This window comes from Achromobacter sp. 1011811831 (genome assembly GCF_059760905.1).
In genome coordinates, this window is sequence record NZ_JCBANG010000016.1 from 1 (window position 1) to 92727 (window position 92727).

The window sequence follows — 92727 nt, forward strand, 5'->3', positions numbered from 1 at the left end:
GCGTGGGCCGCGTGGTGGTCCTGATGGAACACGTGGCCAAGAAGAAGGACGGCACCGAGGACATCAAGCTGCTGCCGGCGTGCAACCTGCCGCTGACCGGCGTGGGCGTGGTCAACCTGATCATCACCGACCTGGGTGTGATGGAAGTCACCGAGGGCGGCCTGAAGCTGCTGGAGGTGGCGCCGGGCGTGACGGTCGACGAGATCCAGTCCAAGACGCTGGCCAGGCTGGATGTGTCGGCGGTGAAGTAAGCGCCGTCTTCGCTTGGCAGGAGAAAGCCCGCGCGAGCGGGCTTTTTTCATTGACGGAACGGTGACGATCGCGATCTTCCGGTTTACTCAATCGTCGATCTATCCCTATCCAGAAAACCCAAAACCCGGTTCATCTGGAAAATGCCTTCGCTGAAATTCCCATATGCCTGCCACTCGACCGTTCAACTTCAAATGCGCGATCCGTCTGGACGCGACTCAGCCAAGAATACCGTCCGCCCCTGAAAAAACGGAAACGAAATTATTTTTCGGCGCAAGCATTTAATAATTCTCCGCATCTGCCGTTATGGCGGCATCGATAACCGGAGACGGGCTGGCAGCGCCCCTCGGACTTAGGCCGTCATCCAACATGCTTCCGCCCTGCGGATGGCGGTGGAAAGTATCGCATGTCCAAACGATCCGACACGCTGGAAACAACCTTGATAGCGGTGGAATTGTTGCGCCGCATCCCCCGGAACCGGCGCATTACCGCGTCGGAACTCCACGAGCAGTTGGGCCATGCCGGAATCGTGCGCGACCTGCGCACCGTTCAACGTCAGCTGGAAACACTGAGCGAGCACTTCGATATCGAGTGCGACAACCGCAGCAAACCCTATGGATATCGCTGGAAAGCCCAATCCGGCGGCATCTCGCTGCCGGGACTGACCGAGCAGGAGGCATTGCTGCTGGCATTGGCAGACGAGCATCTGCGCCAGATATTGCCCGCCGGACTGATGAAGTCATTGGACGGCTTCTTCATGCAAGCCCGCAGCACGCTCGGCCATGCCAACGCGGCCAGGCCCGCCCGCCAATGGCTCAAAAAGGTTCGGGTCATCAGTCCGACACAACCAACCGTGCCGCCGAAGATCGACGAGGCAGTATTCGAAGCCGTCAGCAATGCCTTGTACTCGAATCATTGGCTGGAAATCGAGTATTGCAATGCCGTCGGCAAAGCTCGAAACAGTTGCGTCATGCCGCTGGGCCTCGCCCAGCAGGGGGTGAGGCTATATCTGGTGTGCCGTTATGAAGGATATACGGAAGAACGCATCCTGGCCTTGCACCGCATTCAATCCGCTCGGGTCACGATCCGTTCGTTCGATCCCCCCGCTGACTTCGACCTGGAACAGTATGACGGCGATGGCAAATTCAGCTTTGGCAGCGGCAAACGGGTGCGCCTGCATTTCTGCATGGACAAGGACACGGGCCTGCACCTGCTGGAATCGCCTCTGGCGCTCGACCAGCAAGTGGTCGCCCACGATGCATACATGGAGATCTCCGCAACGGTCGTGGAAACGGTCCAGTTGCATCGCTGGCTGCGCGGCTTCGGCTCAAAGATCTGGGATGTGAGGCTGAACGATGGCGTGACAGAGGAGGACGCGCCGACGGACGCGCTGCGACACATCTTGTCGTAACCATGGAGAGAATACTCCCATGAGTGGTTGAAGGCCCTGCTTCTGGCACGCCACCCCTCAATCCAAGGTTTCTGACTATGCGTATTGCGATGATGGTAGGCGTAATCCTGTTGGTTCTTTTTTTATGCGGCGCATATTCCAGCGCGAAGGCGATCAGTAATGGAGGCGAGCGTATCCGCAATCATCTGAGAAACAAGACAGCGGAGCGCGGCCCGTCCGCAAGCAGCGGGTCCGAGCCTGCCGCCATTGCGGATGCCTGTTCAACCGTCCACGGTTGCCTGGGAGATCTGAAACGTGTTTTCGCTCTGTACCAGAGCGGCATCCTTACAAAGGAAGAATTCGAGCATGTAAAGCGGCAATTGCTTGCCCAGATAGGTTCCCACGGTTGACTCAAATTCCAAGGTGTCGTCCAACCATGAAAGAGAACAAGCACGTATACACCAATGCCGCCAACGGCGAGGCCGAACCGCAGGCAACCGCGCAGGAAGCGATCTCGGCCGATGCCATACGCGCCGGGGTGGCGATGTCCGGACGCGAGACCGTCCACCGATATGGCAGCGCCGCAGCGGAATACATCAAGGGCTATCGCGGCGTCGACAACGAAACGGGCCAACGGTTCGCCAAGGGTCTGGCCGATATCGCGAAGCACAAGGTCAATGCCGATCCGGCCGAAGCCATCAAGAACATCAAACAGCAGGCGGGATTCTCGGCGGAAGTGGCAGCGACCAGCCGAGACAACGCGCAAGCCATTATTGCCGGCTCCGACCAGCGCACGATCCGCTCGGATGACCTGAGCGCGTATGGAAAAAACCATAACGTGGTGGATCGCGTCCAGCTGATCGATGGAAAGATCATCGACGGCTCCCAGGCACAGATGAAGTTCGTTGGAGACCGCAACACGCTGTTCTCGCGTATTGCCCGGGAGGACGGCAAATTCGCCCGCTATCGTGGCGTCAAGCTCGAATTGCCGTCGGAACAATTTGCAGGCGCGGCCGAATATTGCCGCGACAGGGCGACGGAACTGCGCGAAAACGCCCGTCAAATGGAAATGCAGGGCAAGTCTCCCGATATTGCCGCCAAGCTGAGACGCGAGGCCGACAACTTTGAAGAACTCGGCGGCAATCTTCGGGATAGCGGACTGACAACGGAAGATGCGATTTTCTATCGCCGACATCCCAAACTCGCGACAGTGCGCGACATCGCGAAGACGGGTCACCAGGCCGGTATGGAGGGCGCGAAATATGGCGCGGTCATCGGAGCCAGCGTTTCAGCGCTGAAGAACATCTTCGCGGTCGCGCAAGGTCGGATTTCGATGCAGGAGGCCGCGCAGGAGCTGGCGGTGGACACCATCACGGCGGGCGCGGTCGGATATGGCACGGCAGCCATCGGCGCCGTGACCAAGTCGCTCATGCAGCAGTCTGGGTCGCAAGGCGCCCGTCTCCTTTCAAATACCAGCGCCCCCGCCTTGGTCGTCAATATCTGCATTTCTCTTGGCGCATCCATCAAGCGGTATGTCGCCGGAGAAATCTCCGAATCCGAACTTCTCGCTGAAGTCGGCGAGAAAGGCGCCGGCATGCTGTCCTCGGGGATGATGGCCGCCTTGGGCCAAATTGCCATCCCCATTCCATTCGTCGGCGCGGCGATCGGTGGAATGGTGGGCTACACGCTGTCCTCCCTGTTCTACCAGGCGGCCCTCGACGCCGCGAAAGCCGCCGATCTCTCTCGTGCGCGCTTGGAACGCGTGCGTGAAATCGAAGCGCAAGCGCGTGCGCAGATTGCCATCGAGCAGGCGACGCTGGACGCTTTCGTCGCGCGCGAGATGCCCTTGCTTCAGCGCGAGGCCCGGCAACTGTTCTGCGTGGTCGACGCATGCCGAGGCGACGGCGCCGATGATCTTGCCGCCGCGATCAATCAATTCGCCGAATTGTTGGGAAAACAACTTCAATTCGGTTCGCAAGCCGAGTTTGACACGTTCATGGCCAGCGACGATCCGCTGCGGCTGTGAGGTTGACGCATCAACATTCAGCATCCCCAAACCTGGAGGTCCCCATGCTGCTGAAGCAGCTTTCCGATAGTGACAAGCGCATTTTCCTTTGCCTGGCTGAACTGATCAGCCTGTGCGACAAACCCATGCTATGGAATGGCAGACGCCGCGAAGACGCCACAAGCGCGGACCTCAAGGCAGACGCCGTCTCACTCGAATGGAATGGTTCGGTCCATGCAGCGATGAAAGAACTCGCATCGTCACTCATCGGCGATCATGAGTTCGAAACAAGCCGCATGCCCGTGTCGGCCAAGACCGGTTGGGTCTTCTTCACCGGCTCGGGCGGCTCCGGGGTTGCCCACGAGCTGATCGAGCGCCTGGACGCCATGCCACTGAAGGCCGAGGGAGATTCGGCTGTTCGGGTAACCGTCGCGACCAGCGTTCTGCGCGACATCCTCAAAGAGCAAAAGGCGGCGACCCCCACCATTCCAAAGCTGATGCTCTTCGAATTGTTCTTGTTGTCACTGACTGGCGGGATCATCTCCAACATTCAGTGGCAGGTGCTGTCCGAATTCAAGCACCACTACAAGATCGATGACTATATCGCCGACGACCTGCTCGAGCGTGCCGAACGCACGCACATCGAAGCGCAGAAGACGATCGCAATCATTCTGGAATAAGGACGGAAAATGGCTGTTCCCATCATACTTGGCGCAATCGGAATCGGCACCGCACTGTACGGCGCGTACAAAAGCGCAAGCGGCGTCATGGACCACAACAACGCGAACGAGATCGCCAACGACGCACAGTCCATGGTGGACGCGGCACAGCAGCGCGTCGGCACGCAACGGCAATCGACCAACGCCGTGCTGGAAGACTATGGCGCCCGCAAACTGCGCGCGTTCAACGGCATCATCTCCGAGTTCATCGAGGTCTTCGGCCAACTGAAGAACGTCGAGACGGTCCATACCCCTGAACTCGACAAGCTGAACCTCGGGGGTTTCTCGCAGGTAACCCTCCAGGGGCTGCGCGATGACTATGCCTTGCTGAAAAGCTCGGGGATCGGCCTGGGCTCGGGATTGGGCGGCGGCGCAGCGCTGGCATTCGGCGCCTACAACGGCACCATGCTGCTGGCGACGGCCAGCACCGGCACGGCAATATCCACGCTGAGCGGGGCAGCCGCCACCAATGCAACCCTGGCCTGGCTGGGCGGCGGATCAATCGCCGCTGGCGGTGGCGGCATGGCGCTCGGCACCGCCATCCTGGGTGGCATCGTGGCGGGTCCTGCTCTGGCGATCTTCGGGTATATCGTTGGCAACAAGGGCGAAGAAGCGCTGAACAACGCCCGCAGCAACCTGGAACAGGCGAAAACCATCAAGCAGGAAGCCGCGCTCGTGTGTACTGAGCTGGCAAGCATCGAAACGGTGTCCTCGCTGGCCAACTCCGTTTTCTCCAAAATCAGCTCCAAACTGCGGCGCGCGGTGGGCGACCTGACCAGCATCATTCGAGACCACGGCGTCGACTATGCAGCCTATCCGGCCGACGCAAGGGAAGGCGTTCTTGCCACGGTGAAATATGCACAGTTGATCAAGGCCATGATCGATACCCCTATCCTCGACCGGGAAGGAAAGCGCGTTCTGGCTTCGGACAAGCGTGTTGAAGAAATCAGTTCCCTCGCGGCTTGAGCGGCTTGATTTGAATACCCTGCGGATGTCATCCGACGGCAAGCCTCGCAGTGCGTTTCCATGCACCCAATGCGGGGCGTGCTGCAGGCATGTCGACCTGGCCGAAGAAACACGATTCCTGGATCGTGGAGACGGCACCTGTCAACACTACGATGAGGTGACATCCGCTTGCCGGATCTATTCGAGTCGACCGGAAATCTGTCGCGTCGAGCAGTACTACGAACGTCACTACGTGCACCTGTACTCCTGGGAGCAGTTCGTGGAGATGAACCTGCAGGCTTGCCGGCGACTTGTCGCCCTGGAGACTTCCGAAGACCCGTCCAGCGGGCACGGCACGATTTGAAGGCCTGCGGCTCGCCCATGCCCGCACCGCGGCGCGGGCGCCCTACGCCCGAGGCGCGAGCCGGTTTCCCCATGCCGTCGGGCTTTCCCCCGAGAACCTGGTGAAATCCCGGATCAGGTGCGCCTGGTCGGCATAACCGCACTGGCCCGCGAGCTCGGCCCAGCCGCAGGTCCGGCGACGCGCATGCGCCAAGGCGTGGTTGAAGCGCATCATCTGCGCGATCGTCTTCGGCGACAGGCCGATCTCGTCATGGAACCGGGCCGCCAGATGCTTGCGGCTCCAGCCCAGCTGGCTCGCGATGTCCTCGATTCTTTCCATGCCGTGCGACTGCCGCAGTCGCTCGTAAGCCCAGGTGGCGGGCGTGCCTGTCCTGGCCATGGTCAACAAGCGGCTCGCAAGAAACGCCTCAACGATGTCAAAGCGCCGCTCCCAATCCGGCTCGTCGCCCAATCGCTCGCGCAATGCCGCGACCGTATTCCCGAGCAGATCCTCGGCCCTGGCCATGCCTCCCGCGATCTCGGACATCGGCAGGTCGAAGAACCGGCGCGCGCCGGAAGGCGTGAAGCTGACGCTGATGCATGCGCTCCCGCCCCCCGATTCGATCAGGGCGGGGCCGGCCACCAGGCCGGCGACGAAACTGCCGTCCATGACGGCGGGCTGCGAGGCCTCGCCGATCCTGATCGCGAACGGCGCGCCGAAGCTGATGATCCAGGGGATTTCCAGGCGCGCGGGCTGCAGCTGCCGGACGCGCTCGACCACGTTTTCCTGATAGCCGGAAATATCGACTACGTCATGCCGCAGCATGGCGTGCGGCGCCCTGCGCCGCAGGGTGACGCCTTGCATGCTTGGCGGCAGCGGGCCCGCCGACGTCTCGATCCAGTCCCGCATGGCTATGGCCGGCAGGCGCCCGGGATGCCCGGGCGGGACGATAACCATCGGTACAGGCGATTTCCTGCCATGGGGCGCTCCTTCCTAGGCCGCGCGTCACGCGGCCAGGTAACTTTTCTTCAAGACGCGACCGGCCTTGCCGTTCAGGATGTCATTCCCGACCATTTCAGGAATGCGGCATGGACCAGAACCCCTTGCGTATCTTCAACGTCAATCAAATCCTCGGCGGCCTGCCGCTGGCCGATCTCAGCCGTGGCGTGGAGCAGGAGGACGACGCCGACGCCTTTCCGATGCAGGCGGCCTTCGGCAGCGGCGGCCTGTTCATCGGCGGCTTCGTCGGACAGGCGCCCTGGGAAAACCATCCCGATACCGATGAACTCCTTTATGCCGTCGAAGGCGAGGTCGAGATCACGATCCTGACGGAAACCGGATCGCAGACGGAAATGCTGCGGCAGGGCTGCGTCTGTATCGTACCCAAAGGGCTATGGCATCGCCAGCTGGCCCGCGCCCCGGTCAGGCTGATGACGATTTCGGGGCCCAGCCTGTCGTCGGAGGCCGATGATCCGCGCCGCGCTACCCCCTCCTGATCTTCAATCGCTGGTAGCCGCCACAGATTCACACTCAGGCACTACGCGGGCAAGGCATCCGCCGTGGAGCGCCTGCTCCCTGATTGCCCCAGCTTATCCGCGGCGCGCTGCAATCCATCCAGGATGCTGTCGGCAACTTTCGGAGGGAAGCCGGACGGCAACCTGTCGCGAACCGTATCGATGACTTGTGGCGTCCTGGCTACCAGGTCGTCTATCACGTGCTCGACGCCTCTTCCGTCTGACGTGACGACGCCGTGCTCGGCCCCCACAGTCACCCAGTGCCGGCGCTGGATCTCGTGCATCTTCCAGTGGGCGTTCTTCGAACGCACGGCCATGGCCATCTTCACTTTCATCGGGGACAACTGCTTGGCCCCTTTTCCCATGACCGGATAGGCCGACAGCACGTCGTATAGGGGAGTGAGTTCGAACGAGCCTCCAGGACGCAGGAAAATGCTGAAATTCTTCGCATGCCCATCGCTTGCGCACAGCATCCAATAGAGCACCTGTGCCTGGAAAAAGATGCGCCTGTCGCGATCCGGATCAATGGACATGCCCAGTAGCCGCAGGATCTCGCGCATTCCGGGACCGCTGTCCGATTCGTACTTCAGATGAGGAGGCGTGCCTGTCGCCTGGCACATGTCCTCTTGCGGCAAGCGCAGGAACCATGGACGGGGCCACGGAGAACGTGTCACCCGCCTACGGTCGAAGCGCTCGACGGAAAGTACCTTCATATCTTCGAACTGCAGTATCTGCGTCCGCGCGACGGGGATGTCGTAGGCGCGCAGGATCTCGGAGCAGAGCCATTCGTTCTCGACGGAGTCTCGCATGTCGACCTGCCAGTTGCCCACAAGGCCGAGCGGCATCTTGAAGATGTGCGTGGTCGGCGTCGCGCCCTGCGGCAAGCACCACCGATTTTCGTTCCACAGCAAGGCGGTCTTTTCCTGTGCGCCAGCGATGGAAATGCGGAAACCCTCGTCGTCGGCTGGCGTGTGGTCACTGAACAGTGCAGGCGTCACAACGTTGCGCAATACCTGGGCAACTTCGGCCTCGGTCAGCGGCGATCCGCTCACCGTGTGGATATCATCGGGCTCCATCGTGCCAGGCATTATCTGCAAAGCCCCAACGCAATCCCTGCCTATTTCCGCCAACAGCGCGAGAGCATCGGTGGACCCAATCTGGAATCGCCTCGCCACTCGCTCGCGTATGCCCTTGCTATCGGGCAGCAGGTTTTCGAAGTAGGTTCGCACAGCCCCCCCGCGATGAGGCTGATTGCCAGGCGTAAATGGCAGCGACAGGGACAGCGGCCGCCCTTGACTGGAGGCGATCCACTCGTCGGTGTACTGCAAGAGATCGGCGCCATTGCCGCCCATTTTCCAGATACCAACCTGGACGCCGTTCATCCAAAGGTTCAAGGACCTCAGGGAAGTCTTTTTCCCCATGACTCACCAGTCCTGGTCGTCGATGGGCTTGACGCTCGACTTTTCATCATCGGACCGTAGCACGAGCTGAACCCCCAGGAGGCTCAGGAGCAACAGAAGTCGGTCAGCGCTGACCTTCTGGGCATTGCGTTCCAGGGCAGAAAGCGTTTGCTGCGTAACGCCCAGGCGCAGCGCCGCATCTGCTTGAGTCAGGCCTGCTTTTTTGCGGAATCCCTGGAGCAGAGCGGGGAGCTGCTCCGCAGTGTGAACGATGAAGTCGGACATACCTATCTCGGCTGTATTCACGGTTTACATAGCGTAGGCTGTTAATCAGAAACACACAATATGATTTGTATTTTTAGAATACATATCTAAAGCTGTATATGCTCGATCCCACCTTGATAAGTGCTTAGCTCTCGAATATGTAACAGCCACCCTCCCCCCCTTGAAGCCCCAAACTTCATCCCTATAATTAGCACTCGACACCGGTGAGTGCTAACAACGCTCCCGGGGCACCCCGAACCATTTCAAATCTCTTCTAGAAACAGGAGTTCCTCATGGCCCTGCGTCCCCTGCACGATCGCGTGATCGTCAAACGCCTGGACAACGAGCGCAAGACCGCCTCGGGCATCGTCATCCCGGACAGCGCCGCTGAAAAGCCGGACCAAGGCGAAGTCGTCGCCGTTGGCCCGGGCAAGAAGACCGAAGACGGCAAGATCCTGCCGGTCGACCTGAAGGCTGGCGACAAGGTGCTGTTCGGCAAGTACGCCGGCCAGTCGGTGAAGGTTGATGGCGAAGAGCTGCTCGTCATCCGCGAGGACGAAATCCTCGCCGTGATCCAGTAAATCCCCGCCTAAACGAATTTTCGAAGGAAGCTGATAAAAATGGCTGCCAAGCAAGTACTGTTCGGTGACGACGCCCGCGTGCGCATCGTCCGTGGCGTGAATGTTCTCGCCAACGCCGTCAAGACCACCCTGGGCCCCAAGGGTCGCAACGTCGTGCTGGAGCGCTCGTTCGGCGCCCCGACCGTGACCAAGGACGGCGTGTCCGTCGCCAAGGAAATCGAACTGAAGGACAAGTTCGAGAACATCGGCGCCCAGCTGGTCAAGGACGTCGCCTCGAAGACCTCCGACAACGCCGGTGACGGCACCACCACCGCCACCGTGCTGGCCCAGGCCATCGTTCAGGAAGGCCTGAAGTACGTTGCCGCCGGTTTCAACCCGATCGACCTGAAGCGCGGTATCGACAAGGCCGTCGCCGCCGCCGTCGCCGAACTGAAGAAGCAATCCAAGCCGGTCACGACCAGCAAGGAAATCGCCCAGGTCGGCTCGATCTCGGCCAACAGCGACACCTCCATCGGCCAGATCATCGCTGACGCGATGGACAAGGTCGGCAAGGAAGGCGTCATCACCGTCGAAGACGGCAAGTCGCTGGAAAACGAGCTGGACGTCGTCGAAGGCATGCAATTCGACCGCGGCTACCTGTCGCCCTACTTCATCAACAACCCGGACAAGCAAGTTGCCGCCCTGGACGACCCGTTCGTCCTGATCTTCGACAAGAAGATCAGCAACATCCGCGACCTGCTGCCCGTGCTGGAACAAGTCGCCAAGTCGAGCCGTCCGCTGCTGATCATCGCCGAAGACGTCGAAGGCGAAGCGCTGGCCACCCTGGTGGTGAACAACATCCGTGGCATCCTGAAGACCACCGCCGTCAAGGCGCCGGGCTTCGGCGACCGCCGCAAGGCCATGCTGGAAGACATCGCCATCCTGACGGGCGGCACGGTGATCTCCGAAGAAACCGGCATGTCGCTGGAAAAGGCCGGCCTGGCAGAACTGGGCCAAGCCAAGCGCATCGAAGTGGGCAAGGAAAACACGACCATCATCGACGGCGCTGGCGACAGCAAGTCGATCGAAGCTCGCGTCAAGCAGATCCGCGTCCAGATCGAAGAAGCCACGTCCGACTACGACCGTGAAAAGCTGCAAGAACGCGTGGCCAAGCTGGCCGGCGGCGTTGCCGTGATTCGCGTCGGTGCCGCCACCGAAGTCGAAATGAAGGAAAAGAAGGCTCGCGTCGAAGACGCGCTGCACGCCACCCGTGCCGCCGTTGAAGAAGGCGTCGTGGCCGGCGGCGGCGTCGCCCTGCTGCGCGCCAAGCAAGCCATCACCGACCTGAAGGGCGACACGCCCGACCAGAACGCCGGCATCAAGCTGATCCTGCGCGCCGTCGAAGAGCCGCTGCGCACGATCGTCGCCAACGCCGGTGAAGAAGCCAGCGTCGTCGTCAACAACGTGCTGAACGGCAAGGGCAACTACGGCTACAACGCCGCGACCGGCGAGTACACCGACCTGGTCGAGCAAGGCGTGCTGGATCCCACCAAGGTGACCCGCACCGCCCTGCAAAACGCCGCCTCCGTCGCCAGCCTGCTGCTGACCGCCGAAGCCGCCGTGGTCGAACTGGCCGAAGACAAGCCCGCTGCCCCGGCCATGCCGGGTGGCATGGGCGGCATGGGCGGCATGGACTTCTAAGTCCCGCCGTCACTGCCTTGCCCGCCCCGGGGACGCCCGGGGCAAGCAAATCCTGAGAACCCCCGGGTCCTTCGCCCCCGGGGGTTTTCTTTTGCGCGCGCGGATCGCAGCGCGCCGCGCACCGTCCGCCCGCCGCTTCCGCCGCCCGGGGCGGACCTGGCCGAAGCGCCCGCAACGGCGCCGCTGGAACGTTTGCGCACAAACGGAAGGTTTCGTCGCGCTGCATCCGTCCCTACAATGAAGGCTTCCCAGCCCGAGCCCGTCCCATGCGCCTGCCTCCCAGCCTGCGACTCCTGCGCCCCTCCGAGATCGGCGGATTGCTGATGGATTCCATCAACCAGTGGTCCGATCGCCGCGCGTCCAGCAAGGGCGCGGCGCTGGCGCTGTACATGGTGTTCTCGCTCGCGCCCATGCTGATCCTGGTGATCGCGGTGGCGGGCGCGTTCTTCGGCGAGGACGCGGTGCGCTCGGAGCTGTTCACGCAGCTGCGCGACCTGACCGGCGAGCGCGGCGCCGAGGTCATCCAGACCGTGCTGGCAAGCGCCCACGAATCGGGCGGCGGCTGGATCGCCGCGCTGATCTCGATCTTCGTGCTGATCTTCAGCGCCACCACCGCCTTCGCCGAACTGAAGGCCAGCCTGGACGAGCTGTGGGACGTGTCCGCCAGGCAAAAGGGATTGCAGGGCATGGTGCGCAGCCGCATGCTGTCGTTCGGCCTGGTGCTGGTGCTGGCGCTATTCCTGCTGATCTCGCTGACGGTGAACGCGGGGCTGGCGGCGGCGCGCAAATACTATGGCGATCTGTGGACGGCCTCGTCCTTCGCGGTGGTGGCTGAATGGATCTCCAACCTGTTTTCCTTCTCGGTGGTGGTGGCGCTGTTCGCGGTCATCTTCAAGCTGCTGCCCAGCGCGCGCATCACCTGGCGCGACGTGATTCCCGGCGCCATCGTGACGGCCGCCCTGTTCCTGGTGGGCAAATGGGGCATCGGCGTCTACCTGAGCCGGGGCGCGGCCGTGTCGGCCTATGGCGCGGCCGGCTCGCTGATCGCGCTGCTGCTGTGGATCTATTACTCGGCGCAGATCTTCTTCTTCGGCGCGGTGTTCACGCGCCAGTTCGCGCTGCGCTTCGGCAAGGCGCGAGCCACGCGGGACGACGCGCCGCCCGCGCCCGCCGATCCGCCGCCCATCTAGGGTTGGCACACGTCGCCCCCATTTCCGCTTGCCTCTCCTGTTGTCATGACTCAGCCAACCCAAAGCCCTTCGTGGCTGCACTTGCTGTCCAACCAGGCCCTCGCCGATATGAGCGGCCCCACAGTATTCGAACGCGGGCTGAATTATGCAGCCAGCGGCCTTGTCGAGACGGCAGGCGATGTCACGCTCCGGCCAGGTGAGCAGGCCGCCATCGAGGCAACGGTGCATGGCAACCTGCCCTACGCGGTCCGGCTGTGGATCAGCGCTGACGCCGAGCTGGACGGCGCTTGCACCTGCCCGCACGCGCAAGACGGCAATTTCTGCAAGCATCTCGTCGCGCTGGCGCTGGCTTGGCGCGCCGCGCTGGGCGATGCCGCCGCGATCTCGCTTCCACAAGCGACCCGCAAGCAGTCTTCCGCGACGCAAAAGTCTTCCGTGCAGGCCGAGCGCCAGGATGCCCTGCGCCGCTTCATTTGGGAGCAGGATGCGTCTGTCCTGGCCGAACGCCTGTGGAGCTGGGCCGAACGGGATCGCGCATGCATGGCCGACCTCAAGCTCTGGGCCAGCTCAAGCAAGGCCGTCGATGATCCCAAGGCCCTGCGCGCCGCGATCGACGCGGTGCTGCCTCGACGCAGCGGCTATCTCGATTGGCGCCAGTCCAACGACTATGCGCGACAGGGGAGCGCCGTCATGGCGCTGCTGCGGCCATGGATCCCGCGCGATGCCGCCACGGCCCGCGAACTGTGCGAGCATGCTCTGCGCCGCCTGTTCAAGGTCGCGGAACAATCCGACGACTCCATGGGCGGGATCGGCGGACTCATCCAGGACCTGATGGGCCTGCTCATCGAGACCTTGCGGACGGCACCGCCGCCCGCCCCATGGATAGATCGCTGGTTCAAGCTGATGGACGCGGATCCCTGGGGCTTGTGGAACGAACCGGCCATTCTCGAAGCCGCCGGCCCCGAGGCGCAGGCCCGCTACGCGGAACGCGCCCGCCAGGACTGGCACACGTGGCGGCAGCTCCCGCGCAAGACCACGTCCCGGCGCTCCTCGTCATTTCTGACCAGCGACGACGATCTCGAACGCGACTTGCTGCGCCGCCGGTATCTGGAGGTACTGGCGCGTCAGGACGACCCGCGCGCGCTACTGGAGGCCATGATCGAAAGCGTGGAGACCGCCGCAGAATACTGCGATGTCGTGGCATTTTGCGAGGCCAGGAACTGGCATCGGGAAGCGTTGCAATGGGCGCAGTCAGCTGCCCGGCTCCACCCCCGCGACGCACGTTGCGAGGATGCGCTACTGCGCTGCTATGAACGCGACGGCTGGGACGAGGAAGCGCTGGCCATCCGTCGCCAACGCCTGGAGCATCACCCTGGCCCCATACAATACATGGCGCTGCTTCGGGCCGCAAAAAACGCGAAACGGGATCCCGCTCTCTATCGGGCCGAGCTGTTCGCATGGGCGGAACAACGCGAACAGGCGAAACACAAGCATGCGTTGGAACAATATCGGCATCTTAAATTCTCGGACCCGCTCGCGACACCACGGCTCGACGTCTCCGTTCGCGTGCAATGGCTCTTGGCGGAAAAGAAACGGGATGACGCCTGGTCGCTGGCGCGGACGCCCGACACGCAGTGCGACGTGGCCGTGCTGGAACAACTGGCCGACGCAATGCCCAAGCAACGGCGCGCCGACGCCGCAAGCCTGCTTCAACGGATCTTCGAGCACGAGATGAAAATGGCCTCGTCCCCCTATGACGGACCACTGAAGCGAGTGCGCCAGATCGTCGCCTGCCTGCCTCCCACGCAGGCAAGCGCATGGGTAGAGTCCCTACGCTCGACGTACAAGGCCAGGCGCCGCTTCATCGCGGGACTGCCTTGAGTCCAGGCTGGCGAGAGCCACGACGCATCAGGCCTGTTCCCGCTCCAGTTCCGCCAGGGCTGCCCGCACACCCTGCTCCCGCAGCCGCTCCAGCTGCACCGCCAGCGCCTGCACGAAGGCCGGCTTCCGGCCCAGGTCGCCGAACACCGGCTTGAAGCCGGCCAGCACCACGGCGCGCCGCTGCGCGGCCTGCGACGGCGCGGCGGCGGTCGCGGCCACGTCGGCGCGGGACAGCAGCCGGGCCAGCGCGTCGGCCAGCGGGTCCTGCACCGCGTAGGCGTCGCCGCGCTCGTCGTGGCCGCGCAGGTAGTGCAGCCAGGCCGCCACGGCCAGCACCAGCCGGGCGCAGTCGTCGCCGCGCCGCAGGCGGTCGCGGATCGCGCCCAGCAGCCGCTGCGGCACCTTCTGCGAGCCGTCCATGGCGATCTGCTGCAGGCTTTGCGACAAGGCGGGATTGGACACGCGCGCCATGAAGCGGCGGCGGTATTCCTCCAGGCCCGATTCCGGAATGCCGCGCAGGGTGGGCGCGATTTCCAGCTGCATCAGGTCTTCCGCGTAGCGGCGCAACGCCGGATCCTGCGCGGCCTCGCTGGCGGTGCGCATGCCCAGCATGGCGCCCAGGTAGGCCAGTCCCGAATGTGGCGCGTTGACCATGCGCAGCTTGAGCCGTTCGTAGGGCGCGGCGTTGCGCACGAAGGTGGCGCCGCCGGGCAGGTCCCAGGCCGGGCGGCCGGCCGCGAACCGGTCCTCGATGATCCAGTTCAGATAGGGTTCGCCGACCACCGGCCAGGCATCCTCGAACCCCAGCCGGGCGGAGATGCGCGCGCGGTCCTCGTCCAGCGTGCCGGGCACGATGCGGTCGACCATGGAATTGGGAAACGTGCAGTTCTTGTCGATCCAGGCGGCCAGCGTCGCGTCCAGCCGCAAGGCGAAGGCCAGCACCAGGTTGCGCAGCGTGTCGCCATTGGCGTGCAGGTTGTCGCAGGACAGCAGCGTCAGCGGCGGCAGGCTGCGCTCGCGGCGCAGCGCCAGGCCATAGGTCAGGATGCCGATGGCGCTGCGCGGGCGCTCCGGATGCTCCAGGTCGTGCAGGATGTCCGGGTCGTCCCAGCGCAGGTAGCCGGTGGACGGCTCGTGGCTGTAGCCTTTCTCGGTGATGGTCAGGCTGACGATGCGCGTCTGCGGATAGGCGATGCGTTCGAGCACCGCGTTGGGGTCTTCCTCGGCCACCATGATGCGCAGCACCGATCCCACCATCCGCAGCTGTTCCTTGGGCTGGCCGTCGTCGCCGGCATCGCGCAGCGCCAGCGTATACAGCCCATCCTGCGGCGTCAGCGCGTCGCGCGTGGCCGGGCTGCGCAACGACACGCCCAGGATGCCCCAGCTCAGGTCGCCGCTGGCGGCCATGGCCAGGTCGGTCACCACGGCCTGATGCGCGCGGTGAAACGCGCCCAGCCCCAGATGCACGATGCCGGGCGTGACCCGGCTGCGGTCGTAGCCAGGAAGCTCCACATCCTTGGGCAGCTGCGACAGGGATTCTGAGTTCAAACGTTCAAGCATGGATTGCCAGGGTCTTGAAGCGCCGGCAGGCGTCCGCCGGCTGACCGGCGGACGGGCGCGTTGGTGGGAAGAGTGAGATGGTAGGGCGGCGGGCATCTCGTCGATGAGCGACATCACGGCCCGGCGCGTGGCGAGGGTATAGCACGTCCCGATGATCGCTGTAAGCATGGGAAACACCGCCACGCGGGCAACCCATATCTGTTAAAAAGCCGCCACACTCGGCTTTCCTGCTCATCCATGTCACAGAATCCGCATCCCTCACCCTATAAAAGCACCGGCGGCCTGCGCCGCATCCTCAACGCATTGCGCTATTCGCTGCAGGGCCTGCAGGCCGCGATCAAGTACGAGGCCGCCTTCCGCCAGGAACTGGCGCTGGCCGTGCTGCTCATCCCGGCCGCGTTCTTCCTGGGCCGCACCACGGTCGAGGTCTTCTTCCTGATCGGCACCGTGATCCTGGTGCTGGCGGTGGAGCTGGTCAACTCCGCCATCGAGGCGCTGGCCGACGCGCTGTCGGTCGAGACGCATCCGCTGCTGGGCCGGGCCAAGGACCTGGGCAGCGCGGCGGTGATGCTGCTGCTGCTCTTTACTGTCGCCGTATGGGTGGGCGTGGCAGTCAGCCGCTTCGTCATGCACTGAAAGAGAGGGCCCACCCCCGAGGCGCTATGCGCCTCCCCCTCAAGGGGGGGCCGCCGCGGACCGGAAGGAAAGGCCCACCCCAGGCGCGACGCGCCTCCCCTCAAGGGGCGCCGCTGCGGGCGCTGCGCGGGTTGCATTGATTGCGCCTTGGCCGCCAAGCCGTTGGTGGCGCCAGTATTCAGGCGGCTCTGTCTATACTGGCGGTTCGTGATCTGCTGGGAGCCATGATGCCTACCTCGACGTCCGCCTCATCCTCGGAACGCATCGTCATCGTCGGCGGCGGCGCCGGCGGCCTGGAACTGGCGGCCAAGCTGGGCCGTGTCCATGGCCGCGAACGCGTCACGCTGGTCGACAGCCGGCCCTTCCATATCTGGAAACCCTCGCTGCACGAAGCCGCGGCCGGCACGCTGGACATCCACCAGGAAGGCCTGTCGTACCTGATGCTGGCGCACATGAACGGCTTTTCCTTCGCGCAGGGCCGGCTGGTCTCGGTGGACCGGGAGCGCAGGCTCATCAGCGTGGACGCGGTGGCCGACCCGCAGGGACAGGAAGTACTGCCGCGCCGCGAGCTGGGCTACGACACGCTGGTGCTGGCGCTGGGCAGCACCTCCAACTTCTTCAACACGCCGGGCGCGGCCGAGCACGCGGTCACGCTGGACTCGACCGAGAACGCCGAACAGTTCCGCCTGACCATGCTCAAGGCCATGGTGCTGGTGGACCAGGCCAAGGTGCGCGATCCTTCCGCGCGGCTGGACCTGGTGATCGTGGGCGGCGGCGCCACCGGCGTGGAGCTGGCGGTCGAGCTGGTCGAGGCCAGCCACGTGGTCAGCGCCTACGGCCTGCCGAATTTCCGCGCGGAGCGCGACCTGGCGATCACGCTGGTCGAGGGCGCGCCGCGCATCCTGTCCGCCTTGCCCGAGAAGATCTCGCAGGCCGCGACCGCGCGCCTGACCGAGCTGGGCATCCGCGTGGAAACGTCCTGCCGCGTCGCGGAAGTGGGCGCCGACGCCGTGCTCACCGCCGACGGCCGCCAGTTCCCCGCGCGGCTGTGCATGTGGGCGGCCGGCATCCAGGGTCCGGCCCTGCTGGCCGACCTGGGCCTGCCGCTGAACAAGCTGGGCCAGCTCGAAGTCAACGAACGGCTGGAAACCAGCGATCCGCACGTGCTGGCGCTGGGCGACTGCTGCGCCGTGCCCTGGCGCGACGGGCGCAGCGTGCCGGCCCGCGCCCAGGCCGCGCATCAACAGGCCGACTACCTGGTCAAGAAGCTCGCCGCCCGCCAGCGCGGCACGCCCGAGCCCGCGGAGCCCTATGTCTACCATGACCACGGTTCGCTGGTATCGCTGGGCCAGGACGCCGGCGTGGGCAGCCTGATGGGCAAGCTGGCCGGACGGGGGCTGTTCGTAAGCGGTACACTGGCACGCCTGATGTACATGAGCCTGCACCTGATGCACCACAAGGCGGTGCTGGGCTTTTCGCGCACGGCTTCCCTGGCCCTGGCGCGCCTGCTCATGCGCCGCACCCGCCCGCGGGTCAAACTGCACTGAATCCCCATGAATTTCCTGCAAAAACTCGAACACGCCTGGACGTCCCGGCAATCGCTCCTGCAAGTCGGGCTGGATCCCGATCCGCAGCGCTTCCCGCGCGAACTGCAGGACAAGCCGGACGCGATCTTCCAGTTCTGCCGCGAGATCGTCGACGCCACCGCGCCCTACGCCTGCAGCTTCAAGCCGCAGATCGCCTACTTCGCCGCCCACCGCGCCGAGGAACAGCTCGAAGCGCTGTGCGCCCATATCCGCGACAAGCATCCCGACCTGCCCATCGTGCTGGACGCCAAGCGCGGCGACATCGGCTCCACCGCCGAGAACTACGCGCGCGAAGCCTATGAGCGCTACCAGGCGCACGCGCTGACCGTCAGCCCCTACATGGGCCTGGACTCGGTCGAGCCCTACCTGGCCTGGCGCGACCGCGGCGTGATCGTGCTGTGCCGCACGTCCAACCCCGGCGGCTCGGACCTGCAATTCCTGAAGATGGAAGACGGCCAGCCGCTGTACCTGCACGTGGCGGGCCTGGTGGCCGACAAGTGGAACGCCAACGGCCAGTGCGGCCTGGTGGTGGGCGCGACCTACCCGAACGAGCTGGCCGCGGTGCGCCAGCGCATCGGCGACGCGGTGCCGCTGCTGGTGCCCGGCATCGGCGCCCAGGGCGGCGACATCACCGCCACCGTGAACGCCGGCGCCAACAGCGCGCGCAGCGGCATGATGATCAATTCCTCGCGCGCCATCATCTACGCCAGCGGCGGGGACGACTGGCGCGAGGCGGCCGGCGCGGCCGCCAAGGGCCTGCGCGACGCGATCAACGCGGTGCGCTGAAACGACGCGCCCCACGGACGGCGCCCGCCGACGCGGGCCGGCTGCCGACAAGGGGCCTTGTTGTGACGGCAAAAGAAAACGGGGCTGCCCATGGCAGCCCCGTTTCACATCCAGGCCGGACGCATCGCGCCCGGCGCGGCGGCATCAACGCCGGTTGACCGGCGCCCCCACGAATTCCAGCAGTCCCCGCAACGCGTATTCCACCGCGCCCTGGCGCACCTGCGCCCGGTCGCCGGAAAACACATGGGTGACCGCGCGGCTGCTGATGCCGTCGCCGTTGCGCATGGCGAAGCCGAAGCAGACCATGCCCACCGGCTTGCCCGGCGTGGCGCCGCCCGGTCCGGCGATGCCGGTGGTCGACACCGCCACATGCGCGGCAGGCGCCGCCAGCAGCACGCCGGTGGCCATTTCCAGCGCCACCGGTTCGCTGACCGCGCCGAAATGGTTGAGCGCGTCGGGCGACACGTCCAGTTCGTCGACCTTGGCCTGGTTGCTGTACGTGACGAAGCCGCGCTCGAACCATTCGCTGGATCCGGCCACGGCCGTGAACGCGCCGGCCAGCAGGCCGCCGGTGCAGGACTCGGCCGAGCCCAGCATCCAGCCATGGCGCCGCAGCGCGTCGCCCAGCAGTTCCGACAGGCCCAGGATGGTGGCCTGCGCCAGCGGCGCGGCCGGCTGGCCGGACGAAGTGGCGTGAGATTGCGAGTTCATGCGAAGACTCCTGTGCGCACCGCCAGCGCCATGATCAGCAGGGCATAGCCCGCCGCGACGATATCGTCCCACATGACGCCAAATCCGCCTTTCAGGCGGGCATCGAAGAACTTGATGGGCGGCGGCTTGACGATGTCGAACGCGCGGAACAGCACGAACGCCACGGCCTGCGGCAGCCAGCCCGCCGGCGTGAGCCACAGCACCAGCCAGAACGCCACCATCTCGTCCCAGACCATTCCGACGTGATCCGGCTGCTGGAGTTCCCGGTCCACGCGATCGCAGGCCCAGCAGCCATACAAAAAAGCCAGCGCCAGGAACACGCCGATCATCAGATCGGTCGCGGCCGGCGCGGCGGCCACCCAGATGATCCAGGCCAGCAAGGTGCCCCAGGTGCCCGAGGCCGGGCGGATCAGGCCGCTGCCCAGCCCGAAGGCGATCAGCCGCCCCGGATCGCGGCAGACCCAGGCCAGCGTGGGATAGGCTGCCCGCCTGCGCTCGCGCATGGTGGGGGAATGGGAGTCGTTGGCAGGCATGGTGTCGGCCGATATCCAGTGGGGTGGCGGCTCAGGCCGCCGGGAAGTGATCGTAGCCTCGCGGCAGCGCGTCCATGGGCCGGCCCCGCGCATCCAGCACCGTGAGCCCCGGCTGCGCCGTGGCGCGGCCGATGCGCGTGACGCGCGCGCCGGCGGCCAGGGCGGCGCGCGAGACCTCGTCGCGGCGCGCGGCCGGCGCGGTGAAGCAGAGCTGGTAGACGTCGCCGCCGCCCAAAATGGCGCGCAGGCGCTGGTCCTCGGGCATGCCGTCCAGCGCCGCGGCCATGGGCAGGCTGGCGTAGTCCAGCGCCGCGCCCACCCGGCTGGCGGCCAGGATGTGGCCCAGGTCCTGCAGCAGGCCGTCGGAGATGTCGATGGCGGACCGCGCCACGCCGCGCAGCGCCAGGCCCAGCGCCACCTGCGGCTCGGGCCATTCCAGCGCGCGCCGGGTGGCGGCCAGCCGCTGCGGGTCGGCCGGATACTGGCCATCGAGCAGGCGGTAGGCCACGTCGGCCGCGCCCAGGTCGCCGGACACCCAGATATCGTCGTCGGCGCGCGCCCCGTCGCGGCGCAGCGCCAGTTCCGCCGGCACGGCGCCGAACACGGTCACGCTGATGGTGAGGTCATGCGCGCTGCGGGTGGTGTCGCCGCCGATCAGCGGGCAGCCATGGACGGCCGCCAGCGCATGGAAACCGTCGGCGAAGGCCGCCAGCCAGGGTTCGTCCAGCCGTGGCAGCGCCAGGCCCAGCACGCAGCCGATCGGGCGCGCGCCCATGGCGGCCAGGTCGGACAGGTTCACGGCCAGCGATTTATGCCCCAGCGAACGGGGATCGACGTCGGGAAAGAAATGCCGCCCTTCCAGCAGCAGGTCGGTGCTGGTGGCGATCTGCTCGCCAGCGGGCGCGGGAAACAGCGCGCAGTCGTCGCCCACGCCCAGCAGGCCGGCGGGCGCCGACCGCGTGAAATAGCGCGCGATCAAATCGAATTCGGACGCCACGGCGACTCCGCTGTCCGGCCCTTGCGGACCGGCGTTGACTCCAATGCTGCCGCCACCGCGCGGTCCGGCCCTGCCGGCACGCGGGCGCGCCTCCCGCGAGGGGGAGGCGCGCGACGCTGCGGAAAGGCCCCCTCAGCGCCGCTGCTGCGCAGCCGCCTGGACCTCGTGCGCGCGCACGTCGGCCGCCAGCTTGTCGAGCACGCCGTTGACGAACTTGAAGCCGTCGGTGCCGCCGAAGGACTTGGCCAGCTCCACGGCTTCATTGATGGCGACCTTGTACGGCACTTCGACGTGATGGATCAGTTCGAAGCTGCCGATCAGCAGGATGCCGTGTTCGACGGGCGACAGCTCGGCCAGCGGGCGGTCGATGTAGGGCGTGAAACGCTCGCGCAGCGTGGGCGCCTCGCGCAGCACGCCATGCAGCAAGGTCTTGAACCATTGCGCGTCGGCCTCGGAGAAATCCTCGGTGTCGCGCAGATGGGCGTCGATCTCGCCGGCGTCCTGCGTGCCCTCGCCGCCGCGCAGCAGCCAGGCGTACACGCCTTGCAGCGCGAATTCGCGGGCACGGCGGCGGGCGCTGCGGGCGTTGGCGCGCGCTTGCGCCGCGCTATCAGCGCTGGTCGTCGTCTTCTTCGTCGTCAAAATCTTCGTCCTCGTCGTCTTCGTCTTCTTCCTCGGGTTCCAGCGCCGCGACCAGGTTGGCCATTTCGACGGCCACCTGGGCGCAGTCGCGGCCCTTGCCGGCGGCGCGCGCCTGCGCCTGCTCGTCGGTGTCGACGGTCAGCACGCCGTTGGCGATGGGGATGCCGGTTTCGAGGGAGATGCGGGTGATTGCCGTGGCCATTTCATTGCTGACCACTTCAAAGTGATAGGTTTCGCCGCGGATGACCGCGCCCAGCGCGATCAGGGCGTCGAATTCGAACGTTTCGGCCATGTGCGACAGGGCCACGCCCAGTTCCAGCGCGCCAGGCACGGTGGCGACCATCACGTCGCGCTCGTCCACGCCCAGCTCGGCCAGTTCCTTCAGGCAGGCTTCCAGCTCGGCCTGGCCGATTTCCTCGTTGAACCGGGCGCGCACGATGCCGATGTGCAGCCCTTCGCCGTTCAGGTCGGGGGTGAGAATGTAAGGGTTCATGTGTCGGCCTTCTGTGTGTTGCGGGAAGATTCGGGAGGGTCGCAATCGTAACCCGTAATGGTGAGCGAGAAGCCCGCCATGCTGGGCATCTTGCGCGGCTTGGCCAGCAGCTTCATCTGGCCCACGTTCAGGTCGCGCAGGATCTGGGCGCCGATGCCGTAGGTGCGCAGGCCGTGGCGGTCGGCGCTGGCCGGCTCGGCCGGGGCCTTGGCGCCGTCCCAGCCGGCGATCTGGCCGAACAGGTGCTCGGCCGAGGACTGGCAGTTCATCAGCACCAGCACGCCGGCCGGCGAGGAGGTGATCGCCGCCAGCGCGTTGGGCACGCTCCAGCTGTGCGGACTGACGCCGGTGTCCAGCACGTCCAGCACCGAGGCCGGCTCGTGCACGCGCACCAGGGTTTCAGCGTCGGGGTGGATCGTGCCGTGCACCAGGGCCAGGTGGGCCGAGCCGGTGGCGGCGTCCTGGTAGGCCACCGCGTCGAACTCGCCCCAGGCGGTCTGCATGCGGCGCCGGCCCAGGCGCTTGACGATGGATTCATGCTCGCTGCGGTACTGGATCAGGTCGGCGATGGTGCCGATCTTGAGCTGGTGCTGGCGGGCGAACTGCACCAGGTCGGGCAGGCGCGCCATGGTGCCGTCGGGCTTGAGGATCTCGCAGATCACGGCGGCGGGCGTCAGGCCGGCCATGGCGGTCAGGTCGCAGCCGGCCTCGGTGTGGCCGGCGCGTACCAGCACGCCGCCGGGCACCGCGCGCACCGGGAAGATGTGGCCGGGCTGCACCAGGTCGGACGGTTTGGCGTCGCGCGCCACCGCCACCTGGATGGTGCGGGCGCGGTCGGCGGCCGAGATGCCGGTCTCGACGCCCTCGGCGGCCTCGATCGACTGGGTGAAATTGGTGCCGTATCGCGTGCCGTTGCGGGCGGCCATCAGCGGCAGGTCCAGCTGGCGGCAGCGCTCTTCGGTCAGCGTCAGGCAGACCAGGCCACGGCCGTGCGTGACCATGAAATTGATGGCTTCGGGCGTGACGAACTCGGCGGCCATGACCAGGTCGCCTTCGTTCTCGCGGTCTTCCTCGTCGACCAGGATGACGATGCGGCCGGCGCGCAGCTCGGCGATGATCTCGGAGACCGAGGCGATGCCGTAGGATTCCGGCTCGGAACCGGGCAGGGAGGACAACTGGACGGACATGGGTTGGACGCAAACCAGGCGGGAAAGTCCGGATTTTACCGCCCCTGGCGGCCGGGGGGCTGCGGTTAAACTCCCGGCCGAAGCCTTCCCCCCGGAAAACCAAGGAAAAACGCCATGCAAGCCCTTGCGGCCATGCCTTCCGCCGTCGCGGCCGCCGTCCGCGTCGTGCTGACGGACATCGACGACACGCTGACCACCGACGGCCGCCTGCCGGCCGACGCCTACGCTGCGCTGGAACGCCTGGAACAGGCCGGCATCCAGGTGGTGCCCATCACCGGCCGCCCGGCCGGCTGGTGCGACCACATCGCCCGCATGTGGCCGGTGCGCGCCGTGGTCGGCGAGAACGGGGCCTTCTACTACGCCTACGACCGCCAGGCCCGCCGCATGACCGCGCATTACTGGACCGACGCCGCCGCCCGCCAGTCCAGCCGCGCCCGCCTGGACGCCATCCGCGACCGCGTGCTGGCCGAGGTGCAAGGCACCGCGGTGGCCAGCGACCAGGACTACCGCAAGGCCGACCTGGCCATCGATTTCTGCGAGGACGTGCCGCCCTTGCCCGAAGCCGACGTGGGCCGCATCGTGGCGATCTTCGAGGCCGCCGGCGCGCAGGCCAAGGTCAGCTCGATCCACGTCAACGGCTGGTTCGGCGACTACGACAAGCTGACCATGACCCAGACCCTGTTCCAGCGCGAGTTCGGCGCCGACGTGGCGACCCTGCTGGACAGCACGCTGTTCATCGGCGACTCGCCCAACGACGAGCCCATGTTCGCCTACTTCCCGATCTCGGTCGGCGTGGCCAACATCCAGTCGCAGCTGCACCGCCTGCAGCGCCGGCCGGCCTATGTGGCCGCCGGCCACGGCGGCGCGGGCTTTGTCGAGATGGCCGAGCGGCTGCTGGCCGCCCGCGCCTGACCCCTACCCTGGAAACCGCCGTGGCGACCACACCGAAAACCACCCCGCAATCCGCGCCCAAGGCCGCTCCCGCCGCGGCCAATGATGGCCGCCGCAGCATCCAGTCCATCGAGGTCGGCGTGCCGCTGCTGGCCGCGCTGGTGGATGCCGGCAAGCCGCTGACGCTGCGCGACCTGGCCGCCGGCGCCGGCATGACCTCGGCCAAGGCCCACCCCTATCTGGTCAGCTTCATCCGCGTGGGCCTGGTGCAGCAGGACGGCGCCACCGGCCAGTACGAGCTGGGACCGTTCGCCTTGCAGATGGGGCTGGTCAGCCTGCAGCGGCTGGACCCGGTGCGCATCGCCATGCCCGAGATCGCCAAGCTGCAATCCGAGATCGGCCACACGCTGGGCATCGCCGTGCTGGGCTCGCACGGCCCGACCATGATCCACATGACCGAGGCCAGCTATCCGGTGCACGTGAACATGCGCAAGGGCACGGTGATGTCCATGCTGCACACCGCCACCGGGCTGGTGTTCGCCGCCTGGCTGCCGCCCAAGGTCAGCGAGCACTACATCGCCCGCGAGGAAGGCGACACCGCCGTCATCGCCAGCCTGACGCCGCCGCGCAAAGCCTCGCGCGCCAATGTCGAGGCGCAGCTGGCCGACATCCGCGTGCACGGCATGGCGCGCGCGCTGGGCAATCCGCTGCCCGGCGTGGACGCGCTGTCGGTGCCGGTGTTCGACAGCACCGGCAACATCGCGCTGGCGCTGACCAGCCTGGGCCCGACCGGACTGTTCGACGTGGCCTGGGACGGCAGCATCGCCCGGCCGCTGCTGGCCTGCGCGCAGGAGATCTCGCGCAAGCTGGGCTATCGCGGCTGACCCGCCAGCCACGAGCAAAAGCGAACACGAACCGAACAAAGCGAACAAAAGCCGAAAAGAAAGGCAGGGACTTTCCCAAGTGTGAGCCCTCCTCTTCCATGTTTGAATTCAGATTGAATTCAGTGACAAGTCACATAGACATAGAAAGAGGAGACACACGATGCACGCCTTGCGCCTGCTGCAAACGGCCGCGCTGGCCGCGTTCGCCCTGGGCGCGTCCGCCGCGCAAGCCGCCGACGCCTGCCCCAATCGCGGCGACCTGGACCAGATGTACTGCGACGCCAACAAGGACCTGGTGGCCGACACGCCCACCGATCCGGCCAAGCTGAAGACCCCGTCCACCCTGGTGTTCACCTACACGCCGGTGGAAGATCCGGCGGTCTATGAAGACATCTTCAAGCCCTTCACCAAGCACCTGTCGGAATGCACCGGCAAGCGCGTGGTGTTCTACCAGGTGCAGAGCAACGCCGCCGAGATCGAGGCCATGCGCTCGGGCCGCCTGCACGTGGGCGGCTTCTCCACCGGCCCGACCGCCTTCGCGGTCAACATCGCCGGCGCCGTGCCCTTCGCGGTCAAGGGCTATGCCGACGGCTTCCAGGGCTACAACCTGATCGTCATCGTCAAGAAGGACAGCCCGTACCAGAAGCTGACCGACCTGAAGGGCAAGAAGCTGGCGCACACCGCGCCCTCGTCCAACTCCGGCCACATGGCGCCGGTGGCCTTGTTCCCGAAGGAAGGGCTGACGCCGGACAAGGACTACAAGGTGATCTTCTCGGGCAAGCACGACCAGTCGGTCATGGGCGTGAACTCCGGCGACTACGACGCCGCCGCCGTGGCCTCGGACGTGTTCAAGCGCATGGTCGAGCGCGGCCAGGTCAAGGAAGCCGACTTCCGCGTGATCTACCGCAGCGAGAAATTCCCCACCTCGTCCTTCGCCTACGCGCATGACCTGGAGCCGAAGTTCCGCGACCAGATGCTCAAGTGCTTCTACGACTACCGCTTCCCGGCGGAGATGTCCAAGGCCTTCGACGGCGCCGACCGCTTCTATCCGGTGACCTACCAGAAGGACTGGGCCATCGTGCGCCAGGTCGCCGAATCCGGCGGCGAGAGCTTCAACCGCGCCGCCTACGACCGCGAAACCGCCAAGAGCAAGAAGTAAGCCGCATGAGCACGTCGCTACGCATTTCCGGCCTGGTGAAGGAATACCGGGCCGGCCGCCCGGTGCTCAATGGCATCGACCTGGAGGTGGCGGGCCAGGGCCTGACCGCCATCATCGGCCCCTCGGGCACCGGCAAGAGCACGCTCCTGCGCTGCATCAACCGGCTGATCGAGCCGACCCGGGGCGAGATCACGCTGCGTTCGGGGCAGGACTCGGTGGACCTGGCGCGCGTGCGCGGCGCGGCCCTGCGCCGCGCGCGCCGCCGCATCGGCATGGTGTTCCAGGAATACAACCTGGTCGAGCGCCTGACGGTCATGGAGAACCTGCTGACCGGCCGACTCGGCTACACCTCGGCCTTCAAGGCCTGGACCCGCCGCTTCGAGTCCGAGGACATCGAGCACGCCTACCGGCTGCTGGACACCGTGGGCCTGGCGGGCTTCGCCGACCAGCGCGCCGACGCGCTGTCGGGCGGCCAGCGCCAGCGCGTGGGCATCGCCCGCGCGCTGATGCAGCGCCCGCAGTTGCTGCTGGCCGACGAGCCGACCTCGTCGCTGGATCCCAAGACCTCGGTCGAGATCATGGAGCTGCTGGCGGCGCAGGGCGACGCCAGCGGCATCCCCGTCATCGTCAACATCCACGACGTGGAGCTGGCCCGACGCTACGCCACGCGCATCGTCGGCATGTCCGGCGGCAGCGTGGTCTACGACGGCGACGGACAGGGCCTGGACGCCGCCATGCTCAAGACCATCTACGGAGGCGAGTCTTGGCTGGAATGATTCCGCAGCGGGGCGCCCGCCCCTTCGCCCTGTCCGGCCGCGTCAAGGCCGGCGCGGTCCTGCTGCTGCTCTACACGCTGTACGCGGGCGCGCAGCTGGACTTCAGCTGGAACCGCTTCGAGACCGGGCTGGGCCACGCGTCCACCTTCCTGGCGCGCATGTTCCCGCCCAATTTCGAGAAGCCCGCCACGCTGTGGAAGGGCATCGCCGAAAGCCTGGAGATCGCCGTGCTGGCCTCGGTGCTGGGCATCGCCTGCGCGCTGCCGGTGGGCCTGCTGGGCGCGCGCAACCTGATGCCGGCCTGGGTCTCGTGGCCGGCGCGCGCGCTGGTGGCGCTGTGCCGCGCGCTGCATCCGGTGATCGTCGCCATCCTGTTCGTCAAGGCCGTGGGCTTCGGCGCGCTGGCCGGCATCCTGGCGCTGACGGTGGCCTCGATCGGCTTCATCGGCAAGCTGTTCACCGAGGCCATCGAGGAGATCTCGCTCAAGCAGGTCGAGGCGGTACGCGCCACCGGCGCGTCCTTCGGCAACGTGCTCATCTTCGGCGTGCTGCCGCAGGTGTTCGCGCGCTTCATCGGCTTCGCCACCTATCAGTTCGATTCCAACCTGCGCAACTCCACCATGGTGGGCATCGTCGGCGCGGGCGGGGTCGGCGGCACGCTGTTCTCGGCCTTCCAGCGCTTTGACTACGACTTCGTCAGCGCCATCCTGCTGACCCTGATCGCCATCATCATGCTGGGCGAGATCCTGGCCGGCTTCGTGCGCGCGGTGTTCCTGGACAACCTGGGCTTCGACCGCATCCTGCAAGGGCGCTTCGCCGGCGCGCGCGGCCTGGGTTCGGGCCCGACGTCGAATACGGGATTGAACACGCGCGGCGCAACCGCCGTGACGCGCAAGGCGGAGGCGGACGAATGAACGCGCACGCCACCCTGCACAACGCCGGCGCGCCGCGCGAATGGCACCGCTACAGCCTGGGCCAGCGGCTGCTGCGCTTCGCGCTCTACCTGCTGCTGGCGCTCGCCATCGGCCAGGCCATGCGCGGCGTCGAGATCATTCCGGAATTCCTGTACGACGCGCCCGAGCAGATGGCCGACCTGTTCCAGCGCATGTGGCCGGTGGACTGGGCCTATTACCCGGGCGGCGTGCACGCCGCGCTGGTAGAGACCCTGCACATCGCCACGCTGGGCACCATCCTGTCGGTGATCCTGGCGGTGCCGGTCGGGCTGCTGGCGGCGAACAACCTCACGCCCAGCCGGACCGTCAACATGCTGGCGCGGCTGATCCTGGTGTCCAGCCGCTCGGTCAACTCGCTGGTCTGGGCGCTGCTGTTCATCGCCATCTTCGGTCCCGGCGCGCTGGCGGGCACGCTGGCCATCGCCTTCCGTTCGATCGGCTTCGTCGGCAAGCTGGTGGGCGAAGCGGTCGAAGAGGCGCAACGCGGCCCGATCGAGGCCGTGACCGCCACCGGCGCCAGCAAGTCCGCCGTGATCTGGTACGCCTACTGGCCGCAGATCCGCCCGGCGTTCTGGTCCATCGTACTGCTGCGCTGGGACATCAACGTGCGCGAATCCGCCGTGCTCGGCCTGGTCGGCGCCGGCGGCATCGGCATGGCGCTGGACACCGCGCTGAACCTGTTCCAGTGGGACCGCGTGGCCCTGGTGCTGGCCTCCATCTTCGCGGTCGTGGTGCTGGCCGAGATCCTGATCACGCAGGCGCGCAAACGCATCCTCTGACGCCGCCCGCCACCGTGTTCCTTTGCGCCGCCCGGCAACGGGCGGTTTTTTTTGCCTGGGCCCGCCGCGAGGCAGGAAGGTCCTCGCGGGAACGGCAAGCGCGCGCATCGCAAGCGCAGGATTCCCGCGCGGGACCGGGCGCTATCATCTGCCTTCCCTCCCCTTGCATGGCAGGCCATACATGGAATTCCCCGCTTTTGTGTCGGCGCTCAAGGCGTTCTACCAGGACAACGACCAGCCGCTGCGGCTCAAGCCCAAGACCAGCAAGGCCGACATCGCAGCCGCCGAACAGGAACTGGGCTTCGAGATCGACCCGGCCTTGAAGGCGGCCTGGCTGGCGGCCAACGGCGGACCGTCGTACAAGCCCGTGTTCGCGCGCCAGGGCTATCTGACGGGCTACGATTTCCTGCCGTTGCAGGACGCGCTCAAGCAATGGCGCGGCCTGCGCACCCGCGCGCCGCGCTATGCCGGCTACAGGCAACCCACGCCGCGCGACCCGCGGATCCAGGACGGCTGGTTCCAGCAGGGCTGGCTGCCCTTCGCCGGGTTTTCCGCGCCGACCCTGATGCTGATGCTGGACCACACGCCCACGGCGCAAGGCAGGCCGGGGCAGATTATCGCCTTCACCCACGATCCGGATTCCATCGACTACGTGTGCGTGGACTTCCCCACCCTGCTGGCGCAGACGCTGGAGCAGATCGAGGAAGATCCCGAGGAGTTCCTGGAAGGCTGAAGCCGTGCGACGGCCCTCTTGCACGGACGGCTCGCGCCGCCTGGACGGCGCGAGCCTGCCGCGCCTAGAAACGAACGGTCAGGTTCGCGCGCACGCCATGGTCCCGCGTCGACCCCGATAGCAGGCCCTGATAGGCCAGGCCGACGCTGGTCTTGCGGGTGGCCTGCAGATCCAGGCCGGCCTCGATCACCGCGCTGTTCCTGGCGAGCGCCACGCCCGCCACCGTGAAGGATTCGCCCGCGGAGAACGCTTGCGTGGCCTGCGGCTTCACATCGCCCGTGGCGTGACGCCAGCCCAGCGATCCCCGCAGCGCGGCCCGCGCGCCGCCCAGTTCGAAGCGCGACGTGGCCCGCGCGCCCAGGGTCGAGAAGATCGTCTCGCTCGTCTGGCCTGCCGCATGCAGCGCGGCCGCGCCGCCGCTCTCGCGATAGCCGCCGGTGCGCAGATTGACGTAGGCCAGGTTGACGAAGGGTTCCAGCGCGACGGCGGACAGGTCGATGCGATAGCTCAGGTCCGCGTAGGCCTGGGCGCTGCGGCCGTCGTAGCCGGCCTTGAGACGGTCGGAGAAACCGGGCATGGCGACCGAGCGGCGGGTGGAGATGTCGTGCCAGCTGTAGGCCACGCCGCCGCGCAGGCCCAGCGCGCCCCATTGGCCGCCGCCGTAGGCGCCCAGATGGTAGTTGTCGCTGCGGCCCGACGAGGCGCGGTCGTTCACATCGAAATCGCTGCGGCTGTAGCCGGCCATCACGCCGACCCGCCAGGTCTTGGCGAGCGGCGCGTCCAGCCCCATCAGGAAGCCACCGCTGGAACGCTTGAGCGCGGCCGCGTTGCCGTCGCCGTCGGTCCGGCTCCAGGCGCCCAGGCCCTGGATCCAGCTGGCCGGCCCATACGCGCCTTCCTGTGCGCCGGTTGCCAGCGTCCCCGCATCATTCCCGGCGGCGGCCAGCAGGGGCGAGGAACGCGCGCCGTCGGCGGCCACGCGCAGACGGTCGCTCATGGCATCGCGCAGATAGCGGCTGTCCTGCAACAGCATGGTCTTGGCCGAGGCGTGCAGTTCGCCGGACAACTGATCGAAACCCGCATGCAGCAGCGCCGGATCGTCCGGCAGGCGCACCACGGCGTCGTACAGCCGGTTGCCGCTGCCCATGCCGATGCTGTCGATGGCGGCGGCCGCGGCGCGCTGGTTGCGCGTCGCCCCCGTCCACGCCATGCGCGTATCGTTGCGCGCCAGGCTCAGCGACACGCGGCCGGCGCCATAATCGTAGGCCAGGCTCGGCGTCAGGAAGGCGAAGTCGGAGGACACGGCGTCGAAACGGCCGGACAGCGTGCCGCCCACTTCCATGATGGTGTAGCGGGCATTCAGCCCATAGTCGCCCTGGGCGCCGACATGCGCCACCGCGCCGCCATTGAGCGTGGCATTGCCGGTGACGCGGACCAGGTCCGCGCCGGCGCCGGCCGGATCGGTTTCAACCACGAAACGCGCGCCGCCCTGCATGACCAGATCGCCGTCGATGGTCAGCGTGCCGATGGAGTTGCCCGGCGACAGGACGCCGCCGGCGCCGACCGTCGCGCGCGAGCCCGCGCCCGCGCCTATCGTCCCGTTGCCGCCCAGCATGCCGCCGGCTCCCACGTCGAGCGAGCCGCCCAGCCTGCCGTTGATCGCCAGGCGGCCGTCGTTGACGACGATGCGCCCGGCGTAGCCCGCGCTGTCGCCGTTCAGGTTCAAGGCGCCGGCGCCGGCCTTGATCAGGTCGCCATTGCCGGACAGCGCGCCGGCCAGGCCCAGCGTCGTGCCCGCGGCTACATCGAAGCCGCCAGATTGCGTGATCGACACGGCGCGCGCCGTGTCGAAGGACGCGGTGGTCGCCAGCATGCCGCCGTTGAACGCCAGCCCGCCGGCGGCATGGCCCAGGTTGGCGTCGCGCTCGACCTGCAAGGTGCCGCCCGCGATCACCGTGCCGCCGCTGTAGGTGTTGGCGCCGCTCAGCACCAGCGTCCCGGCGCCGGCCTTGGTCAGCGTGGCGCCGTTCCAGCCGGTCGCGGCATTGGCGGCCTGGTCGGCCAGCGCCGCGCCGACCGTGAAGCGATCCGTGGCGTTGGCAAGCGTGAACGTGCCGTGCGCCAGGCTGTTGCCGGCGGTCCAGCTCAGGCCGTAGCGGGCCAGGTACTGGAGCGTGTCCGCCGACTTGCGCGTGTTGACGCTCAGGTAGTCCACGGCGCCGGCGAAGCCGCCGGTGCTGATCCTGGCGAAGTCGCCGTTGATGCCACCGGCTGTATCGATCAGCACGACCTCGGCCGGGCTGGCGCTGTTGATGCCGCCCAGCCGGAAGGTCACGTCGGCGCCGAGCGTCATCGTGTTGGCGCGCAGCGGCGCGCCGTTGGCGCCGGCGATCAGGTCGAGAATGGTGTGGTCGGCCATGCCGATATCGCCCGAGGTCCCCAGCGTCGCCGGTCCCTGCACCGCCAGCGTGCTGCCCGCGCCCGACACCTTCAGGTCGCCGGCCAGCCTGCTGCCCGCGCCGGAGGCGCCATCGCCATACTGCAGCGTTCCGCCCGTCACCTGCGCCGAACCGCCCAGCTGTCCCAGCACCACCAGTGTGCCGCCCGACACCGTGGTCTTGCCCAGGAAGGCGCCATTGGCGCCCGTCAGGAACGTGGTGCCGGCGATCTGATTCAGGCTGTGCGCGCCGCTGCCCGTGCTCAGCAACGGTGTCGCGAACCGGTAGGCGGTATCGGTATGGTTGAAGTTCAGCGTGGCAATGCCCGCGCCGAACTGGACCGCGCCGGCGTTGAGCGTGCCCGCCCCCGCGGCCGGCTGCCCCGGCGCCGCGCCGATATTGAGGGTGCCGCGGGTGGGAAAGATCAGGAACCGGTCCGGCGCCAGCGACACGATCCCCGTGCCGAACGCGCCGACGTTGACGGCGCCCCCTTGCCCGATCGTCAGGGTGCCCGCGCCCGTTCCCACGCCAAATCCCAGGATCATCGCGCCGCTGTTGTTCCAGGTGGAGCCGGCGCCGCGCACCACGACGTCGCCGTTGCCGTTCATGGTGCCCACATAGCCGTCGCGGTTCGAGACGGTGCCGCCAGACTCGATGCTCAGGGTGCCCTGGCCGTATACATCGCCCACCCTGAGCTCGCCGGCATTGGCCCAGGTCGAACCGCGCCCCGACACCAGGAAATTGCCGGTACCGTTCTGATTGCGCCCGACGACGCCATCGACGCTGGCGACATACCCGCCCGCCAGCACCGACACGGCGCCCCTGCCGCCCTCCGAGCCGACCAGCAGCGCCGCGCGATTGTTCCAGAGCGCCCCCACATCCGAAACCGAGACGGTCGCCGCTCCGTTCTGCTGCGCATCGACCGTGGCGAACTGGTTCGAGACCGTGCCTTGATAGTAGATGCTCAGGTCGCCAGGTCCGCTGCCGCCGACGAACAGGTTGCCGGTCAGGGCCCAGGTCGCGCCGGCGTTGTACACGTTGACCCGGGCCGAGGCGCTGGACGCCGCGCCGGCATCGATCCGGCCCTGCGCGGTGCCCAGCATGTTGGCGATCTGCAGGGATCCGCCCGTGACGGTGGTATCGCCGTCGAACCGGGAACTGTTGCCCAGCAATAGCGTGACGCCGGCGTAATGATTGAGCTGGTGCTGACCCGCCTGGCCGCTGTTCAGGGCGGACGCGAAGAACTGGGGGCCCGTCGTATTGAAGTTCAGCGTGCCGCGGCCCGCGCCAAAGCGCACCTCCGATGCATCCAGGATGCCGGCGGCATCGGCGGCCGCGCCGCCGGGCGCGCTGCCGATGTTGAGGACGCCGACCGCGTCGCGATTGCTGGCCAGCTCGACACCCCCCTGGCCATTGGCGCCCACCGAGACCGTGCCTTGATTGGCGAGCGTCAGCGTGCCGCTGCCATTGGCCCCGACGACCAGGCGGCCGTTGACCTCCCAGGACGCGCCCAGGCCCGAGACCGTCGCCGCGCCCTCGCCGCTCGGCGTCGCCCCCAGCCAGCCGTTGGCGCTGCGCACCATCGTCGTCGGCGACTCGATCAGCAGCGAACCGAACGCGGAATTGCCGACGACCATGTCATTGGCGCCGTTCCAGTTCACCGAAGGGGTCACGTCGCCGATCGCCACCGCAGCGGCCAGCGCCTGCGCGGCAGGCGCGGCGCAGACAGCCGCCAAGACGACCGCCAGCGCCACGCTCCGCGACCGGCTCTTGCCCCGCCCCCGGGCGTGCTCGCTGGCCACCTGCCACTGGCCGGTGCCTCGGTTCAGGACGATGCGATACGCGCGGTTCATGGGCCCTCTCTTTTCTCTTGTCATGGCCCGTCGCCGGCGATGCCGGGGCGGGCGCGAATGGCTATCGAGGCCCCGCAGGAAGCGTCCGGCCCGCCAATTACAATTAGAAAAGTTCGACCCGCCCTTGCCTATCACTGAAACTGGGTAATTGCGCGGACGCAATCAAAGCCGAAAATGTCCGACAGCCCGCGCGCGGACGATTGTTGATGCACCGCAACCCCGTCTATGCTCGTGCGGGTTTTGTGAAATAAATATGACCGGTCATCAAACCACCCTCCCCGTTTGATTAAGATCTCGGCTTTTGCCGTTGGACACCCGCCGCCATGTCGGAACAGGAACTGAAACTGCACGTGCCCGCGGCGTCTCGCCAAGCCGTACAGCGAGAGATCAAGCAGCGCGAAGCCACTCGCATCCGCCTGCATGCCATGTACTTCGATACGCCCGAGCGCGAGCTGGCGCGGGCGCGCATCGCGATCCGCCTGCGGCAGGAAGGCCGCGACTGGGTGCAGACGCTGAAGATGCCAGGCGCCGACGCCATCACCCGCATCGAAATGAATCACCCGCGGCCCGGTCCGGTGCTGGACCTGTCGGTCTATGCAGGCACCGATGTCGAAGCGCCGCTGGCGGCGATCAAGGGCGAGCTGGGCCTGCGCTACGAGACCGACGTGCTGCGCCTGCTGCGCCGCGTGCGCACGCGCCACGGCATGGTCGAGCTGGCCTATGACACCGGCATCCTGCGCGCGGGCACGCTGGAACTGCCCATCTCCGAACTGGAATTCGAACTGGTGTCGGGCAAGCCGCGCGCCATCTTCGCCGCGGCCCGAGGCTGGCAGCAGCGCCACGCGCTGGTGCTGGACCCACGCAGCAAGTCCGAGCGCGGCGACGCGCTGGCGCAGCTGGCGCACAAGCTGGCCGAGGTTGACGCCGCCGCCGGCGACGACCATCAGGCGCGCCGCGCCGAGGCCATCGCCCGATTCTGGGCGCCGCGCGGCGCGGCCGCGATCAAGCTGCGCGAGGACATGAGCCCGCCGCAGGCCATGGGCGCCATCGCCGCCGAATGCCTGGACCAGATCGCGCGCAACGCCGCCGTGCTGGCCGAAGTGGACACCGAGGGCGTGTACCGCGCCGGCAATTCCGAACACGTGCACCAGCTGCGCGTGGGCGTGCGCCGCCTGCGCTCGGCCTGGAAGCTGTTCGACGGCTGGATCGCGCCGGTACCCGACGCCATGTTGCAGCAGGCGCGCGCGCACTTCGCCGCCTTCGGCGCCAACCGCGACCAGGACGTGCTGAACGAAACCGTGGCGCCCGCGCTGGCCCGCGCCGGCATGCCGGTGATCCCCGTGGAATCGACCCCGCCCGAGGAAGACGCCCGGACCATCGCCGGCGGCAAGGCCTTTCAGGCCTGGCTGCTGGACCTGCTGGAATGGAGCCTGGACGTGCCGCCGCCGGCGGCCGCCCCGGACGGCCACGCGATCGCCAACGGCACGCCCACGGACGCCGCGCCCGAGCCGGCCATCCGCCTGGAAGGCGGCGTGCCCGGCGCGCTGGTGCAGCCCACCATCATTCCGCTGCAGGGCGCGGAGCCCGAAACGCCTCGGCTGCACAAGCAGCTGGCGCGGAGGCTGCGCCGCTGGCACGGCAAGGTCGCCGACCAGGGCCTGCAATTCGCCTCGCTGGACATCCCCGCGCGCCACGAGCTGCGCAAGCGCGGCAAGCGGCTGCGCTACAGCCTGACCTTCGCCGAATCGCTGCTGCCCGCCGCCAAGCTGCGCGGCTACCGCAAGCTGCTGTCGCGCGTGCAGGACATCCTGGGCGAGATCAACGACCTGGCCGTGGCCAAGGAACACTACGAGGCGTGTACGGCCACGCACCCGCAGGCCTGGTTCGCGCTGGGCTGGATCAGCGCGCGGCTGGAAGAGCTGGCGACGGAAGCGCAGCAGGCCTTCGACGACCTGGCGCACAGCAAGCCGTTCTGGAAGTAAGGCAGGCGCGGGCCTGCCTCCAAACCGCGTCGCGGATGAAAAACGGGCGTCCTTCGCAGGACGCCCGTGGCGTTTTTACGGCGCGACCACTCTCGTGATCAATCGGCCAGCAGCGCTCCGGCGAACTCGTCCGCCACGAAGGGCTGCAAGTCTTCCAGGCTTTCGCCCACGCCGATCCAGTACACCGGCACCGGGCGCACGCCCTGGCTGCCCGCGGCCACGGCGGCCAGCGTGCCGCCCTTGGCGGTGCCATCCAGCTTGGTCACGACCAGGCCGGTCAGGTTGATGGCGGCGTCGAAGGCGCGGATCTGGGCCAGCGCGTTCTGGCCGGTATTGCCGTCGACCACCAGCAGCACCTCGTGCGGCGCGGCGGCATCGGCCTTGCCGATGACGCGGCGGATCTTCTTCAGCTCTTCCATCAGGTGCAGCTGCGTGGGCAGGCGGCCCGCGGTGTCCACCATGACCACGTCAATGCCGCGCGCGCGGCCGGCGTTGACCGCGTCGAAGGCCACGGCTGCCGGATCGCCGCCATCCTGCGCGATCACGGTGACGTTGTTGCGGCTGCCCCATTCGATCAGCTGCTCGCGCGCGGCGGCGCGGAACGTGTCGCCCGCCGCCAGCAGCACGCTGGCGCCCTGGCGCTGGAAGGTATGGGCCAGCTTGCCGATGGACGTCGTCTTGCCCGCGCCGTTGACGCCGGCGATCATCACCACCAGCGGCTTGGCGCCCTTGAGATCGAAGGAACGCTCCAGCGGGCGCAGATGGTCGGCCAGCAGCTGACGCAGCGCCGTCTTGACCTTGGCGGGGTCCTCGATGCGTTCCTTCTTCACGCGCGCGCGCAGCGCGGTGAGCAGCGTCTCGGTGGCCTCCAGCCCGGCATCGGCCATAATGAGCGCCGATTCCAGTTCCTCGAACAGGTTCTCGTCGACCTTCACGCCGACGAACAGGCCGCCGATGCTCTGGCCGGTGCGCGACAGGCCCTGCTTGAGCCGGCTCAGCCAGGATGCTTTCTTCGGCGCCTCTTGCGCCGGCGGCGCGGCCTCGGCGACCGGGGCCGGGACGGGCTGCGGCGCGACCGCCTGCTCGACGACCGGGGCGATGATCGGAGCAGCGACCGGAGCAACCGCCGGGGCAACTGCCGGCGCAGCCACTGGCGCCTGGACCGCCGGCGCCTGCGCAACGATGGGCGGTTCTATGGCGACGTCAGGCGCCTTGGGCGTATCGGACACCGGAGCGGGCATGGCCGGCACAGGCGCCGCAGCGGCGGGCAGCGACGGCGCGGGCGTGACGACCGGCGCGGCAGCGGGCGTGTAGGCGACAGGCGCGGACGGCGCCACGGGAGCCGACGGCGCGGGCGCTACCGGCGACGCGACGGGCTGTGCGACGGCGCTATGCTGCGTGGAATCGGACGCCGGAATGGCGGGCGCGACGGCCGTCTGGGCCGGCGCGGCGGGAATCGCGGGCGCCTGGGCGGCGTCCACGGCCTCCGGCGGCGGCGCGGGCTGGACCGGCGCGGCGGGCGGAGGGTTTTTTTTCTTGAAGAAGCGGCTGAACATGGGTAACAAGTATATTCGTATCGTTGGGGGCCAATATCGGCGCACCCCCATTGCCGTGCCCGACGTGGAGACGTTGCGCCCCACGCCCGACCGGGTGCGCGAGACGCTGTTCAACTGGCTCAATCACCTGTGGGGCGGCGAGTTCTCCGACAAGCAGGTGCTGGACCTGTTCGCCGGCAGCGGCGCGCTCGGCTTCGAGGCGGCGTCGCGCGGCGTGGCGCATGTGCAGATGGTCGAGCGCGACAGGACGGCGGCGTCCGCGCTGCGGACGCTGCGCGACAAGCTCAAGGCCGACATGATACGCATCCATGTGGGCGACGCGATGCAGGTCACGGAGCGGATGGATGCGTCCCGCTTTGACCTGATCCTGCTCGATCCGCCCTTCGGACAGGGCTGGCTGCCGCGCCTGTGGCCGCTCTTGCCGGGCATCCTGACCGACAACGGACTGGTCTATGTCGAGGCCGAAACCCCCGTCGAACCGCCCCCGGGATTCCAGATCCTGCGCCAGGACAAGGCCGGCGCCGTCCACTACCATCTGCTGGAATTTGCTGCATTGCGCAAATAGATCAATAATCCGAGCTTCGGAGGATGGTGTACACCACTTATAACGGTACGGAGCTCGCATGATCATCGCTGTTTATCCCGGCACTTTCGACCCGCTGACCAGAGGACACGAAGACCTGGTCCGCCGCGCCGCCGCGCTTTTCGACAAAGTCGTGGTGGGCATCGCCCACAGCCGCAACAAGAAGCCCTTCTTCAGCATCGACGAGCGCGTCGAGATCGCGCGCGAAGTGCTCGGCCACTATCCCAACGTGGAAGTGCAGAGCTTCGGCGGCCTGCTCAAGGACTTCGTGCGCGACCAGGGCGGACGCGTGATCGTGCGCGGCCTGCGCGCCGTGTCCGACTTCGAATATGAATTCCAGATGGCCGGCATGAACCGCCACCTGCTGCCGGACGTCGAGACGCTGTTCATGACGCCGTCGGACCAGTACCAGTTCATCTCGGGCACCATCGTGCGCGAGATCGCCCAGCTGGGCGGCGACGTCAGCAAGTTCGTGTTCCCCTCGGTCGAGCGCTGGCTGCAGGAAAAGGCCAAGGAACGGCGCGAGCAGTCCTGGCCGGGCTGAACGAACCCGTCCCCGTCATCTCCGGAAGGGCGCCCCAGCGGCGCCCTTTGCGTTGATACGCCCGTCGCCGGCATGGGCATGCCGGGGAGCCCGCGCGGCCCGGCGCTACAATGGGCCAGCCCCCAGCCAGACTCCGCCGCCCATCATGGCCCTGACCATCACCGAAGAATGCATCAATTGCGACGTTTGCGAGCCCCAATGCCCGAACGACGCGATTTCCATGGGCGACGAGTATTACGTCATTGACCCCGACCGCTGCACCGAATGCGTCGGCCATCATGACGAGCCTCAATGCAAGGTAGTCTGCCCGGTGGAATGCATCGAGCTGCATCCGCAGTGGAACGAAGGCCAGGAGCAGCTCATGGCCAAGTACCGCCGCCTGACGGGTGCCGCATGAGCGGCGCCGCCCAGCCAGACTCCGTTCCCTCTCCCCGCCCCCACGCCCGCCGCGACATCTCGGCCTCGGCCATCGCCGCCGGCCTGGTCGCCGTGCTGGTGAGCTTCGGCGGCACCGCCGTGCTGATGGTGCAGGCAGGCCATGCCGCCGGCCTGAACGCCGCCCAGATCGGCTCCTGGATCGGCTCGCTCAGCCTGGTGCTGGGCGCCGGCGGCGCGGCCTACAGCCTGCGCACCGGCCTGCCCGTCGTCATGGCCTGGTCCACGCCCGGCGCGGCCCTGCTGGTGACCGCGCTGGCGGGCGTGCCCTTCAACGAAGCCGTGGGCGCCTTCGTGCTGGCCGCGGCGCTGACGCTGGCCTGTGGCCTGTTCGGCTGGATCGATCCCATCCTGCGCCGCATTCCCGGGGAAATCGCCGCGGCCATGCTGGCCGGCGTGCTGCTCAATTTCGGCATGGGCGTCTTCACCAGCCTGGGCAAGCAGCCCGCGCTGGTGCTGGCCATGTGCGCCGCCTACCTGCTGTGCCGGCGCTGGGCACCGCGCTATGCCGTGCTGGTGGTGATGGGCGTGGCGGTGGCCGTGGCCGCCGCGCAGGGCCTGATCCAGACCGACCAGCTGGACCTGCGCCTGACCGAATTCGTCTGGACCACGCCGGCCTTCAGCGCGCAGGCCGCCATCAGCCTGGGCATTCCGCTGTTCGTGGTGGCGATGGCCTCGCAGAACCTGCCGGGCCTGGCCATCCTGCAGGCCTCGGGCTATCGTCCGCCCGCGTCGCGCCTGGTGGCCGCCACCGGCATCCTGGGCCTGCTGGCCGCGCCCTTCGGCGCGCACAGCGTCACGCTGGGCGCGATCAGCGCCGCCATCTGCACCGGCCCCGAGGCGCACCCCGATCCGTCCAAGCGCTACATCGCCGCCGCCACCTATGGCCTGTCGTACTTCGCGCTGAGCATCGTGGCCGGCGCCGTGGCCGTGTTCTTCCAGGCGCTGCCCGCGGCGCTGCTGGCCGCGCTGGCGGGCCTGGCGCTGCTGGGCACCATCATGGGCGGCATGGCCTCCGCCATGGCCAATCCGGCGCGGCGCGAGGCCGCGCTGATCACGCTGCTGGCGACCGCCTCGGGCTTCAGTTTCTGGGGTATCGGTTCGGCCTTCTGGGGCCTGGTGGCGGGCCTGCTGGCCCACACCCTATTTGAGAAGGGGTGACCCACCCCCGAAGCGCTACGCGCTTCCCCCTCAAGGGGGCGCAACTGCGGACCGGCAAAGCCGGCTCCGCGTTGCCCCGATCGTTGCATGGCGGGTGTGCGCTTTAGGGCGAGGGGGTATCGGGCCAAGCGGACACCGGCGTGTCCGGATGCACTTTCATGATGCGGCAGGGCACCTGCACGAAATTCGAGATCCAGGCCGCGGCCAGCTCGCCCTCGTCCACCACGTCGATGACCTGCTCGCCGACCCGCATGCTGTAGCGCACGCTGTCGTCGTCCTCGATCACGTCCAGCGGGATGTCCATGCGCAGCATGCCGGGCGCCTTCAGCACCAGGTAGCCCATGCGCAGCTCGACCGACACATCGGCCAGGCGCGGGCACAGCTCGCGGTTCAGCCATTGCCCCGAATCGTTGGCCACCAGCCATTGCCGGTGATAGGGCGCGGCCTCGGGCTGCGCGGTCAGGCCGCACTCGGCGACGGGCTGGTGCTGCGGCGCGTCGCTCATCGTCCCAGCAGGCCCTTGAGCGCCTTGTCCACGGCCGCGCCGCCCTTGCCCTTGCCCTTGCCGGTGACGGCGTCACGCAGCTTGTTCTCCAGGCTGCGCTTGAGGATGCCGCCAATGGCTTCCTTCCACAGCACGGTATAGGACGGCTTGTCGAACGTGCCCCGGACGTGGACCGGGATGGTCACGTCCTTCAGGTCGATCAGTTCCTTGCCTTCCTCGCTGGCCGACGGATTGACGACGCGCGCGCGCGCCACCAGGTCCAGCTCGTTGCGGACGAAATCGATGGAAGCCGGCTCGCCCTGCGTCACGCGCAGCAGCGGCGAAACGAAGTTCAGGCGCTTGACGGCGGCCACGCCCTTGGTGAAGGCCAGGTCGGCGTCCATCTCGGAGAACTCGGTCTGCTTGCCGCTGTCGGCGGCCACGGTGTGGTCCTGTGCATCGGGCGAGATGGCGGCCTTGAGCTCGCGCAGCGTCTGGGTCAGGTTGATGCCCTTGACCGCGCCGTCACGCAGGCGCAGCTGCAACGTGCCGCCCAGCCCGCTCTTCATGGCATAGGCGTTGGCGCCCGCGGTCTTCAGGTCCAGCGCCAGGCTGCCCGTGCCGCTGAGCACGTTCTTCTGCGCCAGGTCCATCAGCAGCGGCTCGATCGCGATGCCCGCCAGCGACAGCTTGGTGGCGATCTGATTGCCCTGCGCCGCATCCAGGCTCAAGGTGCCGGCAAGCTTGCCGCCATACAGCCCTGCGGTCAGGCTGGACACATCCAGCTTGCCCTTGTCCAGCTTCGCCGTGGCGGCCACGTCGTCGGCCTTCAGGCCGCGCACCACCAGCTTGCCGATCTTGAGCGTGCCGTTGACGCTGGGACCGATCAGGGCCGACAGGTTGATGTTGTCGTCGGCGGCCGGCGCGGGGGCCGGCTGCGCGGGCTTGGATTCGTCCTTCTTGCCTTCGGCGGGCGCCTTGGCAGGCGCGGCCGCGGCCGGCGGCGCCAGCTTGTCCAGGTCCAGCGTGTCCACGGCCAGCGCGAAATTGACCAGAGGCGTGTCGCGCAGCTTGCTGATGTCGGCGCTCAGGTCGAACTTGCCGCCTTCGAGCACGGCGTTGATCTTGGTGCTGGCCTGGTCCTTGAGCAGGTCCACGTTCAGGCTGCCGATGACCGGGATCTGCAGGCTGCCCTTGGGCAGGCCGGGATCGGTGATGTTGACGTCGCCGCGCAGCCCGGACAGGCCGCCGCTGCGCTGGAGCAGGTTCAGCGACAGCGGCGAGGCGAAGTTCAGCTTGACGATGCGCTCGCCGCTCTTGGACGTGCTGTCCAGCTTGGCTTCCTTGATGTCCAGCTCGCCAGCGTTGCCGCTGATGCCGTTCAGGCCGAAGCTGGCGTCCAGGCCGCCCACGCGCACGCGGCCGGTCAGGGCCTCACCGGTGGCGGATGCCGGGGAAATATTGAGCGCGGGCGCGTCGACGGCGAATTCAAACGGGCCGTCGGCCAGGCCGCCCTTGGCGCGCACGGCCAGCTTCTCGATCTGCAGCTGGCTCTTGTGCGGATCCACGGACAGCTTGGGCACAGCCACGCTGGCTTCGACATTGGTCGCGCGCGCGGCCGGATCGGTGACCTCGCCCTGGAACAGCACTTCCAGCGCGGACAGGTCCAGCGCCGACTTCTGGCCGTTGAACGCGAGATTGCCGCGCATGGACAGGCTCTTGGCCTCGGCGCCGGGCAGCTTGCCGTCGACCCGCAGATCCAGCTTCTGCGCGGCATAGCGCTTGGCCGAGGGATCCAGCGTCAGCAGCGCCTGGCCGGTCAGGTTGGCGTCCACGCGCGGATTGCCGCCTTCGAGCTTGGCGGTCAGGCGCACGTCGAAAGGCTGGTTGAAGGTGACGCGGCCGGTATTGGCGTTGATGCGCGTCACCGCCACGGCCATGCCCGAGATGGCGTCCTGCAACTGCACCTCGCCGTCCTTCAGGTCCAGGCCGGCGATATCGATCTGCATATTGCTGCCGGACGACGGCAGGTTGCCGCTGGTGATGGCCTGCGCCGCGGTCTGGGCCGCGCCCGCGATGGCCTCGGCCGGATTGGCCGGCGCGGTCACCACCGGCGCGGCGCCGCCCACCAGGTTGCTGAAGTTGAACTGGCCGTCCTTGCCGCGGATCACGCGCGCCTTCAGGCCGCTGATGGCGACGTGGTCCACCACGAAGCTGTTGGACAGCAGCGGCCATACCGCCACCGCCAGGCGCGTGCTGTCGATCGACGCGAAGGTTTCCTTGCTGCCGGCCTCGGACAGCGACACGCCCTGCACGGCCAGGCCGATGCGCGGGAACAGCGAGAGCTCGATCTCGCCGTCGATGGTCAGCGTGCGGTCATAGCGTTCCTTGACAAGCTCTTCCAGCTTGTACTTGTACGCATTGGGATCGAATGTCAGCAAGAAGATGGCCAGGCCAACGACGGCCACGACAACCAACACTACCAGGCCTATCAATATGCGCTTGAACCACGTTTTCATTGCTGCCCCGTCGGTACCTCGACTGGAAATCCCTGTGATGCCGCGCTGCCGCGCGGCGCTGGCGCTTCGCCGGCGGCCGGGCCGCGGGCGTTTTGAAATCCATTTGCCTTCGGCGGCAAATCCCCTCGCCGGCCAGATCCGCGGCGCGGCGCCGGAGAAGAAGCGTGCTTGAAGGAAAAGCCTGCGGAAAGCGCCGGCGACGCCGGCATGCAGATATCGCTATCGTAACAAATCGGAGACCGCGTGCCAGCGTCACACGCGCGTCTCGGCCATCGCGGCTAGTCCTCGATCAGTTGTCCTGCGCCAACGGCGCGCGCGCCACGGGCGCCCAGGCGCTGGACAGGCAGGTCAGCACGCCGAATGCCGCCCCCACCAACGCAATCCGTATCGCCCACGACTTCATGTCCCGCTCCTTCCACCTCTTGGCGACAAGACTATAGGCAAGACACGGGGCTCAGTCTGCGGGAAGATTCTTAAAGCGAGGATCATCCTCAAGACAAGTTCAAACGCTCAGCCGTGCTCCAGCAGCATCACAGCCACGGTGTCGGGCGCCAGCGCCTCGAACACATGCGGCACGTCGGCCGCATGGCGGATGTAATCGCCCGGCGCCAGCTCCACCTCCCGCCCCAGCGGCCCGATCCGCGCGCGGCCGCTCGCCAGGATCACATGCTCGATCATGCCCGGGCCATGCGGCCTGGACAGTCGCGGCTCGCCGGGCTGCGCCCGCACCCGGTACACATCGCGCTGCGCGCCCGAGGGACAGGCGGCCAGCAGCGTCGCCGCATAGTTGCCCTGCTCGGACACGGCAGCGGCGCCTTCGTGCGCGCGAATGACCTGCACCCTGGCCTGGGCTTCGCCGATCAGCCGGCTGACCTGCACATCCAGCGCCATCGCCAGCGCCCACAGCGTTTCGAGGCTGGGATTGCCCATGCCCGATTCCAGCTGCGACAAAGTGGATTTGGCCAGCCCGGCGCGCCGGGCCAATTCGGCGAGCGACATGCCGGCGCGTTCGCGCTCGCGGCGCAGCGCGGTTGCCAGCAGGCCAATGGGAGCCGGCGAGGCGGCGGTGGGCGCCGAGTCCGCGGTTGGGAAAGATGGCTGGTGCATGGTGCGGGTCCGATCCATGGCGGGTCCGCTTTTTCTACGGCCCCGAACGTTCGACTTGACGAACGATATTAAATATTTGTTCACTATATCAATCCATCGTTCGATATGAAAGGCCGGCGCCAGCCAGCGACGACTCATGCCCATCACCGACAACACCCGAGGCGGCCTGCAGATGACGGCCGCGATGATCATTTCCGGCACTGTCGGCTGGTTCGTGCTGGCGGCCGGCGTGTCGCCGCGCGCCGCGGTGTTCTGGCGCTGCCTGTTCGGCGCGCTGGCCATGCTGGCCGTCTGCGGCTGGCTGGGGCAACTGCGGCCGGGCCTGCTGAACCGCCGCCAGGCAGGCCTGTGCGCGCTGGGCGGCGTGGCGCTGGCGCTGAACTGGACGCTGCTGTTCGGCGCCTACGGCCACGCGTCCATCTCGGTCGCCACCATCGTCTATCACACGCAGCCCTTCATGCTGGTCGCGCTGGGCGCGTTGTGCTTCAAGGAGAAACCGGGCGCGCGCAAGCTCGCCTGCCTGGCGCTGGCCTTCGGCGGCCTGGCGGCCATCGTCGCAGGCCGGCCGGCGGCGGCCCTGCATGCGGGCGGCTCGTTCGCCACCGGCGTCGCGCTGGCCTTGGGCGCGGCGTTCTTCTACGCGATCGCCGCCATCATCGCCAAGGGCTTGAAGGGCGTGCCGCCGCATCTGATCGTGCTGATCCAGCTCCTCATCGGCGCGGCGCTGATGGCACCCTCGGCCGCCCTGCCCGACCAGCCACGCGCCTGGGGCCTGCTTGTCGCGATCGGCGTGGTCCATACCGGCCTGATGTCGACGCTGCTCTACAGCGCGCTGCAAAAAACCGCGACCAGCCTCATCGGCGTGCTGTCCTTCATCTACCCCATCGTCGCGATGCTGGTCGACGCGCTGGCCTTCGATCAGCGCATGAACGCCATCCAGATCGCCGGGGCGGCGCTGATCCTGTTGAGCGCCGCGGCGATGAACCGGCCGGCGCGCGCCAACGGTCCGGCCGAAGCCGGCGTTGACAGGCGGTCTTGACATTTAATATCATTCAATTAATTTATTGAATGTATGGCGCACCCGTCTTGCGGCGCGCCCCGACACCATGACCATCGATTCCGATTTCCTCGTCCGCATCCTGCTGATCGGCGCCGGCGCCACGCTGGTCATGGACGCCTGGGCGCTGTTCCTCAAGCGCTGCTTCAACATCCCCGACCTGAACTACGCCATGGTAGGCCGCTGGATCGGCCATCTGCCGCGCGGACGGTTTATCCACCCGAACATTGGCAAGGCCGAACCGGTCGCATCGGAAGCCGCCATCGGCTGGATCGCGCACTACGCCATCGGCGTCGCCTTCGCGGCCCTGCTGCTGCTCATCGCCGGACCGCAATGGGCGCAGCGCCCGACCTTCCTGCCCGCGCTGCTGGTCGGCATCGGCACGGTGGCCGCGCCCTTCTTCATCCTGCAGCCCGGCATGGGCGCGGGCATCGTCGCATCCAGGACGCCCAACCCGCCGGTCGCGCGGCTGCGCAGTCTGATGGCGCACGCGTCCTTCGGCGTCGGACTGTATCTGGCGGGGCTGGCCTGCCGGGCGGCGCTGGCGTCCTGATCCGTCGCCCGTCACGCGCGACGCGACTGAAGGCACCCCACCACTCCGCGCGCGAATCCACAGGCCGCGCTTGCGAGCCTCATGCCGGCCCGCCAGCGCGGGCCGTCTTTACATTTCCCGAAAAGCCCCTAGAATCCAGCCACGCGCCGCTACCCGGGCGGCAGGACGCGGCCAAGCCGCAGGCACGGCTCCAGGGCCGCGCCCAGCGCCACCGCCCCCGCCCGCTGGCCACGCGGCGCGAACGGCCCGCGCGCCACGCCACGGCCTCTCCAGCGCTTCCAGCCGGATTGGCCTCCAGCAAGGCGCGCCCTCCCTCTTTTTCGACCCTCATGCAGATCTTGCACACTCTGGCCGGCTCCCATCTGGGCGGCATGGAATTCCGCGTCCTGGAACAGGCGCAGTGGCTCAAGGAGCATGGGCATGTCGTGGCCATCGCCGCGCCGCCCGGCAGCGAGACGCTGAAGGCGGCGCACGAGCGCTCGCTGGAAGCCGTGGGCATCGACTTCGAATCCGCCTACTCGCCGTCCACCGTGCTGGGGCTGCGCCGGCTGGTCAAGCGCCTGCGCATCGAGGTCATCGACGCCCACAGCCGCGCGGACGGCAAGACCAGCGCGCTGTGCCAGGACCTGTGCGCCGTCGTGCGCACCCGCCATTTCGCCAAGTACCTGCGCACCAGCCTGCGCAAGCGCCTGGAATGGCGCGTCGGCTGCCATCACGTCATCGCCACCAGCGGCGAAGGCCGCAACGACATCGTGTCGGCCGGCTTCGCGCCGGCCGAACGCGTCAGCGTGGTCGGCGAATGGGCCGACCAGCGCTTCTTCCTGGACGTGGACAAGGCCGCGCTGCGCCAGCGCATGCGCGCCGAACTCGGGCTGGACACCGACGCCTTCGTGGTCGCCACCATCGGCATGCTGCGCCCGGAAAAACGCCAGGACGACCTGCTGCGCGTGGTCCAGCAACTGCGCCAGCGCGCGATCCCCGCCATCGCGCTCGTGGTCGGCACGCCCACCGCCGAAAAGGCCGCCTTCGGCCCCCGGCTGCACGCGCTGGCCGATGAACTGGGCATCGCGGCCCATACCGTGTTCGCCGGCCATCGCGGCGACATCGACCAGGTGATCCACGCCGCCGACGCGCTGCTGGTGCCCTCGTCCAACGAGGCCTGGTCGCGCGTCGTACCCGAAGCCTTCGCCGCCGGTTGCCCGGTGGTGGTCAGCAATGTGGGCGGACTGCCCGAGATCGTGAAGCCGGACGAGACCGGCTGGCTGGCCGAGCCGGGCGACGTGGCCGGGTTCACCGGGCATGTGGCTGGCATCTGGAGCGATCCCGCCCGGGCGCGTCGGGTGGTGAAGCAGGCTCGCGTCTTTGCCGAAGACAACTTCCAGCTGGGGCGCAAGATGGATGAGACGCTGCGGGCGTATGAAGTCGCGATCAGGCGCAAGCGCGGGCGCTGAGGGGCGATGAAAAAAGCCGAGGCCCGCCAGATGGCAGGCCTCGGTTTTTGCCGCTGGGCGCATCCGTTCCGTGGGAAGCGGATACGCGGGCGGGGATCAGACGTTGAACAGGAAGTTCATCACATCGCCGTCCTGCACGATGTATTCCTTGCCTTCGGCGCGCATCTTGCCGGCTTCCTTGGCGCCCTGCTCGCCCTTGTAGGCGATGTAGTCTTCATAGGCGATGGTCTGCGCGCGGATGAAGCCGCGTTCGAAGTCGGTGTGGATCACGCCGGCGGCCTGGGGCGCAGTGGCGCCGATCGGCACGGTCCAGGCGCGCACTTCCTTCACGCCGGCGGTGAAGTACGTTTGCAGGCCCAGCAGCTTGAAGGCGGCGCGGATCAGGCGGTTCAGGCCCGGCTCTTCCATGCCCATGTCGCTCAGGAAGGCCTGGCGGTCGGCGTCGTCCAGGTCGACGATCTCGGACTCGATGGCGGCGCAGATGGCGACCACGGGCGCGTTGCGCTTGGCGGCGAACTCGGTCAGGCGGTCCAGCAGCGGGTTGTTGGTGAAGCCGTCGTCGGCCACGTTGCCCACGTACATCGCACGCTTGGCGGTGATGAAGCAGAGCTGGGCGATGTCGGCTTTTTCTTCAGTCGTCAGGTCCAGCGCGCGGATGGGCTTGGCTTCGTTCAGCTGGGCCACGCACTTTTCCAGCACGGCCACGATGCGCTGCGACTCCTTGTCGCCGGAACGCGCGGTCTTCTGGTGGCGTTGCAGGGCCTTCTCGGCGGTCTGCAGGTCGGCCAGCGCCAGCTCGGTCTCGATGACCTCGATGTCGGCGATGGGATCGACCTTGCCGGCGACGTGGATCACGTTCGGGTCTTCAAAGCAGCGCACCACGTTGACGATGGCGTCGGTCTCGCGGATGTGCGAGAGGAACTGGTTGCCCAGGCCTTCGCCCTTGCTCGCGCCGGCCACCAGGCCGGCGATGTCCACGAACTCGACCGTGGCCGACAGGATGCGTTCGGGCTTGACGATCTCGGCCAGCTTCTGCAGGCGCGGATCCGGCACTTCCACGACGCCCACGTTGGGCTCGATGGTGCAGAACGGATAGTTCTCGGCGGCGATGCCGGCGCGGGTCAGAGCGTTGAAAAGCGTCGATTTGCCGACATTGGGCAGGCCGACGATGCCGCATTGCAGAGCCATGGGAATCCTATACGTATCAAGGCGCTAAGCGCCCAATGTGAGTGCGGTACATCTTGCCGTCCCGCGCGGGGATGGCGGGAGGCCGCGGGCACTGGCGCGCAAGGCGCGGAGCCGGCGGACTTGCCGGGCGCTTGGTCGCACATGTCCGGAAAAGGCGCATTTTAACCGTTTTGCGCGACTGGGCGCAGGCCGGAACGCCGGGGGTGACCACGGGTGGGCATGCATCACCTGAGTCCTGGCCAGGACTATGTCCCTCAGAATCCACGGAAGTCCGGCACGGCCTGCTTCCATTTGTCTTCGATCTTGCGCAGGTCTTCCCATAACGCCTCGAACACCGCGCTGCCCATAGGCGCGACGCCGTGAGCCAGCGCATTGCGCCCAACATACAACCCCAGCAATTGCTTCAAGCGATTGCTCGCATAGTGGCTGGAGCCCAGCACCTGTATCCAGCGGTTGAGTATCGTCGATATCTTCAGGTATCCCTTCTCTGGCACTTTGGAAAACTGCTGATGCTGCGATCGCCTTTCGGCAACCCGCCACTGCACATCTCTGCGGATAGCCCCCTCGCATGCCGCCATCAAGGCAAGGGAAGCGAACAGCTCGTGCTCATCCAGTCGCTTCTGGAGGTAGTCCTTCCACTCTGCTTCGGTCATGCCGAAAATGGCGTCATCAGTGATGGCGCTGATCCCCTCGGGACGACTGGGAGCATGGATGTAACGTCCCAAGCACAGGAGTCCGTCCCTCGTGGAAAAGTACCAGTCGCGCGCTCTGGCGATGTCGGGAAACATGCTGGCACCTCAGTTCATGACGTCCGTGAAGAGCCGCCCCAATCCCGCCTCATCCAGGGCATATGACCCTGCCGTCCCTATCGCCGGGAAAACCCGCCATACCCAGTCCCTGTCGTAGGACGGCGTGTGATCAACGGGCGACCGATCCTCGTGGGCATCGAGAGCAATCAGCTTGACCAACTTGAGCGCATGACGAGGTTGCACGTCGACACGGCCATAGCCGCCAATGATCACGCTCCCCTTGGGCTTGAAATCCACCCAAAGTCCGGTAGGCAGCTGGACAGACAAGGACGGCGCATCATAGTGACCCAGGCGCTCCTCATGCAGTTGGAGAACAGGCCTTTCGAAAGCGTCCTGTCTCAGACCGGCCATTTCCAGTTCACGCGCGATCCAGCAGAAAAGCTCATCCAGCTCCCGCAACCATTTCTGACGGCGCTTTGTCCAGTCAACTTGCGCCTGGACAGTAGCAAGCATCCGCTGGTTCTCGATAAACCCCTTCAAGTCGGTCATGATCTCGGCATCTCTGATTGACACTGCTGTGTGGCTCGCTGACTAGCAATCTATCACGCGACACACTCGTGGATAGGTAAACGGCGGACGGCTCGCCGCGCAATCCGGTCTTACCTTGTCATGAAGGCACTGCCAAAGCACGACTGCGCCGCGCGTCCATAAGTCCCGCATCAGTGTAGAAAACAAAAAGGCCCATCAGGAACGCAACGTGCCAGAACTGCCCTACGCCGCCGCCCCAGGCACCCAGCGCATCACCGCCCAGATCAGCACGATCGGCCCCGCGTTGAAGACGGCGTGCAGCGCGATGGCCGCGCCGATGCCCCTGCGTACCCGCATCCAGCCCAGCGCCAGCCCCGTGAGCCATTGCGGCAGCACCAGCAGGGGCAGCAGCCAGTACGGCGTCTTGCTGAAGACGAAATTGCTCAGGTGCACGGCGGCGAAGGTCAGCGTGGCCAGGTGGAACACCAGGCCGAAGTGCTTCAGGTAATAGCGACGCCAGGTCGTATCCCAGCCTTGCTGCGGCTGCGCGCGCCGGATCAGCGCCCAGACGGCCAGCAGCAGGAATGCGGCCAGCAGCAGCCCGGTCCAGATGCGCGGCCCCCACAGCACCACGGGCACCAGTGCCGGGCACAGCCACAGCGCCTGCCTGGGCCGTCGCAGGCCGTAGCGGAACAGCATTTCCTCGACCAGCGGCGCCCAGATGATGGCGGTCAGCCAGGGGATGTTGGTGGGATCCAGCCTATGCGTGGCGCCCGCGAGTCCGGCGGCGGCGACCGCCACCGGTCCCAGCGCGAACAGGTTCACGCACCACAGCAGCAGCGCCCAGGCCAGCAGCCGACCAGGGCGCACGCCGGGCCAGAAATCGCGCCACACGCCGCCGCCCGATCCGCGCCCCGGCAGCCGCGCCGGTCGCGGCCGGCGGATGAAGCGCCAGAAATCGACCAGTTCGTCGCGAAAACGCATCTTGCGGGGTGTGGACACGACAGGCTGGGCGGACATGTGCATTTCAACGATTCAAGGTGCGGGCTCATCGCCCGCGACAGACGGCTACAACCCCTTTAGGCATCGTTGCCGCTGTGAAGTTGCCGCGTCGCCAGCGGAAAATCGCCGGCCAGCATCGCCGGCACCACGGCGCGGCAGCGATCGATCACCGCTTCGATCGCAGTCTGCTCTTCGCGGCGCGGCGGATGCAGGACGAAGTCCGCGACCTGCTGCGCCAGCCCCAGCGTGCGCGGATGGCCGATGCCGATGCGCAGGCGCCAGAAATTGGGGCTGCCCAGCGCCGCCTGGATGTCCTTCAGGCCGTTGTGGCCGGCGTGTCCGCCGCCCTGCTTGAGCTTCACCTGGCCGGGCATGAGGTCCAGCTCATCGTGCAGCACCAGCACGGCCTCGGGCGCGAGCTTGTAGAAGCGCGCCAGCGCGCCGACCGCCTGGCCGGACCGGTTCATGTAGGTGTTGGGCTTGAGCAGCAGCACGTTGTCCGCGCCCAGCCGGGCCTTGGCGACCATGCCGAAGAACGACTTCTCCAGCGCGAAGGACGCGCGCAGATCGTCGGCCAGGTGGTCGGCCAGCCAGAAGCCGGCGTTGTGCCGGGTGGTTTCGTAGTCGGGGCCGGGATTGCCCAGCCCGACGATGAGGCGTATGGGAGTAGACATGATGGGGGTGTTTAAACCAAAAAACCCTGCGCATGCAAATGCACGCGCAGGGTTTCGGCGTCAGCCTTGCGCAAGCCCGGGGGCTCGCGGCCTGGCTTAGGCGGCCGGAGCAGCTTCGGCGGCGTCGTCAGCGGCGGCGCCGCCCTTGACCACGGCAGCGACCAGCAGCGGGTTGGCTTCAGCGCCGTGCGGGACGTACGTCACGCCCTTGGGCAGCTTGATGTCGGCCAGGTGGACCGACGCGCCGGGCAGCAGGTCCTTCAGGTCGATTTCGATGAACTGCGGCAGGGCGGCCGGCAGGCAGGTGACTTCCAGCTCGGTCAGCACGTGGCTGATGATCGCGCCGCTCAGCTTGACGGCCGGCGAGACTTCAGCGTTCAGGAAGTGCAGCGGCACCTTGGTGCGCAGGGCCTGGTTGGCGTCCACGCGCTGGAAGTCCACGTGCAGGACTTGCGGCTTGTAGGCGTGCCATTGAACCGAACGCAGCAGGACTTGCTCTTCCTGGGCAGCGCCTTCCAGCGCCATTTGCAGGATGGAAGCGTGGAACTCTTCCTTGCGCAGGGCGTGGTAGATCTCGTTGTGGTCGAGTTCGATGTTCAGGGGGGCAGCCGTACCGCCATAAACGATGGCGGGAACGCGGCCCGCGCGGCGCAGGCGGCGGCTCGCACTCGAACCCTGGACGCTACGCGCAGTGGCATTGAATTTCATGGAAAACTCCAAAAGCAAAAAATGGCGAAACGGGTTCGCCGGTTGTGTTCACGGCGCGCAAGGTGCGCGCCGTGTTTTTCGCGTCCTGCCGCGACCAGCAAGACGCAAATCCGGGTAGTGCCGACCGGCCTCAGTCGACGAACAGCGAGCTGACCGATTCCGCGTTCGAGATACGCAGGATGGTCTCGCCCAGCAGCGCCGCGCAGGACAGCTGGCGGATCTTGCCGCTGGCCTGGCTTTCTTCGGACAGCGGGATGGTGTCGGTGACGACCAGCTCGTCCAGGGCCGAGCCCTCGATGCGCTCGATCGCGCCGCCCGACAGCACGGGGTGCGTGCAATACGCGTAGACGGCGCCGGCGCCGCGGTCCTTCAGGGCCTGGGCCGCCTTGCACAGCGTGCCGGCGGTGTCGACCATGTCGTCCATGATGATGCAGGTGCGGCCGTCGACTTCACCGATGATGTTCATCACTTCCGACACGTTGGCGCGCGGACGACGCTTGTCGATGATGGCCAGGTCTGCTTCGAGCTGCTTAGCCAGCGCGCGGGCCCGCACCACGCCGCCGATGTCCGGGGACACGACGACCAGGTTCGAGAAGTTGCGGCGCCAGATGTCGCCCAGCAGGATCGGGCCCGCGTAGATGTTATCCACGGGGATGTCGAAGAAGCCCTGGATCTGGTCGGCGTGCAGGTCCATCGTCAGGACCCGGTCCACGCCGGCCACTTGCAGCATGTTGGCCACGACCTTGGCCGAGATCGCGACGCGCGCCGAGCGCGGGCGGCGATCCTGGCGGGCGTAGCCGAAATAGGGAATCGCGGCGGTGATGCGGCCGGCCGAGGCGCGGCGCAGGGCATCGACCATCACCATGATTTCCATCAGGTTGTCGTTGGTGGGCGCACAGGTGGGCTGCAGGACGAAGACGTCCTTGCCGCGCACGTTCTCGTTGATCTCGACCATCACCTCGCCGTCCGAGAAGCGACCCACGGTCATCTTGCCCAGGGACATGTCGAGGTGGTTGACTACGTCCACGGCCAGCCGAGTGTTGGCGGTGCCCGTGAAGATCATGAAACTATCGTTTGCCATGATGGATGATGCGATGGTCGTTTGAAACAGACGCGAACGGAGTGAAGCGGGGGGTGATGCAGGGTGACGCGAGGTGTTGCGCTAAAGCAGAACCTGGCCGGAAAACAAAAAAGCTGCTGAACCGGGGCCAGTGTCTGACAGGCGTGTTCAACAGCTTTTTTATGTATTCGGCTGGCTGGGGAGGAAGGATTCGAACCTTCGCATGCCGGAATCAAAATCCGGTGCCTTAACCAGCTTGGCGACTCCCCAACTATCTTGCAATCCAATCCCGCAGTGGGTGTTCAGCTAATCCGGCACAAGCCTGAACCAACCGAAACCGTGGATGAGCGGTTTGCTGAAAACTATTTGTTTTAACAGCGCCGCGCATTGTAGCGGTAATTTCCGTTTTCGCCAAAACGGCTTCGGAAAGTTTGGAGTATTCGGCGAACAAACACGCACCAGACCCCGACATACGAACATGGACTCCATGTTCAGTAAGCCACCGCGATGCCCTGAGAACCTCAGGATAAAGACGGTAAACCACCGGCTCCAGATCATTTCTGCCAAAAAATTCGAAGCTGGCGGGCCCGGCGTTTAGACCAGATCTCCGTTCGCTTTCAGTGCAATTTTTGGTGCAGAAAGTAGGCGAAGCAAGAAAGTCCGCTATTGTGATCGAAGAAGTATCCCTTGTCAAATCCTCTGCGGAAAAAATTCCAACGGTCGGCACGCTGGCATCCGGCTGGGCCACCAGATAGGCGCGCTCGGGCAGCGCCACCGCGCTGAGATCCTCGCCCACGCCCTGGGCAAAAGCCGATTGCCCGAACACGAACACGGGCACGTCCGCGCCCAGCGGCAACGCCAGGTCCATCAGCTCGCGCCGACTGAGATTCGTGCCCCAGAGGCGATTCAGCGCGATCAGCGTGGAGGCCGCGTCGCTGGAGCCGCCGCCCAGGCCGCCGCCCTGCGGGATGCGCTTTTCCAGGCTGATCTGCGCCCCCTGGCGCGTGCCGGTGGCGCGTTGCAACGCGCGCGCGGCGCGCACCGTCAGGTCCTGGTCCTCGGGCACGCCGGGCAGATCGGTGGCGCGGCTGATGATGCCGTCGGCGCGCGTCTCGAAATGCAGCGTGTCGCAGAGGTCGATGAAGCGGAACACGGTCTGCAGCAGGTGGTAGCCGTCGGCGCGCCGCCCCACGACGTGCAGGAACAGGTTGAGCTTGGCGGGCGCGGGTACGTCGTAGAGAGTCACGGGAATCGGCCGAAACGGATGAGATTCCCGGATTTTAGCCAGCGCGCTCAGGCCAGTTGCGGCGTCGCGCCGGGCGCGCCCTGCAATTGCGCGGCCTGCGCCTCGATCACCTGCCCGCCGGGCAGCTTGAACACCGACACCGCGTCCGCAAGCTGGCGCGCCTGCTCTTCCAGCGCGCCGGCCGCGGCGGCGGCCTGCTCCACCAGCGCCGCGTTCTGCTGCGTCACGTTGTCCATTTGCGCGACGGCGCGGTTGACCTGATCGATGCCGCTGGACTGCTCTTCGGACGCGGCCGAGATCTCGCCCATCAGGCTGGTGACACGCTGCACGGAGTCCTCGATCTCGCGCATGGTGGCGCCGGCCCGCTCGACCTGGGCCGAGCCCACGCCGACCTTCTGCGTGGAGTCCTCGATCAGCTGCTTGATCTCCTTGGCCGCCGCGGCACTGCGCTGGGCCAGCGTGCGCACCTCGCTCGCGACCACGGCGAAGCCCTTGCCCTGCTCGCCCGCGCGCGCCGCTTCCACGGCCGCGTTCAGCGCCAGGATATTGGTCTGGAAGGCAATGCCATCGATCACGCCTACGATGTCGGCAATGCGCGCCGAGCTGCCGGAAATGGCACGCATAGTCTCGACCACGCCGGCCACCGCCTCGCCGCCGCGTCGCGCGACCGCAGCCGATTCGCCCACCATGCGGTTGGCCTCGTGCGCGATGCCCGCGTTCTGCTTCACGGTGGAAGCCAGTTCCTCCATGCTGGCCGCGGTCTGCTCCAGCGACGCGGCCTGCTGTTCGGTGCGGCTGGAAAGATCGGCGTTGCCCGAGGAGATTTCGCGCGAGCCCACATGGATCTCATCCACGCCGCGACGCACCGAGGACACCGTGCGGACCAGGCCATCCTGCATGCTCCTGAGCGCCGCCAGCAAGGCGCCGATCTCGTTGCGGCCTCGATCTGCCACGCGGCGCGTGAGGTCGCCCTCGGCGATGCGCCTGAAGATCTCGCCCGCCTCCAGCAGCGGCCGCACGATCATGCGCCGGATCAACACGTGTGCGCCGACCGCCATGACCAGCCCCACCACCAGGAAGCCCGCCAGCACATAGACGAACAGCGACTGGAACAGCGAGATCTCTTCCATCACGCCCTGCCCGGCCTCCTCGGCGCGGCGCATGAAGGCGTCGCGCTCGTTGACCAGGATCTCCTGCGCCTGCTGCGTGGCGGGCTTGCCGTAGGCGTCGGCGTCACCGCCCTCCAGTGCCTTGCCCAGGGACTGCAGATTGCCGCTGAAGGTGGTGTAGGCCTCGATCAGATCCGCCGACGCGGTTTTCTCCTCGGCGCTCAGGCCGCTGGCGAAGCCCTGGAAGTTGCGGTCGCCGGCGGCGATGCGCTGGCGCGCCAGCCGCAATGCGGTGGTGTCTCCGGGATTGCCCTTGGCCACGCGGGCGGCATAACGGGTCAGGTCGGTGCGCGCCGCGACCAGCGACAACGCGGCGGAATTGACGGCATTGACCTGCTCCGAGGACAGGCGGTAGAGCTGTCCGACATCCTGATTGGTCTGTCGCAGGGCGACGAAGCCCATGCCTCCGACCAGCAACTGGAAGGTGAAGAAGATCGCGATGGTTCCCAGCAGTATCGTCGCGACGCGGGTGTTCCTGAACATGGGCAATTCTCCGTAGGGGCGGCGGCTTGGTTCGACGCCGGTCTTGCGGTCCGTCCGGGCTCGTAGCCCGAACGGGCATGAGGAGAATTATTCAACTTCGACGAAACATTTCCATCAGTAACAATACTGATTTCCTTCTATTTATTGCATCGATGAAATCTTCCTGTAGCACCGGCGCAGCCCTCATGCGGTCCGCGGGCAGGCCCTTTGCAGCCTCTTGTCGCAGAGGGGCGGAACAGACACGCAAGCCAGCCATGCGGCAGGCAAACAAAAGGCGCCCCATGGGGCGCCTTGTTCCTGGCATGCGCAACCGCGCACGACGCGTCAGGGCTGGTTGACCACCAGCCGCACCAGGATGCGGCGGCCAGGCTCCTGCCGTTCCATCACCAGCAGCATCGGCCCTTTCGTGTCGTAGCGCGACAGCCGCACGCGCCAGCCGCCCTGCTCGAAGCCGGCCGGACGGCCCAGCTCATCGCGCGACAGCTCGCCCGGCTCGGGTTCGGCGGGCAGCTTGCCGCGCAGCCAGTCGCGCAGGCCGGACACCGGCATGCTGCTGCCCAGCGCGTCCTCAGCCAGCGCGTCGGGGTTGTCCGCCACCAGACGGGTGCCATCGGCCTTGGTCAAGCTGGCGCTGCCGGGCAGGCCTTCGACGCGCGCCTCGGTGGAGCCCAGCGGATTGGTCAGGTCCAGCACATAGCGACGGCCATCGTCGGACCAGGAAAAACCGCCCTGCACGGCATTCTGCTTGCCGCTTTCCTCGTTGACCGTGATGGCGAAGCGCCCAATGCGCGAGAACGCGTCGGGCCCAATGCCCTCGATGGGCTTGGGCGTGGTGGTGCAGGCCGCCAGCGTGAACGCCAGCATGACCATCAAGGCCCCGCGCAGCCACACCGACGCGTCGCGCCAGCGGACCATGACGGCCGTGGTCAAAGCGCGACCCCCAGCCGCTTGATGGTGTCGAGCAGGGCGCGGTTGGCCGGATCCTTGAGCTTGGCGCCGCGCAGCAGTTCCACCGCCTGGTCGCGCTTGCCCTGGCTCCACAGCACTTCGGCCAGGTGGGCGGCGATGTCGGCCTCGGGACGCGTGCTGTAGGCGCGGCGCAGGTATTCGGCCGCGGCGGCCTGGTCGCCCATGCGGAATTTGACCCAGCCCATGCTGTCCAGGATGAACGGATCGTTGGGCGCCAGTTCCAGCGCCTGCGTGATCAGGTCCAGCGCCTCGGGCAGGCGCTGGTTGCGGTCGGCCAGCGTGTAGCCCAGCGCGTTGTAGGCGTGGGCATGGTCCGGGTCCAGCGCGATGACCTGGCGCAGCAGGCGCTCCAGGTCGGCCACGCGGTCCTGGCGCTCGTACAGCATGGCCAGCTCGTACTTGATTTCCACCGTGTCGGGCAGGTCGCGGTCGGCGGCTTCCAGCACCGCCACCGCCTGGCCGACGCGATCAGCGTCGCGCAGGATCTGCGCCTTGGTCAGCACGCCCTGGGTGCGCTCTTCCTCGTCCTGCGGGCCGGCGGCATCGATCATGGCCAGGGCGTCGTCGACGCGGCCTTCCTTGGCGCGCAGCGCGGCCTGGCGCATGCGCACGGAGTAACGCAGCGTGGGATCCTCGATGCGGCCGAGTTCGTTGATCGCTTCGTCGTAGCGGCCCTGATCCTCGGCGATGCGCGCCAGCAGCACGTGCGCGTCGGCAGCCGCCGCGCCGGCGTCGGTGGCGCCGGGCACCGTGGCCCGCTGGCGCTGGTTCTGCACGTCCAGGTACTGCTGCAGCAAGGTACGCGCCTGCTGCAACTGGCCGGCCTTGTAAGCCAGCTGGGCCTGCATGAAGAGCAGGTCGAAGTCCTCGGGCGAACGGCGCGACATGGACTGCAACTCAGCCAGCGCGGCGTTGTAATCGCCGCTGTCGGCCAGTTGACCGGCCAGCATCAGGCGCACCTTGCGCGCGTTGGGATTGCGCGCGATATAGGCGCGCGCCTCGGTCTGGGCGCGCTGCGGATCGACCTTGAAGCCGTACTCCAGCACACGCTGGGCGGCAGGTTCCGACTTGGGATCGGCCGCCAGCGCGGCGCGCGCTTCCTGGGCCGCGCGCTCGTCGTCGCCGGCCGCCGAGGCCACGTCGGCCAGCGCCATATGGGCGGCGGGCAGCTTGCGCACGCCGTCGCTGAAGGATTCGTCCAGGATGCGCAGGGCCAGCCTGCGGTCGTTCAGGCGGCTGAGGACAGCCAGGGCCTGGCCGATGGCGGCGGGCTTGTCGCGCGAGGCGTCGATGCGGTTGCGCAGCGCCTGCGACAGGCCACGGGTCTGGCCGTTGGCCGCCGCCAGCGCCAGCTCGGTGGAGCTGGCCTCGAGGTCGTTGGGCGACAGGCGCGCCCAGACGCGGGCCGCGTCCAGCGCGCCGGGCAGGTTGCCGCCCGCCAGCTGGAATTCCAGCGCGCGGCGCGCCAGGCGGGGGTCGCCGGTGTCGCGCGCCAGGCCGACCATGGTGGTGGCAGCCGTGCCGTACATGCCGCGCTGGGCGGCGATCTCGGACGCCAGCACTCTATAGAAGATGTCGGCGGTCAGCGACACATAGGGCAGCTGGCCCGCCCGCAGGCGGATCACTTCGGTTTCCGCCTGGCGGGTCTGGGGGGCCATGCGCGGGCCCGTCGCGTCCCGCGCCCGGCCGTCCGCCGCCTGGGCCAGCGTTGACGCCAGAGCAAGCGCCAATGCGGCGATACCGATATTCATTTGTTTGATAGACGACTTCACGCGGCCCGTCCGGTTGATGGCACAATCTTCGAACACCAATTGTTGATCTTACACTGGCTCATGCCGGAACTGCCCGAAGTCGAAACCACGCGTCGGGGAATAGACGCCGTCATCACCGGCCGCAAGCTCGCCCGGCTGGTCATCCACGAAGCCCGCATGCGCTGGCCCATTCCGCCCGATCTGCCCGGCCTGCTGGCCGGCCGCGAGGTGCTGGAATGCGCGCGCCGCGGCAAGTACCTGTTGCTGCGCTTCGAGCATGGCACCCAGATCGTGCATCTGGGCATGTCGGGCTCGCTGCGCAGCGTCGCGCCGGGTGAATTCCTGCGCAAGCACGACCACGTCGAATGGATCTTCGACCAGGCGGTGCTGCGGCTGCACGACCCGCGCCGCTTCGGCGCGGTGCTGTGGCACGCCGCCGGCGACGGCCCGATCGAGGCGCATCCGCTGCTGGCCAAGCTGGGCATCGAACCCTTCGACCCGCGCTTCGACGGCGCCTGGCTGCATCGGCATTTCCAGCGCCACAGCGCCGCCATCAAGCAGGTGCTGCTGGCCGGCGCGGCCGTTGTCGGCGTGGGCAATATCTACGCATCCGAAAGCCTGTTCCGTGCCCGCATCAACCCCAAGACGCCGGCCAACAAGCTGTCGCCCGCCCGCTGCGACCGGCTGGCCGAGTGCGTGCGCGCCACGCTGTCGGACGCCCTGACCTCGGGCGGCAGCACCCTGCGCGACTATGTGGGCGCCACCGGCGAGCCGGGCGCCTACTTCGAGATCCACGCCGCCGTCTATGAACGGGAAGGCCAGCCCTGCCGGGTCTGCGCCACCCCGATCAAGCGCATAGTCCAAGGGCAACGGGCGACCTACTACTGCCCCAAATGCCAAAAGGTGTAACCCCCCCCGAAGCGCTGCGCGCTTCCCCCCAGGGGGCGCCGCCGCGGACCGGCAGGCGAGCCCCACCCCGAGCGCTACGCGCTCCCCCTCAAGGGGCGCCGCCGCGGACCGGCAAAGCCGGATCCGCGCGGCCCCGGTTGGGGCGGCTTGGGAGCGGGGCGGCGGCTCTGCCCTCGCCCGCCATGTCGTGCGGTGCGATGGTGATTTGTGAGAGTTTGTTTATAGCAAACGTATTGCACAAACACTAACGCCGGACTATAGTCCTTCCACACCCTATTCCTATAAAACAGTGGAAGGAGCCCCCATGAGCAAGCAATTCGCCTCGCACGCCGACCTGGAAGACAAGGTCGTCTCGTTCGAAAAACTGTCCGACAACGCCTATGCCTACACCGCCGAAGGCGATCCCAACACGGGCGTGATCATCGGCGACGAGGCCGTCATGGTGGTCGACACCCAGGCCACCCCGGTCATGGCCCAGGACGTGATCCGCCGCATCCGCGAAGTGACGGACAAGCCGATCAAGTACGTGCTGCTGTCGCACTACCACGCCGTGCGCGTGTTCGGCGCGTCGGCCTACCAGGCCCAGGAAATCCTGGCCAGCCGCGACACCTACGACCTGATCGCCGAGCGCGGCGAGCAGGACAAGGCCAGCGAGATCGGCCGCTTCCCGCGCCTGTTCCGCAACGCCGAATCGATTCCGCCGGGCCTGGTCTGGCCGTCCATGACCTTCAAGGGCGAAATGACCGTCAACCTGGGCAACCTGGAAGTCCAGCTGCTGCAGGTCGGCCGTGGCCACACCAAGGGCGACACCATCGCCTGGCTGCCCGAGCAGAAGATCCTGTTCGCCGGCGACCTGGTCGAATACCAGTCCACGCCCTACTGCGGCGACGCCTATTTCCGCGACTGGCCCTCGACGCTGGACGCGCTGTCCGGCTTCAACGCCGAGAAGATGGTGCCCGGCCGCGGCCCGGCCCTGAAGAACGCCGAGGAAGTCCGCAAGGGCCTGGCCGGCACCCGCGCCTTCCTGACCGACCTGTACGGCGCCGTGAACCGTGGCGTGGCCGAGGGCAAGGACCTGAAGACCATCTATCGCGAGGTCTACGACTTCATGAAGCCGCGCTACAGCGACTGGGTGATCTTCGACCACTGCATGCCGTTCGACGTGTCGCGCGCCTATGACGAGGCCCAGGGCATCACGCATCCGCGCATCTGGACCGACAAGCGCGACCTGGAGATGTGGCAGCAGCTGGAAGGCTGAGCCCGCGCCCGCCCCGCCGGGGCGGCACCCTCCCCGTCCGGCGCCGCCGGACCTTGCCCGCAAGACCGGCGGCCGCGCGCCCGACAAGAAGGCCCGCGCCGCCCGATAGAAAAACAAGACCCCACACAGGAGACAACCGTGGGAGACATCGACTACCAGGCGATGGAGTTCGCCTATGAGAAGCGCGCCGAGCAGGACGCCGGCGCGCCCGCCCGGCACCCCGTGGTGGTGGTGGGCGCCGGCCCGGTCGGGCTGACCACCGCGCTGGATCTGGCCCGCCGCGGCCTGCGCGTGGTGGTGCTGGACGACGATTACCGGCTGTCGACCGGCTCGCGCGCCATCTGCTTCTCCAAGCGCACGCTGGAAATCTGGGACCGCCTGGGCGTGGGCCAGCGCATGACCGACAAGGGCGTGTCCTGGAACGTCGGCAAGGTCTTCTTCCGCGAGCAGGAAGTCTGGCGCTTCGACCTGCTGCCCGAGCCCGGCCACCGCCGCCCGGCCTTCATCAACCTGCAGCAGTACTACGCCGAGGGCTTCCTGTACGAGCAGGCCCGCGCCGAGCCGAACATCGACCTGCGCTGGAAAAACAAGGTCGCCGGCCTGGAACAGGACGCCGGCGGCGTGGCCGTCAGCATCGAGACGCCCGAAGGCCCCTACACGCTGCGCGCCGACTGGCTGATCGCCTGCGACGGCGCGCGCTCGCCCGTGCGCAAGCTGATCGGCCAGGAAAGCCACGGCCGCATCTTCCGCGACCGCTTCCTGATCGCCGACGTGAAGATGAAGGCCGACTTCCCGGCCGAGCGCTGGTTCTGGTTCGACCCGCCCTTCCACCCCAACCAGTCCGTGCTGCTGCACATGCAGCCGGACAACGTCTGGCGCATCGACTTCCAGCTGGGCTGGAACGCCGATCCCGTCGAGGCGGTCAAGCCCGAGAACGTGCTGCCGCGCATCCGCGCCCTGCTCGGGCCCGACACACAGTTCGACCTGGAATGGGTCAGCGTCTACACCTTCGCCTGCGAGCGCATGGACGCGTTCCGCCATGGCCGCGTGGTCTTCGCCGGCGACTCGGCGCACCGCGTCTCGCCGTTCGGCGCGCGCGGCGCCAACAGCGGCGTGCAGGACGCCGAGAACCTGGCCTGGAAGCTCAAGCTGGTGACCGACGGCCTGGCGCCCGAAACGCTGATCGACACCTACAGCGCCGAGCGCGAGCACGCCGCCGACGAGAACATCCTGAACTCGTCGCGCGCCACCGATTTCATCACGCCCAAGAGCGAGATCAGCCGTAGCTTCCGCAACGCGGTGCTGAACCTGGCCAAGACCCATCCCTTCGCGCGCTCGCTGGTCAACAGCGGCCGCCTGTCGCTGCCCGCGACCTACGCCGATTCGCCGCTGAACACGCCGGACACGACGGCCTTCTCCGGCCGCATGCGGCCCGGCGCCGTGGCGCTGGACGCGCCGGTGCGCGCCGGCGGCGAGCCGGGCTGGTGGCTGTCGCAGCTGGACGGCGATTTCGTGCTGGCGCTGTTCTGCCCCGATCAATTGCCCGACGCCGCCACGCTGCGCGCGCTGGCCGCGCTGCGCCTGGCGCCGGTGCCGGTCAAGGCCGTGCTGGTCGCCGGTCCGCAATGCGACGCCTCCGGCGTGCCGGCCGACGTCACGGTGGTGAGCGACGCCGAAGGCCTGCTGGCGTCCCGCTATGACGCGCGGCCCGGCACCGCCTACCTGATCCGTCCCGACCAGCACATCGCGGCGCGCTGGCGCGCCTTCGACGGCGTCGCCGTCGCGGCCGCGCTGAATCGCGCCATCGGCCGCGCCTGAGCCACAGGAGACAAGAACATGCTGATCACCGACACCAACCTGGCCGCGCCCGATGATTTCTACGAGGCGCTGATCGACACGCACCGCGACCTGAGCCTGGAGCAGAGCCAGGAACTGAACGCGGCGCTGATCCTGCTGCTGGCCAACCACCTGGGCGACATGGACGTGCTGCGCGAGGCGCTGCGGCAGGCGCGCGCCTCCGTCATGCCCGCCTGAGCGCCCACGGGACCGCTGCCGCGCAACGCGGCGGCGGTCCCGTTCCATTTCCTGCTCGGACTACCGCCCCACCGCGAAGGCATCCACGATCAAGCCGCGCAGCCAGAGATTGCCGCCGTCGCGGTCATAGCGGCGCTGCCAGTACATATTGGTCTGCAAGGCCGGCACCTTCAGCGGCGGCGTCAGGAAGCGCAGACCGAAGGGCGGCGCCGCGCTGGCGGCCAGCTTTTCGGGCACGGTGGCCAGCAGGTTCGTCGTGCTGACGATGTACGGCACCGCCGAAAAATGCGGCACGCTGAAGTGCTCGGCCATGTCCAGGCCGGCGCGCTCCATCGACTGGTTCACCTGCCCATAGGGCGCGGCGCGCGACACGATCAGGTGGCGCTCGGCGCGAAACGCCTTCAGGCCCATGCCGGCGTGCGCCGTGGGATGCGCCTGGCGGAACAGCGTGGCATAGCCCTGGCGGAACAGCATGCGCTGCATCACGCCCGCCCCCATGTCGTCGAACGCGCCGATGGCCAGGTCCACCCGCCCGGCCTCCATTTCCCGAGCCAGCTCCGCGCCCTGCATGCGCACCGAATCGATGCGCGCCTGCGGCGCGACCTGGGCGCAGACCTCGATCAGGCGCGGCATGAAATGGATTTCGCCCACGTCGGTCATGGCCACGCGGAACCGCCGCATGCTGGCGGCCGGATCGAAGGCGTCCTGATCCTGCAAGGCCCCGGCCAGCAGCGCCAGCGCCTCGCTCACCGGCCCCGCCAGGCGCTGCGCGCGCGGCGTGGGCTGCATGCCCTGGGCGGTGCGCACGAACAGCTCGTCGCCGAAAGCCTGCCGCAGGCGGCGCAAGGCATTGCTGACGGCGGGCTGGGACAGGTCCAGCCGGCGCGCGACGGAAGAGATGTTGCGGTCCTCCAGCAGATGCTGGAACAGCAGCAGCAGATTCAGGTCCACGTCGCGCAAGCCGGCCATCACGCCCCCTACTATTCACAAAATTTATAGTCTCTATTTTTACATTCCCGTAGCCTGATGGGGGGATTTTTCCGAAAATGGCGTATCGACCACTACAGTCCGGACCGCGCGGCCATGCACCGCGCGCCGCCACCAGGAGGATTCCATGGAACTGCAATACCAGACCGGCTTCGGCAACGACTGCGCCACCGAGGCGCTGCCCGGCGCCCTGCCGCAAGGCCGCAACTCGCCGCAGCAGTGCCCCTACGGCCTGTACGCCGAGCAGCTGTCCGGCACCGCCTTCACCGCGCCGCGCGCGGAGAACCGCCGTTCCTGGCTGTACCGCATCCGCCCCGGCGCGCAGCACAAGCCGTTCGAGCGCCATGACGGCGCCGCCGGCTGGCTGAGCACCTTCGGCGAAGGCCCCGTCACGCCCAACCAGCTGCGTTGGAGCCCCCTGCCGATCCCGACCGCGCCCATCGACTTCCTCGACGGCGTGAAGACCTTCGGCGGCAACGGCGGCCCCGACGAACAGGGCGGCGTGGGCATCCACCTGTACGCGGCCAACCGGAGCATGAAGGGCCGCTATTTCTACAACGCCGACGGCGAACTGATGCTGGTGCCGCAACAGGGCCGCCTGCGCCTGGCCACCGAGCTGGGCCTGATTGACCTGGAGCCGCTGGAGATCGCGGTCATCCCGCGCGGCGTGCGCTTCCGCGTCGAACTGCTCGACGACACCGCGCGCGGCTACATGCTGGAGAACTTCGGCGCGGCGCTGCGCCTGCCGGAACTGGGGCCCATCGGCTCGAACTGCCTGGCCAATGTGCGCGACTTCAAGACGCCCGTGGCCTGGTATGAGGACGTGGAAGGCGACTTCGAGCTGATCGCCAAGTTCACCGGCGGATTCTGGCGCGCGTCCATCGGCCATTCGCCGCTGGACGTGGTGGCCTGGCACGGCACGCACGCGCCCTACAAGTACGACCTGCGCAACTTCAACACGATCGGCTCGATCAGCTACGACCATCCCGATCCGTCGATCTTCACGGTGCTGACCGCCCCGTCCGACACCCCGGGCACGGCCAACATGGACTTCGCCATCTTCCCGCCGCGCATCCTGGCGATGGAAAACACCTTCCGTCCGCCCTGGTTCCACCGCAACATCGCCAGCGAATTCATGGGCCTGATCCAGGGCGTGTACGACGCCAAGGCCGATGGCTTCGCGCCCGGCGGCGCCAGCCTGCACAACTGCATGAGCGGCCACGGCCCGGACGCCGAGACCTTTGAAAAGGCCTCGCACGCCGACACCAGCGCCGCGCATTACATCCGCGACACCATGGCCTTCATGTTCGAGACGCGCCGCGTGATCCGCCCGACCGCCCAGGCCCTGGCCTCGGTAGAATTGCAGGGCGACTACTACCGCTGCTGGCAGGACATCAAGAAGCACTTCGATCCGAGCAAGGCGTAACGCGCAGGCACCGCCTCGCGCGCCCGCGGCGATGAGCGCAAGCTCATCGCCGTTTGGCTTTTGGATTTTCCGCCGCCCGGCCCCACCCATAACCACATCGCAAGAGACATCCCGACCATGAGCACGACGATCAACGAGACCCACGACCCGTCCCTGAAGAGCTGGATCGCCAGCGCCAACAGCGAGACCACGGATTTCCCGGTGCAGAACCTGCCCTACGCGTCGTTCCGCCGCAAGGGCTCGCAGGAAGCCTTCCGCCCCGGCGTCGCGATCGGCGACCAGATCCTGGACCTGGCCGCGCTGGCCGCCCAAAAACCCTTCGAGGACAAGGCCGCCGAAGCGCTGGCCGCCTGCGCGGGCGACAGCCTGAACGCGCTGATGGCGCTGGGCCAGCCGCACTGGAGCGCGCTGCGCCTGGCGCTGTCGCGCGCCCTGCGCGAAGGCGCCGCGCTGCGCGCGACCATCGAGCCGCTGCTGGTGGGTCAGGCCGACGCCGAGTACGCCACGCCCGCCCGCATCGGCGACTACACCGACTTCTATATCTCGCTGCACCACGCCACCGCCGTGGGCAAGCAGTTCCGCCCCGACAATCCGCTGCTGCCGAACTACAAGTGGGTGCCCATCGGCTATCACGGGCGCGCCTCCAGCATCGGCGTGGACCAGAAATTCGCGCGCCCGGTCGGCCAGACCCGTCCGCTGAACGAGGGCGAGGCGCCGCAATTCGGCCCCTGCTCGCGCCTGGACTATGAACTGGAACTGGGCATCTTCGTCGGCACCGGCAACGCCCAGGGCGACCGCATCGCGCTGGCCGACGCCGAATCGCACGTGTTCGGCCTGTGCATCCTGAACGACTGGTCGGCGCGCGACATCCAGGCCTGGGAATACCAGCCGCTGGGCCCCTTCCTGGCCAAGAACTTCGCCTCGACGATCTCGCCGTGGATCGTGACCATGGAAGCGCTGGAGCCGTTCCGCACGCAGTGGAACCGCGCCGCGTCCGACCCGCAGCCCATGCCCTACCTGTCCTCGGACGCGAACCGCGCCAAGGGCGCCTTCGACGTGCGCATGCAGGTGCTGCTGACCACCGAGAAGTCGCGCGCCGAAAGGCAGGCGCCGGCGCCGCTGTCGGCCAGCAACTTCCGCGATGCCTACTGGAACGTGGCGCAGCTGATCACGCACCACACGGTCAATGGCTGCAATCTGCAACCGGGCGACATGCTGGGCACCGGCACGCTGTCCGGTCCGCTGCCCGCCGAGGCCGGCTCGCTGCTGGAGCTGACCCAGGGCGGCAAGACGCCGATCGACCTGCCGTGGGGCGAGAAGCGCACCTTCCTGCAGGACGGTGACCAGATCCTCATGCGCGCCGAATGCGTGAAGGCGGGCTATCCGCGCATCGGCTTCGGCGAAAGCGCGGGCACGGTGCTGCCGGCGCGCGCGTAAGCCGCGCGCGTCATCAGGATCGAGGCTTGGCGGCGTCCCGCGCCGTCAAGCCCTCGATTTCCTCGTCCTTGGCCTGCCACTGCTGGCCCAGCCAGTGGTGGAATTCCGCGCGGAACGCCTTGTCTCGGCTGTAGTCGGCTTCGCAGAAGGCCGGCGGCACGGGCAGCTGGCGCATGCGCACCCGCACCGTGCCCGCGCGGCCGCAGGCCAGGTCCCAGAAGCTGGGCGCGCCGTCCGGATAGGCGATGGTGACGTCGATCATCGAACGGAAACGCGCGCCCATGGCATTGAGCGCCACCGCCAGCCCTCCCGCCTTGGGCTTGAGCAGATGGCGGTACGGCGCCCCCTGGGCGTCGCGCTTGGCCTCTGAAAAACGGGTGCCTTCGGCGAAGATCATCACGCTGGTCGGCACCAGCGAGAACTTCTCGCACGCGCGCCGGGCGGCCTCCTGGTCCTGACGTCCCAGGGCCGGATTGCGGCGCAGATCGGCCTTGCCGTGACGCTTCATGAACGGGAAATCCAGCGCCCACCACGCCAGCCCGATCACCGGCACATAGATGAGCTGCTGCTTGAGAAAAAACTTCAGCAGCGGAATGCGCCGGTTCAACGTGGCTTGCAGCACAAAAATGTCCACCCAGGACTGGTGATTGCAATTGACCAGGTACCAATCCGCGTAACGCAGGTCGGTATTGCCCTGCACATCCCAGGGCGCGCGCTGGATGCGCTCGAACCAGCAGCTGTGGCAACTGACCCAGGCCGTGGCGATGCCATTGAGCAGCGGATCGATGCGCCGCCGGACCGCCGCGAAAGGCAGCAGCAGCTTCAGCAGGGCCAGGGGGAACAGCAGCAGGCACCAGAACAGCGTGCTGGCGCTGAGCAGCAGCGTGCTGAACACGCCGGTCAGCCAGGCCAGGCGGCCTCGAGGCACCGGCCAGGGGCGATGCCGCCGCGCGGCCGGCCTGGATGCGGATGCCTCGGAGGCTTCAGGTGCATCCGCGGCGCGGGCGTGCACCGGATCGGGAAGAGGATCAGGAAAAGTCATGAGCGCCAGTGTGCGAGGGCGCGCCCGCGGCCGGCTTGCGCAGGATCAAGCCGGTCTCAGGCGCCATCTGGGGGAAATCAAGGCAGACGGTATTTTTCCTCTCGGTAGACCCAGCTGGCCCACAGCGCGTGCGCCAGCGCCTCCTTGGACAGGGCCTCATCCGCCGGTTCCACCGGTTCATAGGCCTCGTCCTGTCCGACCGGGGCGGCGCGATACCTGAATTCGCGCGGCGCCTTGGCCGGCTCCAGCACCAGCAGCTTGTCGCCCTGCAGGTAGCCGAAGTTGTCAGCGTACTGCATCAGCGCGCGGTTCGGATCGCGCTGCGTCAGGTCGGCGCCCAGCATGGGGTTGACGTTGTCCAGGCCGATCAACGACAGCAGCGTGGGCCCCATGTCGATCTGGCTGACCAGCCGCTCGTCCTGGCGCGGCGCGATGCCGGCGCCCAGGATCAGCGCGGGGATCTGGAAATGCCGCACCGGCACGGGAATGGAACCGTAGACGCGCGAATCATGGTCGGCGATCACCAGGAACACGGTGTTGTTCCAGTACGGCGCCTGGCGCGCCTTGTCGAAGAACTGCCCCAGCGCCCAGTCGGCATAGCGCACGGTGTTGTCCACGCTGGCGGGATCGCCCACCGGCTGGATGCGGCCGGCGGGGTATTCCCAGGGCGAATGGTTGCTGACCGAGAAGGCCAGCGTGAACACCGGCTTGTCGCCGTCCGCGCGCAACAACCGGTCGACCTGGTTGAACATGTCCTCGTCGGACGCGCCCCAGGATCCCTCGAACACCGGATTCACGAACTTGGGACGGTCCACCACCTCGTTGAAACCATTGCCCAGGAAGAAGGCGCGCATATTGTCGAAGTGCGCCTCGCCGCCGTACACGAAGCGCGACTGGTAGCCATGCTTGCCCAGCACCTGCGCCAGCGTGAAGAAGCCGGTCTGCGAGCGCGGCAGCTTCACCACCGCGTCGGCCACGCTGGGCAGGAAGCCCGCCGTCACGGCCTCGATGCCGCGCACCGAGCGCGTGCCGGTGGCGTAGGCGCGGTGGAACATCCAGCCCTCCTTGCCCAGCCGGTCGATGTTGGGCGTGAGATCGCGCCCGCCCAGGCTGCCCACATACTGCGCGCCCAGGCTTTCCTGCAGGATGATGACCAGGTTCAGCGGCTTGTCGCGGCGCACGCTGGCCTTCTGCTCGTGCAGGCTGGGATAGCGCGGATCCAGCGGCGGGCCGTCCATGCCGGCCTTGGCGCGCACGATGGCGTTCATCTCGTCCACCGCCATCTTCGGATACATGGCCGCCGACGAGCGCTCGTCGCGCATGCGGTAGGCGGCGTCGAACACGCTGTAGAGCGAATTGAGCGCCAGCGCGTTCATCAGCGAATCGGAGCTGTACGCCACCTTGGCCGGGTTGATGGGGCGATGCTCCAGCGTGCCGCGCGCGCCCAGCACCACCAGCGCCAGAATCAGCAGCGACGCCAGCGGCCGCTTCCACCAGGACATGAACGGATCGCGCACGCGCGTCGGGAACAGCCTGACCGACAGCCAGGCCGCCACCAGCAGCACGACCAGCGCGGCCAGCAGCACGCCCTTGTAGCCCTGCCACAGCATGGCCCCGACTTCCTTCGGGTTCAGCAGATAGATGAAGTACAGGCGGTTCGGGCGCGTGTCGTATTCGGCGATGAACTGCGGCGTGGACACTTCCAGCAGCACGTACAGCATCCACCAGACGCGGAACCACCAGGCGGTCGCGCGCGCGGCCCAGGCGCGGTGGCCGAACCACGGCGAGAACACCGCGGGCAGCGCGATCACCATGGACAGCAGGCACACATCGATGCGCAGGCCGCCGATCAGTAGCGGACCCAGGCCGCCGGCGGCCTGCACGCGGTCCCACTGCCAGAAGGCCAGGCCCAGGCGGCTGAGCGTCAGCAGCGCCAGCACCGCCAGGATGAATCTCAGGGTCAGGCGGCGCATCGCACGGCCCTCCGGGTCGCGATCGAGGTCCGCGCGGAACCGTCCGCGCCGCTGTATCTGATAGGCAAAGCCATGCCGTCCCGCCGTAGGGAATTGAAAACGGGCCAAGCGTAACGCAATCCGGCTTCAGCCGTTGGCGAGCGCGGCATGGTCGAAGACCTTTCTATTGCGCGCGGCGCAGGCGCTCCCGGCTGTTGCCGAGGTGCGTGCGCATGGCGGCCCGGGCGGCTTCGGCGTCCTGATGCAGGATCGCGCCGTAGATTTCCTCGTGTTCCCGCTGCACGCGCGCCAGGTAGACGGACCGGTCTTCCTGAGCGAACCGGGCGGAATTGATGCGGGTGCGCGGAATGATGGCCGAACCCAGATGGGACATGAGGTCAGCGAAATAGCGGTTCTCGGTGGCCTGGGCGATCAGCAGGTGGAACTGAAAATCGGGCGTGATGGTGTCGCCGTCGCCGTCCAGCGCCCGCTGGAATGCGTCCAGCGCCTGCCGCATGGCATCGAGCTGCGCCTGGCTGCGCCGCGCCGCGGCCAGGCCGGCGGCCTCGCTTTCCAGGCAGATGCGCAGTTCCAGCAGCACCATCACATCGCGCGACGTGGCGATGTCGGCCGGATCGATGCGGAAATCATCGCCGCCGCTCGGCTCCAGCGCGTAGGTGCCCACGCCGTGATGGGTTTCGACCAGGCCCGAGGCCTGCAGGCGCGACAGCGCTTCGCGCACCACGGTGCGGCTGACGCCGAATTGCCGCATCAGCTCGGATTCGGTGGGCAGTTTCTCGCCGGGCCGGATCTGGCCGCCACGGATGCGTTCGGAAAAGCTCTCGACCAGGCCCTGGGCCAGGTTGCGTGGACGACGCGGCAGCGGTGCGGGGATATCGGCGGGTGCATTCATCCGGAGGAGTCTGCCTGCGGTGGCTCGCGATGAGAAGTCCCGGCGATTATACGGTGCCGGAAATCATGCGATGACGATCAGGCCGACCGCCTAGGTGCCCGCTTTTTCGCGCCGGTCGGCCACCATGCCGGCATACCGCCGGCCCTGCCCCGAGGCCCCCGCCAGACGGCCGCGCCCGGCGATCAGCGGATAGAACACCACCGCCCCCAGGAACCACAGCAGGGCCGCCGACCACACGGTCTGGCTCAGGAAGTGCGCGCCTTGCAGTACGCGGACTGCGGAAAACCCCAGGCCCGCGCCCAGGCCCAGGGCCAGCCCGCCCCAACGCCAGGCCGGCCGCCCCAGCGCCCAGCCGGCGAAATACAGGCTCAGCATGGCATAGCCCGCGCCGGCATGCCCGCTGGGCAGCGCGCCGCCCGCCCGGGCTCGCACCCAGGTCCACCAGTGCAGCGGATAAGGCGTATAGCCGCCCAGCGTCTCCAGGTCGTAGGGACGCGGCAGCGTCGTGTAATGCTTGAGCTGGCTCACCGCCAGCTGGCCCAGCAGGCAGGTCGCCGCCACGGCCAGGGCGACCCCGCGCGCCGGCTTCCAGGCCGGCACCCTGGAGGCGACCAGCGCCACGCCCACCGCGGCCAGGCCCACGCCGATGGGCAGGGCCAGCACCATGCGGTGACCGATAAGCTCCAGCCAGCGCGAGGTATGCAGGGGGAAATCGTCGATCGCCGGGTCGAACAGGGTCCGGGCGATCGTCATGTCCAGCCCGGACGCATTGATCCACCACGCCAGGCAGGCCAGCAGCAGCGGCACGCCCAGCACATGCGTCAACAAATAGGCCGTTCTGGACGGCCCGCGCGGTCCGGGCGTGGGTAGAGTCGGCATGACGGGAGTGCGGATAGACGCAAATGGAATTAACCGTGCAGTGTAGGCAGGCCGCAGTCGAAGAATCGTGAAATTCGCATCACGCCCGTGCCGGTTCGTCCTTGAAACGCAGCAGGAAGCAGGTGCCGCGCTCCGGCCCCGTCCTGGACGATTCCACCGCCAGCGTCCAGCCCTGCATGTCGCAGACACGCTTGGCGATCGCCAGGCCCAGTCCATGGGCGGTTTCATCCCGCCCCTGGCCGCCGGCGTCCCGCAGCCGCCCGCTGAAATAGCGACGGAAGAGAAAAGGCAGGTCGTCCGCGTCGATGCCCTTGCCGTCGTCACGCAGCGCCAGCGCGCCATCCCCGGTCAGGCTGGCCGTCAACGTGGCCGGCGCGGCATGTTCGATGGCATTGCGCACCAGGTTGCGCAGCACGGTCAGCAGGGCATAGCGGTCCAGGATCAATACCTGCCCTTCGGGGATCCGGTTGTCCAGCCACAGGTCCGCCAAATCGGCCTGCGCCTCGTGGCCGCGCCAGGCATCGGCCATGCACTGCGCCAGATCCACGGGTTCGGGCGGCCGCAGCTGGTCGCGCGCCATGGCGCGGGCGCTTTCCAGGCAGACGACCACATCGTCGACGTTGTCCACGATGCGCGCCAGGCGCTGCCGCTGGTCGGGCGTCAGGACTTGCGTCAGCAACATCAGTTCGCTGTCGGAACGGATGGCGGCCAGGGGCGTGCGGACTTCGTGGCTCAGGTTGCCGGCGAACTCGCGCTCGCGCGCGATCGACCGGTCCACCTGGTTCTGCATGCGGTTGAACGCTTCGATCAGCCTGCCCGCCTCGTCGTCACGCGTCACGGCCAGGTCCGGAGATCCGGGCGCCCAGGTCGACAGCCGGTCGGTCAGGTCGAGCAGCGGCCCGGCCGCGACAGCGGCCACCCGCCGCGACAGCGCATAGGCGCCGACCACGCAGATCGCCCCCACGCCCAGCACGATCAGGCCGAAATCATGCACCCGCTCCTCGTTTTCGGTCGCATCGTAGAGCAGGTAGACCTTGCCGCCACCGGTGTCTGCCACCATCACATGCCAGGTATAGGGCCCTGGCTCGATCAGGTGCATGCCATTTTCCAGGCCCACGAGTTCCTTGGGAATGCCAACCGGCGCCTGGCCGTCCGATTGCAGCCAGGCGCGCATGGAGCCGCCCAGCACGCGCGGTCCGCGCCGTGGCAGGAATTCGTCGCTGACGCGCGCATGCTGCACCAGCCGGTCCATCTCGGTATTGAGGATGTCGTTGACCAGATCGTCTTCCATCTGGTCGAACGTCAGGTAGGCCAGCAAGGCCAGGGCCGCCACGAACAGCGCGACCGTGCCGGTCAGGGCCCACACCACGCGCTGGGTCAGCGTGCCGCTGCCGCCCCGGCTCATCGCCGCTCCTCCGGCAACGGCCGCCCGGCGATCGGCGCCCGGCCTTGGCCGCCCACGGCGTTCACGCGTCTTCTCCCGGCAGAACCAGGCGCCAGCCCGTTCCGTGCATGGTCTGGATGCCGTCGAAGCCCGCATCCGCCAGGGCGCGGCGCAGCAGATGGACCTGGCTGCGCAGGGCATCCGCGGACGGCGGCTCGCCGCCCCACAGCGCGGATTCCAGTTCCTCGCGCGAGACGACGCGGCCCGGATCACGCAACAGCACTTCCATGATGACGGCCGCCTTGCGGGTCAGGTGCACCGGCACGCCGCCGACGGACACTTCGCGGCTGCGCGTGTCGTATCGCAATGTCCCGAACTCCCGCAGCGTGTTCACGGTGTTGCCCCGGGCGCGCTGAATCAGCGCCAGCAGGCGCGCCTCGACCTCGAGCAGCGCGAAGGGCTTGGTCAGGAAGTCGTCGGCGCCGTGCGAAAAACCGGCCAGCTTATCCTCCAGGCTGTCGCGCGCCGTCAGCACCAGCACCGGCACGGCCTGGCGCAGTTCGGTCCGCAGGGTGTGCAGCACCGCGTTGCCGTCCATGCCGGGCAGGCCGATGTCCAGGATGACCGCGTCGAAGCGCTGCTCGCCCAGGCGCTTGAGCGCGGCCGGCCCGCTGTAGGCGGCATCGGGCAAAAAGCCGCGCGCCTCCAGAAAGGTGTACAGGTTGCCTGCGATGATGCTGTCGTCCTCGACGATCAGCACCCGATGGTTCGCCCCCGCTGCGGGACCTGCCGCCATGCCGTCCTCCTGGTCAATTCCGCCGGAACATCCGGCCTTGGAGTTTGTATTTGCCCGACCGTCCGGCCCTAGTCCTGCAGGACCTTGCCCGGGTTCATCAGGCCTTGCGGATCCAGGGCGCGCTTGATGCGGCGCATCAGCCCGAGTTCGACCGCGCTCTTGTAGCGCGGCAGTTCGTCGCGCTTGAGCTGTCCCACCCCATGCTCGGCGCTGATGGAGCCCGCGTGCGCTTGGACGCTGTCATGCACCACGCCATAGATCTCGCCCTGCAGCGCCAGCAGCTCGGCCTCGGTCTGCCCGGCCGCATTGGCCACGTTGTAATGCAGATTGCCGTCGCCCAGATGGCCGAAGATCACGTGCCTCACCCCGGGAAAGCGCGCCTGCAGCAGCGCGTTGGTCTTGTCCACAAAGCCGGCGATGGCGGAAATCGGGATCGAGACATCGTGCTTGACGGATTTACCCAGCTCGGCCTCGGCCAGCGGGATGCTCTCGCGCAGATGCCAGAGCGCCTTGCTCTGGGCCACGTTGGCGGCGATGGCCGCGTCGCTGACCAGTCCAGCCTCGATGGCTGCGCCCAGCACCGCTTCGAAACGCTCGCGCGCATGCTGCTCGCTTTCGCTGTCGGACAGCTCCAGCAGCGCGAACCAGGGCGCTGCGGCTGAATCCCCTTCGAAAGGCAGGCGCTGCTGCGGAAACAGGCGCACCACGGCCTGCAGGCAGGCGCCGCTCATCAGCTCGAAGCCGGTCAGCGATGCGCCGAAGCCGGCGCGGGCGCGCGACAGCAGTTCCACCGCGTCATCGATGCCGCTCAGCGTGAGCAGCGCCGTGCAGGATGCCACCGGGCGCGGATACAGCTTCAGCGTGGCGGCGGTGATGATGCCCAATGTGCCTTCGCTGCCGATATACAGGTCGCGCAGGTCGTAGCCGGTATTGTCCTTGCGCAGGCCGCGCAGGCCGTTCCAGACCTCGCCGTCGGCGGTGACGACCTCCAGCCCCAGCGCAAGATCCCGCGTATTGCCATAGCGCAGCACCTGCGTGCCGCCGGCGTTCGTGGCCAGGTTGCCGCCGATGGTACAGCTGCCCTCGGCCGCGAGACTGAGCGGAAACAGCCGGCCCGCCGCCGCCGCCGCTTCCTGCACGGCCTGCAGCACGCAACCGGCCTCGACGGTGATGGTGTCGTTGTCGGTATCCAGCGCCCGCACGCGGTTCAGCCTGGCGGTGGACAGCACGACCGCCGATCCCGATGCGTCAGGCGTGGCGCCGCCGCACAGCCCGGTGTTGCCGCCCTGGGGCACCACTGGAACGCCGTGGCGCAGGCACAGCCGGACCACGGCAGCCACCTCATCCGTGCTGCCGGGGCGTACCGCCGCCAGCGCCGCGCCACGATAGCGGCGGCGCCAGTCCTGCACATAGCCGTCGGCATCGGCGCCGGTCAGCACGTGGGAGGGTCCAAGCAGGGACTGCAGTTCGCTGAGCAGGGTCATGGGGCGCCGCGCAAGGTCGAGCGCCTGGCACGGGGTCCAGGCGCGGTTCGGAAGACATGCGGATATTGTAGGGGCGGGCTTGGCCTCTAGCCTACCGCCTGGTCCAGCCGCGTGCCGGTCAGGCCCGAGCAGAAGGCCCGCGAAGCGATGAGATTCATCAGGAACCCCCTGTCCACCGCGACAGGGCCGGGCATTTCCGACAGGGCCCGATACGCGCGCCGCAGGGCGTCTCCGCGCGTCACGCCGCACACCAGCAGGCGCGTGCACGGCGCATGGCGGTCCCCGCCGCCATCGATGCGCAGTTCGAGCGCATGCGCGGCGACAGGTTCGCAATCGGCCACCGCCGCGCCCGACAGGGGCGTGGCCTGGGCGCACAGCACCCGGAACACGCCGCTGCGGTCGTCCAGCGAAAAGGCCACGGTGCCCATGCCCTGCCAGCCACGGTCGCGCGCCACGCTGGCGGCCACCGCCCGCAGCGCGCTTTCCACCGACGCGGGCAGATGCGGCGCCGGGCATTCGGCGATCAGCACGCGCGCCTCGCGCCATACGCTGCGCTCCCAGGCGCGGCCCGTCAGGGGCTCTCCGCCCGGCGGCACCACGACATGGATGTCCAGCCGGCGCTCGCGTCCGGCCGCGGGTCCGGCGTGGTCCGTGGGCGGGCCGCGCCGATTCCTGGCGCCGCCCGAAGATATGACTGTGGAAACTTTTGCAGCCATAGGCCCCTCCCGGTCTTTCTGCTTGCATGGCAAGCGTATCACCTTCGGATGACGGGCATCGGCGCGGCGCTCTGCGGCGCAGTCCGACGGCGTCGTCGGACGAGGCCCGAAACCAGACTGATTCCACCTGCCCGGCTCGGCGTTCCAGGCCACAACCCGCCGTGCACGCGGCCTGTGCGAGAGACCGCGCCACAATTGCGCGATAATCGGTTTTTGCACACCCTATTGATTTTGCGGCCTCCAAGCCAGGGATTTCCCCTAGCCTTTTCGCCGCCAAAGGATCCCGTATGGGCGCCACCACGCCATTCCCCGCTTCGGTATTCAAGGCCTACGACATCCGCGGCACCGTGCCCGACCTGATCGACGCCGGCTTCGCCCGTGCGCTGGGCGCGGCGCTGGCGGTGCGCGCCCGCGAGGCCGGCATCCAGACGCTGGTCGTGGGCCGCGACGGCCGGCTCAGCAGCGAAATGCTGTCGACGGCGCTGCAGGAGGGCATGCTGGAACAGGGCGTCGATACGCTCGATATCGGCCAGGTACCCACGCCGCTGGTGTATTTCGCGGCGCACACCATGCAGACCGGTTCCGGGGTGGCCATCACCGGCAGCCACAACCCGCCCAAATACAACGGCTTCAAGATGATGATGGGCGGCCGCGCCCTGTATGGCGAGGACGTGCAGGAACTCGCGCGCGCCATGAACGGCGGCGCGGCGCCCGTCGCCACGCATCCCGGCACGCGCCGGCAACTGGACCTGGTGCAGGCCTATATCGCGCGCGTGGCCAGCGGCGTGAAGCTCGCCCGCCCCATGAAGATCGCCATCGACTGCGGCAACGGCGTGGCCGGCGCCGTGGCGCCGCAGCTGTTCCGCGCGCTCGGCTGCGAAGTGACCGAGCTGTTCTGCGAGGTGGACGGCACCTTTCCCAACCACCATCCCGATCCCGCCGAACCCAAGAACCTGCGCGACCTGATCGACTGCGTGGCCAATACCGACTGTGAGCTGGGCCTGGCCTTCGACGGCGACGGCGACCGGCTGGGCGTGGTCACGAAATCCGGCCAGATCATCTGGCCCGACCGCCAGCTGGTGCTGTTCGCGCGCGACGTGCTGGACCGCAATCCCGGCGCCACCATCATCTACGACGTGAAATGCAGCCGGCACGTGGGCTTGTCGGTACAGGCTGCGGGCGGCCAGCCGATGATGTGGAAGACCGGCCATTCACTGGTCAAAGCCAAGCTCGCGGAAACCGGCGCGCCGCTGGCAGGCGAGATGAGCGGCCACATCTTCTTCAAGGAACGCTGGTACGGCTTCGACGACGGCCTGTACACCGGCGCCCGCCTGCTGGAAATCGTGTCGCGCCACGCCGACGCCTGCGCGCCGCTCGAAGCCCTGCCGCAAGACGTGTCCACGCCTGAACTGAAGCTGGAGATGGAGGAAGGCCAGCCCTTCGCGCTGGTACGCGCATTGCAGGACCACGGCCAGTTCCCCGGCGCGAGCCGGGTCGTCACCATCGACGGCGTGCGCGCCGAATACCCGGATGGCTTCGGGCTGGCGCGTCCGTCGAACACCACGCCGGTGGTGGTGCTGCGTTTCGAGGCGCAGAGCGCCGAGGCGCTGGCCCGCATCCAAGCCGATTTCCGACGCGAACTGGCCAAACTGGCGCCAGAAGCCGTCCTGCCATTCTAGAATCAGCCCCATGTCCCTGCCCGACAGCCCCGCCTGGAAGACCTTCGCCACAGCCGCCCGCAGCGCCTCGCGCCGCGGAGAGCGACTGCGTATCATCGATGCTCCCGGATTGCGACTGGACCTCAGCGCCCAGGCCCAATCTCCCGAGCTGGAACTGGCGGCTGCCGCCCTGCTGCAGCAGCAGGACTTCGAAGCGGCGCGCGCACGGCTGTTCGACGGGGGCAACGCCAACTGGACCGAGCGACGCCCCGCCTGGCATACGGCGCTGCGCGCCGGTGTCCCCCCCGCGATGGTCGCGCACGCCGTGCAGTCCGAACGCGAACGCGTGCGCCAATTCGTGCGCGACGCCGACGCCGCCGGCCGCTATTCCAGTGTGCTGCACCTGGGCATCGGCGGCAGCGATTGGGGGCCTCGGCTGATCACGCGCGCGCTGCGCCACAGCGGCGCGCGGCGGGAAGTACGCTTCGCCTCGAACGTGGATTCGCACTCCGTCGCCGACGCGATGAGCCGGCTGGACCCGCACGACACGCTGGTGATCGTCGCCTCCAAGTCCTTCACCACCACCGAACCGCTGGCCAATGCCGAAGTCGCCATGAACTGGCTGCGGGACGCGGGCGTGGCCGATCCCATCAAGCAGATCGTGGCCATCACCGCCAATGTCGAGGCGGCGTTGAACCTCGGTATTTCTCCCGATCACATTTTCCAGATTTGGGACTGGGTAGGCGGCCGCTATTCATTGTGGTCCGCCATCGGCCTGCCAGTGGCGCTGGCGCTGGGCAACGATACTTTCGATCAGTTGCTGGCCGGCGCCGCCGCCATGGACGAACATTTCCGCAACGCGCCCGCCGCCGAGAACGCGCCGCTGCAGCTGGCGCTCGCCGGCGTGGTGAACCGCAACGTGCTGGGCTATGACTCGCTGGTCATCTCGCCCTACGACTCGCGCCTGCATCATCTGGTGCCCTGGGCGCAGCAGCTGGAAATGGAATCGCTGGGCAAGGTCGCCACGGCCGACGGCAGTCCCGTTGGCATGCCGACGGGGCCTGCCGTCTGGGGCATGCCCGGCACGGACTGCCAGCATACGTTCTTCCAATGGCTGCACCAGGACGCCGCCGGCGCGCCGGTGGATTTCATCCTGTGCGAGCAGCCGGACCACGCCTATGCGCGCAATCACGAGCTGCTGATCGCCAACTGCCTGGCGCAGCGCTCGGCGCTGCTGCGCGGCAAGACCTTCGAGGAAGCGCTGGCCGAGACCTCGGCCAAGGAAAGCGACCCCGACCGCGCCCGCATCCTGGCGATGCACCTGGTGCATCCCGGCGGCCGGCCGTCCTCGCTGATCGTGCTGCCGCGCCTGGAAGCCTATACGCTGGGCGCGCTGCTGGCGCTCTACGAGCACAAGGTGTTCTCGCAGGGCGTGATCTGGGGCATCAACCCCTTCGACCAATGGGGCGTGGAATTCGGCAAGGCGCTGGCGCGCGGCATCATCCGCGAACTGGACGCGCCCTCGCCCCAGGCCGAGCAGCAGGACCCCTCCACCCGCTACTGGATCGACGCGATCGCGCGGCATTCCTGATCCGCCACGAGCCGCACCCGGACGCGCTACGCGCCCGGCTTGCCATCAAGCGCTCAAGGCGTCGTACAGATCGACGTGGATGCGCGCCACGCTCTCGATATTGAATTCACGCTCGGCCAGGGCCCGCCCCGCTGCGCCCATCGCGCGGCGCAGCGCCGGATCGGCTGCCAGCCGGGCGATGGCGTCAGCCAGCGCGCCCGCGTCACGCACGGGCACCAGCAGGCCGGTCTTGTCCGGCTCGATCGCATCGCGGCAGCCGGGCACGTCGGTCGTGACCACGGCCCGTCCGCAGGCCGCCGCCTCGATCAGCGACTTCGGCAGCCCCTCGCGATAGGAAGGCAGCACCGCGATATGCGAGGCGGCGTAGAGCCCCGGCACATCGCTGCGTTCGCCCAGGGCCTGCACACACCCCTCCGTCTGCCATGCCTCGACATCCTGCTGGGTCGCCGAGGCGGGATTGCCCGCGTCCACGCCGCCCACCAGGCGCATGGACACAGGCACGCCGCGCGCGCGCAGCAGCCGCGCCGCTTCCACGAATTCATTCACGCCCTTGTCGCGCAGCAGGCGTGCCACCATGGTGACGACGACGGGCGGCTCGGGCGGCTCGGGCAATGCCCGGTACTCGGCCAGATCGACCCCGGCCCCGCGGATCATCACGACCTGTTCGTCGCGCACGGCGCCCAGGGACTTCAACAGGTCCCGGTCGCTGGCATTCTGGAAAATCACCCGGCTGTTGCCGTGCCCCAGCGCGATGCGGTACAGGCGCGCCACCACGGCGCGCACGAGTCGCATCTTCAACGAGTTCGACAGGAACACGAACCCCAGGCCGGAAATCGCCGCGACCATGGCCGGCACCCGGGCGAGGCGCGCGGCGATGCCGCCATACAGCACCGGCTTGATCGTCACCAGATGCACCACCTGCGGCCGCAGACGGCGGAACAGGCGGATCAGCGCCAGCAAGGTACCCAGCTCCTGCAGCGGATGCTTGCCGCTGCGCGTCATGGGAATGGCGTGGTGCGTCATGCCCAGGGCCTGGATATCGGCCACGGCCGGCCCGTCCATGGTGGCCACGTGCACGTCATAGCCCGCGCGCTGCGCGGCCAGGGCCACGGGCAGGCGATGCGACATGAAGAAAGCCGGATTGTTGACCACGAACAGCAAGCGGCGTCCGGCGCTCATGCACGATCTCCAGAAATGCGGCGCCACACCGCGATGTATTGCTCGACCATGCGCGCCAGGCTGAAATTGGCCAACACGCGCGCCCTGCCCGCCTCGCCAGCCCGACGTCCGCCGCGCGCGGCCACCTCGCCCAGCCCGGCCTCGATGCCGCGCGCCAGGGCTTCGGGCTGCTCGGGCGGCACCACGATGCCCGTCTCACCGACGATGAAGGCGGCATCGCCCACGTCCGTCACCACGCAATAGGCGGAGCAGGCCATGGCTTCGGCCACCACGTTGGGAAAGCCTTCCGCGCAACTGGACAGCACGTGCACGTCCAGGCCGTTCATCACCGCCGGCACGTCGTCGCTGGGGCCGGCCAGCACGATGCGCTCGGCCAGGCCCAGCCGCTCGATCAACGCGGCCAGCTCGGCGTTCTCGCCGGTCATGCCGCGCCCCACCAGCACGCAGCGCAGGCCCGCGTCGCGGCCGTCGCGCACCAGCGCGGCAACCGCGCGCAGCAAGTTGGCGTGGTCCTTGAGCGGATCCCAGCGCGCCACGCAGCCGATCAGCGGCGCATCCGCCGGTACATTCCAGAGCTGCCGCATGCGCGCCCCGGCCTGCGCGTCGGGCGCGTAGCGCGACAGGTCATAGCCGTTGGAGATCACCGTCATGCGATCGCGCCGATAGCCCTTGGCGGCATGGCGCTCGGCCGCGTCCTGCGCCGCGCACACGATGGCGCGCGGCACCCGGCGCGACAGGAAGGCGCAAGCGCGCAGCACCATCCGCGCCGACCGGCTGCTGCGTTCCAGATGCGCGCCGGAATTGCGTATGCCCCAGGCGATGGCGCGCACCCCGGCCAGGCGCGCGGCCAGGCCGCCGATCAGGTCGGCGTGGTACATCCAGGTCTGCACCGCATCGGGCCGCTTGCCGGCGATCAGGCGCCGCAAGGCCAGGAACCCGCCCAGGCTGGCACGTCCGCGCGGCATGCCCAACGCGTGGACTTCGATGCCGGCGGCGCGCAGGCGCTCGCCGTAGATGCCCTCATCGGTCAGGGAGACGACGACATGCTCCACCGGCTCGCCGGCATGGGTGGCCAGACGGAACAGCACCGACTCGGCGCCGCCCTGCCCCAGGCCCGTGATCACGTGCAGCACGCGCAGCGGCCGGGCGCTCATGGCCGCACTCCCCGCACCGCGTCGAACAGAGCATCCCATTCGGACAGCACGCTGGCCAGGGCATAGCGCTGGCGCACGGCCTGCGCGCCACGCGCGCCCAGCTGCGTGCGCAGCGCCTGATCTTCCAGCAGGCGCCGCAGCGCGTCGCGCAAGGCGCCGCGCTCGCCAGCCGGCACCAGCAGCGCATCCTGGCCATCGCGCGTCATTTCGCGCGGACCGCTGGGGCAGTCGAAAGCCACGCAGGGCAGGCCCAGCGCCATCGCTTCGAGCAGCACGTTCGGAAATCCTTCCACCGCCGAACTGAGCACGAAGGCCTGCCCCTGCGCCAGGGCCTCCCAGGGCGTCTCCGTACGTCCCGGCAGGCTGATCCGCTCTTGCAACCCCAGGCGCGCGACCTGGCTTTCCAGCGCGGCGCGTTGCGGCCCCTCGCCCCAGATGCGCAGGTTCCAGTCGGGAAAGCGCGGCGCCAGTTCGGCATAGACGTCGATCAGCAGATCGAACTGCTTGTCCGGCACCAGCCGCCCCATCGCCAGCAGCTCGCGCGGACCGCCGTCGCGCTGCGCGACCAGCGGCGCGTCGAGCAGAGGCGCAGGCAAGGGATTGGGAATCACCGCCAGCCGCTTGATGCCTGGCACCTGCCTGGCGAACGGTCCGGCGGTGGCCTCGGCCTGCACGGTCACCATGTCGGCGCGCGGGTACAACAGGCGCCGCAAGCGCCGCCATACCTGTCCGGTAGTGGTGTCGACGGTGGGATTGGTGCGTTCGCAGACGATCAGCGGCGCGCGCAGCCCGCGGGTCGCCAGGATGGCGGCGACGTTGACATTGGTCAGGAAGGACACGACCACATCGGGCCGGGTATCACGCACATGCCGGCGCAGCGTCAGCAGGCGCTTGAACGCGGCGACCGCGCCCGACGCGCGCGTGCCCGCCAGGTCGGCCAGCCAGGCCAGCCGCACCTTGTCCGACAGCGGATAGAAGCAACTGCCCTTGGACGAGTACGTGGGCGTGAGCGTGATCTCGTCGCCACGCTCGGCCCAGGCATTGACCAGCGTCGCGGCGACGCGCTCGGCGCCACCCGCGTGCATGGAGCTGACCAGCATCAGTATCTTCATGGGCCTCATGCCCCTCGCGCGGCGCCGCGATAGCGGTCGAGCCAGGCCTGCATCATCAGCACGCCCCACAGATGGCTGTCCCAGTTGCGGTGGCCGGACACATGCTCGCGCCACTTGCGCAGAATCGGTTCGGGCTCGAACCAGCCTTCCTGGCGCAGCCGCGCCGGATCCAGCAGCGCCTCGGCCCAGTCGCGCAGCGGTCCGCGCAACCAGGCGGCCAGCGGCACGGCGAAACCGCGCTTGGGACGGTCCACCAGCGCTTGAGGGACATGGCGGTGCAGCACCTGGCGCAGCAGCCACTTGCCGGTGCCGCCGCGCACCTTGTACTGGTGCGGCAGGCTCCAGGCGAATTCGTAGACGCGGTGATCAATCAACGGCACGCGGGTTTCCAGACTGACCGCCATGGCCGCGCGGTCCACCTTGACCAGGATGTCGTCGGGCAGGTAGGTGACCGTGTCCAGCTTCATCATGGACTCGAAGGTCGATCCCTGCATGGCGCGCGCGAACTCGGACTCGGGCTCGACGCCGCCCTTGACCACGCGGCCCGGATCCGACCAATAGGACACGAACAGGCGGTAGAACTCGCCACGCGTATCGGCGCGCAGCAACTCGCCCAGCTTGCCGACCTTGCCGCGCCACGCGCCCTTGCCGGGCAAATGCGTGGACGCGCTCAACAAGGCGCCGGCCGGATGGCGCAGGAAAGCGGGCATGCGCTCGCATTTCTGCCACCAGTTGTTGACACGGAAATAGCGCGAATAGCCGCCGAACAGCTCGTCGCCGCCGTCGCCGGACAGCGCCACGGTCACGTGCTGGCGTGCCATCTTCGTCACCAGCGACGTCGGAATCTGCGAGGAATCGGCAAACGGTTCGTCATACATGTCCGCCAGCGTCGGCACCACCGCCAGCGCATCCTCGGCGGTGACGTACAGCTCGGTATGGTCGGTGCCCAGGTGGGTGGCGACAGCCTTGGCGTGCTGCGCCTCGTCGTAGCCCTTTTCGTGGAAGCCGATGGCGAAGGTGCGCACGGGCTGGGCGCTCTGCGCCTGCATCAGCGCGACGATGGTGGACGAATCGATGCCGCCCGACAGGAAGGCGCCCAGGCTGACATCGGACAGCATCTGCCCGCCGACAGCCTTGGAGAGCACGCCCTCCAGCGCATCGACGGCCTGCGCGTCGGACTCGAACGCCAGCAGCGAGCGCGCGGCGGTGTCGGCGGCGTCGCGCGCCGACCAGTACACGCGCGGCTCCGGCATGCGGCGGCTGCGGGTGTCGTCGGCGGTGAACTCGATCCAGGTGCCGGGCGGCAGCTTAGCGATGCCCGCGTAGATCGATTGCGGCGCCGGAATGTAGTTGTGCCGCATGTACGACGCCAGCGCGTTGCGGTTCAGCTCCTGGCCGAATCCCGGCACCGGCGTCAGCCCCTTCAGTTCCGACGCGAACACCAGGTCCGCGCCCGAATAGCCGTAGTACAGCGGCTTTTCGCCCATGCGGTCGCGCGCCAGCACCAGCTTGCGCGCGGCACGATCCCACAGCGCGATGGCGAACATGCCGACCGCCGCCTGCAGCGTGGCCTCGATGCCCAGCGCCGAAAAGCCGGCCAGCAAGGTCTCGGTGTCGGAGTGCCCGCGCCACGACGGCGCCAGCGCCGACTGCTCGAGCTGCTTGCGCATGTCCAGGTGGTTGTAGATCTCGCCGTTGAAGACCATCACGTAGCGTCCGCAGGCCGACACCATGGGCTGGTGGCCGGCTTCCGTCAGGTCCTGGATGGCCAGGCGCACGTGCGCCAGCGCCAGCTCGGCGCCAGCATCCTCCCAGAAGCCATTGCTGTCGGGTCCGCGGTGGCGGATGCGGCGGCAGCTTTCCGCCAGCACCTGCGACTTGTCCGCCAAGGGGCCCCAAATTCCGACTATTCCGCACATGATCAGGTTCTCGTGGTCACCATATCGCGACGGCGCTGCGTAGCGGCCTAACGGCCCGCCCGCGTCACGCCGTCAAAAAGTTCTTCCCAGCGGGCCAACACCCGGTTGGCCGAAAAACGGTCGCGCACATCGGTCGCGGCGGCCGCCATGCGCGCACGCATCGCGTCATCGCCCATGACCGCGTCCAGCGCCGCGCACAACGCAGGCACGTCGCCATTGGGCCGCACCAGCACGCCATCGACGCCATCGCGCACGACCTCGCGCGGCCCTGTATCGCAATCGAAACAAACGGCGGCCAGGCCGCTGGCCATGGATTCGAGCAGCGTATTCGACAAGCCCTCGAACCGCGATGTCAGGACGTAGAGATCCGCGCTCGCGTACCAATCGCCCACATTGCCGACGCGGCCGGGCATCCACACTCGGTCCTGCATCCCGGACTGGCGCAGTTGTGCTTCCAGCGCGGCGCGTTCGCCGCCCTCGCCCAGGATAACCAGATCCCAGTCGGGATGCGCGGACGCCAGCTGCTCGAAAGCCTGGATCAACAGATCAAAGCCCTTGTCCTGGTGCAGCCGCCCCACCGCCAGCAGGCGGCGGCGTCCAGGCCTGGGCTCGGGGTACTTGCGCGGCTCGGCCTGCGGCAACGGCCAATGCACCGGGTTGGGGATCACTGCCAGCCGTGAGCCGGGCACGTGCGTTTCGATCCAGGCTGCGGTGCCGCTTGTCAGCGCCACCACGCGCGCGGCCTTCGGATAGGTCCAGCGGCGCAGACGCTGCCAGAAGCCAGACATGGCCTGCGACGGCGGATGCGTGTGCTCGGTGGCGATGACGCGGCACCCGAGACCGGCGCCGGCGATCACCGACAGCACGGATGCCGTGGTCATCATGCCCAGGACGATATCGGGACGGAATTCACGTATCACGCGACGCAGCGCGCGCACGCGCCGCACATTGCTCCAGATGCCCCGCAAACCGCCGCCCTCGCCCACGGTGTTGAGCACCGCCCTGCTCACCTTGGGATCCAGCGCATAAGCGTCGTCTTCCTTGCCGGCCTGGGTCACGACCATGACGTCGCGCCCTGCCCGCGCCCAATGCGCGCTCAGGTCCACGGCCACCCGCTCGGCGCCGCCGCCGTGCAACGAATGAATGAACAGCAGCACGCGCTGCGGGCGGGAGGCGCTTTGAAGGGCGGGCATTCAGTCGGCCTTTTCGGGTTCGGCGCGGCGCAGGGCCACGGCCAGATAGCAGGCAAAGGACAGCAGGTACATCAGGCTGGTCGCCAGCATGATGCCGGCCGCGCCCATGCGAGGCGCCAGCACGGCGTTCAGCGCCGCCTTCAGCGCAAAGTTGGCGACGGCAATGCCGGACATGAGGCGATAGCGGTTCTGGCTCGCCAGCAACTGCACCAGGATCAGCACGCCAAAATAGAACGGCAGTTGCAGCAGCCCCCAGCGCAGCACCTGCGCCACGGCCTGGGTATTCTCCGCCGTAAAGGCGCCGCGCTGGAACAGCACCGAAACGCCCCAGGGCGCCAGCAGCCAGCCCAATGCCACCGCGCCGGCGCCGGCCAGCACCATCAGCAGCGACCACTTCAATGCCATGGACCGCGCACGCGCGGTATCGCCGCGACTCTGCACGTCTGCAAGCACCGGCAGCGCGGCACGACCGACCGACACCGCGCCGATGCCCAGGATCAAGGACAGCAACCGGCTGGCGTAGCCCAGCGTCGCGTTGGCGTTGGCCCCCAGATTGGCGGCGGCATACTGGTCCAGCGGGCCGACAAAGCTCATCGCCACCTGGCCGATCAGCATCACGCCGGCGGCGCCCATCAATTCCGGCCAGTGCGGCGAGCGCAAGGTAAAGCGTGGCGCCCCCCAGAATCCGGTATCGGCCCGCGCGGCCAGCCAGGCGAGCCAGACCGTCTGGATGGCGTAGCCAACGAGAGTGCCCCACAGCAGCGGGCCGACGCCATCGGCGCTGACCGCCAGCATGACCCATGCCAGCGTGGCGACGGCGGGCACGCTGTCCAGCAGCGTGTTGACGTGCCGCTCATGGGCGCGCAGGCGCGCGGCGCTGATGCCGGCCACCAGCAGCAATGCCGAGACCGGCGCGAACGCCACCAGCAGATCGCCTGTCATGGCGCGCACCTGCGGCGACAGCCCGCCACCCAGCCAATCCAGCGCATAAGGCCAGGCCAGCCAGGTCAGCAGCGCGAGCGCGATCCCGGCGGCCAGTACCCAGCCCTGCAGTTCACGGATGAAATCATCCCGCTCAGCGCGCTCTGCGCGGCGCAGGCGCACCAGCACGGGTATCAGCACCACCGACAGCACGCCCACGATGGTGACCGGCAGCCAGGTCGCCATGGTCATGGTGAACTGGTAGGCATCGACCGCGTCGCTGACGCCATAGCGGTAGGCCACCGCCATTTCCTTGATGGCGCCCGCGGCCTTGCCAAGCAGCAGGAACACCGCCACCCGGAACGCGCCTTTGAAAATACGCTGGTGGTCCGGGTGGATGTTGCCGAGTTTGCGGATGAGTGCTTTCAAATCAACGCAGGAATTGCGTGTACCAGGGCATCGCCTCGTCCAGCCCCTGCAGCACGGTGTGCGTGGGCTGATAACCGAGCAGGCGGCCGGCCTTGCTGACGTCGGCCTGCGAATGGCGCACATCGCCGGCGCGGAATTCGCCATACTTGGCCGGCTTGGCATAGGCCACGCCCTGGCGGCCCAGCGCCTGCACCAGGAAGCCGAACAGGTCGTTCAACGTGCTGCGGCCGCTGACGGCGACGTTGTACGCCTGGTTGCGCCCTTCCTGCGGCGCCATCGCGGCCAGCAGGTTGGCCTGCACGGCATTGGCGACGAAGCAGAAGTCCCGGCTGGTCTCGCCGTCGCCGTTGATGACCACTTCGTCGCCCTTGATCATGGCCGCGGTCCACTTCGGGATCACGGCGGCGTAGGCGCCGTCCGGATCCTGGCGCTTGCCGAAGACATTGAAATAACGCAGGCCGACCGTCTCGAAGCCATACGAGCGCGCGAACACGTCCGCATAGAGTTCGTTGACGTACTTGGTCACGGCGTACGGCGACAGCGGATTGCCGATGTTCTCTTCCACCTTGGGCAGCGCCGGGTGGTCGCCATAGGTGGAGCTGGATGCCGCGTACACGAACGACTTGACCTGCGCGTCGCGCGCGGCCACCAGCATGTTCAGGAAGCCGCCGACGTTCACGTCGTTGGTGGTGATGGGATCCTTCAGCGAGCGCGGCACCGAACCCAGCGCGGCTTGGTGCAGCACGAAATCGACGCCGTGCACCGCGCGCTGGCAGGCGGCCAGGTCACGGATGTCGCCCTCGATGAACGTAAAGCGCGCCCATTGTTCTGCCGACACGCTGGCGCGCACTTCGTCCAGATTGCGCTGATGACCGGTGGCGAAGTTGTCCAGGCCGGTGACGGTCTGGCCCAGCTTCAGCAGGGTTTCCAGCAAGTTGGAGCCGATGAAGCCGGCGCAGCCGGTCACCAGCCACTTGCGCGGCGCGGCCGCGAGATCCCGGGAGATGCTTTCGAATCGGGTGCTCATGCCAGGATCTCCTCTTACAGGCGCAGATCGGATTCAGCGGGCGAGAGCACGTACTTCAGGTCGTACAGGATGTGCTCGGGCTTGCCCAGCTTGCGGATCTCGGCCGCGCCCATGTCGGCGAACTGGCGATGCGCCACGGCCAGGATCACGGCGTCATACTTGCCGGCTTCCGGCTTGGCCACCGGCGTGATGCCGTATTCATGCACGGCTTCCTGCGGATCGACCCACGGGTCGTACACATCCACGTCCACGTTGTAGTCGCCCAGTTCCTTGACGATGTCGACGATGCGGGTGTTGCGCAGGTCCGGGCAGTTTTCCTTGAAGGTCAGGCCCATCACCAGCACGCGCGCGCCTTGCACATGGATGCGGCGCTTGGTCATGGACTTGACCAGCTGCGATACCACGTAGCCGCCCATGGAGTCGTTCAGGCGACGGCCCGCGAGGATGATCTCGGGGTGGTAGCCGATGGACTGCGCCTTGTGCGTCAGGTAGTAGGGATCCACGCCGATGCAGTGGCCGCCCACCAGGCCCGGACGGAACGGCAGGAAGTTCCACTTGGTGCCGGCGGCCTTGAGCACGGCCTCGGTGTCGATGCCCATCTTGTTGAAGATCAGGGCCAGTTCGTTGATCAGCGCGATGTTCACGTCGCGCTGGGTGTTCTCGATGACCTTGGCGGCCTCGGCCACGCGGATGCTGGACGCCTTGTGCGTGCCGGCGGTGATGATCTGCTTGTAGAGCTGGTCGACCAGTTCAGCCACTTCAGGGGTGGAACCGGACGTGACTTTCTTGATCGTGCTGACGCGGTGATCCTTGTCGCCCGGGTTGATGCGCTCGGGGCTGTAGCCGGCGTAGAAGTCCACGTTGAACTTCAGGCCCGATACGCGCTCCAGCACCGGCACGCAATCCTCTTCGGTAGCGCCCGGATAGACGGTGGATTCGTAGATCACGATATCGCCGCGCTTGAGCACGGCGCCGATGGTCTCGCTCGCCTTGACCAGTGGCGTCAGGTCGGGCTGCTTGTACTCGTCGATCGGCGTGGGCACGGTGACGATGAAGACATTGGCCTGGCCCAGTTCGGCGCGGTCGGCCGTGTAGCTCAGTTGCCCGGCTTCAGCCAGTTCGGTATCGCTGACTTCCAGCGTATGGTCATGGCCGGCCTTCAGGGCGTCGATGCGGCGCGCGTTGATATCGAAGCCGATGACGGAACGCTTCTTGCCGAACTCGACTGCCAGCGGCAGGCCGACATAGCCCAGGCCGACGACGGCGAGCTTCACATCCTGAATACGCAGCATAACTCTCCCTTGGCCATGAAAAGGACATGGCACTTCAAAGACGGTGAAACAATGAGTGTGTTGAGCAATCGGGTTTCCCGGACACGCGCATCCGGGACCTCAAAGCCTCAATGGGTTTTCAATACCGAAGGCAGCAGCAGCCAGCCCGGCCTGCGCCAGGACACCAGCCGCGCATACAGCCAGATGTAGACGCCGGCGAATACCAGCAGGCTCGCGCCCAGCGCCCAGGCGTTGTCCCACCAGATGGTGGCGGGCACCAGACCGATCAAGGCCAGCACCCACATGTAGGGCGAAGCGAGCGCATTGCACAGCGCCGGCACCGCATGACGGCGACCGCGGCTGAAGGTCACGCGCACCAGGCGGCGGAACACCAGCTGGTGCAGGTGCAGCGCGTCGGGCTGGTCCACCGGCACGCCGCGCTTGAAGCGGCGGCGCCAGATCGAGAAACCGGTTTCAAAGACGGGGTAGAACAGCACCGCCAGGGCATAGAACGGCGACACCGATGGATTGCGCACCACCAGCAGCACCGCCAGCTCGGCCAGCATGAAGCCCAGGAAGTACGCGCCGCCGTCGCCCAGGAAGACCCGGCCGAACGGAAAGTTCCAGACCAGGAAGCCCAGCGTGGCCGACGCCAGCGCGGCGGCGATCATGAAGATCGGCATGTCGCCCACCTGCAAGGCCACCAGGCTGATGGACACCGCCATCAGGGTGGCGACCATGCCGGCCAGACCGTTCATGCCGTCGACGATGTTCAGCGCATGGGTACAGCCGCCCACGGCGAACATGGTGAAGACCAGGGATACCGGCCAGAACGACAGCACATAGTCGACCGGCGCCATGCCGACGCGGCTCACGCCGCCCAGCAGCCACCAGGCGATGGCGGCGGAACCGAACGCCGCCAGCAGGCGCTTGCTGGCGCCGATGTCTTTGGTGATGTCTTCGAGCAGGCCCGCGACGAACACGGGCAGCGCGGCCACGAACAGCGCCGGCCACAGCCAGGTCAGCGTCATGTTGCTCGGGCCCAGCACCAGCAGGCCCGCCAGCGTGCCGGCCAGCACCGCCAGCCCGCCCACGCGCGGCGTGGCGCGGGAATGGTTCGCTTGCGGCTTGTTGAGATCGCTGTCGCCGGTGAATGCGCCATGCCAGCGCTCCGACACCACGATGAGTCCCCCCACCATGAACGCGACCACGCAGATGTACAGCCAGGTCACAGAGTCACCTCAGGTTGGTCTATCGAGACAAGCCCGCCATTATCCGGGGCAGGTGTAACGCTCATATATGGCAGCAATAAGGAAGTGCAAATCACCGGGACAGAACGTAACACCCGGCGCCGGGCCACCCATCCGCGTCCGATCCGATCGACAGGGCGGTCGGATACGGTGAAACCGCGGCATTGCGGCGACACAATCATCATCGGGTAATTGTAGAGCTTTCCGCCCCGGCGCATGCGAAATCTCCAAGGGAAAACGCGAATATCGATCAGGGGCTGCGACCTGACGTTTTGCTGTCGGGCCGAGCCTCATCCATAAAATTAGGGACAAATCTCGCAGAAATAAAAAAAAGCCCGAGATCGTGAGATCTCGGGCTAAATCCACCAAAGGAGGAGGGTGGAGGAGACAACCGTGGCATGTTGGGAGCGGCTTTCGCTCGACTTGGCATCCGGGGTTTGCACCGCGCCGTCTGCGTTTCAACATCCGATGAGATGCATAGTACCGATCTTTTTTGTGCGATGCAAGAATTATTTTTAAACCTGGAATGGCGAGCGTCGGGCGTTGTGAATTAGCAGCAAGGTTCGGCCTGGTGCTGCGCAAACCCGCATGAATCAACGATCTACCCAAACGCCGGGTTTTTGCTTAACGGGTTAACCCCTTTCGGGCATACCCTGGTGCATTTCGGGTAATCCCCGATCGAATTTTGCACCAAACCGGTGCTCAGGCACCATTGTGCGGCATTTTTTGCGCACTGCAACAAACACCGTTCGGATTGCCGTCGCGCACGGCGGCAATCCGATACCGCTCAGATCCAGTACGCCGTCGTGGTCATGATCTTGGACATGGCGCGCATGGCGCCGCGCACGGGCGCGGGCAGAGGCACGCCGCCCGCGGCTTCCGCGCTGGCGCGGTGATGTGCCTCGTCTTCCTTCATCTTGCGCACGATCTGGCGCGAGCGCTCGTCCTGCGGCGGCAAGGTCTGCAGGTGGCCATCCAGGTGGGCTTCGACCTGCCGCTCGGTTTCGGCCATGAAACCCAGGTTGCGCGGCACCCCGGCATAGCTGGCCACCACGCCCAGGGCGTAGGAGCCTGCATACCAGACGGGATTCAACAGACTGGGCCGGCTGCCCAGTTCCGTCAGGCGCTGATTGCACCAGACCAGATGATCGACCTCTTCGGCCTCGGCTTCCAGCAACAGGGCACGGGCGGCGGGTTCGCGGCAGACCGACGCCTGGCCGCGATATAACGCCTGGGCGCAGACCTCACCCACGTGGTTCACCCGCATCAGCCCCGCCGCGTGGCGTTTTTCCTTGTCGGAAAGCGCGGTGGGCAGTTCTTCGGCGCTGGCCGGGTTCGGCCGGCCGGCGGTGGCGTTGCCCGACAGCACCCGCAGCGCGCGGTCCGCCTCGGCCAGCAGCGCGTCCAGCGGGCCGGAACGACGCGAAAACGACGGGAAGGTGGCAGCGGGCATGAGCAACTCCTGGAAATCTGGTCGAACGCCCCTGACGCGGAGCGGGACTCTCGTGCTGGGGATTGTACGCAACGGGTATCATCAGCCATTGACTGCGCTCAAGCTCAAGGACACACGCACATGGAATGCACGATCGACTGGGGCGGCCCCTCGGGCATGCTCTTCACCGCCAGCACCGGCAGCGGCCACGTGGCCGTGATGGACGGCGCCGTGGACGGCGGCGGCCACAACCTGGCGCCCCGCCCCATGGAAATGCTGCTGGCCGGCACGGGCGGCTGCACCGCCTACGACGTGGTCCTGATCCTCAAGCGCGGCCGGCACGCGGTGAGCGGCTGCAGCGTCAAGCTCCAGGCCGAACGCGCCGACGCCGACCCCAAGGTCTTCACCCGCATCCACTTCGCTTTCACCGTGACCGGCCGCGACCTGCCCCGCGCCGCGGTCGAGCGCGCGGTGCAGCTATCGCACGAGAAATACTGCTCGGCCTCGGCCATGCTGGAAAAGACCGCAGAGCTGACCTTCTCGGTCGACATCGTCGACACCCGGGAAGCCGCGGCCGCCTGAGGCCCGCCGCGGCCCTGCCCGCCGGCATGGTGTAATTCAGCCTCCGCACCGTTTATTTTTACCGTCCCGCCGCGA

The 92727-nt window shown here is 67.5% G+C and carries 83 protein-coding genes, 1 tRNA gene and 1 pseudogene; 39 read left to right on the forward strand and 46 right to left on the reverse strand.

The annotated features are described in order from the left end of the window. From AC6LJ9_RS08725 to AC6LJ9_RS08755, 7 genes are all read left to right on the forward strand, one after another. A partial coding sequence (locus AC6LJ9_RS08725) for a CoA-transferase (RefSeq protein WP_498147258.1) occupies positions 1 to 251 on the forward strand: 251 nt, incomplete at its 5' end. A gap of 404 nt (positions 252 to 655) precedes the next feature. After that, positions 656 to 1660, forward strand: a complete 1005-nt coding sequence (locus AC6LJ9_RS08730; RefSeq protein ID WP_498147259.1) for a helix-turn-helix transcriptional regulator — start codon at positions 656 to 658, stop codon at positions 1658 to 1660. 77 nt (positions 1661 to 1737) lie between these two features. Continuing rightward, entirely contained in the window at positions 1738 to 2049 is a 312-nt protein-coding gene (locus tag AC6LJ9_RS08735; RefSeq protein WP_498147260.1) for an SHOCT domain-containing protein, read from the forward strand. A gap of 26 nt (positions 2050 to 2075) precedes the next feature. Continuing rightward, positions 2076 to 3665, forward strand: coding sequence for a hypothetical protein (locus AC6LJ9_RS08740; RefSeq protein WP_498147261.1), 1590 nt, complete (start codon positions 2076 to 2078; stop codon positions 3663 to 3665). A gap of 44 nt (positions 3666 to 3709) precedes the next feature. Continuing rightward, on the forward strand, positions 3710 to 4324 hold the full coding sequence (locus tag AC6LJ9_RS08745; RefSeq protein WP_498147262.1) for a hypothetical protein: 615 nt from the start codon (positions 3710 to 3712) through the stop codon (positions 4322 to 4324). 9 nt (positions 4325 to 4333) lie between these two features. Then, a complete protein-coding gene (locus AC6LJ9_RS08750; RefSeq protein WP_498147263.1) occupies positions 4334 to 5329 on the forward strand; it encodes a hypothetical protein in 996 nt (331 codons plus the stop codon). A 25-nt stretch (positions 5330 to 5354) separates the two neighbouring features. After that, positions 5355 to 5672, forward strand: a complete 318-nt coding sequence (locus AC6LJ9_RS08755; protein WP_498147314.1) for a YkgJ family cysteine cluster protein — start codon at positions 5355 to 5357, stop codon at positions 5670 to 5672. Positions 5673 to 5714: 42 nt separating this feature from the next. Here the strand turns inward: AC6LJ9_RS08755 and AC6LJ9_RS08760 are convergent, their stop codons facing one another. Then, positions 5715 to 6608 (reverse strand): helix-turn-helix domain-containing protein, encoded by an 894-nt coding sequence (locus AC6LJ9_RS08760; RefSeq protein WP_498147264.1) that lies wholly within the window; start codon positions 6606 to 6608, stop codon positions 5715 to 5717. A gap of 131 nt (positions 6609 to 6739) precedes the next feature. On the opposite strand from AC6LJ9_RS08760, the gene AC6LJ9_RS08765 reads away from it, so the two are divergent. Next, positions 6740 to 7147, forward strand: coding sequence for a cupin domain-containing protein (locus AC6LJ9_RS08765; protein ID WP_498147265.1), 408 nt, complete (start codon positions 6740 to 6742; stop codon positions 7145 to 7147). A gap of 41 nt (positions 7148 to 7188) precedes the next feature. On the opposite strand, the gene AC6LJ9_RS08770 is transcribed toward AC6LJ9_RS08765, so the two are convergent. Beyond that, the gene (locus AC6LJ9_RS08770) at positions 7189 to 8586 is read right to left on the reverse strand and encodes a type II toxin-antitoxin system HipA family toxin (RefSeq protein ID WP_498147266.1); all 1398 of its coding nucleotides are present in this window, start codon (positions 8584 to 8586) and stop codon (positions 7189 to 7191) included. A 3-nt stretch (positions 8587 to 8589) separates the two neighbouring features. Beyond that, a complete protein-coding gene (locus tag AC6LJ9_RS08775; protein ID WP_498147267.1) occupies positions 8590 to 8850 on the reverse strand; it encodes a helix-turn-helix transcriptional regulator in 261 nt (86 codons plus the stop codon). 272 nt (positions 8851 to 9122) lie between these two features. Between AC6LJ9_RS08775 and groES the strand changes: the two genes are divergently transcribed. From groES to AC6LJ9_RS08795, 4 genes are all read left to right on the forward strand, one after another. Continuing rightward, positions 9123 to 9410: a co-chaperone GroES gene (gene groES / locus AC6LJ9_RS08780; protein ID WP_103276178.1), complete on the forward strand. Its 288-nt coding sequence runs from the start codon at positions 9123 to 9125 to the stop codon at positions 9408 to 9410. Positions 9411 to 9449: 39 nt separating this feature from the next. Beyond that, positions 9450 to 11090 (forward strand): chaperonin GroEL, encoded by a 1641-nt coding sequence (groL, locus tag AC6LJ9_RS08785; protein ID WP_103276179.1) that lies wholly within the window; start codon positions 9450 to 9452, stop codon positions 11088 to 11090. 266 nt (positions 11091 to 11356) lie between these two features. Then, on the forward strand, positions 11357 to 12280 hold the full coding sequence (locus AC6LJ9_RS08790; RefSeq protein ID WP_498147268.1) for a YihY/virulence factor BrkB family protein: 924 nt from the start codon (positions 11357 to 11359) through the stop codon (positions 12278 to 12280). An 81-nt stretch (positions 12281 to 12361) separates the two neighbouring features. Next, complete coding sequence (locus AC6LJ9_RS08795) at positions 12362 to 14161, forward strand: SWIM zinc finger family protein (RefSeq protein ID WP_498147269.1); 1800 nt, start codon at positions 12362 to 12364, stop codon at positions 14159 to 14161. Between the two features lie 27 nt (positions 14162 to 14188). Here AC6LJ9_RS08795 and AC6LJ9_RS08800 read toward each other — a convergent pair whose 3' ends face one another. Continuing rightward, positions 14189 to 15721 carry a mannitol dehydrogenase family protein gene (locus AC6LJ9_RS08800; protein ID WP_498147270.1) on the reverse strand — a complete coding sequence of 511 codons (1533 nt, stop codon included), beginning with the start codon at positions 15719 to 15721 and terminating at the stop codon, positions 14189 to 14191. Between the two features lie 237 nt (positions 15722 to 15958). Between AC6LJ9_RS08800 and AC6LJ9_RS08805 the strand changes: the two genes are divergently transcribed. The 3 genes from AC6LJ9_RS08805 (at position 15959) to pyrF (ending at position 18729) form a co-directional block, all read left to right on the forward strand. Continuing rightward, positions 15959 to 16357 (forward strand): diacylglycerol kinase, encoded by a 399-nt coding sequence (locus AC6LJ9_RS08805; protein WP_103276183.1) that lies wholly within the window; start codon positions 15959 to 15961, stop codon positions 16355 to 16357. Positions 16358 to 16581: 224 nt separating this feature from the next. Beyond that, positions 16582 to 17904 carry an NAD(P)/FAD-dependent oxidoreductase gene (locus tag AC6LJ9_RS08810; RefSeq protein WP_498147271.1) on the forward strand — a complete coding sequence of 441 codons (1323 nt, stop codon included), beginning with the start codon at positions 16582 to 16584 and terminating at the stop codon, positions 17902 to 17904. 6 nt (positions 17905 to 17910) lie between these two features. Then, complete coding sequence (gene pyrF, locus AC6LJ9_RS08815) at positions 17911 to 18729, forward strand: orotidine-5'-phosphate decarboxylase (protein WP_498147272.1); 819 nt, start codon at positions 17911 to 17913, stop codon at positions 18727 to 18729. Positions 18730 to 18873: 144 nt separating this feature from the next. Here pyrF and AC6LJ9_RS08820 read toward each other — a convergent pair whose 3' ends face one another. The 6 genes from AC6LJ9_RS08820 to ribBA form a co-directional block, all read right to left on the reverse strand. Then, positions 18874 to 19440, reverse strand: a complete 567-nt coding sequence (locus AC6LJ9_RS08820) for a CinA family protein (protein ID WP_498147273.1) — start codon at positions 19438 to 19440, stop codon at positions 18874 to 18876. After that, a complete protein-coding gene (locus AC6LJ9_RS08825; protein ID WP_498147315.1) occupies positions 19437 to 19943 on the reverse strand; it encodes a phosphatidylglycerophosphatase A family protein in 507 nt (168 codons plus the stop codon). Before AC6LJ9_RS08825 ends, AC6LJ9_RS08820 begins: the two co-directional genes overlap by 4 nt. 61 nt (positions 19944 to 20004) lie before the next feature. Further along, complete coding sequence (gene thiL / locus AC6LJ9_RS08830) at positions 20005 to 20970, reverse strand: thiamine-phosphate kinase (protein WP_498147274.1); 966 nt, start codon at positions 20968 to 20970, stop codon at positions 20005 to 20007. A 132-nt stretch (positions 20971 to 21102) separates the two neighbouring features. Continuing rightward, positions 21103 to 21612, reverse strand: coding sequence for a transcription antitermination factor NusB (nusB, locus tag AC6LJ9_RS08835; RefSeq protein WP_103276187.1), 510 nt, complete (start codon positions 21610 to 21612; stop codon positions 21103 to 21105). Then, a complete protein-coding gene (gene ribH / locus AC6LJ9_RS08840; RefSeq protein ID WP_103276188.1) occupies positions 21581 to 22105 on the reverse strand; it encodes a 6,7-dimethyl-8-ribityllumazine synthase in 525 nt (174 codons plus the stop codon). Before ribH ends, nusB begins: the two co-directional genes overlap by 32 nt. Beyond that, on the reverse strand, positions 22102 to 23292 hold the full coding sequence (gene ribBA / locus AC6LJ9_RS08845; protein ID WP_498147275.1) for a bifunctional 3,4-dihydroxy-2-butanone-4-phosphate synthase/GTP cyclohydrolase II: 1191 nt from the start codon (positions 23290 to 23292) through the stop codon (positions 22102 to 22104). The genes ribH and ribBA overlap by 4 nt, the downstream gene beginning before the upstream one ends. A 114-nt stretch (positions 23293 to 23406) precedes the next feature. On the opposite strand from ribBA, the gene AC6LJ9_RS08850 reads away from it, so the two are divergent. From AC6LJ9_RS08850 to AC6LJ9_RS08880, 7 genes are all read left to right on the forward strand, one after another. After that, positions 23407 to 24204, forward strand: a complete 798-nt coding sequence (locus AC6LJ9_RS08850; protein ID WP_498147276.1) for an HAD-IIB family hydrolase — start codon at positions 23407 to 23409, stop codon at positions 24202 to 24204. A 20-nt stretch (positions 24205 to 24224) separates the two neighbouring features. Continuing rightward, positions 24225 to 25067 (forward strand): IclR family transcriptional regulator, encoded by an 843-nt coding sequence (locus AC6LJ9_RS08855; protein ID WP_103271051.1) that lies wholly within the window; start codon positions 24225 to 24227, stop codon positions 25065 to 25067. Positions 25068 to 25227: 160 nt separating this feature from the next. Then, entirely contained in the window at positions 25228 to 26226 is a 999-nt protein-coding gene (phnD, locus tag AC6LJ9_RS08860) for a phosphate/phosphite/phosphonate ABC transporter substrate-binding protein (RefSeq protein ID WP_392410019.1), read from the forward strand. Positions 26227 to 26231: 5 nt separating this feature from the next. After that, positions 26232 to 27002, forward strand: a complete 771-nt coding sequence (phnC, locus tag AC6LJ9_RS08865) for a phosphonate ABC transporter ATP-binding protein (protein WP_212314151.1) — start codon at positions 26232 to 26234, stop codon at positions 27000 to 27002. Next, positions 26999 to 27916: a phosphonate ABC transporter, permease protein PhnE gene (gene phnE, locus AC6LJ9_RS08870; RefSeq protein WP_498147277.1), complete on the forward strand. Its 918-nt coding sequence runs from the start codon at positions 26999 to 27001 to the stop codon at positions 27914 to 27916. Before phnC ends, phnE (AC6LJ9_RS08870) begins: the two co-directional genes overlap by 4 nt. After that, positions 27913 to 28734 carry a phosphonate ABC transporter, permease protein PhnE gene (phnE, locus tag AC6LJ9_RS08875; protein WP_498147278.1) on the forward strand — a complete coding sequence of 274 codons (822 nt, stop codon included), beginning with the start codon at positions 27913 to 27915 and terminating at the stop codon, positions 28732 to 28734. Before phnE (AC6LJ9_RS08870) ends, phnE (AC6LJ9_RS08875) begins: the two co-directional genes overlap by 4 nt. Before the next feature lie 181 nt (positions 28735 to 28915). Further along, entirely contained in the window at positions 28916 to 29467 is a 552-nt protein-coding gene (locus AC6LJ9_RS08880) for an SMI1/KNR4 family protein (protein WP_498147279.1), read from the forward strand. A 64-nt stretch (positions 29468 to 29531) separates the two neighbouring features. Here the strand turns inward: AC6LJ9_RS08880 and AC6LJ9_RS08885 are convergent, their stop codons facing one another. Continuing rightward, entirely contained in the window at positions 29532 to 33758 is a 4227-nt protein-coding gene (locus tag AC6LJ9_RS08885; RefSeq protein ID WP_498147280.1) for an autotransporter domain-containing protein, read from the reverse strand. Positions 33759 to 34081: 323 nt separating this feature from the next. On the opposite strand from AC6LJ9_RS08885, the gene AC6LJ9_RS08890 reads away from it, so the two are divergent. After that, the gene (locus AC6LJ9_RS08890; protein ID WP_498147281.1) at positions 34082 to 35740 is read left to right on the forward strand and encodes a CYTH and CHAD domain-containing protein; all 1659 of its coding nucleotides are present in this window, start codon (positions 34082 to 34084) and stop codon (positions 35738 to 35740) included. A 98-nt stretch (positions 35741 to 35838) separates the two neighbouring features. Here the strand turns inward: AC6LJ9_RS08890 and ftsY are convergent, their stop codons facing one another. Further along, on the reverse strand, positions 35839 to 36981 hold the full coding sequence (gene ftsY, locus AC6LJ9_RS08895) for a signal recognition particle-docking protein FtsY (protein ID WP_498147316.1): 1143 nt from the start codon (positions 36979 to 36981) through the stop codon (positions 35839 to 35841). Between the two features lie 313 nt (positions 36982 to 37294). Here ftsY and rsmD point away from each other — a divergent pair, with 313 nt between their 5' ends. The 4 genes from rsmD (at position 37295) to AC6LJ9_RS08915 (ending at position 40019) form a co-directional block, all read left to right on the forward strand. After that, the gene (gene rsmD, locus AC6LJ9_RS08900; protein ID WP_498147282.1) at positions 37295 to 37861 is read left to right on the forward strand and encodes a 16S rRNA (guanine(966)-N(2))-methyltransferase RsmD; all 567 of its coding nucleotides are present in this window, start codon (positions 37295 to 37297) and stop codon (positions 37859 to 37861) included. A 58-nt stretch (positions 37862 to 37919) separates the two neighbouring features. Further along, positions 37920 to 38423, forward strand: coding sequence for a pantetheine-phosphate adenylyltransferase (gene coaD / locus AC6LJ9_RS08905; RefSeq protein ID WP_103271061.1), 504 nt, complete (start codon positions 37920 to 37922; stop codon positions 38421 to 38423). Between the two features lie 145 nt (positions 38424 to 38568). After that, the gene (locus AC6LJ9_RS08910; RefSeq protein ID WP_103271062.1) at positions 38569 to 38820 is read left to right on the forward strand and encodes a YfhL family 4Fe-4S dicluster ferredoxin; all 252 of its coding nucleotides are present in this window, start codon (positions 38569 to 38571) and stop codon (positions 38818 to 38820) included. Further along, positions 38817 to 40019, forward strand: a complete 1203-nt coding sequence (locus AC6LJ9_RS08915) for a benzoate/H(+) symporter BenE family transporter (RefSeq protein ID WP_498147283.1) — start codon at positions 38817 to 38819, stop codon at positions 40017 to 40019. The genes AC6LJ9_RS08910 and AC6LJ9_RS08915 overlap by 4 nt, the downstream gene beginning before the upstream one ends. Positions 40020 to 40122: 103 nt before the next feature. On the opposite strand, the gene AC6LJ9_RS08920 is transcribed toward AC6LJ9_RS08915, so the two are convergent. The 3 genes from AC6LJ9_RS08920 to AC6LJ9_RS08930 all read right to left on the reverse strand — a co-directional run bounded on the left by AC6LJ9_RS08920 (position 40123) and on the right by AC6LJ9_RS08930 (position 44147). Further along, positions 40123 to 40524 (reverse strand): MOSC N-terminal beta barrel domain-containing protein, encoded by a 402-nt coding sequence (locus AC6LJ9_RS08920; protein ID WP_498147284.1) that lies wholly within the window; start codon positions 40522 to 40524, stop codon positions 40123 to 40125. Further along, entirely contained in the window at positions 40521 to 43022 is a 2502-nt protein-coding gene (locus tag AC6LJ9_RS08925) for an AsmA family protein (RefSeq protein ID WP_498147285.1), read from the reverse strand. The genes AC6LJ9_RS08920 and AC6LJ9_RS08925 overlap by 4 nt, the downstream gene beginning before the upstream one ends. A gap of 510 nt (positions 43023 to 43532) precedes the next feature. Continuing rightward, a complete protein-coding gene (locus tag AC6LJ9_RS08930) occupies positions 43533 to 44147 on the reverse strand; it encodes a helix-turn-helix domain-containing protein (RefSeq protein WP_498147286.1) in 615 nt (204 codons plus the stop codon). Between the two features lie 118 nt (positions 44148 to 44265). On the opposite strand from AC6LJ9_RS08930, the gene AC6LJ9_RS08935 reads away from it, so the two are divergent. From AC6LJ9_RS08935 to AC6LJ9_RS08945, 3 genes are all read left to right on the forward strand, one after another. Continuing rightward, a complete protein-coding gene (locus AC6LJ9_RS08935) occupies positions 44266 to 45168 on the forward strand; it encodes a DMT family transporter (protein WP_498147287.1) in 903 nt (300 codons plus the stop codon). 67 nt (positions 45169 to 45235) lie between these two features. Next, a complete protein-coding gene (locus tag AC6LJ9_RS08940) occupies positions 45236 to 45739 on the forward strand; it encodes a DUF2938 domain-containing protein (protein ID WP_498147288.1) in 504 nt (167 codons plus the stop codon). 329 nt (positions 45740 to 46068) lie between these two features. Next, positions 46069 to 47190, forward strand: a complete 1122-nt coding sequence (locus AC6LJ9_RS08945; protein ID WP_498147289.1) for a glycosyltransferase family 4 protein — start codon at positions 46069 to 46071, stop codon at positions 47188 to 47190. 96 nt (positions 47191 to 47286) lie between these two features. On the opposite strand, the gene ychF is transcribed toward AC6LJ9_RS08945, so the two are convergent. From ychF to AC6LJ9_RS09005, 12 genes and pseudogenes are all read right to left on the reverse strand, one after another. Further along, entirely contained in the window at positions 47287 to 48378 is a 1092-nt protein-coding gene (gene ychF, locus AC6LJ9_RS08950) for a redox-regulated ATPase YchF (RefSeq protein WP_212314181.1), read from the reverse strand. A gap of 254 nt (positions 48379 to 48632) precedes the next feature. Then, entirely contained in the window at positions 48633 to 49166 is a 534-nt protein-coding gene (locus tag AC6LJ9_RS08955; protein WP_498147290.1) for a hypothetical protein, read from the reverse strand. Between the two features lie 9 nt (positions 49167 to 49175). After that, positions 49176 to 49676 carry a hypothetical protein gene (locus AC6LJ9_RS08960; protein ID WP_498147291.1) on the reverse strand — a complete coding sequence of 167 codons (501 nt, stop codon included), beginning with the start codon at positions 49674 to 49676 and terminating at the stop codon, positions 49176 to 49178. 222 nt (positions 49677 to 49898) lie between these two features. Continuing rightward, complete coding sequence (locus AC6LJ9_RS08965) at positions 49899 to 50675, reverse strand: CPBP family glutamic-type intramembrane protease (RefSeq protein WP_498147292.1); 777 nt, start codon at positions 50673 to 50675, stop codon at positions 49899 to 49901. A gap of 59 nt (positions 50676 to 50734) precedes the next feature. Then, positions 50735 to 51331 carry an aminoacyl-tRNA hydrolase gene (pth, locus tag AC6LJ9_RS08970; RefSeq protein WP_103271073.1) on the reverse strand — a complete coding sequence of 199 codons (597 nt, stop codon included), beginning with the start codon at positions 51329 to 51331 and terminating at the stop codon, positions 50735 to 50737. Positions 51332 to 51427: 96 nt separating this feature from the next. Beyond that, positions 51428 to 52039: a 50S ribosomal protein L25/general stress protein Ctc gene (locus AC6LJ9_RS08975; protein WP_498147293.1), complete on the reverse strand. Its 612-nt coding sequence runs from the start codon at positions 52037 to 52039 to the stop codon at positions 51428 to 51430. A 130-nt stretch (positions 52040 to 52169) separates the two neighbouring features. Continuing rightward, positions 52170 to 53120 carry a ribose-phosphate pyrophosphokinase gene (locus tag AC6LJ9_RS08980; RefSeq protein WP_212314186.1) on the reverse strand — a complete coding sequence of 317 codons (951 nt, stop codon included), beginning with the start codon at positions 53118 to 53120 and terminating at the stop codon, positions 52170 to 52172. A gap of 172 nt (positions 53121 to 53292) precedes the next feature. Further along, a tRNA-Gln gene (locus AC6LJ9_RS08985) sits at positions 53293 to 53369 on the reverse strand. 1 nt (position 53370) lies between these two features. Further along, positions 53371 to 54345, reverse strand: a complete 975-nt coding sequence (ispE, locus tag AC6LJ9_RS08990) for a 4-(cytidine 5'-diphospho)-2-C-methyl-D-erythritol kinase (protein ID WP_498147294.1) — start codon at positions 54343 to 54345, stop codon at positions 53371 to 53373. A gap of 47 nt (positions 54346 to 54392) precedes the next feature. Beyond that, a complete protein-coding gene (locus tag AC6LJ9_RS08995; RefSeq protein WP_498147295.1) occupies positions 54393 to 55997 on the reverse strand; it encodes a methyl-accepting chemotaxis protein in 1605 nt (534 codons plus the stop codon). A gap of 324 nt (positions 55998 to 56321) precedes the next feature. Beyond that, positions 56322 to 56912 (reverse strand): lipoprotein insertase outer membrane protein LolB, encoded by a 591-nt coding sequence (gene lolB, locus AC6LJ9_RS09000; protein ID WP_498147317.1) that lies wholly within the window; start codon positions 56910 to 56912, stop codon positions 56322 to 56324. An 11-nt stretch (positions 56913 to 56923) separates the two neighbouring features. Beyond that, a pseudogene (locus AC6LJ9_RS09005) lies at positions 56924 to 58800 on the reverse strand (tetratricopeptide repeat protein). Here AC6LJ9_RS09005 and mutM point away from each other — a divergent pair. From mutM to AC6LJ9_RS09025, 4 genes are all read left to right on the forward strand, one after another. Continuing rightward, positions 58799 to 59626: a bifunctional DNA-formamidopyrimidine glycosylase/DNA-(apurinic or apyrimidinic site) lyase gene (gene mutM / locus AC6LJ9_RS09010; RefSeq protein WP_498147296.1), complete on the forward strand. Its 828-nt coding sequence runs from the start codon at positions 58799 to 58801 to the stop codon at positions 59624 to 59626. The pseudogene AC6LJ9_RS09005 and the gene mutM overlap by 2 nt on opposite strands. A 304-nt stretch (positions 59627 to 59930) precedes the next feature. Next, entirely contained in the window at positions 59931 to 60884 is a 954-nt protein-coding gene (locus AC6LJ9_RS09015) for an MBL fold metallo-hydrolase (protein WP_498147297.1), read from the forward strand. A gap of 138 nt (positions 60885 to 61022) precedes the next feature. Next, positions 61023 to 62702 (forward strand): FAD-dependent oxidoreductase, encoded by a 1680-nt coding sequence (locus AC6LJ9_RS09020; RefSeq protein WP_498147298.1) that lies wholly within the window; start codon positions 61023 to 61025, stop codon positions 62700 to 62702. Positions 62703 to 62720: 18 nt separating this feature from the next. Next, positions 62721 to 62918: a DUF2783 domain-containing protein gene (locus AC6LJ9_RS09025; protein ID WP_212321352.1), complete on the forward strand. Its 198-nt coding sequence runs from the start codon at positions 62721 to 62723 to the stop codon at positions 62916 to 62918. A gap of 60 nt (positions 62919 to 62978) precedes the next feature. On the opposite strand, the gene AC6LJ9_RS09030 is transcribed toward AC6LJ9_RS09025, so the two are convergent. Further along, a complete protein-coding gene (locus tag AC6LJ9_RS09030) occupies positions 62979 to 63887 on the reverse strand; it encodes a LysR family transcriptional regulator (RefSeq protein WP_392410055.1) in 909 nt (302 codons plus the stop codon). A gap of 145 nt (positions 63888 to 64032) precedes the next feature. Here AC6LJ9_RS09030 and hmgA point away from each other — a divergent pair, with 145 nt between their 5' ends. Both hmgA and fahA read left to right on the forward strand, forming a co-directional pair. Beyond that, entirely contained in the window at positions 64033 to 65331 is a 1299-nt protein-coding gene (gene hmgA, locus AC6LJ9_RS09035) for a homogentisate 1,2-dioxygenase (RefSeq protein ID WP_498147299.1), read from the forward strand. Between the two features lie 117 nt (positions 65332 to 65448). Then, on the forward strand, positions 65449 to 66768 hold the full coding sequence (gene fahA / locus AC6LJ9_RS09040) for a fumarylacetoacetase (RefSeq protein ID WP_498147300.1): 1320 nt from the start codon (positions 65449 to 65451) through the stop codon (positions 66766 to 66768). A 13-nt stretch (positions 66769 to 66781) separates the two neighbouring features. Here fahA and yihG read toward each other — a convergent pair whose 3' ends face one another. From yihG to AC6LJ9_RS09080, 8 genes are all read right to left on the reverse strand, one after another. Continuing rightward, entirely contained in the window at positions 66782 to 67696 is a 915-nt protein-coding gene (yihG, locus tag AC6LJ9_RS09045) for a 1-acylglycerol-3-phosphate O-acyltransferase, YihG family (RefSeq protein ID WP_349291679.1), read from the reverse strand. Between the two features lie 191 nt (positions 67697 to 67887). Further along, positions 67888 to 69783, reverse strand: coding sequence for an LTA synthase family protein (locus AC6LJ9_RS09050; RefSeq protein ID WP_498147301.1), 1896 nt, complete (start codon positions 69781 to 69783; stop codon positions 67888 to 67890). Between the two features lie 163 nt (positions 69784 to 69946). Beyond that, a complete protein-coding gene (locus tag AC6LJ9_RS09055; protein WP_498147302.1) occupies positions 69947 to 70675 on the reverse strand; it encodes a FadR/GntR family transcriptional regulator in 729 nt (242 codons plus the stop codon). Positions 70676 to 70765: 90 nt separating this feature from the next. Next, entirely contained in the window at positions 70766 to 71554 is a 789-nt protein-coding gene (locus tag AC6LJ9_RS09060) for a phosphatase PAP2 family protein (RefSeq protein ID WP_498147303.1), read from the reverse strand. Between the two features lie 79 nt (positions 71555 to 71633). Next, positions 71634 to 72959: a sensor histidine kinase gene (locus tag AC6LJ9_RS09065; protein WP_498147304.1), complete on the reverse strand. Its 1326-nt coding sequence runs from the start codon at positions 72957 to 72959 to the stop codon at positions 71634 to 71636. Between the two features lie 61 nt (positions 72960 to 73020). Then, positions 73021 to 73734 (reverse strand): response regulator transcription factor, encoded by a 714-nt coding sequence (locus AC6LJ9_RS09070; RefSeq protein WP_498147305.1) that lies wholly within the window; start codon positions 73732 to 73734, stop codon positions 73021 to 73023. 68 nt (positions 73735 to 73802) lie between these two features. Beyond that, positions 73803 to 75218, reverse strand: a complete 1416-nt coding sequence (locus tag AC6LJ9_RS09075; RefSeq protein WP_498147306.1) for an FAD-binding oxidoreductase — start codon at positions 75216 to 75218, stop codon at positions 73803 to 73805. Positions 75219 to 75304: 86 nt separating this feature from the next. Further along, positions 75305 to 75934, reverse strand: coding sequence for a BPTD_3102 family carboxylase-like protein (locus AC6LJ9_RS09080; RefSeq protein WP_212314996.1), 630 nt, complete (start codon positions 75932 to 75934; stop codon positions 75305 to 75307). 287 nt (positions 75935 to 76221) lie between these two features. Here AC6LJ9_RS09080 and AC6LJ9_RS09085 point away from each other — a divergent pair, with 287 nt between their 5' ends. Then, positions 76222 to 77613, forward strand: a complete 1392-nt coding sequence (locus AC6LJ9_RS09085; RefSeq protein WP_212314995.1) for a phosphomannomutase/phosphoglucomutase — start codon at positions 76222 to 76224, stop codon at positions 77611 to 77613. A gap of 10 nt (positions 77614 to 77623) precedes the next feature. Then, complete coding sequence (gene pgi / locus AC6LJ9_RS09090; RefSeq protein ID WP_498147307.1) at positions 77624 to 79183, forward strand: glucose-6-phosphate isomerase; 1560 nt, start codon at positions 77624 to 77626, stop codon at positions 79181 to 79183. A 45-nt stretch (positions 79184 to 79228) separates the two neighbouring features. Here pgi and AC6LJ9_RS09095 read toward each other — a convergent pair whose 3' ends face one another. The 10 genes from AC6LJ9_RS09095 to coq7 form a co-directional block, all read right to left on the reverse strand. Continuing rightward, positions 79229 to 80362, reverse strand: a complete 1134-nt coding sequence (locus tag AC6LJ9_RS09095; protein WP_498147308.1) for a glycosyltransferase family 4 protein — start codon at positions 80360 to 80362, stop codon at positions 79229 to 79231. Then, positions 80359 to 81516 carry a glycosyltransferase family 4 protein gene (locus tag AC6LJ9_RS09100; RefSeq protein ID WP_212314989.1) on the reverse strand — a complete coding sequence of 386 codons (1158 nt, stop codon included), beginning with the start codon at positions 81514 to 81516 and terminating at the stop codon, positions 80359 to 80361. Before AC6LJ9_RS09100 ends, AC6LJ9_RS09095 begins: the two co-directional genes overlap by 4 nt. Continuing rightward, positions 81513 to 82628, reverse strand: a complete 1116-nt coding sequence (locus tag AC6LJ9_RS09105) for a glycosyltransferase family 4 protein (protein WP_498147309.1) — start codon at positions 82626 to 82628, stop codon at positions 81513 to 81515. The genes AC6LJ9_RS09100 and AC6LJ9_RS09105 overlap by 4 nt, the downstream gene beginning before the upstream one ends. A 5-nt stretch (positions 82629 to 82633) precedes the next feature. Beyond that, positions 82634 to 84547 carry an asparagine synthase (glutamine-hydrolyzing) gene (gene asnB, locus AC6LJ9_RS09110; RefSeq protein WP_103271094.1) on the reverse strand — a complete coding sequence of 638 codons (1914 nt, stop codon included), beginning with the start codon at positions 84545 to 84547 and terminating at the stop codon, positions 82634 to 82636. 47 nt (positions 84548 to 84594) lie between these two features. Continuing rightward, complete coding sequence (locus tag AC6LJ9_RS09115; protein WP_392410047.1) at positions 84595 to 85740, reverse strand: glycosyltransferase family 4 protein; 1146 nt, start codon at positions 85738 to 85740, stop codon at positions 84595 to 84597. Continuing rightward, complete coding sequence (murJ, locus tag AC6LJ9_RS09120) at positions 85741 to 87090, reverse strand: murein biosynthesis integral membrane protein MurJ (protein ID WP_498147310.1); 1350 nt, start codon at positions 87088 to 87090, stop codon at positions 85741 to 85743. It lies immediately after the preceding gene. Between the two features lies 1 nt (position 87091). Beyond that, on the reverse strand, positions 87092 to 88117 hold the full coding sequence (locus AC6LJ9_RS09125) for an SDR family oxidoreductase (protein WP_498147311.1): 1026 nt from the start codon (positions 88115 to 88117) through the stop codon (positions 87092 to 87094). Positions 88118 to 88131: 14 nt separating this feature from the next. Then, on the reverse strand, positions 88132 to 89409 hold the full coding sequence (tviB, locus tag AC6LJ9_RS09130) for a Vi polysaccharide biosynthesis UDP-N-acetylglucosamine C-6 dehydrogenase TviB (protein ID WP_498147312.1): 1278 nt from the start codon (positions 89407 to 89409) through the stop codon (positions 88132 to 88134). Between the two features lie 107 nt (positions 89410 to 89516). After that, positions 89517 to 90620, reverse strand: a complete 1104-nt coding sequence (locus AC6LJ9_RS09135) for an MraY family glycosyltransferase (RefSeq protein WP_103271099.1) — start codon at positions 90618 to 90620, stop codon at positions 89517 to 89519. An 805-nt stretch (positions 90621 to 91425) separates the two neighbouring features. Continuing rightward, positions 91426 to 92091, reverse strand: a complete 666-nt coding sequence (gene coq7, locus AC6LJ9_RS09140) for a 2-polyprenyl-3-methyl-6-methoxy-1,4-benzoquinone monooxygenase (protein WP_498147313.1) — start codon at positions 92089 to 92091, stop codon at positions 91426 to 91428. A gap of 120 nt (positions 92092 to 92211) precedes the next feature. Between coq7 and AC6LJ9_RS09145 the strand changes: the two genes are divergently transcribed. Next, positions 92212 to 92652 (forward strand): OsmC family protein, encoded by a 441-nt coding sequence (locus tag AC6LJ9_RS09145; protein WP_103271101.1) that lies wholly within the window; start codon positions 92212 to 92214, stop codon positions 92650 to 92652. Positions 92653 to 92727 lie beyond the last annotated feature (75 nt).

What these genes read in the sequence shown, in the direction of transcription:
- AC6LJ9_RS08730 (WP_498147259.1), top strand. Translation starts at nt 656, where the DNA reads ATGTCCAAACGATCCGACACGCTGGAAACAACCTTGATAGCGGTGGAA.
- AC6LJ9_RS08735 (WP_498147260.1), top strand. Translation starts at nt 1,738, where the DNA reads ATGCGTATTGCGATGATGGTAGGCGTAATCCTGTTGGTTCTTTTTTTA.
- AC6LJ9_RS08740 (WP_498147261.1), top strand. Translation starts at nt 2,076, where the DNA reads ATGAAAGAGAACAAGCACGTATACACCAATGCCGCCAACGGCGAGGCC.
- AC6LJ9_RS08745 (WP_498147262.1), top strand. Translation starts at nt 3,710, where the DNA reads ATGCTGCTGAAGCAGCTTTCCGATAGTGACAAGCGCATTTTCCTTTGC.
- AC6LJ9_RS08750 (WP_498147263.1), top strand. Translation starts at nt 4,334, where the DNA reads ATGGCTGTTCCCATCATACTTGGCGCAATCGGAATCGGCACCGCACTG.
- AC6LJ9_RS08755 (WP_498147314.1), top strand. Translation starts at nt 5,355, where the DNA reads ATGTCATCCGACGGCAAGCCTCGCAGTGCGTTTCCATGCACCCAATGC.
- AC6LJ9_RS08760 (WP_498147264.1), bottom strand. Translation starts at nt 6,608, where the DNA reads ATGGTTATCGTCCCGCCCGGGCATCCCGGGCGCCTGCCGGCCATAGCC.
- AC6LJ9_RS08765 (WP_498147265.1), top strand. Translation starts at nt 6,740, where the DNA reads ATGGACCAGAACCCCTTGCGTATCTTCAACGTCAATCAAATCCTCGGC.
- AC6LJ9_RS08770 (WP_498147266.1), bottom strand. Translation starts at nt 8,586, where the DNA reads ATGGGGAAAAAGACTTCCCTGAGGTCCTTGAACCTTTGGATGAACGGC.
- AC6LJ9_RS08775 (WP_498147267.1), bottom strand. Translation starts at nt 8,850, where the DNA reads ATGTCCGACTTCATCGTTCACACTGCGGAGCAGCTCCCCGCTCTGCTC.
- groES (WP_103276178.1), top strand. Translation starts at nt 9,123, where the DNA reads ATGGCCCTGCGTCCCCTGCACGATCGCGTGATCGTCAAACGCCTGGAC.
- groL (WP_103276179.1), top strand. Translation starts at nt 9,450, where the DNA reads ATGGCTGCCAAGCAAGTACTGTTCGGTGACGACGCCCGCGTGCGCATC.
- AC6LJ9_RS08790 (WP_498147268.1), top strand. Translation starts at nt 11,357, where the DNA reads ATGCGCCTGCCTCCCAGCCTGCGACTCCTGCGCCCCTCCGAGATCGGC.
- AC6LJ9_RS08800 (WP_498147270.1), bottom strand. Translation starts at nt 15,721, where the DNA reads ATGCTTGAACGTTTGAACTCAGAATCCCTGTCGCAGCTGCCCAAGGAT.
- AC6LJ9_RS08805 (WP_103276183.1), top strand. Translation starts at nt 15,959, where the DNA reads ATGTCACAGAATCCGCATCCCTCACCCTATAAAAGCACCGGCGGCCTG.
- AC6LJ9_RS08810 (WP_498147271.1), top strand. Translation starts at nt 16,582, where the DNA reads ATGATGCCTACCTCGACGTCCGCCTCATCCTCGGAACGCATCGTCATC.
- pyrF (WP_498147272.1), top strand. Translation starts at nt 17,911, where the DNA reads ATGAATTTCCTGCAAAAACTCGAACACGCCTGGACGTCCCGGCAATCG.
- AC6LJ9_RS08820 (WP_498147273.1), bottom strand. Translation starts at nt 19,440, where the DNA reads ATGAACTCGCAATCTCACGCCACTTCGTCCGGCCAGCCGGCCGCGCCG.
- AC6LJ9_RS08825 (WP_498147315.1), bottom strand. Translation starts at nt 19,943, where the DNA reads ATGCGCGAGCGCAGGCGGGCAGCCTATCCCACGCTGGCCTGGGTCTGC.
- ribH (WP_103276188.1), bottom strand. Translation starts at nt 22,105, where the DNA reads ATGAACCCTTACATTCTCACCCCCGACCTGAACGGCGAAGGGCTGCAC.
- ribBA (WP_498147275.1), bottom strand. Translation starts at nt 23,292, where the DNA reads ATGTCCGTCCAGTTGTCCTCCCTGCCCGGTTCCGAGCCGGAATCCTAC.
- AC6LJ9_RS08850 (WP_498147276.1), top strand. Translation starts at nt 23,407, where the DNA reads ATGCAAGCCCTTGCGGCCATGCCTTCCGCCGTCGCGGCCGCCGTCCGC.
- phnD (WP_392410019.1), top strand. Translation starts at nt 25,228, where the DNA reads ATGCACGCCTTGCGCCTGCTGCAAACGGCCGCGCTGGCCGCGTTCGCC.
- phnC (WP_212314151.1), top strand. Translation starts at nt 26,232, where the DNA reads ATGAGCACGTCGCTACGCATTTCCGGCCTGGTGAAGGAATACCGGGCC.
- phnE (WP_498147277.1), top strand. Translation starts at nt 26,999, where the DNA reads ATGATTCCGCAGCGGGGCGCCCGCCCCTTCGCCCTGTCCGGCCGCGTC.
- phnE (WP_498147278.1), top strand. Translation starts at nt 27,913, where the DNA reads ATGAACGCGCACGCCACCCTGCACAACGCCGGCGCGCCGCGCGAATGG.
- AC6LJ9_RS08880 (WP_498147279.1), top strand. Translation starts at nt 28,916, where the DNA reads ATGGAATTCCCCGCTTTTGTGTCGGCGCTCAAGGCGTTCTACCAGGAC.
- AC6LJ9_RS08885 (WP_498147280.1), bottom strand. Translation starts at nt 33,758, where the DNA reads ATGAACCGCGCGTATCGCATCGTCCTGAACCGAGGCACCGGCCAGTGG.
- AC6LJ9_RS08890 (WP_498147281.1), top strand. Translation starts at nt 34,082, where the DNA reads ATGTCGGAACAGGAACTGAAACTGCACGTGCCCGCGGCGTCTCGCCAA.
- ftsY (WP_498147316.1), bottom strand. Translation starts at nt 36,981, where the DNA reads ATGCCCGCTCCGGTGTCCGATACGCCCAAGGCGCCTGACGTCGCCATA.
- rsmD (WP_498147282.1), top strand. Translation starts at nt 37,295, where the DNA reads ATGGGTAACAAGTATATTCGTATCGTTGGGGGCCAATATCGGCGCACC.
- coaD (WP_103271061.1), top strand. Translation starts at nt 37,920, where the DNA reads ATGATCATCGCTGTTTATCCCGGCACTTTCGACCCGCTGACCAGAGGA.
- AC6LJ9_RS08910 (WP_103271062.1), top strand. Translation starts at nt 38,569, where the DNA reads ATGGCCCTGACCATCACCGAAGAATGCATCAATTGCGACGTTTGCGAG.
- AC6LJ9_RS08915 (WP_498147283.1), top strand. Translation starts at nt 38,817, where the DNA reads ATGAGCGGCGCCGCCCAGCCAGACTCCGTTCCCTCTCCCCGCCCCCAC.
- AC6LJ9_RS08920 (WP_498147284.1), bottom strand. Translation starts at nt 40,524, where the DNA reads ATGAGCGACGCGCCGCAGCACCAGCCCGTCGCCGAGTGCGGCCTGACC.
- AC6LJ9_RS08925 (WP_498147285.1), bottom strand. Translation starts at nt 43,022, where the DNA reads ATGAAAACGTGGTTCAAGCGCATATTGATAGGCCTGGTAGTGTTGGTT.
- AC6LJ9_RS08930 (WP_498147286.1), bottom strand. Translation starts at nt 44,147, where the DNA reads ATGGATCGGACCCGCACCATGCACCAGCCATCTTTCCCAACCGCGGAC.
- AC6LJ9_RS08935 (WP_498147287.1), top strand. Translation starts at nt 44,266, where the DNA reads ATGCCCATCACCGACAACACCCGAGGCGGCCTGCAGATGACGGCCGCG.
- AC6LJ9_RS08940 (WP_498147288.1), top strand. Translation starts at nt 45,236, where the DNA reads ATGACCATCGATTCCGATTTCCTCGTCCGCATCCTGCTGATCGGCGCC.
- AC6LJ9_RS08945 (WP_498147289.1), top strand. Translation starts at nt 46,069, where the DNA reads ATGCAGATCTTGCACACTCTGGCCGGCTCCCATCTGGGCGGCATGGAA.
- ychF (WP_212314181.1), bottom strand. Translation starts at nt 48,378, where the DNA reads ATGGCTCTGCAATGCGGCATCGTCGGCCTGCCCAATGTCGGCAAATCG.
- AC6LJ9_RS08955 (WP_498147290.1), bottom strand. Translation starts at nt 49,166, where the DNA reads ATGTTTCCCGACATCGCCAGAGCGCGCGACTGGTACTTTTCCACGAGG.
- AC6LJ9_RS08960 (WP_498147291.1), bottom strand. Translation starts at nt 49,676, where the DNA reads ATGACCGACTTGAAGGGGTTTATCGAGAACCAGCGGATGCTTGCTACT.
- AC6LJ9_RS08965 (WP_498147292.1), bottom strand. Translation starts at nt 50,675, where the DNA reads ATGTCCGCCCAGCCTGTCGTGTCCACACCCCGCAAGATGCGTTTTCGC.
- pth (WP_103271073.1), bottom strand. Translation starts at nt 51,331, where the DNA reads ATGTCTACTCCCATACGCCTCATCGTCGGGCTGGGCAATCCCGGCCCC.
- AC6LJ9_RS08975 (WP_498147293.1), bottom strand. Translation starts at nt 52,039, where the DNA reads ATGAAATTCAATGCCACTGCGCGTAGCGTCCAGGGTTCGAGTGCGAGC.
- AC6LJ9_RS08980 (WP_212314186.1), bottom strand. Translation starts at nt 53,120, where the DNA reads ATGGCAAACGATAGTTTCATGATCTTCACGGGCACCGCCAACACTCGG.
- AC6LJ9_RS08995 (WP_498147295.1), bottom strand. Translation starts at nt 55,997, where the DNA reads ATGTTCAGGAACACCCGCGTCGCGACGATACTGCTGGGAACCATCGCG.
- lolB (WP_498147317.1), bottom strand. Translation starts at nt 56,912, where the DNA reads ATGGTCCGCTGGCGCGACGCGTCGGTGTGGCTGCGCGGGGCCTTGATG.
- mutM (WP_498147296.1), top strand. Translation starts at nt 58,799, where the DNA reads ATGCCGGAACTGCCCGAAGTCGAAACCACGCGTCGGGGAATAGACGCC.
- AC6LJ9_RS09015 (WP_498147297.1), top strand. Translation starts at nt 59,931, where the DNA reads ATGAGCAAGCAATTCGCCTCGCACGCCGACCTGGAAGACAAGGTCGTC.
- AC6LJ9_RS09025 (WP_212321352.1), top strand. Translation starts at nt 62,721, where the DNA reads ATGCTGATCACCGACACCAACCTGGCCGCGCCCGATGATTTCTACGAG.
- AC6LJ9_RS09030 (WP_392410055.1), bottom strand. Translation starts at nt 63,887, where the DNA reads ATGGCCGGCTTGCGCGACGTGGACCTGAATCTGCTGCTGCTGTTCCAG.
- hmgA (WP_498147299.1), top strand. Translation starts at nt 64,033, where the DNA reads ATGGAACTGCAATACCAGACCGGCTTCGGCAACGACTGCGCCACCGAG.
- fahA (WP_498147300.1), top strand. Translation starts at nt 65,449, where the DNA reads ATGAGCACGACGATCAACGAGACCCACGACCCGTCCCTGAAGAGCTGG.
- AC6LJ9_RS09050 (WP_498147301.1), bottom strand. Translation starts at nt 69,783, where the DNA reads ATGCGCCGCCTGACCCTGAGATTCATCCTGGCGGTGCTGGCGCTGCTG.
- AC6LJ9_RS09055 (WP_498147302.1), bottom strand. Translation starts at nt 70,675, where the DNA reads ATGAATGCACCCGCCGATATCCCCGCACCGCTGCCGCGTCGTCCACGC.
- AC6LJ9_RS09060 (WP_498147303.1), bottom strand. Translation starts at nt 71,554, where the DNA reads ATGCCGACTCTACCCACGCCCGGACCGCGCGGGCCGTCCAGAACGGCC.
- AC6LJ9_RS09065 (WP_498147304.1), bottom strand. Translation starts at nt 72,959, where the DNA reads ATGAGCCGGGGCGGCAGCGGCACGCTGACCCAGCGCGTGGTGTGGGCC.
- AC6LJ9_RS09070 (WP_498147305.1), bottom strand. Translation starts at nt 73,734, where the DNA reads ATGGCGGCAGGTCCCGCAGCGGGGGCGAACCATCGGGTGCTGATCGTC.
- AC6LJ9_RS09075 (WP_498147306.1), bottom strand. Translation starts at nt 75,218, where the DNA reads ATGACCCTGCTCAGCGAACTGCAGTCCCTGCTTGGACCCTCCCACGTG.
- AC6LJ9_RS09080 (WP_212314996.1), bottom strand. Translation starts at nt 75,934, where the DNA reads ATGGCTGCAAAAGTTTCCACAGTCATATCTTCGGGCGGCGCCAGGAAT.
- AC6LJ9_RS09085 (WP_212314995.1), top strand. Translation starts at nt 76,222, where the DNA reads ATGGGCGCCACCACGCCATTCCCCGCTTCGGTATTCAAGGCCTACGAC.
- pgi (WP_498147307.1), top strand. Translation starts at nt 77,624, where the DNA reads ATGTCCCTGCCCGACAGCCCCGCCTGGAAGACCTTCGCCACAGCCGCC.
- AC6LJ9_RS09095 (WP_498147308.1), bottom strand. Translation starts at nt 80,362, where the DNA reads ATGAGCGCCGGACGCCGCTTGCTGTTCGTGGTCAACAATCCGGCTTTC.
- AC6LJ9_RS09100 (WP_212314989.1), bottom strand. Translation starts at nt 81,516, where the DNA reads ATGAGCGCCCGGCCGCTGCGCGTGCTGCACGTGATCACGGGCCTGGGG.
- AC6LJ9_RS09105 (WP_498147309.1), bottom strand. Translation starts at nt 82,628, where the DNA reads ATGAAGATACTGATGCTGGTCAGCTCCATGCACGCGGGTGGCGCCGAG.
- asnB (WP_103271094.1), bottom strand. Translation starts at nt 84,547, where the DNA reads ATGTGCGGAATAGTCGGAATTTGGGGCCCCTTGGCGGACAAGTCGCAG.
- AC6LJ9_RS09115 (WP_392410047.1), bottom strand. Translation starts at nt 85,740, where the DNA reads ATGCCCGCCCTTCAAAGCGCCTCCCGCCCGCAGCGCGTGCTGCTGTTC.
- AC6LJ9_RS09125 (WP_498147311.1), bottom strand. Translation starts at nt 88,117, where the DNA reads ATGAGCACCCGATTCGAAAGCATCTCCCGGGATCTCGCGGCCGCGCCG.
- tviB (WP_498147312.1), bottom strand. Translation starts at nt 89,409, where the DNA reads ATGCTGCGTATTCAGGATGTGAAGCTCGCCGTCGTCGGCCTGGGCTAT.
- coq7 (WP_498147313.1), bottom strand. Translation starts at nt 92,091, where the DNA reads ATGCCCGCTGCCACCTTCCCGTCGTTTTCGCGTCGTTCCGGCCCGCTG.
- AC6LJ9_RS09145 (WP_103271101.1), top strand. Translation starts at nt 92,212, where the DNA reads ATGGAATGCACGATCGACTGGGGCGGCCCCTCGGGCATGCTCTTCACC.